Annotated in this window: 88 protein-coding genes, 1 pseudogene and 1 riboswitch (1 of these 90 running past the window's edge); of the genes and pseudogenes, 47 read left to right on the top strand and 42 right to left on the bottom strand. The window is 28.8% G+C overall.

Annotation, left to right across the window (positions count from 1 at the left end):
• The 13 genes and pseudogenes from LW893_RS03785 to LW893_RS03725 all read right to left on the bottom strand — a co-directional run.
• Positions 1–427, bottom strand: the 5' end (the start) of a protein-coding gene (locus LW893_RS03785) for a DUF4026 domain-containing protein (RefSeq protein WP_233055896.1). 914 nt of this gene lie to the left of the window's left edge; 427 of the gene's 1,341 nt are visible here — the first part of the coding sequence; it begins with the start codon at positions 425–427; its stop codon lies off the left edge, out of view.
• Between the two features lie 417 nt (positions 428–844).
• Positions 845–1,609, bottom strand: a complete 765-nt coding sequence (locus LW893_RS03780; protein WP_233055895.1) for a CPBP family intramembrane glutamic endopeptidase — start codon at positions 1,607–1,609, stop codon at positions 845–847.
• A gap of 26 nt (positions 1,610–1,635) precedes the next feature.
• Positions 1,636–1,865, bottom strand: a pseudogene (locus LW893_RS03775) (CD1845 family protein).
• A gap of 120 nt (positions 1,866–1,985) precedes the next feature.
• Positions 1,986–2,750 carry a SigB/SigF/SigG family RNA polymerase sigma factor gene (locus LW893_RS03770; protein ID WP_233055894.1) on the bottom strand — a complete coding sequence of 255 codons (765 nt, stop codon included), beginning with the start codon at positions 2,748–2,750 and terminating at the stop codon, positions 1,986–1,988.
• A gap of 4 nt (positions 2,751–2,754) precedes the next feature.
• On the bottom strand, positions 2,755–3,102 hold the full coding sequence (locus LW893_RS03765; protein WP_233055893.1) for a hypothetical protein: 348 nt from the start codon (positions 3,100–3,102) through the stop codon (positions 2,755–2,757).
• Positions 3,103–3,104: 2 nt separating this feature from the next.
• Positions 3,105–3,410, bottom strand: a complete 306-nt coding sequence (locus tag LW893_RS03760) for an STAS domain-containing protein (RefSeq protein ID WP_233055892.1) — start codon at positions 3,408–3,410, stop codon at positions 3,105–3,107.
• A gap of 9 nt (positions 3,411–3,419) precedes the next feature.
• Positions 3,420–5,849: a DNA gyrase subunit A gene (gene gyrA, locus LW893_RS03755; protein ID WP_233055891.1), complete on the bottom strand. Its 2,430-nt coding sequence runs from the start codon at positions 5,847–5,849 to the stop codon at positions 3,420–3,422.
• Positions 5,850–5,858: 9 nt separating this feature from the next.
• Positions 5,859–7,775, bottom strand: coding sequence for a DNA topoisomerase (ATP-hydrolyzing) subunit B (gyrB, locus tag LW893_RS03750; RefSeq protein WP_233055890.1), 1,917 nt, complete (start codon positions 7,773–7,775; stop codon positions 5,859–5,861).
• Positions 7,768–8,868 carry a DNA replication/repair protein RecF gene (gene recF / locus LW893_RS03745; RefSeq protein ID WP_233055889.1) on the bottom strand — a complete coding sequence of 367 codons (1,101 nt, stop codon included), beginning with the start codon at positions 8,866–8,868 and terminating at the stop codon, positions 7,768–7,770. The genes gyrB and recF overlap by 8 nt, the downstream gene beginning before the upstream one ends.
• Before the next feature lie 2 nt (positions 8,869–8,870).
• The gene (gene yaaA / locus LW893_RS03740; RefSeq protein WP_233055888.1) at positions 8,871–9,095 is read right to left on the bottom strand and encodes a S4 domain-containing protein YaaA; all 225 of its coding nucleotides are present in this window, start codon (positions 9,093–9,095) and stop codon (positions 8,871–8,873) included.
• A 9-nt stretch (positions 9,096–9,104) separates the two neighbouring features.
• Complete coding sequence (gene dnaN, locus LW893_RS03735; protein ID WP_233055887.1) at positions 9,105–10,211, bottom strand: DNA polymerase III subunit beta; 1,107 nt, start codon at positions 10,209–10,211, stop codon at positions 9,105–9,107.
• A gap of 277 nt (positions 10,212–10,488) precedes the next feature.
• The gene (gene dnaA, locus LW893_RS03730) at positions 10,489–11,904 is read right to left on the bottom strand and encodes a chromosomal replication initiator protein DnaA (protein ID WP_233055886.1); all 1,416 of its coding nucleotides are present in this window, start codon (positions 11,902–11,904) and stop codon (positions 10,489–10,491) included.
• A gap of 474 nt (positions 11,905–12,378) precedes the next feature.
• Positions 12,379–12,573 carry a hypothetical protein gene (locus LW893_RS03725; RefSeq protein WP_233055885.1) on the bottom strand — a complete coding sequence of 65 codons (195 nt, stop codon included), beginning with the start codon at positions 12,571–12,573 and terminating at the stop codon, positions 12,379–12,381.
• A gap of 639 nt (positions 12,574–13,212) precedes the next feature.
• Between LW893_RS03725 and rpmH the strand changes: the two genes are divergently transcribed.
• From rpmH to LW893_RS03685, 7 genes are all read left to right on the top strand, one after another.
• Positions 13,213–13,347, top strand: a complete 135-nt coding sequence (gene rpmH / locus LW893_RS03715) for a 50S ribosomal protein L34 (RefSeq protein ID WP_004832453.1) — start codon at positions 13,213–13,215, stop codon at positions 13,345–13,347.
• A 115-nt stretch (positions 13,348–13,462) separates the two neighbouring features.
• The gene (gene rnpA, locus LW893_RS03710; protein WP_233055884.1) at positions 13,463–13,804 is read left to right on the top strand and encodes a ribonuclease P protein component; all 342 of its coding nucleotides are present in this window, start codon (positions 13,463–13,465) and stop codon (positions 13,802–13,804) included.
• Positions 13,805–13,812: 8 nt separating this feature from the next.
• Positions 13,813–14,013 (top strand): membrane protein insertion efficiency factor YidD, encoded by a 201-nt coding sequence (gene yidD, locus LW893_RS03705; protein ID WP_420094856.1) that lies wholly within the window; start codon positions 13,813–13,815, stop codon positions 14,011–14,013.
• A gap of 9 nt (positions 14,014–14,022) precedes the next feature.
• On the top strand, positions 14,023–14,721 hold the full coding sequence (locus tag LW893_RS03700) for a YidC/Oxa1 family membrane protein insertase (RefSeq protein ID WP_233055882.1): 699 nt from the start codon (positions 14,023–14,025) through the stop codon (positions 14,719–14,721).
• 16 nt (positions 14,722–14,737) lie between these two features.
• Entirely contained in the window at positions 14,738–15,436 is a 699-nt protein-coding gene (gene jag / locus LW893_RS03695) for an RNA-binding cell elongation regulator Jag/EloR (RefSeq protein WP_233055881.1), read from the top strand.
• 62 nt (positions 15,437–15,498) lie between these two features.
• Positions 15,499–16,869 carry a tRNA uridine-5-carboxymethylaminomethyl(34) synthesis GTPase MnmE gene (mnmE, locus tag LW893_RS03690; RefSeq protein WP_233055880.1) on the top strand — a complete coding sequence of 457 codons (1,371 nt, stop codon included), beginning with the start codon at positions 15,499–15,501 and terminating at the stop codon, positions 16,867–16,869.
• 423 nt (positions 16,870–17,292) lie between these two features.
• Positions 17,293–18,537, top strand: coding sequence for an MFS transporter (locus LW893_RS03685; protein ID WP_233055879.1), 1,245 nt, complete (start codon positions 17,293–17,295; stop codon positions 18,535–18,537).
• A 63-nt stretch (positions 18,538–18,600) separates the two neighbouring features.
• On the opposite strand, the gene fni is transcribed toward LW893_RS03685, so the two are convergent.
• Genes fni through LW893_RS03670 form a run of 3 tightly spaced genes read right to left on the bottom strand, consistent with a single transcriptional unit; the run spans position 18,601 to position 21,223 of the window.
• Entirely contained in the window at positions 18,601–19,611 is a 1,011-nt protein-coding gene (gene fni / locus LW893_RS03680; RefSeq protein ID WP_233055878.1) for a type 2 isopentenyl-diphosphate Delta-isomerase, read from the bottom strand.
• An 11-nt stretch (positions 19,612–19,622) separates the two neighbouring features.
• Positions 19,623–20,669, bottom strand: coding sequence for an LCP family protein (locus LW893_RS03675; RefSeq protein ID WP_233055877.1), 1,047 nt, complete (start codon positions 20,667–20,669; stop codon positions 19,623–19,625).
• Positions 20,670–20,680: 11 nt separating this feature from the next.
• Positions 20,681–21,223 (bottom strand): isochorismatase family protein, encoded by a 543-nt coding sequence (locus tag LW893_RS03670; protein ID WP_233055876.1) that lies wholly within the window; start codon positions 21,221–21,223, stop codon positions 20,681–20,683.
• A 242-nt stretch (positions 21,224–21,465) separates the two neighbouring features.
• On the opposite strand from LW893_RS03670, the gene LW893_RS03665 reads away from it, so the two are divergent.
• Positions 21,466–22,404 carry a phosphotransferase gene (locus LW893_RS03665; RefSeq protein WP_233055875.1) on the top strand — a complete coding sequence of 313 codons (939 nt, stop codon included), beginning with the start codon at positions 21,466–21,468 and terminating at the stop codon, positions 22,402–22,404.
• 96 nt (positions 22,405–22,500) lie between these two features.
• Here the strand turns inward: LW893_RS03665 and LW893_RS03660 are convergent, their stop codons facing one another.
• The 7 genes from LW893_RS03660 to LW893_RS03630 all read right to left on the bottom strand — a co-directional run bounded on the left by LW893_RS03660 (position 22,501) and on the right by LW893_RS03630 (position 29,799).
• Positions 22,501–24,492, bottom strand: coding sequence for an ABC transporter permease (locus LW893_RS03660; RefSeq protein ID WP_233055874.1), 1,992 nt, complete (start codon positions 24,490–24,492; stop codon positions 22,501–22,503).
• Positions 24,482–25,246: an ABC transporter ATP-binding protein gene (locus LW893_RS03655; RefSeq protein ID WP_233055873.1), complete on the bottom strand. Its 765-nt coding sequence runs from the start codon at positions 25,244–25,246 to the stop codon at positions 24,482–24,484. Before LW893_RS03655 ends, LW893_RS03660 begins: the two co-directional genes overlap by 11 nt.
• Before the next feature lie 153 nt (positions 25,247–25,399).
• Positions 25,400–26,050, bottom strand: coding sequence for an MmcQ/YjbR family DNA-binding protein (locus LW893_RS03650; RefSeq protein ID WP_233055872.1), 651 nt, complete (start codon positions 26,048–26,050; stop codon positions 25,400–25,402).
• A 371-nt stretch (positions 26,051–26,421) separates the two neighbouring features.
• The gene (locus LW893_RS03645; RefSeq protein ID WP_233055871.1) at positions 26,422–27,027 is read right to left on the bottom strand and encodes a hypothetical protein; all 606 of its coding nucleotides are present in this window, start codon (positions 27,025–27,027) and stop codon (positions 26,422–26,424) included.
• Between the two features lie 9 nt (positions 27,028–27,036).
• On the bottom strand, positions 27,037–27,843 hold the full coding sequence (locus LW893_RS03640; RefSeq protein WP_233055870.1) for a Fic family protein: 807 nt from the start codon (positions 27,841–27,843) through the stop codon (positions 27,037–27,039).
• A gap of 370 nt (positions 27,844–28,213) precedes the next feature.
• Positions 28,214–29,116 (bottom strand): sensor histidine kinase, encoded by a 903-nt coding sequence (locus LW893_RS03635; protein ID WP_233055869.1) that lies wholly within the window; start codon positions 29,114–29,116, stop codon positions 28,214–28,216.
• A gap of 2 nt (positions 29,117–29,118) precedes the next feature.
• Complete coding sequence (locus LW893_RS03630) at positions 29,119–29,799, bottom strand: response regulator transcription factor (protein WP_233055868.1); 681 nt, start codon at positions 29,797–29,799, stop codon at positions 29,119–29,121.
• 142 nt (positions 29,800–29,941) lie between these two features.
• On the opposite strand from LW893_RS03630, the gene LW893_RS03625 reads away from it, so the two are divergent.
• Positions 29,942–30,412, top strand: coding sequence for a hypothetical protein (locus LW893_RS03625; protein ID WP_233055867.1), 471 nt, complete (start codon positions 29,942–29,944; stop codon positions 30,410–30,412).
• A gap of 3 nt (positions 30,413–30,415) precedes the next feature.
• On the opposite strand, the gene LW893_RS03620 is transcribed toward LW893_RS03625, so the two are convergent.
• The 7 genes from LW893_RS03620 to LW893_RS03590 all read right to left on the bottom strand — a co-directional run bounded on the left by LW893_RS03620 (position 30,416) and on the right by LW893_RS03590 (position 36,774).
• Entirely contained in the window at positions 30,416–30,862 is a 447-nt protein-coding gene (locus LW893_RS03620; RefSeq protein WP_233055866.1) for a GNAT family N-acetyltransferase, read from the bottom strand.
• 776 nt (positions 30,863–31,638) lie between these two features.
• Entirely contained in the window at positions 31,639–32,613 is a 975-nt protein-coding gene (pta, locus tag LW893_RS03615; RefSeq protein WP_233055865.1) for a phosphate acetyltransferase, read from the bottom strand.
• An 8-nt stretch (positions 32,614–32,621) separates the two neighbouring features.
• Entirely contained in the window at positions 32,622–33,500 is an 879-nt protein-coding gene (locus tag LW893_RS03610; RefSeq protein WP_233055864.1) for a diacylglycerol/lipid kinase family protein, read from the bottom strand.
• A complete protein-coding gene (locus LW893_RS03605; protein ID WP_233056244.1) occupies positions 33,500–33,943 on the bottom strand; it encodes a DUF4446 family protein in 444 nt (147 codons plus the stop codon). The genes LW893_RS03610 and LW893_RS03605 overlap by 1 nt, the downstream gene beginning before the upstream one ends.
• Positions 33,944–33,996: 53 nt before the next feature.
• Positions 33,997–35,145 carry an aminotransferase class V-fold PLP-dependent enzyme gene (locus LW893_RS03600; protein ID WP_233055863.1) on the bottom strand — a complete coding sequence of 383 codons (1,149 nt, stop codon included), beginning with the start codon at positions 35,143–35,145 and terminating at the stop codon, positions 33,997–33,999.
• Position 35,146: 1 nt separating this feature from the next.
• Entirely contained in the window at positions 35,147–35,980 is an 834-nt protein-coding gene (locus tag LW893_RS03595) for a ParB/RepB/Spo0J family partition protein (protein ID WP_233055862.1), read from the bottom strand.
• The gene (locus LW893_RS03590; RefSeq protein WP_233055861.1) at positions 35,980–36,774 is read right to left on the bottom strand and encodes a ParA family protein; all 795 of its coding nucleotides are present in this window, start codon (positions 36,772–36,774) and stop codon (positions 35,980–35,982) included. Before LW893_RS03590 ends, LW893_RS03595 begins: the two co-directional genes overlap by 1 nt.
• A 369-nt stretch (positions 36,775–37,143) precedes the next feature.
• Here LW893_RS03590 and LW893_RS03585 point away from each other — a divergent pair, with 369 nt between their 5' ends.
• Positions 37,144–38,430 (top strand): SH3 domain-containing C40 family peptidase, encoded by a 1,287-nt coding sequence (locus tag LW893_RS03585; protein ID WP_233055860.1) that lies wholly within the window; start codon positions 37,144–37,146, stop codon positions 38,428–38,430.
• A 121-nt stretch (positions 38,431–38,551) separates the two neighbouring features.
• On the opposite strand, the gene rsmG is transcribed toward LW893_RS03585, so the two are convergent.
• The 3 genes from rsmG to LW893_RS03570 form a co-directional block, all read right to left on the bottom strand.
• On the bottom strand, positions 38,552–39,265 hold the full coding sequence (rsmG, locus tag LW893_RS03580) for a 16S rRNA (guanine(527)-N(7))-methyltransferase RsmG (RefSeq protein WP_233055859.1): 714 nt from the start codon (positions 39,263–39,265) through the stop codon (positions 38,552–38,554).
• Positions 39,258–41,144, bottom strand: a complete 1,887-nt coding sequence (gene mnmG / locus LW893_RS03575) for a tRNA uridine-5-carboxymethylaminomethyl(34) synthesis enzyme MnmG (RefSeq protein ID WP_233055858.1) — start codon at positions 41,142–41,144, stop codon at positions 39,258–39,260. The genes rsmG and mnmG overlap by 8 nt, the downstream gene beginning before the upstream one ends.
• 652 nt (positions 41,145–41,796) lie before the next feature.
• The gene (locus LW893_RS03570) at positions 41,797–42,348 is read right to left on the bottom strand and encodes a sigma-70 family RNA polymerase sigma factor (protein WP_233055857.1); all 552 of its coding nucleotides are present in this window, start codon (positions 42,346–42,348) and stop codon (positions 41,797–41,799) included.
• Positions 42,349–42,566: 218 nt separating this feature from the next.
• Here LW893_RS03570 and rpiB point away from each other — a divergent pair, with 218 nt between their 5' ends.
• The 3 genes from rpiB to LW893_RS03555 are packed head-to-tail and all read left to right on the top strand — an operon-like array spanning position 42,567 to position 44,404.
• A complete protein-coding gene (gene rpiB, locus LW893_RS03565; protein ID WP_233055856.1) occupies positions 42,567–42,998 on the top strand; it encodes a ribose 5-phosphate isomerase B in 432 nt (143 codons plus the stop codon).
• An 8-nt stretch (positions 42,999–43,006) separates the two neighbouring features.
• Positions 43,007–43,966: an NAD(P)H-dependent glycerol-3-phosphate dehydrogenase gene (locus tag LW893_RS03560; protein WP_233055855.1), complete on the top strand. Its 960-nt coding sequence runs from the start codon at positions 43,007–43,009 to the stop codon at positions 43,964–43,966.
• A gap of 9 nt (positions 43,967–43,975) precedes the next feature.
• Positions 43,976–44,404 carry a hypothetical protein gene (locus LW893_RS03555; RefSeq protein ID WP_233055854.1) on the top strand — a complete coding sequence of 143 codons (429 nt, stop codon included), beginning with the start codon at positions 43,976–43,978 and terminating at the stop codon, positions 44,402–44,404.
• 37 nt (positions 44,405–44,441) lie between these two features.
• Here the strand turns inward: LW893_RS03555 and LW893_RS03550 are convergent, their stop codons facing one another.
• Both LW893_RS03550 and LW893_RS03545 read right to left on the bottom strand, forming a co-directional pair.
• Complete coding sequence (locus LW893_RS03550; protein WP_233055853.1) at positions 44,442–45,599, bottom strand: hypothetical protein; 1,158 nt, start codon at positions 45,597–45,599, stop codon at positions 44,442–44,444.
• Positions 45,600–45,902: 303 nt separating this feature from the next.
• Positions 45,903–46,589 carry a lysoplasmalogenase family protein gene (locus LW893_RS03545; protein ID WP_233055852.1) on the bottom strand — a complete coding sequence of 229 codons (687 nt, stop codon included), beginning with the start codon at positions 46,587–46,589 and terminating at the stop codon, positions 45,903–45,905.
• Between the two features lie 160 nt (positions 46,590–46,749).
• Here LW893_RS03545 and LW893_RS03540 point away from each other — a divergent pair, with 160 nt between their 5' ends.
• The 9 genes from LW893_RS03540 to LW893_RS03500 all read left to right on the top strand — a co-directional run bounded on the left by LW893_RS03540 (position 46,750) and on the right by LW893_RS03500 (position 55,825).
• Positions 46,750–46,935 carry a hypothetical protein gene (locus LW893_RS03540; protein WP_233055851.1) on the top strand — a complete coding sequence of 62 codons (186 nt, stop codon included), beginning with the start codon at positions 46,750–46,752 and terminating at the stop codon, positions 46,933–46,935.
• A 10-nt stretch (positions 46,936–46,945) separates the two neighbouring features.
• Positions 46,946–47,161 (top strand): hypothetical protein, encoded by a 216-nt coding sequence (locus LW893_RS03535; RefSeq protein WP_233055850.1) that lies wholly within the window; start codon positions 46,946–46,948, stop codon positions 47,159–47,161.
• Positions 47,162–47,214: 53 nt separating this feature from the next.
• A complete protein-coding gene (locus LW893_RS03530; protein WP_004832412.1) occupies positions 47,215–47,349 on the top strand; it encodes a YvrJ family protein in 135 nt (44 codons plus the stop codon).
• A gap of 7 nt (positions 47,350–47,356) precedes the next feature.
• Entirely contained in the window at positions 47,357–48,145 is a 789-nt protein-coding gene (locus LW893_RS03525) for a peptidoglycan amidohydrolase family protein (protein ID WP_233055849.1), read from the top strand.
• Positions 48,146–49,256: 1,111 nt separating this feature from the next.
• A complete protein-coding gene (locus LW893_RS03520; protein WP_233055848.1) occupies positions 49,257–50,774 on the top strand; it encodes a C69 family dipeptidase in 1,518 nt (505 codons plus the stop codon).
• 145 nt (positions 50,775–50,919) lie between these two features.
• Complete coding sequence (locus LW893_RS03515; RefSeq protein WP_233055847.1) at positions 50,920–52,467, top strand: ABC-F family ATP-binding cassette domain-containing protein; 1,548 nt, start codon at positions 50,920–50,922, stop codon at positions 52,465–52,467.
• A 673-nt stretch (positions 52,468–53,140) separates the two neighbouring features.
• Positions 53,141–54,058 carry a class C sortase gene (locus LW893_RS03510; RefSeq protein ID WP_233055846.1) on the top strand — a complete coding sequence of 306 codons (918 nt, stop codon included), beginning with the start codon at positions 53,141–53,143 and terminating at the stop codon, positions 54,056–54,058.
• Positions 54,059–54,066: 8 nt separating this feature from the next.
• Positions 54,067–54,969, top strand: a complete 903-nt coding sequence (locus LW893_RS03505) for a class C sortase (protein ID WP_420094854.1) — start codon at positions 54,067–54,069, stop codon at positions 54,967–54,969.
• A gap of 16 nt (positions 54,970–54,985) precedes the next feature.
• Positions 54,986–55,825: a class C sortase gene (locus tag LW893_RS03500; protein ID WP_233055845.1), complete on the top strand. Its 840-nt coding sequence runs from the start codon at positions 54,986–54,988 to the stop codon at positions 55,823–55,825.
• Between the two features lie 56 nt (positions 55,826–55,881).
• Here LW893_RS03500 and LW893_RS03495 read toward each other — a convergent pair whose 3' ends face one another.
• Complete coding sequence (locus tag LW893_RS03495; protein WP_233055844.1) at positions 55,882–58,581, bottom strand: SpaA isopeptide-forming pilin-related protein; 2,700 nt, start codon at positions 58,579–58,581, stop codon at positions 55,882–55,884.
• 374 nt (positions 58,582–58,955) lie between these two features.
• Positions 58,956–61,766: a SpaA isopeptide-forming pilin-related protein gene (locus LW893_RS03490; protein ID WP_233055843.1), complete on the bottom strand. Its 2,811-nt coding sequence runs from the start codon at positions 61,764–61,766 to the stop codon at positions 58,956–58,958.
• 482 nt (positions 61,767–62,248) lie between these two features.
• Here LW893_RS03490 and LW893_RS03485 point away from each other — a divergent pair, with 482 nt between their 5' ends.
• The 5 genes from LW893_RS03485 (at position 62,249) to LW893_RS03465 (ending at position 75,797) form a co-directional block, all read left to right on the top strand.
• Positions 62,249–64,303, top strand: coding sequence for a SpaA isopeptide-forming pilin-related protein (locus LW893_RS03485; RefSeq protein ID WP_233055842.1), 2,055 nt, complete (start codon positions 62,249–62,251; stop codon positions 64,301–64,303).
• 76 nt (positions 64,304–64,379) lie between these two features.
• Positions 64,380–65,573 carry an MSCRAMM family protein gene (locus LW893_RS03480; protein ID WP_233055841.1) on the top strand — a complete coding sequence of 398 codons (1,194 nt, stop codon included), beginning with the start codon at positions 64,380–64,382 and terminating at the stop codon, positions 65,571–65,573.
• A 283-nt stretch (positions 65,574–65,856) separates the two neighbouring features.
• Positions 65,857–69,588 carry an SHIRT domain-containing protein gene (locus LW893_RS03475; protein ID WP_233055840.1) on the top strand — a complete coding sequence of 1,244 codons (3,732 nt, stop codon included), beginning with the start codon at positions 65,857–65,859 and terminating at the stop codon, positions 69,586–69,588.
• A 677-nt stretch (positions 69,589–70,265) separates the two neighbouring features.
• Positions 70,266–72,332, top strand: a complete 2,067-nt coding sequence (locus LW893_RS03470; protein ID WP_233055839.1) for an SHIRT domain-containing protein — start codon at positions 70,266–70,268, stop codon at positions 72,330–72,332.
• Positions 72,333–72,401: 69 nt separating this feature from the next.
• Positions 72,402–75,797: a Cna B-type domain-containing protein gene (locus LW893_RS03465; protein ID WP_233055838.1), complete on the top strand. Its 3,396-nt coding sequence runs from the start codon at positions 72,402–72,404 to the stop codon at positions 75,795–75,797.
• A 57-nt stretch (positions 75,798–75,854) separates the two neighbouring features.
• Here LW893_RS03465 and thiT read toward each other — a convergent pair whose 3' ends face one another.
• Complete coding sequence (thiT, locus tag LW893_RS03460; protein ID WP_233055837.1) at positions 75,855–76,502, bottom strand: energy-coupled thiamine transporter ThiT; 648 nt, start codon at positions 76,500–76,502, stop codon at positions 75,855–75,857.
• Positions 76,503–76,540: 38 nt separating this feature from the next.
• A riboswitch (TPP riboswitch) is annotated at positions 76,541–76,629 on the bottom strand.
• 125 nt (positions 76,630–76,754) lie between these two features.
• Between thiT and LW893_RS03455 the strand changes: the two genes are divergently transcribed.
• The 4 genes from LW893_RS03455 to rpsI all read left to right on the top strand — a co-directional run bounded on the left by LW893_RS03455 (position 76,755) and on the right by rpsI (position 84,411).
• Positions 76,755–77,498 carry a glycerophosphodiester phosphodiesterase gene (locus LW893_RS03455; protein ID WP_233055836.1) on the top strand — a complete coding sequence of 248 codons (744 nt, stop codon included), beginning with the start codon at positions 76,755–76,757 and terminating at the stop codon, positions 77,496–77,498.
• A gap of 265 nt (positions 77,499–77,763) precedes the next feature.
• Positions 77,764–83,145: a Cna B-type domain-containing protein gene (locus tag LW893_RS03450; protein ID WP_233055835.1), complete on the top strand. Its 5,382-nt coding sequence runs from the start codon at positions 77,764–77,766 to the stop codon at positions 83,143–83,145.
• 418 nt (positions 83,146–83,563) lie between these two features.
• Positions 83,564–83,998, top strand: a complete 435-nt coding sequence (gene rplM / locus LW893_RS03445; RefSeq protein WP_233055834.1) for a 50S ribosomal protein L13 — start codon at positions 83,564–83,566, stop codon at positions 83,996–83,998.
• A 23-nt stretch (positions 83,999–84,021) separates the two neighbouring features.
• On the top strand, positions 84,022–84,411 hold the full coding sequence (gene rpsI, locus LW893_RS03440; RefSeq protein ID WP_233055833.1) for a 30S ribosomal protein S9: 390 nt from the start codon (positions 84,022–84,024) through the stop codon (positions 84,409–84,411).
• A 685-nt stretch (positions 84,412–85,096) separates the two neighbouring features.
• Here rpsI and LW893_RS03435 read toward each other — a convergent pair.
• Positions 85,097–85,513 carry a GTP pyrophosphokinase gene (locus LW893_RS03435; protein ID WP_233055832.1) on the bottom strand — a complete coding sequence of 139 codons (417 nt, stop codon included), beginning with the start codon at positions 85,511–85,513 and terminating at the stop codon, positions 85,097–85,099.
• A gap of 378 nt (positions 85,514–85,891) precedes the next feature.
• On the opposite strand from LW893_RS03435, the gene LW893_RS03430 reads away from it, so the two are divergent.
• From LW893_RS03430 to LW893_RS03415, 4 genes are all read left to right on the top strand, one after another.
• A complete protein-coding gene (locus tag LW893_RS03430) occupies positions 85,892–88,210 on the top strand; it encodes a Cna B-type domain-containing protein (protein ID WP_233055831.1) in 2,319 nt (772 codons plus the stop codon).
• Positions 88,211–88,394: 184 nt separating this feature from the next.
• Positions 88,395–90,602 carry a Cna B-type domain-containing protein gene (locus LW893_RS03425; protein WP_233055830.1) on the top strand — a complete coding sequence of 736 codons (2,208 nt, stop codon included), beginning with the start codon at positions 88,395–88,397 and terminating at the stop codon, positions 90,600–90,602.
• Positions 90,603–91,090: 488 nt separating this feature from the next.
• Positions 91,091–92,455, top strand: a complete 1,365-nt coding sequence (fumC, locus tag LW893_RS03420) for a class II fumarate hydratase (protein WP_233055829.1) — start codon at positions 91,091–91,093, stop codon at positions 92,453–92,455.
• 31 nt (positions 92,456–92,486) lie between these two features.
• On the top strand, positions 92,487–93,899 hold the full coding sequence (locus LW893_RS03415) for an aspartate ammonia-lyase (protein ID WP_233055828.1): 1,413 nt from the start codon (positions 92,487–92,489) through the stop codon (positions 93,897–93,899).
• Between the two features lie 90 nt (positions 93,900–93,989).
• Here the strand turns inward: LW893_RS03415 and LW893_RS03410 are convergent, their stop codons facing one another.
• The 3 genes from LW893_RS03410 to LW893_RS03400 form a co-directional block, all read right to left on the bottom strand.
• The gene (locus tag LW893_RS03410) at positions 93,990–94,175 is read right to left on the bottom strand and encodes a hypothetical protein (protein ID WP_233055827.1); all 186 of its coding nucleotides are present in this window, start codon (positions 94,173–94,175) and stop codon (positions 93,990–93,992) included.
• A 142-nt stretch (positions 94,176–94,317) separates the two neighbouring features.
• Positions 94,318–96,054, bottom strand: coding sequence for a M3 family oligoendopeptidase (locus LW893_RS03405; RefSeq protein ID WP_233055826.1), 1,737 nt, complete (start codon positions 96,052–96,054; stop codon positions 94,318–94,320).
• 23 nt (positions 96,055–96,077) lie between these two features.
• Positions 96,078–96,434 (bottom strand): Spx/MgsR family RNA polymerase-binding regulatory protein, encoded by a 357-nt coding sequence (locus LW893_RS03400; RefSeq protein WP_233055825.1) that lies wholly within the window; start codon positions 96,432–96,434, stop codon positions 96,078–96,080.
• Between the two features lie 376 nt (positions 96,435–96,810).
• Between LW893_RS03400 and LW893_RS03395 the strand changes: the two genes are divergently transcribed.
• The 12 genes from LW893_RS03395 to LW893_RS03340 all read left to right on the top strand — a co-directional run bounded on the left by LW893_RS03395 (position 96,811) and on the right by LW893_RS03340 (position 115,016).
• Entirely contained in the window at positions 96,811–97,137 is a 327-nt protein-coding gene (locus tag LW893_RS03395) for a PadR family transcriptional regulator (protein WP_233055824.1), read from the top strand.
• Positions 97,127–98,107: a DUF1700 domain-containing protein gene (locus LW893_RS03390; RefSeq protein WP_233055823.1), complete on the top strand. Its 981-nt coding sequence runs from the start codon at positions 97,127–97,129 to the stop codon at positions 98,105–98,107. Before LW893_RS03395 ends, LW893_RS03390 begins: the two co-directional genes overlap by 11 nt.
• 1 nt (position 98,108) lies before the next feature.
• Positions 98,109–99,179: a hypothetical protein gene (locus LW893_RS03385; RefSeq protein ID WP_233055822.1), complete on the top strand. Its 1,071-nt coding sequence runs from the start codon at positions 98,109–98,111 to the stop codon at positions 99,177–99,179.
• 498 nt (positions 99,180–99,677) lie between these two features.
• Positions 99,678–101,462 (top strand): oligopeptide ABC transporter substrate-binding protein, encoded by a 1,785-nt coding sequence (locus LW893_RS03380; RefSeq protein WP_233055821.1) that lies wholly within the window; start codon positions 99,678–99,680, stop codon positions 101,460–101,462.
• A 306-nt stretch (positions 101,463–101,768) separates the two neighbouring features.
• The gene (locus LW893_RS03375) at positions 101,769–103,544 is read left to right on the top strand and encodes an oligopeptide ABC transporter substrate-binding protein (protein ID WP_233055820.1); all 1,776 of its coding nucleotides are present in this window, start codon (positions 101,769–101,771) and stop codon (positions 103,542–103,544) included.
• Between the two features lie 384 nt (positions 103,545–103,928).
• Positions 103,929–105,710 carry an oligopeptide ABC transporter substrate-binding protein gene (locus LW893_RS03370; RefSeq protein WP_233055819.1) on the top strand — a complete coding sequence of 594 codons (1,782 nt, stop codon included), beginning with the start codon at positions 103,929–103,931 and terminating at the stop codon, positions 105,708–105,710.
• Positions 105,711–107,142: 1,432 nt separating this feature from the next.
• Positions 107,143–108,942, top strand: a complete 1,800-nt coding sequence (locus tag LW893_RS03365; RefSeq protein ID WP_233055818.1) for an oligopeptide ABC transporter substrate-binding protein — start codon at positions 107,143–107,145, stop codon at positions 108,940–108,942.
• Between the two features lie 1,067 nt (positions 108,943–110,009).
• The gene (locus LW893_RS03360) at positions 110,010–110,699 is read left to right on the top strand and encodes a 5'-methylthioadenosine/adenosylhomocysteine nucleosidase (RefSeq protein WP_233055817.1); all 690 of its coding nucleotides are present in this window, start codon (positions 110,010–110,012) and stop codon (positions 110,697–110,699) included.
• Positions 110,700–111,554: an ATP-binding cassette domain-containing protein gene (locus LW893_RS03355; RefSeq protein ID WP_233055816.1), complete on the top strand. Its 855-nt coding sequence runs from the start codon at positions 110,700–110,702 to the stop codon at positions 111,552–111,554.
• Between the two features lies 1 nt (position 111,555).
• The gene (locus LW893_RS03350) at positions 111,556–112,215 is read left to right on the top strand and encodes a hypothetical protein (protein ID WP_233055815.1); all 660 of its coding nucleotides are present in this window, start codon (positions 111,556–111,558) and stop codon (positions 112,213–112,215) included.
• A 9-nt stretch (positions 112,216–112,224) separates the two neighbouring features.
• A complete protein-coding gene (gene glpK / locus LW893_RS03345) occupies positions 112,225–113,727 on the top strand; it encodes a glycerol kinase GlpK (RefSeq protein ID WP_233055814.1) in 1,503 nt (500 codons plus the stop codon).
• A gap of 158 nt (positions 113,728–113,885) precedes the next feature.
• On the top strand, positions 113,886–115,016 hold the full coding sequence (locus LW893_RS03340) for an acyl-CoA dehydrogenase family protein (protein ID WP_233055813.1): 1,131 nt from the start codon (positions 113,886–113,888) through the stop codon (positions 115,014–115,016).
• Positions 115,017–115,343 lie beyond the last annotated feature (327 nt).

Raw genomic sequence — 115,343 nt, 5'->3', positions numbered from 1 at the left:
TAAGTTGTAAATGGTAACATATTTTAGCATCTCCTTCAAATTTCATATAAACAATTAAGGCATTCTTTACATTTAAAATCTGTTCTTTTTCTTCTTCTGTAAAATATTGTAATTGCCATTGATACATTTCTTCTGCATAAAAATCTCCAAGATAGAATCTTACATCAAAATCAGTTCCTTTATATGATAGAACAATTTGTCCAGGATAATCTTCACTTGGAAGACTTTTTTCCTTAATTTCAATACCATCTATTGCTTTAATATTTTCAAAAATATCTTCTGTTATTGTGTAATTCTCAGGTACTAAAGCTAACATATGTGAAAATTCTTCCCAATAGGCAAGAGGTGCTTCTTTAAGGCTATTTTCTTCTTTCTTTTCTTTTGACCCATTAAATAATCCGTTAAAAACCTTTTTAAAAAAACTCATTATTTTTCTCCTTTTATACTAATATAATTAATGTCAGTATAGCACAATAATTGAGTAGTTTCAATATTTTTTACATTTAAAATATACTATAATATAACTTATAATTTTTTTAAAATAAAACCAAAGTCAATTTTTCATATACTAGATACTCCTATGCTACAATAGTCAAGAATAAAAAATCTCTACATCTGAGGATAAGTTCTTAAACCTTTTATCAGTTACTATGATTTTTGCTAGAATACAGTAGCTGAAAAGGTCTACATAAGAGTTATAAAAATAAACAAATTCCACTTCTCATACCACCTCTCTTTTTTATTTTTTGCATAAGAAAAAGCGACTAAGATTTCTATTTCTTAATCGCCTTATATCTTCAATATTCAGTTTTATTTAGCTCGAGAAACTGGAATTTACCACTCTTTAAAAAACTGACACATTAGTTACTTTTTTATTTTGCTCTCTAATCGAAAGAACCATTGCCATTACTATAATAATTATTTTACAAGCATAAGTTATATTTTGATTACCACCTACTGCTAATTGTGAGAAAACATTTATTAACGAATGTGTCATCACACATATCCACAAACTATTTGACTTTATAAATAATGCGGATAAAATAAAGCAATTAGTTAACAATCCAAGCAAAAATCCAAACACTTGTACTTGTGGCAATGTTCCTTCAATGTAGAAATAAGAAAAATGCCATATTCCCCATAGAACAAAAGTAATTAAAGTTGAACTAATATAACTATGGCGTTCCATCATAATTGGTTGAAAAATATATCTCCACCCTACTTCTTCAATCCCACCAAAAAGGATTGCTTTAAGAAATAAGATAATAGGAATATACCACGTATTCAATGCTAATTTTCCATCAAATGCAACATAGCAAAAATCCAAAAGCAAGAACACAATAACGAGTAAATAACTGCTGATGTTTTGCTTTATATCGAAAAAATCCTTTAATATTTCCTTCGTACTGTACTTTTTGTATCTAAGTGCAATAATAGTTCCCCATAGAACAGATGAAACTCCACCTATTCCAATAGCAACCATTCCCATTGGCATCGTATAATCTACAACAATACCCAAGTTACGCAATATAAAAACTATAATACATATCATCCATATTTGCCCTAAGGTTCCTAATAAATAAATAAAAATCGCCTTTTTTCGACTCATAAATTTTCTCCTAAATTCTAATTTGTCTACACCGCTTTAATCTTCTCATTTATCAATTCAATAAATGCTATCACAGTTGCTCCTATCATCGGAAGCCCATAAGGACTAAATAGAAAACCGATGACCAAGCCCGATTACATATTACATGTTATCCTCGAATAAAAGAATCTAACTCCTCAAATAAACAGAACACCATAATGATATACAGTAATACTGTTCATATACCAAATAGGAATATCATGAAAGCCGTCAAAATTGATAACTACTTCAATTATTATAGCATAAATATCCTTAAAAATCTTTCGTTAAATCTTTTACTTCTATCAAAATATTCCTCACAATAAAAAAATCAACGGGTGTCCGTTGATTTTTTGTATTATACATTCATTTCTTCTCTAAACTTTGCAAGTGCCTTTTTTTCGAGACGGCTTACTGTCATCTGTGAAATGTTTAGCTCTTTTGCAAGAGCAACTTGTGTTTTTTGTTCAAAATATCTTCCAAGTATTATTTGCTTTTCAACTTCGGATAATTTGTCTAAAGTTTTTCTGATAAAGTCTTGATTATCGATAAAATCATATTCTTTATCATCTTCTCCAACGACATCAATTAAGTTTGTATCCTTGTCTTCACTATCTGAATTTTCAAAACTTTGGTCTAATGATTGAGGTGTATAAACCTTACTAGCTTCCATAATTTCCAACACTTCTTCTTCAGAAAGTTCTACATAATCTGCAATATCTTTAATTGTTGGAGTTCTTCCAAGCTCTTGTGTTAAATGATATTTTGCATTATTAACTTTTTTAGAGTTCTCCTGTATTCTTCTTGGAACACGAATTACCCAACCTTTATCTCTGAAATATCTCTTTATCTCTCCGACAATAGTCGGCATTGCGAAACTTGAAAATTCAAAACCTTTTGAAATATCATATCTATCTATGGCGTAAATTAAGCCAAGACTTGCAACTTGGAATAAATCATCATAATCAATTCCACGATTTACATATTTTTTAGCTAAAATTTCAGCCATATATAGATTTTTTTCAATTAATTTATCTCTAAGTTCTGGTGTGGGATTTTCAAAATACTCTTTAAAAAGAGCTTTTATTTGTTCTGAGTCCGGTTTGTTATATCCCTTTTTCATAGCCCTATCCTTTGTTTTTAACTAAAAGTACACTTTTTTCCTTAAATTCTATTTTATCAACTAAATTTTCTAAAATTAATAAAGCAAATTTATTTTCTTCTTTTTGCTGAATTTCAGAAATAGATACATCTGGTAATACTTCAATTTCAATTTTATCTTCAATAACAGCAATGCTGATTTCAAAAAAACTACTTTCATCAACAAATAAGTTCATAACTTCAGAAATTGAAACTTTTAAATCTTCGATACATTCAATATCCATGGCTATTGTATTAGCTATGGATGAGATTGAAAGTCTAACTGTTGAAATATATTTTTTTTCTGAAGGAATTTTTACAAATATCTTATCCATAATTACTCCTCAATATCAAATACTTTGTCTAAATCAGTTATTAGAAAAATCTTCTTAATATGTGGTTTTAATCCTTTAATAACAAGTTTTTCTCCATTTTCTTTTAAGTTCTTGTAAATACTTACAAAAGCTCCAAGTCCTGTTGAATCAATATATGATAGGTTATCACAATTTACTACTATATTTTTAATTCCTTTAACGGAATTTACTTTATCTTTAAAAGCCTGATTAGAATTTATATCTAAATCACCTTGTAAATCGACAAATAGTTTTTCTCCTTCTTGTCTTAAATCAACTTTTAATTCCATAATATCTCCTTATTCAACATCATTTACATATTTTGCAACTGCAACGATCTTGTCATCTTCTTTATTTACATCTTTAATTATAACTCCTTGTGTATCTCTACCTTTAACAGGAATATCCTTAACAAGAAGTCTTATAATTCCGCCACTTTGTGAAAGAACTATAACTTCGTCACTTGGATTTACAATTTTTGATGAAACAACATACCCTGTTTTATCAGTTACTTTATAAGTTTTAACACCTTTTCCGCCTCTATTTTGTACTTTGTAACTTGAAGTAAGAGTTCTCTTACCATAACCAAATTCAGAAAATACAAGTAGATGCTTTCCTTCTGAATCAAGGTTCATAGAAACAACTTCATCATCTTTATCAAGTTTAATTCCTCTTACACCTTGTCCAGTCCTTCCGATTTCTCTTAAATCAGAAAGTGCAAATTTAATTGCAAGTCCTTTTCTTGTAACGATTATAGCTGAATCTTCAACTGTTGAAACTCTAACTTGAATTAATTCGTCATCATCAACTAAGTTAATAGCCTTCATACCAACTTTTCTAATAGATTTGAAAAGCTCAACAGATGTTCTCTTAATTGTACCTTTCTTAGTAGTCATAATTAAGTATTCATCAGCTTCTGTTTCTTTAACTGGAATTACTGCATTTACTTTTTCCCCATGCATTAATTCTAGAAGATTTATAATATTTTGTCCTTTAGCTTGTCTCTTTCCTTCTGGGATTTCGTAAGCTTTTAATTTATATACTCTTCCCTTATTAGTAAAGAATAAAATTACACTATGAGTTGAAGTGATGAAAAGACTGTCAACATAGTCATCTTCTTTTGTAGTAAGAGCTACAACACCTTTTCCACCTCTATTTTGTACTTTGTAAGTATCTGAAGGAATTCTCTTAATGTAACCTTGTTTTGTAAGAGTTATTACAACATCTTCTTCTTTGATTAACTCTTCAATTTCGATTTCATCAAAATTAGGTTTGATTTCAGTTCTTCTGTCATCTCCAAATTTTTCTTTAATTTCTAAAAGTTCTTCTTTAATAATATTTAAGATTAATCTTTCATTTCCTAAAATTTCTTTAAGTCTAGCAATTTCTTTAATCAAAGAGTTATATTCTTCTTGTAATTTTTCTCTTTCAAGACCTTGAAGTCTTCTTAAACGCATTTCTAAGATGCTTTCAGCTTGAATTTTAGTAAAACCAAAACGTTCCATAAGTTTTTCTTGTGCATCAGAATAAGAAGCTCTAATTATCTTGATGATTTCGTCAATATGATCAATTGCTTTTAATAGACCTTCAACGATATGAGCTCTATCTTCAGCTTTTTTAAGTTCAAATTTACAACGTCTTGTAATTACATCTCTTTGATGTTCAACATAATGTCCGATTAATTCCTTTAAAGTTAAAACTTTTGGCTCACCATTTACAAGTGCGAGGTTAATTACACCGAAAGTAGTTTGCATTTGTGTATGTTTATAAAGATTATTTAAGATAATATTAGGGTTTGCATCTCTTTTCAATTCGATTACAATTCTAATTCCCTTCATATTACTTTCATCTCTAAGGTCAGAAATACCTTCAATTCTCTTATCTTTGATAAGTTCAACAATCTTCATAATCAAATTAGTTTTATTAACTTGATATGGAATTTCTGTAACTATAATTCTAGTTTTGTTATTGTATTCTTCAATATTTGCAACTGCTCTTACAGTAATTTTTCCACGTCCTGTATGATAAGCTTGTTTAATTCCTTCAAGTCCCATAATATTTGCACCAGTTGGGAAATCAGGTCCTTTAACAAATTTCATAAGTTCATCAACTGAAATATCAAAATTATCAATATATTCGCAAGTTGCATCAATTACTTCATTTAAATTATGTGGTGGCATATTTGTAGCCATACCAACAGCGATACCAGCAGCACCATTTACCAAAAGATTTGGAAATTTACTTGGAAGAACAACTGGTTCTTTTTCGTTTTCGTCGTAGTTTGGAACGAAATCTACTGTATCTTTATTTATATCTCTTAACATTTCAAGAGCAAGTTTTTGCATTCTAACTTCTGTATAACGAGGAGCAGCAGCGCCGTCTCCGTCAATTGTACCAAAGTTTCCTTGACCGTCAACAAGAGGGTAACGTAAGTTGAAATCTTGAGCAAGTCTTACAGTTGCATAGTATATTGCAGAATCACCATGAGGGTGATACTTACCCATTACTTCCCCAACAAGTCTTGAAGATTTTTTATAAGGTTTGTCTGGTAAAAGTCCTAGACCTTGCATTGCATAAATAATTCTTCTATGAACAGGCTTTAAACCGTCTTTAACATCTGGTAAAGCTCTTGCAACAATAACACTCATGGCATATTCAAGGTATGACTTTTTCATTTCCTTTTCGATATCTACATCGACAACATTTATTTTATTTTCTATATCAGCCATTTATTCCTCCTATGCGTCAATATTTTCAACATATTTCGCATTTTGTTCTATAAATTCACGTCTCGGTTCAACCTTATCTCCCATAAGAGTTGAGAAAGTTTCATCTATTGACACAAGTTCTTCATCATCAATATTTACTTGTAGGAAAAGTCTGTTTTCAGGATCCATTGTTGTTTCCCAAAGTTGTGCAGGATTCATTTCCCCAAGACCTTTATATCTTTGAATTCTATGTGAATCACGACCAAGTTCATCTAAACTAGCTTGTAATTCTTCATCAGTCCAACAATATTTTACAACCTTAACACCTTTAATAATTCCATAAAGTGGTGGTTGTGCAATATATACATGACCTTGTTCGATTAATTCTTTCATATAACGATAGAAAAATGTTAAAATCAAAGTTCTAATATGTGCACCGTCAACATCGGCATCGGTCATAATAACTATTTTTCCATATCTTAAATTATCTAAATTGAAATCTTTTCCAATTCCTGTTCCAAAAGCAGTAATCATTGATTTGATTTCTTCATAACCTAAAATCTTATCAATTCTTGCCTTTTCAACGTTCATAATTTTACCTTTTAGTGGTAAAACTGCTTGGAATTTACTATCTCTACCTTGTTTTGCAGAACCACCGGCAGAATCCCCTTCGACAAGGTAAATTTCATTTACAGCAATATCACTTTCTTGGCAATCTGATAATTTTCCAGGTAAAGTTGTATTATCAAGAATAGATTTTTTACGAGTTAAATCTCTTGCTTTCCTTGCAGCTTCTCTAGCTCTTGCACTACTTTGAGCCTTTTCAATTATAATTTTACCAACTTTTGGATTTTCTTCTAGGAAAGTCATCAAATTATCATATAAGAAAGTTTCAACAATACCACGGCTTTCACTATTTCCAAGTTTTGCCTTAGTTTGTCCTTCAAATTGAGGATTTGGAAGTTTAATTGAAACAATACCTGTAAGACCTTCTCTTGTATCATCCCCTTGAAGATTAGCTTCCTTATCTTTAATTAAATTATATTTTCTTCCATAGTCATTTAAAGTACGAGTAAGAGCAGTTCTAAAACCTACTAAATGACTTCCTCCTTCTGGAGTATGGATATTATTGGCAAAAGTTAATACATTTTCAGAATATCCGTCTGTATACTGCATAGAAATTTCAACTTGTGAATCTCCTTTTTGTCCTTGAAAATAAATAACTTCACTATGAAGACAATTTTTATTTCTATTCATATACTCAACGAAAGATTTTATTCCACCTTCATAGTGGAAAGTTTCTGTATAGTCTTCTCTCTCATCAGTAAAAACAATCTTAACACCCTTGTTTAAGAATGCCATTTCTCTAAATCTGTTTCTTAAAATTTCTTTTTCAAAGATAGTTGTATCAAAAATTTCATGATCAGGTTTAAAAGTAATTATTGTTCCATTTTCTTTTGAAGTTCCAACAATTTCAAGTTTTGAAGTAGCAATACCTCTTGAGAATTTTTGTTCATAAAGTTTTCCGTCTCTCTTTACATTTGCAACAAGCCACTCTGAAAGTGCATTTACTACAGAAACACCAACTCCATGAAGTCCCCCTGAAACTTGATAAGCATTGTTATTAAATTTACCACCAGCATGTAGGATAGTTAAAACTGTTTCAAGAGTTGATTTTCCAGTTTGTGGATGTATCTCAACTGGGATACCACTACCATTATCTTCAACACTTACAGAATTATCTTTATAAATTTTAACTGTAATTGTATCACAAACACCAGCCAAAGCCTCGTCTATACTGTTATCAACAACTTCATACACTAAATGGTGAAGTCCCTTTACTCCTGTTGAACCTATATACATACCAGGTCTAAGTCTAACTGGTTCAAGACCTGTTAAAACCTTAATGTCTTTAGCACCATAATCTCTAATTTTTTCTTTACTCATATCTTTCCTTTCTCACTTTTTCCATTTCTATGACATTTATATTCTTAAAATCATTTATAAAAGACTTATCTGTAGTCGTTATAAAGACTTGATTATCCGTTAAATATTCTAAAATTTCATATCTTCTATTTTCATCTAATTCACTAAAAAGGTCATCCAGTAGAATTATCGGTTTAACACCCTTATATTCTTCAAATATATTTTTTTGACACATTTTAACAGTAATTATAATATTTCTTTTTTGTCCTTGTGAAGAAAAACTCTTCGCATCATTTCCATTTAAAACAAATTTAAAATTCTCTTTGTGAATTCCAAAACTTGTTGTCTTGCTTTCACAATCCAATCTATATGTCTTTGTAAAATTCTCTAAAATTTCCTTTAAACACTCAGTTTCACTTTTACTATGATCACTTAAAATTGATTCATATTCAATATTAAGAGTTTCACCTGATAATTTTTGATGAATTGAATTTATTTCCATATTTATAAGGTCAATAAGTTTTTTTCTCTCCATACTGATTTCATAACATAAAAGTGCTAGTTTTTTTGTAAGTGCATTCATCTCTTGCTTATAATAGCTAGATAAATTCATTCCTTTTAAAAGCATATTTCTTCTAAAAATAACATTTCTGTATAAATTCAATTTTTGTTTATATCCCTTTGTCATCTTCATAATGAAGCTGTCAAAAAAATTTCTTCTAAAATTTGGACTTTCAGTTATGATTTTAAGCTCATCTGGAAAAAATCCAATAACATTTGAAAAATCATAAAGTTCATTTACACTTTTAATTTTGATATCGTCAATTTTAAAAACTTTTTTCTTATCTTCCGTATATAAGAAGGAAATTTTATTTTCAAATCCTTTTTCATTTACAAAAGTATCAACTTTTGTAAAACTCTCATCAAAATTTATAAAATCTTCTTGTTTTACCTGTCTAAAACTTGACGCAACAAGAGAAATATAAATTGCTTCGAGAACATTTGTCTTTCCAATACCATTTTTCCCGACAAAAACATTTATATTCTCCTTAAAATCAAAAGAAATATCTTTTAAATTTCTAAAGTTGGTCAAATGTATTTTTTCAACTATCAACTCTACCTCTTTTTAATAATTAAATTTACTTCTTCGTCATCAGCTAATACTTTAACAGTCATTCCATCATAAATTTTTCTACCACGTCTTGTTTCAACTTCTCCATCAACTAAAACTAAACCTTCTGATATAAAGAATTTAGCATCAGATCCAGTTTGAACAACTGCTGCATATTTTAATAGCGAATCTAATTTTATAAATTCAGTATCAATAATAATTTCTTCCATTTTTAACTCCTAATATTGAGAATCTTGTAATAAAACTGGTAAAACTAAATAAGTATAATCTATATTTTCATCTTCTGGTCTAATGATACAAGCACCAGCTCTACCGTTAAATGTAATTTCAACAAAATCTTGTTCTATTGTCTTTAATCCTTCTAAAATATATTTTGAATTAAAGGCTATTTTAAGATTATCTCCCTCTTTTTTGATGTCTATAACATCTTTTAAATCTCCAATTTCAGATGAACCTTCAACTAAAATACTATTATCATCTATTGTAAAAGTAACTAAATCTCCTTTTTCAGCCTTGTAGATAATATTTGCTCTTTCAATCGCATTTATCAAATCACGTCTTGAAACAATAACTTTTGTCTTGTATTCATAAGAAAATAGAGCCTTGTAATTCAAATACTCTCCGTCAATTACTCTAGTTGAAAAGATAGTATTTTCAAAAGTGAAAATAGCACTACCACTAACAAGAGAAATTCCTACAACTGATCCCTCAGGAACAATTTTTGAAATTTCATTTAAAGCTCTTGGTGGAATAATAACTTTTTTCTCAATATCTTCTGAAATTTTAAAACTTCTCTTTGCAATTCTATGTCCATCAAGCGCAACAAAATCAACATTATGATTTTCTATTTCTACATCAACACCATTTAAAACTATTCTATAATCATCAACTGCTGTTGCAAAAATAGTTTGTTTTGTTGCAACTTTAAGTAAATTATCTTGAACAGTAAAGTCCACTTTATTTTCAAAAGTTGGAAATTCTGGATATGAATAAATATCCATTGCAATAATATTAAATTTTGCATTTTCACTTTGAATAAACACTTTTTCTCTATCAACTTTAATAAGAACTTCATCATTTGGTAATTTTCTTACTATATTTGAAATCATTGAAGCATTAAGTAAAACTTCACCCTCTTTTTCTACCTTACATTCAGTTGAAGTTTCAATAGCTAATTCCAAATCAGTTGACTTCAAAGTTAATCTATTATCTTTAGCAATAAATAAAATACCTTCTAAAATTGAAGTATTATTTTTCAAACTTATAGCTCTTAAAGATATATTTATTAAACTCAAAAGATCATTTTGCATTATCTTTATTTCCATAATTTTCTCCTCTTTTCACATATAAAAAAATATATAATTTAGTAGTAATAGTAGTAGGGGCTGTGAATAACTCAAACAACCCAATTTAATATTTAAATTTCAACATTTAACAACTGTATAACTACTGTATAATTTAACTAAATATTCATATACTTATAAACATATTAACAACATAAAAAACATTTAAAAGTTATCAACAACTTATCAACATACTTATAAACAGTATAAGTTGAATAACTAAAAAATCCCTTAAAAATAATATTACTTTTTTGTAATATTAATCCTCTAACATTTTCTTTATATTCTCAATATCTTGCTTTACAGATTCTGTCGTCTTTATCTTTTCGTCAATCTTTTTAACACCATGCATAATAGTTGTATGATCTTTTTCAAAAGCCGAACCTATATTTCCTAATGCACAATCCAACATATTTCTGCAAAGATACATTGCAATCTGTCTTGGATAAGCTATTGAATTAGCTCTATTTTTTGAACTTAAATCAGAAACTTCAATCTTAAAATATTGACTTACAGTTTCTTTAATTAAATCTATATCCAACTCTCTCCTATTTAGTTCATTAAGCTTTTGAGATAAAATTCCCTTAACATAATCAACAGTCATTGGAGCATCTTGTTTCAATTTATAATGAGCTAAAACATTAATTAAAGCTCCTTCTAGCTCTCTTATGTTTGTCTTAATATTCATTGCAATAAATTCAAGAACCTCATTTGAAAGAGTTATCGGCTCATATTTTACCTTATCTTGTAAAATAGCCATTCTAGTTTCAAAATCAGGTGGTTGAATATCAACAGTTAGACCCATATTAAATCTACTCTTAAGTCTGTCCTCAAGATTTTTAATTTCCTTTGGTGGTCTATCTGATGAAATGATAATTTGCTTATTTCTACTGTATAATTCATTAAATGTATGGAAAAACTCCTCTTGTGTTGCAGTCTTTCCTGCGATAAACTGAATATCATCTATAAGCAAAACATCAACATTTCTATATTTTTTTCTAAACTCAGACTCTGAATTCTGATTTTTATCTCTAATAGAGTCGATAAGATCAATAGTAAACTTTTCACTACTCAAATACAAAACTTTACAATCGAAATTCTTATGTATTTCATAACCAATTGCCTTCATAAGATGTGTCTTTCCAAGTCCAGAATTACCATAAATGAAAAGCGGATTGTAAGTACCAGCTGGATTTTTTGAAACAGCTTCAGCAGCTGCCATAGCAAATTCATTATTTTTACCCTTTATAAAATTGTCAAAAGTAAATTTTTCAGAAAAAGCTAAAGAATCATTTGAAGAAGAAATTTTCTTTAACTTTCCTTTCTTAACTGACTTTTCACCAGATTTTGAAAAGAAAGAAGTTTGACCACCTGCATTTTTAATCGCTTCCAAATATGCATCATCAGTTGCTACAACAGGTAAAAGCTCAGTTTTCTCCTGAATTAGAGGAAAAAGCTGATTATTAATAGCATCTTCAATATATTCCTTAAAATTTCCATTTATAAAAGTTTTTATATAATTTGATTGGCAAAGCACCATTAACTTATGATTCTCATAACAAATTGGTTTTAAAACTTCAATCCAAGTTGCAAAACGGCTCTCTCCGAGCTTGTCTTTCAACTCATTGCAAACTTCAAGCCATAAGCTTTCAACAATAATATCATTTTCAAACATAAACTACTCCCTATACAAAGTTATTAACATATTTATCCACATTGAATAAAATTTTAAAAATATTGAAATTCTAACATTTATTAAGTAATTTATAAAAAAATTTCAAACAAATTAAAAAGTTATCCACATTATTTAAAAAGTTATACTGTTTATAAAAAAAATTGTATTTTTCAAAATTTTTTAAAAATATTAAAAAATTATCTCTACATAATAAACAAATTATCCACAATTTTATTCTAGTTATCCACATATTACATTTTTGTAATATGATAAATTATAGAAAATTTTCATAAAATTTTCAAAATTTTAAACATTTTTTCACAGTTAATTATACCAAAAAACCAAAAAAAACTCAAATTTATTGCACTTAAAACACAAAAGTAAAAAATATTAAATATAGTGGAAAAAATACTGTATGTTTAAAAATTTTTTGCACAAAAAAATCCACTTGTAAAATGCAAATGGATTAAAAAACTATTTATTTTTTCTTTTTTTTAAATATTCAACTATATATAAAATCATAGCCACACCAGTAACAATAATTGATAGTTTTTCATATGGTACAAAATTTTTAGTAAAGATAATTCTAAATGGAAGAAAAATCAAACAACCTATCGCAACATAAAAAAATATTTTTTCGGAAGTTGAAATTTTTTTAGAATTTTTCATATAGACCTCCTTTTTCTGATTCAATTCGGTCGAATTCGACCGAATTGAAATTCATATTGTTTAAGCTTTCCCATAAACCAAGAAATTCAATTGTATCTTTCCTTCTCATCCAATTTTTTATTACATCGCTTAGTTCATCGCTTTTATATCTTGCAATATTCGTAGACTTACATTGTCATTTTTAAAGTCTTCATGTAAGAAAAATCAAACAACCTATCGCAACATAAAAAAATTCTTTCAGAAGTTAAAATTTTTTTAGAATTTTTCATATAAAAATTATTTTGAATATTATTGCATTATAAATAAACTATAAATTACAGTCAAAAAGATAAAAATTAAATATAGTATTCTAAATATTTTTCTGGAATTATTCATAACAGTCTCCTTTAATAATATATCAACTAAAATTTACCAATTCTCTTTTCTACTACTTTAACTTAATGATATCATCTTTTATATTAAAAGTAAATAGTTAAATACAAAAACAAAATTATTTTGATTTGGCTAGTTTTGTTGTAAAAAATTTGCATTTTTTTTATATTTTTACTTGACAATTATACTTAAAATAGCTTATAATCTATGGTAGTGTTTTATTAAATAACCTAAAGGTGATTATAATAAGGAGGTGTCATCTATATTATGAAAAGAACTTATCAACCAAATAGAAGAAAAAGAAGTAAAATTCATGGTTTTAGAAAGAGAATGAGTACAAAAGCAGGTAGAGCTGTATTAAAGAGAAGAAGACTTAAAAATAGAAAAGTTTTATCAGCATAGGCCAACATTAGTGTGGCCTTTTCTAAAATTCAGCTTTTTATTTTTTTGTTGAAGTGATTATACTTACGAACCTAAAAATATTTTGTTGTAAGTATGATGAATAGAAAGATGATATATGAATAAGGAAATTAGATTAAGAAAAAATAGAGAGTTTCAAACTGTTTATAGACGTGGAAAGAATTTTTGGAATAAAGATTTTACCATTTTTATTCGACCTACTAATAGGAAAAAAGTTAAGTTCGGCGTTTCTATTACTAAAAAGTTTGGAAAAGCAAATAAACGTAATTTGATTAAAAGAAGAATAAAAGAGATAATAAGACTTAATGTTTGTGATTTAGGATTAGGTTATGAAATGGTAATTTTACCGAAAAAAAACACTTTAGAAATTGATTACATTGAACTTGAGAGGTCTTTGTTAAGACTTATTAATTTTGCTTTAAAGAAGGTTTTAAATTGAGAAGATTAATGATTTTATTAATTAAATTTTATAGAAGATATATTTCAGGTCTTTTTGGACATGGAAAATGTAAGTTTACACCGACTTGTTCGGAATATGCTATTTTAGCATATCAAAAATACAACTTTTTTAAGGCAAGTTATTTAGTTATTTGGAGAATTTTAAGATGTAATCCTTTTGGAAAAGGTGGATATGATCCACTAAAATAGGAGGAATAAATGGCATTTTTAAGAAATTTAATGGGATCTGTATTGAAATTTATTTACGAAGGAGTCGCTACTATATTACCAAACGAGCCTTCAAGTATTTCATATTTAGCTATTAGTATTATAATAATTTCAATAATTTTTAAAGTTGTAATGTTCCCAATATTTTTAAGTAGTATAAAAAATCAAAAAATTCAAGCAAAGTTTGCAAAAGAGCAACAAAAAATTAGAGAAAAATATAAACATGATCCTCAAGCTATGAATCTTAAGCTGATGGAATTTAATAAAGAACATGGAATTAAACAACTTGGTGGTTGTTTACCAATGATTTTTAACTTAATTTTAGTTTTAGCGATGTTCGCTGTAATGAGAGAGCCATTGTTATACATTTTTGGGGATGCAAATGCAAATGTTATGAAAAATTTCCTTTGGATTAAGGATTTGTCAGCACCAGACCCACTTATCTATGGACTTCCTTTGATAAATGCAGTTACTCAATATATCTATTTAGATTTGAGTAATAGAGATCAAAAAGATAATCCTGCTGCAAAATCTATGGAAACTATGAAATTTATATTTCCTTTCATAATATTTATTTCTGCAAAGAGCTTCTCAGCTGGTCTTGCACTTTATTGGGCAATGACAAATGTTGTAGAAATTTTATTAAGATTGGCTTTAACTGCTTACGAAAATAAAAAAATGAGTAAGTAGTAGAAAGGAGCAAAGAATGAGTATTATTAAATCAGCAAAAACTGTTGATGAAGCTGTAAAACTTGCTTTAGGAGAGCTTTCAGCTGATATTGCAGATGTTGATGTTAAAGTAATAGAAAAACCTAAGAGTGGTTTCTTGGGCTTTGGTTCAAGAGATGCTTTAGTTGAAGTTTCATTAAAAAATGAAAAAGAAATTGAAAAAGAAGAAGATAGTCAAACTAGCGTTGAAGTTTCTTGTTGTAAAGAAGCGCTTAGTGCTAAGAGTGATGATATAGAAAAGATTGAAGAATTCTTAAAAGGATTAATTTCAAATATGGGAGTTAATGGCGAAATCAGTTATGATGAAGATGAAGAAGCTATTAATTTGTATATTAATGAATCTGACGATTTCAAAGTTTTAATCGGAAAATCTGGAGAAACTTTAGAAAGTATCCAATATCTTTTAAGTATTTTTGCTAGAAGAAATACTTCTTTAGAAAAAAGAGTTTATTTAGATATAAATGGATATAAGAAGAGAAAAGAAGAAACAATCAGAGAAACAGCCATGACTTTTGCTAAAAAAGCTATTAGATATAAAAAAGTTATGAGACTTAGACCTATGAATGCTTATGAAAGAAGAATCGTTCATTCAACTTTACACAATATGAAAGGTGTATTTACAGTGAGTGAAGGTGAAGAGCCACATAGAAAGGTTGTTATCAAACCTAAATTTTAATATGCAATTAAAAGAACGTCTAGGCGTTCTTTTGCTTTATTGTGGAACAACAAGGAGAAAATATGGAAAATACTATTGTTGCTATTGCTACTGCCACTGGAGAATCAGGTATTGGAATTGTAAGACTTAGTGGTGAAAAGTCAATAGATATTGTAAAGAGTTTTTTTAAACCTTATGATAAGAAAGAAATAGATGAAAAATCCAATAGAATAATGAAATATGGTCATGTTTACGATAAAGATGAACTTATTGACGAAGTTATGGTTTGCTTTATGTACGCTCCTCATACTTATACTAGAGAGAATGTTGTTGAAATCTTTACTCATGGCGGAATTGTATGTCTTAAAAGAGTTTTAAATGTTTGTCTTGAAAACGGGGCTGATCTTGCTGAAAAAGGTGAATTTACAAAAAGAGCCTTTTTAAATGGACGTCTTGATTTATCCCAAGCTGAAGGAGTTATTGACTTAATAAAGGCGAAAACGGAATTTTCTCATAAGAGTGCGATTAATCAACTTGAAGGGCATTTGAGTAAAAAGATTAAAGAATTTAGAGAAAAACTTTTAGATATTTTGAGCTTTGTTGAGTATTCTATTAATTTTACAGAAGATATGCAAGAGGAATTACCTTTTGATAATGTAATTTTAAAGACTGAAAAATTAATGGCAGATATGGAAGAATTGCTTGGAGAGTCTAATAAAGGAAAAATTTTAAAAGACGGTATTAATGTTTCAATAATCGGTAAGCCAAATGTTGGGAAATCTTCCCTACTAAATAGAATATTAAGACAGGAAAGAGCGATTGTAACTGATATTGCAGGAACTACAAGAGATTTGATTAAGGAAGATATTGAACTTTCAGGAATTAAATTAAATATAAACGATACTGCAGGAATTAGAGAAACTGCCGATGTTATTGAAAAAATTGGAGTTCAAAAATCTATCGAAGCAAGTGAAACTTCCGACTTAAACTTGGTACTATTCGATATTTCAAGAGAGCTTGACGAGGAAGACGAAAAGATAATAAATCTTGCAAATACAACTAAATCTATTGGAATTTTAAATAAGGTAGATTTGGATAAAAAATTAGATGTTGAAAAATTAAAAGAAAAGATAAATTTTGAGTTAATTGAAATATCAGCGCTAAAAAATGAAGGAATATCAAAACTTGAACAGGCAATTATAGATATGTTTTTCGATGGAAAAATAGAGATTAAGGATAAAGCCTTAATCACAAATGTAAGACATGAAAACAGCTTAAAGAGTTCATTAGAATATTTAAAATTCTTCTATGGAGATTTAAAAAACATGGTTCCTATTGACTGTTGCGAAGTGGATTTGAGAAAATCCTACGAAGTGCTTGGAGAAATAATTGGAGAAAATATTTCAGAAAATATCTTGGACAATATCTTTTCAAATTTCTGTATTGGAAAATAAAGACGGTGCAAACCGTCTTTTTTTGTGGAATGGGAATGGTTCACTGTAATTTATGTATCTACGATACAATACTTTTGATTGTCAGCAATCAAAAGTATGAGATTTCTTACGTCATAAGCAATTAGCAAAGAAAATCCCCCAACACGTCATCTTGAGCGAAACGTAGTGTAGTCAATCTAGCCCTAACTTTGTTTACTTGTAAACAAAAGTAGGTCTGACGGGATAATTGTATCGTTAGATACAATTGCTCTGGAGATCTCAACTATTGCTTGTTTACAAGTAATAGTAAGTCCTGTAAAGGACTTAAATAAAAATCACCAATACCCCAACAAATTTAGCTATAAAAATTTTCAAAAACTATTGACAATACTATATTATACGCTGTATAATATAATTAAAATTAAGTATTATGAGGAAAAAGTTATGGATATACTAAAAGAATCGAGAAAACAGCTGATAAAATTAATTATGACGACTATAACGGGAAACTTTGGCAGTTCTATTTTGTCTTTTATCATTGGACTACTTATTTTAAAAAAGACAGAATCGGCTTTGAATTTCGGTATTTCTCAAATTATAGGACCTTTAGTTGCTGTTATTTTAGTTCCTTTTGTTGGTGCAATTGTTGATAAGTATAATAAAAAAATTGTAATTGTAATTGCACAGACTTTTAGTATTGTGAGTTTACTTTTATATGCTCTAAGTTTAAATTCCAATGCTGAAACTAATTTAATCAATACCTATATGTTATTAATTTGTTTAAAGGTTGCGGATCAATTTTTAAATAATGCTTTTTCATCTTCAGTAAAAAAAGTTGTATGTGAAGAGTATATTCAAAAGGTAAAATCCTTTCAACAGATTGCATCTTCAGGGGTTTATATTATATCTCCAATTTTAGCAGTTTTTTTACTTACAAAATTAGAATTAATCCATTTTGTGCTTTTAGAAGCTGTTATCGAGTTTATAACTATTTTAATTGTACTTTTTATTAATTTTAATCTTATTAAGACTGAAGTAACAGAGAATAATGAAGAAAAGAAAGTTTTACATCTTTTTGTTGAAGGAATTAAGTATATGAAAGATAAAAAGGTTTTAGTTTTTATTATCTTCTTTGCAATGTTTATAAATTTCTTAATGGCGTCAGTTTCAGTTGGACTGCCCTATGTTTTAATTAATGAGATTAAGATTTCTGATTATCTTTATGGTATTGTAAATGCGACATTCCCTGTAGCGATGATAGTTTCTTCAATAATATTGTCAATTATGAAAGATATTGAATATCCTTTAGAGTTTTCTTTTAAATGGCTTCGTGGAACTACTGGATTTTTATTATTTTTAGGAATTGCCCTATTATTTAAACTTAGTACTTCTTCATATTTTATAGTATTTATTATATTTGCTTTTGGATTTGACTTTGTCGCTAATTTTGCTAATACTCCAATGCTTGTATGGTTTACAAAGGCCATTCCTAATGAATATCAAGGAAGAGTTTTTAGTATTATTGAAACAGGATGTCAACTTCTAATGCCTCTTGGAATTTTGTTCTATTCTATTTTATTTGATAAATTCAAAAGTTCATATATTTTTATATTTTCTGGAATAGTTTTATTGGTATTTATATTTTTACCATATATTTTAAAAATAGATTTAAAGACAAAAGAATTTTAATAAGCTACTATTAGAATAATATAATAAAAAAATGAGAGTTTTTAACTCTCATTTTTTAATAATTTATAATATATCTTTTAATTTTCCAAAAGTTTTGTACTTAACTTTTTTAAGTTCTTTAATATTTTTTGCACCAAGAAGTAACATAGTCATTTTTGTTTGGTAGATTAAAGATTTTAAATAATCTTCAGCTACTTTATATCCACCATGTACTAAAAATCTTAAAACTTCTCCTGCAATAGCAGTCATATCACTTCCAAGTATAATCGCCTTTGCGACATCTTCCCCAGTTTTTAATCCACCAGATCCGATTAGAGTAAAGTCATTTGAAACTTTTCTACAATCTATAATACATTTTGCAGTTGGAATTCCCCAACCATAAATATTTGTAAAATCTAAATCTGTTCTTCTTAAATTTTCAATTTCTATAAAATTTGTTCCACCAAATCCACTGATATCAATGTATTTAACGCCAATGTTCAACAGCTTTTCACAAGTTTTTTTTGAAATACCACAACCTGTTTCTTTAATTATAACTGGAACATCTAAGTTTTTCACAATATTTTCAATATTTTTTAAAATACCTGAAAAATTTCTATCTCCTTCAAACTGAACAATTTCTTGAGCAGGATTTAGATGGAGAGAAATAGCGTCAGATTTTAACATTTCAACAGCTCTTTTTGCATCTTCAAGACTTGATAGTGCAGAAAGATTTGAAATAATAACATCTTTGTTATCTAAAATATCATTAATTACTGTAAAAGATTCTACAAGCTCTTCGTCTTGTAGCGCAACTTTTTGGCTTCCACTTTCAAAAGCGATATTGAAATGTTTGCAAAGTCTTGCTAAATCTTCATTAATATCATAGGAAGACTCTGCTCCTCCAGTTATTGCATTAATTAAAAGAGGAAAGGATAGTTTTTTTCCTAAAAAATCAACAGATGTATCTATTTCATCAAAATTCAAATCAGTCAATGCGTAATGTTCTATATATACATTTTCAAGCAAATTGCTAGATTTAAAGTTGCTCTTTAAAAAATTTTCCAAATGTTCTTTTTTTCTCTCGTTTTCCATATTCACCTGAATTATCTATTGTTATTATTGTTATTATTATTCTTGTTATTTTTGTTAGTATTACTATTGTTATTGTTAGTATTATTATTCTTGTTATTGTTCTTGTTATTATTATTTTCTGTATCTACTTGAGAATTTCCATTTTGTTTATTAATCAAATATTCACCAAACATTTCTTTAACAAGAGCATTTAACTTTGTACGATTTGGAATATAATAACTTGTATTATGAATATATTCAGCTTCTCCAGGAACTATTTCAGTATGCATCTTATCTTCACCTAAATTTTTAACCTTTAAAGATAATTTAGCAATTGTTGAGAAAGGAATGTTTGTATTTACAGTCTTTTTAACAACTTCTAAAATTTCTGGAAGTTTAGCGATGTTTTTAGCCTTTGTTAATTCTTTTATTAAAGCCTTAATAATTAATTGTTGAGATTTAACACGGCCAAGATCACCTTCTGTATATCCCGCTCTAAATCTTGCAAATTGTAGAGCTTGTTTACCATTTAATATTTGTTTACCAGGTTTTAAGTGAATATTATCTTCAGCAACGTCAACTTGAACTGGAACGTCAACTTCAATACCACCAAGAACATCTACAATGTCCTTAACTGAGAAGAAATTAACTCTTACATAATAGTCTATATCTAGATTTAAGAAATCTCTTGTAGTTTTCATAGCCATTTTAAGACCGCCATAATGGTGTGCATGGTTTATCTTATCTAGTTTTCCATTTACCATTACTCTTGAATCACGAGGGATTGATAACATATCAATTTTTCCTGTTTCAAAATTAACTTTTGCTAAAATCATAGTATCAGTTCTGTTTTGTTCAGTTGTCGCTCCACTGAAGTCATCACTGTCCAAACCTAAAACTAAGAATAAAAGTTCATTTTCAACACGTTGCTCTATATTATTACCTTCACCCAAATCATTTCCTACAAATTCTACTTTTGATGTTAACTCCATAACATCTAAAATTCTATTGGCAACCCAAAATATTCCACCGAAAAGAACTAAAGATATAATGAAGGTTATTATAAATTTCTTTTTCATATAAAACTCCCTTACTTTATTAATTTACTAATTACTTTGAAACTTGGATGTTCTGATGATTTGATTAAATCAAACAAAATAGTTTCAACATTAGTAACACTCGCTCCCATTTCTTTAATTAAATCCAAACCATTCTTATAGTTTTCTGGATTTCTTGAACCAACTGATTCGAAAGGAAGATAAACCTTAAACTCGTCCTTTAAATCTTTGATTGTTTGATATATACAAATATGAGTTTCAACACCAGTAATAATTACAGATGATCTTCCATCTTCTTTAAGTTTTAAAATTTCATCCTTAATAACTGGATAGGCTGAAAAACTGTTCTTTGAAAAATACTTCGCATTCGTTTCGTTTAAAGAAGCTTTAATCTCAGGAATTGTTTCACCAAGTCCTTTTGGATATTGCTCAGTATAAATTACTGGAATATTAAGCTCTTTACAAGCATTAATCAATATATTTGTATATTTGATAATTTTTTCGTTATTTTGAATAACTGGCATTAATTTTTCTTGAATATCTAATACCAGTAAAAATGTATTTTCAATTTTCATAGAAATCTCCAAATTTAAGATTTAATTACCATAATTTAGTTTGATAATTTTTATAGAATATATGGTAATAATTTAGTTTCACAACTAGAAATAGCACACTCTACCGTAAAACTATTTTATATTATACACTCTCTATACATTTTTTTCAACTTTTTTAATTTTTTAGTCTATTTTCGTAAAAAATTTGATTTTATAAAAATATTAATATATAATGTTAAAGATAGATTTTAAAAGGAGTAGTTATGAATAAAGTAGATTTAGAAGTTTTAAAAAGTATATACAAGGATATTGAAAATTCACATTTAGAAGCAATTTCAATAATCTGCGAAACGCTTAATGTTTCAGAAGATAAAATTGAAAAAATTGAGCTTTTAAAAAAAGGAATGACAAATAATTCATTTATTTTTACAGTAAATAATGTTAGATATATTATGAGAATTCCAGGAGAAGGAACATCTGAACTTATTGATAGAGTTCAAGAAGCAGAAGTTTATTCTCTTATAAAAGATAAAAATATTTGTGATGATTTAATATATATTAATGCTGAAAATGGATATAAAATTACAAAATTCATTGAAAATTCAAGAAATTGTGATGATAAAAATAATGACGACCTAAAAATTTGTATGGAAAAAATTAAAGAGTTACACTCTTTAGGATTGGAAGTAGGACATGAATTTGACGTATTTGAAAAAATTGATTTTTATGAATCATTATGGAAAAACAAAAACTCAATCTATCCAGATTATAAAGAAGTAAAAGCAAATATTTTTTCCCTAAGAGATTTCATAGAAAAAAATAGAAAGCCAAAATGCTTAACACATATTGATGCAAACTGTGATAACTTCTTAATCTCACCAGACGGATCTCTTCGTTTAATCGACTGGGAATATGCGTCAATGCAAGATCCAGATATTGATATTGCAATGTTCTGTATATATTCACTTTATGATAAAGAACAAATAGACAATTTAATTGATATTTATTTCAATGGACAAGTTGATGAAGTTATAAAAAATAAAATATATGCCTATATTGCTTCATGTGGACTACTTTGGAGCAATTGGTGTGAATACAAATTAGACTTCGGCGTTCATTTTGGCGAATATGCTACAAAACAATATGAATACGCAAGAGATTATTATAAAATAGTTAAAGAATGGCTAGATAAAAATAGATAAAAAAAATCACTGTAAAAACAGTGATTTTTTTTATTGTGAAACAATAAGGTTCCCGGGTACCCACCCGATGCAAAGCATCGTGGAAGGGTGGGGTTCTTATTTAATAATCTTATAGTAAACTCTTGAAGTTATTGAGTAAATTATAAAGTAAATTACTGAAAAGCCCAGTACAATTGTCGCAAAACTCATTGCAAAAATTCCTATACTTTGGAATCCAAGTCCTCCAAGTATATTGTATAAGATTGGAAAAGCGAATAATGAGTGAATTGTTGCTATAACAAGTGGTAGGAAAAATATCCACAGTATCTGTACTCTTAAACTCTTTTTGATTATCGAGTCAGGAAGTCCTACATTTTTCATTATCTGATAATTTTGTTTATCTTCAAAACCCTCAGAAATTTGTTTATAATATGTGATTAAAACTGTTCCTGTTATGAAAATTAATGCAACTATCATTCCAAAAAACAATAGACCACCATTTAATTCATAAGCGAAAGCATCAACTTCAGCTTTTGAACTATATGAACCACTAGATATTTTATTTGTTTCAGCAAATAAGTTATAATCTTTTTGTAATCTTGTATAAAAAGTTTCTTTATCAGTAGAATCTAAATCAAAATTAAATTCTAGAAAATATTCTATCAGATTGTCTTCAATATCTGGAGTATATTCTTCTAACATTTTAATAAAAATTTCGTTATCTTTTACAATAATTATCATCCCATCAGCAGCTATATTTCTAGGATATAAGTCTTTTACTTTGACTAATTTGTAATTTTTTCCAGCAAATTCCATAGAGTCATAATTTTTAAGATTTTTTGAGTTAGTGGAATATAACACCTCATCATCATTAAGAGTGTAATTTGTATTGTTGTTTTTATTAAAATCTTCCAATGTTTCAATGATTAAAAATGATGCTAATTCACTTCTTTTACCTAAAGGAGTAATTTTTCCATTTTCATTTATTACAGGATTCATCTTAGTCTTTTTGACTGTTAAATTTTTAATTTTTTCATCTTCTTTTAATACTTTATTTAAAAGTTTTAAAATCTCATTTTTTATTTCTTCACCATTTTTAAGTATATCTTTATTATTTCCTGATACTGAGGATGATAAATAAAAGTCTTTTGGATGAATAGAATTTGTAAAATCTTTTATACTAGAATTTATAGTTAATGTTGTAGCTAGAGTAACTATAATTGAAGTTGAAAGAAGTGCAATACTTGCAAGAGAAACAGCATTTGACTTCATTCTGTATAACATTCCTGATATTGAAAGGAAATGTTTTGATTTGTAGTATAAATTTCTATTTCTTTTTAATAATTTTAAAACTAAAATACTAAAAGCTATAAATATAAGATAAGTTCCAATTATTACAGCAAAAACTGCAGGAAAAAATCTACCAAAGCTTTTAATACTTCCTTTTGATGTAATCGAAAGATAGTACCCTACACATAGAATTATAAATCCTAAAGTTCCAAGGATAAACTTACTTTTAGGTTCTCCCTCCGCCTTTTTTTGTTTTGAAAGGAGTTCTATAGGAGTTGATTTTCCAATCTTAAATACCATTGTTAAATATATTAATACAAATATGATACCTAAGAAAATTAAAGTCAATATTGCAGAAGAACTTGAAAAATTATAGTCCATTATCTTTGCAGTCATATTTTTAGTTATTCTATTAAGTAGAATAAAAGCTAATTTTCCAAGAACAAATCCTCCTGTTATTGAAAAGAAACTAACTGTTAAAAAGTTTAGGATATATTCTATTGAAATAATTTTAGCGATATGTTTTTTCTCTAAACCTAGAATTCCGTATAGAGCAAATTCCTTATTTCTCCTCTTAGCTAAAAAGCTATTGGCATATATGATAAATATAAAAGTGAATATTCCAACTATAAAAATTCCAAACTGTATAAGCATTGCTATATATTCGTGATTTTTTTCGATATAATGATTTTGTCCAAGGGAAGCCATTACAAAAAATAGAGTTCCCATAATACTACTTGCTATTAAAAATGGAGTTAAAAGCAAAGCATTTGCCTTCATATTTTTAAAAGCAAATTTAGAAGCCATTTTACTTTTCATAGTTATTCACCCCGTTTAACATGATTTGAGCTTGATTTATTTTTTCTGCAAAAGTTAAGTTGTCATCACTACCTTTGTATATTTCATGATAAACTCTACCGTCTTTTATGAAAATTACCCTTTTTGCAAAAGCAGCACATTTTACAGAGTGAGTAACCATTAAAACTGTTTGTCCGCTGTTATTTATATCGCAGAAAGTTTTCATAACTATATCAGCAGATTTTGAGTCCAATGCTCCTGTAGGTTCATCTGCAAGAAGTAAATCAGGTTTAGTTATAATTGCTCTAGCGATTGCAACTCTTTGCTTTTGCCCACCTGAAACTTGGTAAGGATATTTATCTAAAACATCGCTAATCTTTAAAATAGGAGCAATCTCTCCCACTTTTTCATTCATTACTGCTGGTTTAACATCTGATAAAACAAGTGGAAGATAAATATTGTCTCTGTTTGAAAAAGAGTCCAATAAATTAAAATCTTGGAAAACAAATCCTAACTTTTCACGTCTAAAACTTGCAACCTCGGAATTGCTTAATGAATTTACATCCTTGCCTCCAATAAAAACTGATCCTTCAGTTGCCTTATCCAAAGTTGCTATTATATTTAAAAGAGTAGTTTTACCACTTCCTGATTCTCCCATAACTGCTATAAATTCTCCTTTTTCAACAGAAAAATTTACATCTTTAAGAGCTTCAGTCTTTACACGTCCCATTCCTCCATAAATCTTTTTTAAATTTCTAACATCTAATATATTCATAATTACCTCCAAAAAATATTATTTTCGTTTACAATAATATTTTAGCAAAAATTTTTAAGTCAAACATTTATCTAATATTACAAAAACAAAAATAACCTTACAATTTTGTAAGGTTATTGAAATGTTAGGTATGAAATTCCCATTAGTTTTATATTATTTTTCAACTAATTTAAAACTCTCATCAATTAAGCTCTTAACTAAATCTAAATCCACATCTGAATCTAATACAATTGAAATCCAGTATTTTTTATTCATGTGGTAAGCGGGGAAAAAATGCTTTTTATCAATCAAACTTTCTATAAGTTCAGGATTAAGTTTTACATTTAAAACATCTATCTTTCCGTTTCTTTCTAATCCCAAAGTTTTATAAGAAACGGATATAAAAATTCCATACCATTTTTTGCTATTTGGTGTTTTTATTGTCGCATGGTTATTATCTTCCCAAGGTTCTTCAGGAATTGTTCCGTATTTTTCCTTGACATAGTCTAGTAATAATTTTCTATAATCTAAAGAAGTAAAACAGCTGTTTACAATATCTTCAATAAGTTCATTAACTTTTTTTCTAATTTTTGAAACGAATTTACCTTTGCTGTCTGAAACATTAAATAAAATGTATTCCTCATTAAAAGGTAATTCAATAACTTGTACTTCAAAGGACTCTTTTCCTATTTTGATAATTGCATTAAAATTTTCCACATCAATATTTGACTGTAAAATATAATAATCTCCAATCTTCGAAAAACCATATTTAATTGCCAGTTTAGAATTAAAAATATTTTTATCGAATATTTCATTGTAAAACATAATTTTCTCCTAATTAGTAAATAAATTAAAAACAATAAGATATATATGTTGAATGTATCTGCGATACATTTACTTTTGCTAAAGCAAAAGTAAGAGATCTCTCCACTCCGTTTCACTTCGGTCGAGATGACGTATAAGGAGAAAGCTTCGTTTAATAGCCAGACGTTAAAAGCAAATAATTTTCAAATATTATTTAAAAGTTGGATTGAAAACTAAATATTTCACGTCATAGTACTTTGCACTGAAAATCCCCCAACACGTCATCTCGACTGGAGCGTTAGCGAAATGGAGAGATCTCATTACAATTATTTGTAAACAAATAATTGTAAGTCCTGTGAAGGACTTATATATACATAAAACATAATTTTCTCCTAATCTATATTAAAATAGCTATCACAAAAATCGTTCCACAATTTTTTGTAATCATTATGAGATACAAGTTTTAAGTCTTTTATTGTAAAGATATTTCTTTTCTTTGCTTGAGAAACAAAGTAGTTGGTATCATCATCAAACTCAGTTTCTATGGCATGAACAGTTTTAAAATTCTTTAAAAAAGCAATAAATAGCCTCGTATGACCATCAACACAGATATATCCCTCATGGGATTTTACAACTTGAATTACAATATCCCTAGAATTTTTAATAAAATTTTCGAGTGTATTTACTTTATCTTCATCAATATAAAATTGAGATGGTTGAATTTTATCAACTTCTAATGTTAAAACCGGCTTCTTTTCAAAAGAAATAATTTTTTTATTATTTTCATCAAAAAAATTATTTATATGTGGAGAGTAATATCTAAAATATTCAATGAGTTTTTTATAATTTTCTCTATTTTTTCCTCTCACCAAAGCACTGTCACTAGAAATTATTTCTATTTCATAAGGTTCTTCGTCAATTAAAAAGGCTCCCCTTTGATTTAAAACAATCTGTGAAAATAAGGGATTATTGTATTCTGTAACTCTTTTAATTTCCATTTAGTTTTCCTATATATGCATATCTCTATTTTTTAATATATTTTTTTCACCAAGTAATAAATTTCTTAAAAATTTTTCTAAATACTCTGTAGTTTCAAAAACACCATTTTTTAAATCATTGTAATTCGCTCTGACCAATGCGTTTCTAAAATACCAAGAATGTTCTGAAAATAATTCATTTCCAACTTCAAAGCCAAGAGTTTTTAGATATTTTATAAAGAAAACAGCAGTTGTTCTTGTATTCCCCTCTGCAAAAACATGTATTTGCCATAGCCTTGACACAAAAAGAGCTAAATGCTTTATTATCTCATTCATATTCAAATTTTTGTAATTAAAACTTTTTTCTTGAGATAAATCATATTCTAGAGTTTTAAAAAGTTCGCTAAAACTTCCATAAGTAACACTTTTTTCATTTAAAATCCACTCTTTTTTTGTGATATTATATTCTCTTATTTGTCCTGCATGAGCGTAAATACCTTTAAATAATCTATAGTGAATGGATAAATATTCATTTGGTGTAAAAGAAAAAGCAGGTTCTGTAATAATTCTTGTAATTCGTAAAGCTACTTCATCAGCTTCCTTATTTCTCTCTTCATCTCTGCTAGGTTTTTCTTCATAATAAGCAGTAATCATTTTTTCAGCTTGCTCTAGGGATATTTCTCCCTCAATATTTTGTTTTGCAGTTTCAATTAAATATTTTGAAGGTTTAATTCCGTCAACATCTTGAAGTCCGATACCGATACTCCAAGCATATGCTTTTTCTTTCTTTTCAGGTTCTGTATGTTTAATATATTCTTCAAAAATATCTTTTTCCATAATTTTCTCCTAATTAGTAAATAAATTAAAAACAATAAGATGTTTATATCGAATGTATCTACGATACATTCACTTATGCTTGTATACAAGCATAAGTATGAGATCTCTCCACTTCATTCGTTTCACTCATTTCGGTCGAGATGACGTATAAGGGAAATATCTTCGTTTGATAGCTTAACGTAAATTGTAAATAAACTTCAAAAATTTTTTAAAATTGCATAGAAAACAAAACAATTCACGTCATAGGACCTTGCATAGAAATACACCCGACACGTCATCTTGAGCGTAGTCGAAAGATCTCAACTATTGCTTGTTTATAAGCAATAGTAAGTCCTGTGAAGGACTTATATACATAAAATATAATTTTCTCCTAATCTATATTAAAATAGACTTTTACACTTGTTCCTTCATCTAATTTTGATTCCAATTTAACTTTTTGTCCTAGTTTATCCAAAATTTGTTTAACTAAAAATAGCCCTATTCCCGTTGATTTTTGATTTTGTCTTCCGTTAAAGCCTGAATATCCTTTATCAAAAATTTTAGGTAAATCCGAATCCTTAATTCCAATTCCGTTGTCTTTTATTTCTAGATAATTTTCTTTTTCATTAAAAGTTATTGAAACAGTTCCATTTTTAGTATATTTTATTGCATTTGATAATAGCTGTTCAATTACTACCATACACCATTTGCTGTCTGTAATTACTTTTACATTAAGCTTTTTGTATTCAAGTTTTATATTATTTGAAATAAAGAGAATTGCATATTTTTTGATTAAAGGGTTAATAATGTCGTCTAAATTCACAAGTGAAATGTCCATATCCGTATTGTGTTTTGACATTTTAAGATAGCTTAAAGCCATATTTGTATAGTCTTCAATATAAATCAATTCTTTTTTTATATTTTTTACATTTTCATTTTCAATATCGCCATCGCAGATTAATTTACCTGCGGTTATTGGTGTCTTTATCTGATGAATCCAAATTAAAAAATACTCTTGTAATTCTTTTTCTTTTTCTAAAAAGTCATTTCTTAATTTCAAATTAGTTTCTTCAAGTTCCTGTATCTGATTTTTTAGTTTTTCCTCTTTTTTATTTAGAAAAGCTATAAATAAAAGATATACCATATAGAAAAAAGCCACTATTTCAAAGGCTAAGAAGTAACTTTCAAAGCTTAAATTCATAAGTAAAAAAACAATCCAAAATACTGATAATATAAAAATTGTTGTTATCGTTACAGGTAAAATTTTTGAAATATAGTTTTTAAATTTATCCATTTTTACTCCGTTTTAGAATTTAGATAATATCCACTTCCCTTTTTGGTTTGGATAAAATCATTTAGTTTAATATCTGCAAATTTCTTTCTAAGTCTTGTTATATTGACTGCCAAAGTATTATCGTCAATATAATCATCTCCATGCCAACATTTTTCCATAATTGACTCCCTTGAAGCAACTCCGCCTTTAGCTTTAAAAAGAGTTTCCAAAATCGTTGTTTCCGTATTTGTAAGGGATATTTCGTTGTCATTATATTTCACTTTATTCTTATCCATATATAAAAATACATTTGCAAAACTTAAAAATTCAAAGTCCTTTGTAAAATCATAGCTTCTTCTTAATATTGCTTTAATTTTTGCCAAAGTTACATTCAAATCTATCGGCTTAGTTATATAGTCGTCAGCTCCGAATTGAATACCCATTACAATATCGATATTTTCACTCTTTGAAGAAATGAAAATAATTGGAACATTTGAATGTTTACGAATTTCCTCACACCAAAAATAACCATTATTATATGGCAACATAATATCCATTAAAACTAAATGTGGTTGGTATTCGACAAATTCTTCGACTATTTGATTGAAATTTGAAATCCCCTTTACTTCATAATTCCAAAGTAAAAGTTCCTTTTTCAGCATTTCAAATATATTTTCATCATCTTCGACAATTAAAATTTTCAAAAATATCACTCCCTTGAGTATTTTATCGTAAAATTAAATTTCTTTAAATAAGTATAGCATAATTATAATTTAAAATATAGTCAACTAAAAGCAAATATGGTAGAATTAATATAGCAAAAGATTGAATTATAAGGGGAAAAAAATGAAAAATAAATCTAGAATATATTTAGCAATTTTTAGTTTAATACTTTTTTTATGTTTAGGAATATTTAGCTTATATACTGCTTTCTCTGCTGAATATTACGGAATTTTTAAATATTTAATTGTAGCTATTTTAATTATAGCTTATATTATTCTAGCATATATGATTTTTACTAGAATTATTTTTAAAATAAAATTTCCTGATGAAATTATTTGTTATTTTGATGGAGATAAATTATATACTTCAAATCATTTGTTTCCAATTGATACAGATAATATTGTAGGTGTAAAAATTATATCTACTTCTAATTATAGAAGTAATCGTGCTTATAAGGTATCTATTAAATTAAAAGCTAGATTTTTTAGATATACTTTCGGTATTGGACATATTTCAAAGGATAAAGAGCAAAAAAAATATGACTATTTTTTAAAAGAATTAAAAAAACGTCATATTGATTATGAAATAAAGTAAATTTTACAACACAAATTTATAGATACATTTATGAGTTTCGTTGTCGTTTATTCTCATATCATTATCTTCGGGCAATTCAAAGATGCCTAAAAATTCACCATTTAAATATTCACATATTTTATTAGAAGCATGATTATCTGGATTAGCTGTTATGTATAAGTATTCCATATCATGCTTTTTTGCTAGTTCAAAAAGGAGTTTACAGGCTTTTACTGAATAGTGATGACCTCTGTGTTTTTCCTCAATTGTATATCCTATATTTCCACCATAGAAAAGTCCTTCATTATTTCCAATTCTCAAATCACATTTCCCCATTTTGTTTTCTTTTAAATCACATATATAAAAGCTATATGCAGGAACCCAATTGATAGCTAGATTTCCGGGATAAAATTTATCTAAAACTAATTTTATTTCATCATTTTGTAAAAAAGAAGTATCCAAGCATTCCATAAACTCACCTCCAAAATAATTTAAGATATTTTACCAAATTTTAAATAAAAACTCAACTTTTTAAAATAATTATTTACTTTATGTTGATTGGAATTTGATTTTGATGTATCTGCGATACATTTACTTTTGCTAAAGCAAAAGTATGAGATTTCCAGAGCAATTGTATCTGATGATACAATTACCCCGTCAGACCTAGTATTGTTTTTCAAGTTTATAGAGAGTAAAAAATGTTTCACGTCATAGCACTTTGAAAAGCAAAACTTCTCAGCACGTCATCTCGAGCGTAGTCGAGAGATCTCAACTATTGCTTGTTTACAAGCAATAGTATTTCTGAAAGAAATAAAAAATTTCTATATGTATCTACGATACATTCACTTATGCTTGTATACAAGCATAAGTGTGAGATTTCTCCACTCCGTTACACTCCGGTCGAAATGACGTATAGAGAACAATCTTCGATTTTTAGCCAGACGTTAAAAGTAAATAAACATCAAAAATACTTTATACATAATAAAAAATTTACATAATTATATAAATACATGTTATATCAAATAAACTAATTCACGTCATAGCACATTGAAAAGCAAAACTTCTCAGCACGTCATCTCGAGCGTAGTCGAGAGATCTCAACTATTGCTTGTAAACAAGCAATAGTATTTCTGAAAGAAATAAAGTTTTTATATATCTTCGATATATTAAAATTAAATCTTCAATACTAATTTCCCCACAAAAAAACAAAACCATTTCGGTTTTGTTTTTCTATTTTATATTTAATTCTATTGAAGACTTTGTGCAGCGGTAATTACTGCTAGTTTGTAAACATCTTCTTCGTTACATCCTCTTGAAAGATCTGATATTGGTTTGTTAAGTCCTTGTAGGATTGGTCCTATTGCTTCAAATCCTCCAAGTCTTTGTGCTATTTTATATCCGATATTTCCTGATTGTAAATCTGGGAAGATAAATACATTTGCATGTCCTGCAACATTTGAGCCTTTTGCCTTTTGTTCCCCAACTGATGGAACTATTGCTGCGTCAAATTGTAATTCTCCGTCTAATGCTAAATCTGGAGCTAATTCTTTAGCGATTTGTGTAGCATCAACAACTTTTTGAGATAATTCATGTTTTGCGGAGCCTTTTGTTGAGAAGCTTAGCATAGCAACTTTTGGATCTATTCCAAATATTTCAGCAGTTTTTGCTGTTTCAACAGCTATTTCTGCCAATTCCTTTGCTTCTAAAGTAATATTTATCGCTATGTCTGCAAAAACATATCTTTCGCCATTTTTACCTAGCATTACCATTGCCCCACTTGTTCTTGAAACATTTGGTTTAGTTTTTACGATTTGTAGTGCAGGTCTTACCGTATCTCCAGTTGAGTGTACAGCTCCACTTACCATTCCGTCAGCTTTTCCAACTTGTACCATCATTGTTCCATAGTAATTTACATCTTTTAAGAATGTTTCAGCTTCTTCTTTTGTATTTTTACCTTTTCTACGTTCTACAAATTTTTCAACTAATTCATCAAAATCTTCTGCTTTTAAAGGATCAATTATTTCTAAATCATCAATACTAACATTTAATTCCTTTGCAGTTTTTTTGATTTCTTCAACATTTCCCAAAACAATAGGAGTAACTAATCCATCTTTTTTTAATCTAACACAAGCTCCTAAAACTCTCTTGTCTTCACCTTCAGGAAATACAATTCTTTTATTTGTTCCTTTGATTTTTCCTGTTAATTCTTCAAAAATATTCATAATACCCCCTACATTATTAATTTAACTTGTTTATCACTAATTTTAAATTCAACTTCATCAACTCCAGACATATATTCTCCGTCAAAGTTAATTTCAATATTTTTTGAAATTATTTTAATTTTCTTTGCTTTGAAATACGATGTTATATCTTCTTTAACATGAGTTGCATTTATAATTGTTTTTATCTTTTTAATTATATCAAATTTTGATTTGTACTTAATTGCACAAATATCTAATAGTCCGTCTTTCATATCAGCAGATGGCAATATATTAATCTTACCGCCATATTTACTTCCGATTCCTACTGCGATTAAGAAATAGTCATCTTCATATTCAATATCATCAACTATAATTTTGTATCTCTTTCTTTTATGATGAATTAAAGCTAAAGCTATTCCAATTTTGTAGGCAAGACCACTTTTTATAATCTTTTTTACTTTTATAGCATATTCATTAACTTCAGCATCAAAGCCTACTGACGCAATATTGAAAAATGATTTATCCAAAAATGTTCCATAGTCAATTAATGTTGTATTTCCTTTTATAATCTTTTCCATACAGATTACAAAGTTAGTAGTTTCTCCGAGACTGTTAAAATAGTCATTTGCTGTACCAGCAGGAATTACACCAAGTTTTAAATTATTTCTTACAGCTACATCTCCTATTTCAGCGATTGTTCCATCTCCACCAACTGCGATTAATTCGTTAAAACCGTCTTTAACTGCATTTTCTGCGATTAAAATGGATTCTCCCTCTTTAGTAGAACATTTTATCTCATATTCAAAATTTAGGTTAACGCCTTTAAGATATTCTTCAATGCCTTCTTTATAGTCATATTTTTTAAATCCAGATGCATTAGGATTTAAAATGAACATTAATTTTCTCATTATTTTTCTAAAGCCATCCTTAGAGCTTCATATTCTTCTTTAGATAATTCTTGGTTTACGATACCAGCATTTACCTCTTTTGCATAAGTTATACAGCTTTCTCTACCATAAATAGTAGTTAGTAATAGGCCATTATTAAAACCGTCTAATATTGCTATTGTATAAGATAATTTATTTTTTAGGTCGTGAAAAGCATCATACTTTACAAAACCAATTTTTTGAAATGTAAAAGCAAACTTACTTTTTGTTGTTTTAATTTCTGATTCAAGTTCATTTACCTTTTTTTCCATCTCAAAAATATCTGTTGAATGAGCTTGTATAAGCTCTCCCATATTCAATTCTCCCCTACCTCTTAAAAGCATATCGTATTTTTTCTTTTGAAGACTTAGCTTTCTATTTATTTGACTGAATTGATAAGAGATAAATAATAAGACAAACAACACTAATATTAAAAATGTTCCTGAATGAGAATTTAAAAATTCAAATATTGCACTCACTATTTTTTATTCCTTTCTATTATATTTAATAAAGCTTCGACAGTTTTTTCTATTTCTTCTAATGTATTGTAATATCCAAAACTAAATCTAATAGCACCTAGTTCCTCAGTACCCATTGTCTTATGAGCAAGTGGCGCACAGTGAAAACCAGGTCTTGTATAAATATCAAACTCATCACTTAATATATAAGAAATTTCAGAGCTATCCATATCTTTTACATTTAAACTCACAACAGCACCTTGTCTGTCATCAAGAGTACCATAAAGAATTACATCTTCATTATCTTTTAAAAGTTCTATAAAATGATTCTTTAAACTCATTTCGTGATTTCTTATATTTTCAATGCCAACTTCATTAATAAAGTCTATTCCTTTACCTAAAGCTATAATACCAACACCATTAGGAGTACCACTTTCTAAACTGTCAGGATATATATCTGGTTGATCAATACTATGTGAATAACTACCAGTTCCTCCTTCTTTTAATGGCTTAACAATAATTCCTTCCTTTATATATAGAGCACCTGTTCCCATTGGGCCAAAAAGAGCTTTATGTCCTGGAAAAGCTAGTAAATCAATATTCATTTCTTGAACATCAATATCTAATACTCCAATTGATTGAGAAGCATCTACAAGATAAAGTATATTATTTTCCTTACAGAAATCCCCAATTGCCTTAATATCAACTATAGTTCCAAATACATTAGACATATGTGTTGTTACAATCATCTTAGTATTAGGAGTTAAGGCTTCAAAAATCTTTTGAGGATCTATATATCCCTTTTCATCAGCATATACAATACTTAATTCTATCTTACCATCTTTTCTTAATTGATTAAGTGGTCTTAAAACAGAATTATGTTCCATTGATGTAGTAATTACATGGTCTCCTTCTTCTAATACACCTTTAATTGCTAAATTTAAGCTATCAGTTGCATTAAAAGTAAATATTACATTAAGAACTTCAGTTCCATTTATTAATTTACATATCTTTTCTCTAGTTTCGTAAATCTCTAAATCCATTTTCATAGCAAGTTTATGTCCGCTACGTCCAGGATTACCAGCATAACCTAAATAACATTCCATTATTTTGTCTGTTACTACCTTAGGTTTAGGAAAAGTTGTTGCGCCATTATCTAGATATATCATATTAATTCTCCAAATTATAAATGTTCATTAAAGAATCTATTATTCTTTGTAAATCAGCTTCATTTAAGTAGCTAATCTCTATTTGTCCACCTTTTTTCTTTTCGTTAATCTTAACCTTAGCATCTAAAACTTCAGTTAATCTCTCACAAATATCCTTTATAAAGATATCTTCTGTCTTGTTTTTGCTTTGTTTTGCCTTTTTTTCAACATCTCTGATATTTACTTCTTTTACTAATAGCTTATCGAGATATTTATTTCTTTCTTCATCAGTTTCTAAAGAAAGTAATGTTCTTCCCTGACTTGGACTTAATTCTCCACGAATTAAATACTCTTTAATATGGTCAGATAGATTTAAAAGTCTAAGATTATTAGCAATATATGATCTACTCTTGCCTATTATATCAGAAAGTTCTTGTTGAGTAAGTTTATATTCTTCCATTAGAGTTTTAAGCGAAATAGCTTCTTCAATAGGATTTAAGTCCTCTCTTTGAATATTTTCAACTAATGCAAGTTCTCTCGCCTTTCTATCATTAACATTTTTAACAACAACTGGAACTTTTTCAAGTCCTGCAAGTTTTGATGCTCTAAATCTTCTTTCACCCGCAATAATTTCGTATCTATCATCAACCTTTCTAACAACAATTGGTTGAATTACTCCGTCTGCTTTAATGGAGTTAGCTAATTCCTTTAAACTATCATCATCAAAACTCTTTCTTGGTTGATCTTCCCTAGCCATTAGCTTATCTAAATCAACAGTTAATAAATTTTCATCAGTAATAAAGTCTTCATCTCTTAAAAGAGATCCTAGACCTCTGCCTAGACCTTTTTTCTTCATTATTTTCTCCTATTCTTTATTAATTCTTTAGCTAAAGATAAATAAGCAATAGCCCCTTTTGAATTCTTATCATAATATATTATACTTTCTCCAAAACTTGGTGCTTCTGCAAGTCTTATATTTCTAGGAATAACTGTATCAAATAGTTTATCCTTAAAATAATTTTCTGTTTCGTTCTTTACGTCCTCAGATAAATTATTTCTAGAATCATACATTGTTAGTAATACACCTTCTATTTCTAATTCTGGATTTAAACCCTTCCTTATTATATTAACTGTATTCATAAGTTGGCTAACACCCTCTAATGCATAGTATTCGCATTGTATTGGAATCAACACACTTTGTGATGATACCAGAGAATTTATACTAAGCACGCTTAATGATGGCGGACAGTCTATAATTATGAAATCATAATTCTCAGGAATTTTAGGTAATTCTTCCTTTAATAGATATTCTTTTTTATCTACATTTAAAAGTTCAATTTCTAAACCACACAAATCAGCATTAGCTGGAATTAAATCAACATTCTTTGATTTGGTATGAATAATTGTGTCATTTATTTCTTTCTCATGAGTTAAAACATCATAAATAGTTACTTCTGGATCTTCTACTCCTAAACCTGAAGTAGAATTACCTTGAGGATCCATATCTATAACCAATACCTTCTTTTTATTAAAACCCAAAGCAGAAGCAAGATTTACAACTGTTGTTGTTTTGCCTACGCCACCCTTCTGGTTAAACACAGAGATTACTCTCATTTCTTTCTTCTTTTTAAAAGCATCAAAAATCTTCATAATATTTCCTTTGTTTTTATATTTTTCTTCTATTTATATATAATATATATAATTATAACATAAAAACAGTTAAAATTTTTAAAAACATATAATTATTTATATTAATTATTTTTTAAATTAATTATATTTTTTGTTTTCGCATAAAATGTTTCACGTGAAACAATGCATGACTATAAATTTTATGTTTCACGTGAAACATAGCTTTAAAATATTTTTGTTTCACGTGAAACATTTATTAAAAAATTACATTTTGTAACCGGTTTGTAACTTTTTGTAATATTTTTGTAAACTTTTGTAATTTTTTTGTAACTTTTTGTTGACTTTTTTCAATAGGTAGTGTAAAATATGTCTATAAGTTAGGAGGTAGTTATGAAAATTAAAAAAGTTTTGACAACTTCTATGTTATGTGCATTAGTTTGTACTGCATTGCCAGTAGCAAGCACTTATGCCGATGAGACTGAAAAAGTAGAAGTAAAAATTCATAGTACAAATATTGAGGAAGTAAATAATTTTTTAGTTAGCAGTTCAACTCTAGTAGTAGAAACTCCTTCCGTTGTTGAATTAAAAAAATTATCAAATGATCAAGATATATATTCACTAGTAACAGAAGAAGATACATTAATGCCAGAATTAGAAGAAAATGCTTTCTATATTAAAGAATCTATAGATGCTAAACTTGCATTAGCTGATTCTGAGGGAGAAACTGTTAAACTTCAAAAAGGTTCAATCGTTAAAGTTGAAATGACAGGAGATAAGATGGCAACTGTCACAGTTGATGGTAAAGTTTTATCTGTTGATGTTGCATTATTAACTAAAGAAGTAGTTGAACCAGAAAAGACTGAAAAAGAAATTAAAGCAGAAGAAGAAAAGAAAGCCGCAGAAAAGAAAGCAGAAGAAGAAAGAGTAGCTGCTGAAAAGAAAGCTGCTGAAGAAAGAAAAGCTGCTGAAAAGAAAGCGGAAGAAGAAAGAGTAGCTGCTGAAAAGAAAGCTGCAGAACAAAAGAAAGCTGCTGCTGCAAAGAAAGTTACACTTTATGCAACAGAAAACTTAAATGTTAGATCTGACCAATCAGCAACATCATCTAAACTTGGTATCTTATCAAAAGGTGAAAAAGTTACTGGTATTGATAAAGGTGAATGGGTAGAATTTACATTTAATGGAAAGACTGGATATGTAATTAAATCATATCTTTCAGCAACTAAACCAGCTGCTGAACAACCAAAAGCTAACAATAATTCAGGAAATTCAACTCCTGCTAAGACCGAAAAACAATCATATAGTTCTGATATAGACAAAGTTGTTGAAGTAGCTTTAGCACAAGTTGGAAAACCATACATTTGGGCATCTGCTAATCCAAATATCGGATTTGACTGTTCAGGATTAACATATTATGCGTTCAAACAAGCTGGAATCAACTTAAATAGAACATCATATACTCAAATTAATAACGGTGTAAGTGTAGATTCAAAAGACTTAAGAAAAGGTGACTTAGTATTCTTTAACAATGGTGGAGGAAGAATCAGCCACGTTGGTATCTACATCGGAAACAACCAGTTCGTACACGCATCAAGCCCAGGAACAGGTGTTATCGTAAGTAAACTTTTCGGAAGTTATTTTGGAAACACTTATGTAGGAGCAAGAAGAATAATTAAATAGTTCATTAAAATTTAAGACGGTTATAATAACCGTCTTTTTTTATTTACCATAATTAACAATGTTTCATATAAAACATAGGGGATTGAAGCAAAAAAGAAGGCCTTTAGCCTTCTTTTACTTTTTATAATGGTTTTTTCTTTATTTGTCCCATATTTCTTGGGAAATTATCAGGAGTTTTTCCTGTCTTTTTAATTATTAAAATATTTCTTTCTGAAACTTCACCATTTTGTTCAATCTTGAAATTTACAACTTTTTCTAATTTACAATTTAATTTTTTTAGTGCATTTTTTGAATCTTCTACTTCTTCAAGATATGATGGGCCTTTCATTGCTAGAAATAATCCATTTACCTTTAAAAATGGAATTGTAAATTCTAGAAGTAAAGATAGGGAAGCTACTGCTCTTGAGCTAACTATATCAAAGCTTTCTCTAAAGCCTTCTTTTCTTCCGACTTCTTCTGCACGTCCATGAATTGCCTTTATATCTTTTAATTTCAAATCATCAATTACTATATTTAAAAACTTAATTCTTTTATTTAAACTATCTAGCATTGTAACTTTAAGATTTTCATTATATAGTTTAAGTGGAATAGCAGGGAAACCGGCACCAGTTCCAACATCTAATACAGTTTTATCATCATCAAAAAATCCCGTTTTTGTAAGTAATAGGCAATCTAAAAAATGTTTTGTATTCATAGCATCTTCATCAGTAATTGCTGTTAAATTTATTTTTTCATTCCATTCTAGGATTAATTTCCTGTAAATTTCAAACTTTTCTATAGCAATATCACTTAAATTGATACTTTCTTTTTGGGTTAAATTTTTTAAATTATCCATTTTTTCTCCTTTGAGTTTCAAGGTGGATTAGCAAAACATTTATATCTGCAGGGCTTACACCAGAAATTCTACTAGCTTGACCAACTGTTTCAGGTCTAAATTTTGAAAGTTTTTGTACTGCTTCAATTCTAAGACCGGATAGGGAATTATAGTCAATATTTTCAAGTTTCTTATTTTCAAGCTTTTTAAATGCTTCGATTTGTTGACTTTGTTTTTCTATATAACCTTCATATTTAATCATCGTTTGAACTTGTAATTTAATCTCTCTATCCAAAGGCTCACGAGTTTCATCTAAGTCTTTAAGCATTTCGTAGTCTAGCTCAGGTCTTTTGATTAAATCATAAAGACTAACTGCTGTTTTTAACTTCATACTACCTAGTTCTTCCAAAGCATTATTTGTATTTTCCTTTGGTGTTAGGATAGTGGACTTTAATCTTTCAATTTCATTTTCTATCAAAGTCTTTTTATTTAAACATTTTTCATAACGTTCTTTTGTTGCTAAACCTACATTATAGCTCTTTTCTGTAAGTCTTAAATCAGCATTATCTTGTCTTAGAGAAAGTCTATATTCAGTTCTTGAAGTCATCATTCTATAAGGTTCGTCAGTTCCTTTTGTAATTAAATCGTCAATTAAAACTCCAATATATGCATCACTTCTTGTAAGAACAAAAGGCTCTTTTCCTAAGATATTCATTGATGCATTTATACCTGCGATAATGCCTTGACTTCCAGCTTCTTCATATCCTGAGCTACCATTGATTTGACCTGCAAAGAATAGATTTTTAATATCCTTATGCTCTAAAGTTGCTCTTAAAATAGTTGGATCAATACAGTCATACTCAATACCATAAGCAGGACGCATGATTTTAACATTTTCAAGACCTAAAATACTCTTATACATTTCTTTTTGAACTTCAAGAGGTAGGGTAGAACTAACACCTTGAACATACATTTCCAAAGTATCTAAACCTTCCGGCTCAATAAAAACTTGATGCTCATCTTTTTCATTGAAACGAACAATTTTATCCTCGATAGAAGGGCAATATCTAGGACCTACACCATTTACAATTCCTGCATACATTGGACTTCTATGAAGATTTTTTTCAATTATTTGCTTTGTTTTCAAAGTTGTATAGGTTAAGAAACAGTCCTCCTTGTGATTTCCAATATCTTTACCTTCATTCATAAAAGAGAAAGGAATTATGTTATCATCACCCTTTTGAACTTCCATTTTTGAAAAATCAATGGAATCTCTATGAACTCTTGCAGGAGTTCCTGTCTTAAAACGTCTAAGAGGAATACCTAGATTTTTTAAGCTCTCACTTAAATAAGTTGAGCATTTCCAATTGTTAGGACCACTTTCATAACAATTTTCTCCCATTAAAATCATTGATTTAAGATAAGTTCCAGTACAGATTATTACTGCTTTTGCAGGGAATACTTCATTTGAAGTAGTCAAAACACCTGTTACAACATTGTTTTCAGTTAAAATTTCTTTAACTTCAGTTTGGATTAAATCTAAATTCTTTTCATTTTCTAAAACTTTTTTCATTTCAGTATGATACATCTTTTTATCAGCCTGAACACGTAAACTATGAACAGCAGGGCCTTTTGAAGTATTCAACATTCTTGATTGAATAAAAGTTTTATCAATATTTATCGCCATTTCACCACCAAGAGCATCAATCTCACGAACTAAATGGCCTTTACCAGTACCACCAATATTTGGATTACATGGCATATCTGCAACTGAATCCATACTGATAGTAAGAATTGCAGTTTTAAGTCCAAGTCTAGCGCTTGCAAGACCTGCTTCACAACCGGCATGACCTGCACCAATTACTACAACATCATATTTTTCATCTATAAAATTAGTCATTTTTTCTCCTTGTTAAAAATCTACACAAATATACATATTATATTTTACCACAAAATTATAAAAAATCCATAAAAAAAGAACTCTTTTGAGTTCTTTTTGAAATATATGGTAGAAAATTCATACTTTATGTATTGCAGATATATAAAAGAATATCTTTTTTATTTCTTTCAGAAATATTATTGTTTGTAAACAAACAATAATTGAGATCTTCAGAGCAATTGTATCTAACGATACAATTATCCCGTCAGACCTACTTTTGTTTACGAGTAAACAAAGTTAGGGCTAGATTGACTACGCTCAAGATGACGTGTTGGGAGCTTTTCTTTGCAAGGTATCGTGACGTGAAACATTTCAATTAATAAAATATATAAATAATAATTTTCTTATATTATTTATCATTTTCTACTAATTTAATAAATCTATCTTGAAGTTTGTTTACTGTTAACGTCTAGCTACTAAACGAGAGTACTTTACTTACACGTCATCTCGACCAGAGTTGAGCAGAGCGAGACGGAGCGGAGAGATCTCATACTTTTGCTATAGCAAAAGTAAATGTATCGCAGATACATAAATATATATTTATTTTTTATTTCTTTCAGAAATACTATTGCATTAGCAAAAGTAATGTATCTAATATGCATAAATCCAAACACTACTCTTTTATATCTATTCCATTTTCAACAAATTTATCCTTTAATTTTTTCTTCGCTATTTTATAATACTCCTTAACTGTATCTTCCTTTATTTTCATTCTTTCTGCAATTTCTTTATTCTTTAAATTCTCACAAAATTTATACTCTATAACCTCTTTTTGTTTTTGGGGGAGAGTGGACACAATTTCTCTTACCTTTTTAATCATTTCATTTGTTTCAATATCTTTTTGAATATCAGTATTTTCATCAGCAATTAATTCTAAAACTTCAATTGTTTCATCATCTTTTGTTTGATAAATTTTAGTATATGTTTTTTCGTTCTCCAATTTTCTTTTAAAAAATTTTTGCATATAAAAAAATTTTAGTTGATATTTTAAATAACATTCAAGTGAAACTTTTCCACCACCCTTATAGCTTTCTAAAAGTTCTAAAATTTTAACAACTCCGTCTTGATACGCATCTTCATAGCTTATGTAATTTGCGAAATACTTTTTTATACTCGATTTTATCAAAGGGCTAAAGTTTTTTATGATTTTCTCCTTATCGTACATCTTTCCTCCTGATATGACTAGACATGACGGTATTTTGCGTTGTTGGGTTAAGTTTTTTATTTAGTGATATCATTATACTACTTTTTTAACTTCAAGTCAATTAATAAGTTACATAAATTTATAAAATTTTTATATAGTATCTTTATAAGTTACCACTTGACTATACTTTAGAAATATATTATTATTAGTTATATTGAATAGCAAATAAGGAGACTATTATGAAAATTATAATTGGTAATGACCACTCAGCTGTTGAGATGAAAAATGAACTTGTAAAATTTTTAGAAGAAATGGGACATGAAGTTATAAATGTAGGAACAGATGAAACTACAAGTGTAGATTATCCAGTTTTTGGAAAAGCTGTTTGCAAAAAAGTTTTAGAAAATGAAAACTCTTTGGGAATAGCAATCTGTGGAACTGGAATCGGAATTTCAATAGCTTGTAATAAGGTTAAAGGAATTCGTGCTGGACTATGTAGCGAAAGTTTTTCTGCTAGAATGACAAGAAAACATAATAATGCAAATGTTCTTTGCTTAGGAGCAAGAGTTACTGGAATTGAACTTGCAAAAGATATTGTAAAAACTTTTATTGAAGAGGACTTTGAAGGCGGTCGTCATCAAAAAAGAATTGATATGTTGGAAGAAAATTAGGAGATTTTATGAAAATAGCTGTTATAGGTTGTGGAAGATGGGGCAGTTTCATAGCTTGGTACTTAGATAAGATAGGAAATGAAGTTTCTTTATATGGTAGAGAATCTTCAGAAAAAATGCAAAGTTTTTTAGAAAATAGAAAAAATACTTTTCTTGAACTTCCTAAGTCCATTACTTTAACAACTGATATAAATGATGTTTTTAATAAAGATTTAATAATTATTTCAGTTGGAACTCAAAGTTTAAGAGAATTACTAAATGAAAATAAAGAAAATTTTAAAAAGAAAAATATTCCAATCATACTTTGTATGAAGGGAATAGAAATAAAGACAGGCTTTACACCTACAAAAATAGTAAAAGACATACTAGGAGAAAGCTATTCTTGTGGTGCTTGGATTGGACCTGGACATGTTCAAGACTTTACAAATGGAATACCAAATTGTATGGTTATAGATTCTGATGATAGAGAATTAGTAAAAAGATTAGTTGATGCTTTTTCAAGTAATTTAATTAGATTTTACTATGGAACAGATCTTTTAGGAAATGAAATTGGAGCAGCTTCAAAAAATGTAATAGGAATTGCTGCTGGTATGCTTGACGGATTTAATTTAAGCTCATTAAAAGGAGCTTTGATGTCAAGAGGAACTAGAGAAATCGCAAGACTTATTGAGAAAATGGGGGGAGACAAAAGCTGTGCATACGGACTTTGTCATCTCGGAGATTATGAAGCAACAGTTTTTTCTGAATTTAGCAATAATAGAAAATTTGGAGAAAAATTCGTAAAAGGTGAAAAATTTGAAAAACTAGCAGAGGGTTATTATACAACAAAAGCATTAATGGACTTATCCGAAAAATACGATGTAGAATTACCAATCACAAATGCAGTTTACGAAATAACATATAATAAAAAAGATCCAAAAGAAATTTTGGACAATCTTTTCAAAAGAAGTATAAAAATGGAATTTTAAGGAGAGTCTATGTTACCTTTGATATTATTACCTTTATTTTTTTGCGTCTTTAATATATACAGAAGACTTACATGCTTAATAAAAGTAAAGTTTACAAAATACACATTCATATCTCTAATTTTTGCATTAGTATTTATGCTATTTGTAGCATATAGATATAAAAATGATATTGCAGGTTACCTTTTAGCACTTTCTTGGTGGCTTGCATTCTTTACAAGTATTATGAGTGCAGGAATAAGTGAAATGGGAATAGTTCATCCATGGCAATTGGTTGGAAAACTCTACAAATGGGATAGAATGAGAAGTTTCTCAATAGAAAATAAAGGAAATACCGTAATGGTAAATTTTAAAATCTTTAGAGATTTAAGACAAGAATACGACAAAAGCAATTTAGAACAAATCAAAAAAATTGCTAAAAAGAATAAATTGATAAAATAAAAAGGAGTGAAATTCACTCCTTTATTTTTTTCTTTAATTAGAATAAATGGAATAACATATATAGAAGGTGAGCTGCAACTCCGGCTGTTAATCCACCAATTGTGTGGCTGATTAATGCTTTTCCAGTTGCTTCTTTTGTTCCAAGTGCATCCATCATTGCGATATGAGTTGAGATATATCCACTCCAACACATACAAATTGCAGTAAATACTGCTATGTCATTTCCAGAAACTTTTCCAGCTGCTGCCATTTTTGCAACTGTTCCGATTGCTGCTCCTGTTGAGCCTAATGCTGTTATAGGTACTGCAATTGCTTCTGGTGAACTAAAACCAAATAATGGGCTAAGGATGAAAGATAATTTTCCACCTATCCAAGGAAGAACACCAACACCTTCGTTAGCTGCTCCTGTGTATCCATTTGCTCCAGGTCCATTTGTAAGAAGAATAACTAATGTACAAATGATTACAACACCTGGGATGATTGAAAGACCCATATCAACTCCAACTTTTCCTCCGTCAAGAATTGATTGAATAAATCTTGCTCCAGCACTTCCTTCTCTAACTTGTCTAGAATTTTCTGGAATTTCTACTTTGGATTTAACTTCAACATACTCAGTTGTTCCATACATTTTTTTAGTAGCAATCATCATAAGTCTAACAGATACTACACTACCTATTACAGCTCCTAAGTTACCAATTAAAGCACTTGTAACAGCGCCTTCTACATTAAGTCCCATCATAGAAGTTGTAGTAATAAGTCCCATACCAAAAGCAGTTCCTAAGTTTGTAAGAGCTGGCATTTGATATTTTTTGAAATAACGTCTAAAGTTATCATCATGTGCTAATGTTAAAATAGCTGGGTTATCAGATAGGTAGCAGTTAAGCATACCTAATGAAGATGCTCCTGGTAAGTCATAAATAGGATGCATAACTTTTGATAAAAGTTTGTTTACAAGTGCTATTACTCCGAATTCAGAGAATAAACCTGAAATTGCTCCAGCTAAAACGGCAATCGCCATCAAATAAAGACATACATTTATAAGTAGATCAAAACCTGTATTCATCATAGTTTTGATCATGTTTATTCCGCCCATTTTGCTACCAATTGATACAAAAAATGCTAAGAATAAACCGATACATAGGAAGTTTTCCAATCCAATATCTTTTTTGAATCTTCCAATATTCTTTTCTTCCAATTCAATATACCTCCGATCAATAATACTGAATTAATTCTATCATAAAAGGTATAAAAAAACAATGGAAAAAAACAGTTTTTTATAAGTTTATTAGTAAAAATAATTAAAAATATTTTTATCTATTATTTTTATTTCTTTCAGAAATATTATTGTTTGTAACCAAACAATAATTGAGATCTCTCCACTTCATTCGTTTCACTCATTTCGGTCGAGATGACGTGTTAGGAGCTTTTCTTTGCAAAGTATCGTGACATGAAACATTTTTATTAATAAAACAAACAAAAAAACGACTGAATTCAGTCGTTATGATAAAAATAATCCAAAACCTATTATTATAAGCAGTTTTGCTATTGAATAGGTAATTGTTAATAATATATTGAAAAATCTATTATTCTTTATAAATGCTACAAATAGGAAAAGTGAACTTGAAATTAAGAATAAATTGCTTCCGAAAATCAAATACCATACTCCAGCTTTGTATGTTGAAATTGCATTTAAGATTGCTAAGATACAAAGCAAAGCGTTTAAAAATGCAAAAGCATATAGGAAAATAATATCTCTTTTAAAGTATTCACTTGAATATTCATAGGATATGATTACTTCGAAAAACACTAATCCAAAATATACCACCATAATAAATAGGGCAAGCAAATAGTTTAAATTTGAAATTTTTATTAATGTTAAAAGTTTTATTACATAAAAGGCAATTCCTAATATAAATAGAGGTATTCCCATTAAAATATTCTTTTTATTTCTTTTTGTACATAAAACATCTCCAATCCAGAATGCAAGTATTGCTAAATACACGAAAATATTATGGTGTTTAAATCTTAAAAAATAGAACAATGCTAGTATTGGCATTAAAAATACATTGAAAAAACTTCTTTCTGGATCTTTTTTTTGTAAAATCATATATAAATTACCAACGGTAAATATTGCATAAATTAATAAAACTATGTACGAAAAAATATTGAGTAAATTGTTATTCATATTTCCTCCAAAATCTCTTAGTATCAATTATTTTAACATAAATTAGCGCTTCAAACAAGTTAAAGGATTAATAAAAATAGCCAAATCCCCCCCTTTTTTTAAGAAATTTTTATTATATAAGTGTAAGGCTTACAAAATATATAAAAAAAGGAGAAAAGATATGGCTAAAAAGTATTTAAAGGTTAGTTTTGACCTTGCTAACTCTAAAAAGAGAAGTGTAACTGTAAAAAATGTTCAAAGTGAATCAACTGATGAAAATTTAAAGAAATTAGGAGAATTCGTTGAAAAATTTATTGACGGTACAAGAAAAGAAACAATTAAAGTTGTAGAAACAACATTAGAATAGGAGGGAAAGTATGAAGAAATCATTAAGTATAACTCTATTATTAGAGGACGGAAAAAATATGGCATTTACAATTTCAAATATTAAAAATATTACAGCAGATGAAGCTTCTGATATAATTAAAACTTTTGATTATAAGTCAGTTTTAGCAAAAAACGACTTAAAAGTTACTGGAGTTAAAAAGGCTAATATTATTTCAACAAACTACGAAGAAGTAACAGTAATCTAGTGAAAAAAGACCTTTTGGTCTTTTTTTACTAAATATAAAATTAGGAGGAAATAATGGAAAATATAATTTCAAGTATCTCAAATGTAGGATTTCCTGTAGTTCTTTCCGTATTTTTATTACTTAGATTTGAAAAAAAGATTGACGAACTTACAAAGGCTATAAATGAATTGGTTGTTAAACTTAAATAGGAGATTTATGATAGATATTGAAAAAGCTATAAAGTGGTTTGAAAACAGAAAGGGAAAAGTTTCATATTCTATGGAAAATAGAAATGGTCCAAATAGTTATGATTGTTCATCTTCCATATACTATGCATTAATGTCATCAGGAGCAAAGAGCAACGGCTGGACGATTGACACTTTGCATGAACATTATTGGCTTACAAAGAACGGCTTTGAAAAGATAACTGATAATATTCCTTGGAATGCTAAAAGAGGAGATATTTTTATCTGGGGGAGAAAAGAGGGTGTACCCTCAAGTTATGGACATACAGGAATTTTTATTGATGAAAACAACATTATTCACTGTAATTATTCAGCTAATGGGATTTCTGTTGATAATCATGACAAATTATGGGTTTATGTAGGTAGGCCACATTATTTTGTGTATAGATTAAAAACATTACAAGATGAGGGAGAATATATGGAACTTTTAGATATAAAAAGCAAAGTTAATGGCTACTATTCAATAGATAGTTTGCCTTGGTTTTGCGAAGATAAAACTATGATTGGGACAACTCAAAATTATCAAGGACAAGAGGTAACTTTAACTCGAAAATGGGGAAGTTACTACTATGTAAAGGAATTAAAAGGTTGGGTCGATTATAGAGCTTTTATAAATGAAAAGGCAATAAAAGAAGTCGCCAAAGAAGTAATTCAAGGAAATTGGGGCAACGGAGAATTAAGAAGAGCAAAACTTGAAAATGCAGGATATAATTATTATGAAGTACAAAAAGAGGTTAATAGATTATTAAAAAGCAAATAGTTTTTATATTATAAAAAACAATTAATGGAAAGTTACCGTTAATTGTTTTTTTTTATTGTGAAATATATTGAGTTTAATTATTTTTAAGTCCTTTACAGGACTTATTATTATTTGCAAGCAAACAATAGTGTGAGATCTTCACAGTCGATTGTACTCAAATCAAAGATTTGAACAATCTTTGCGTCAGACCTACTTTTGTTTACAAGTAAACAAAGTTTGGACTAGATTGACTACGCTCGAGATGACGTGTTAGGGGTATTTAATTTCAAAGTTCTATGACGTGAGTTATTTCTTTATAATATACAATTTTTAAATTTTATTGAAGTTTATTTACTGTTAACGTCTGGCTATTGGACAAAGATATTCTATTTATACGTCATTTCGACCGTAACGGAACGAAGCGTAGCGAAGTAGAGTGTAGTGGAGAAATCTCATATTTTTGCTTTAGCAAAAGTAAAATGTATCGAAGATACATAATTTCTTTATTTCTTTCAGAAATATTATTGTTTGCAAGCAAACAATAATTGAGATCTCTCCATTCCGCTTACGCTACAGTCGAGATGACGTATAAGGAAAGTTCTCTCGTTTAGTAGCAAGACGTTAAAAGTAAATAAACTTCGAAAATAATTTTAAATTAGTAGAAAACAAAAAAAATATAAGAAAAATTTTATTATATATTTTATTAATTGAAATATCTTACGTCACGATACTTTGCAAAGAAAAGCTCCCAACACGTCATCTTGAGCGAAGTGTAACGAAGTCGAAAGATCTCATACTTTTGCTTGTAAACAAGCAAAAGTAAATGTATCGAAGATACATACAACAAAAACTTCATTTGCAAAAAGAACTTAAAGAATTTTCGTACTTTCGTACTTTCGTACTATTAATATATAATTACATAATTTTTATATAAGTCCTTTACAGGACTCACTATTATTTTCAAAGCACTATGATGTGAAGCATTTTGTTTTTCATTGTATCCATAATTTAAAATAGGAGAAATGGTTAAGTTTTTTGTGAAACAACAAAAAATACTTTTACTTTTTTGTTAATTTGAGTTATAATGTATTTGTAGTTAATAATAATTATTATTTAGAAAGAGAGGTTTGTTATGTGTACTACAATTCTTATAGGTAAAAAAGCAAGTTATGACGGTTCAACTTTGGTTGCTCGTATTGAAGATTCTTCAGCGGGAATGTTTAAATCAAAAAAATTTATAGTTGTTGAGCCTAAAGATCAACCAATTCATTATAAATCCGTTCGTACAGATTGTGAAATAGAATTGCCTAAAAATCCTATGCGTTATACTTGTCTGCCAAATGTAAATAAATGGCGTGGAGTTTGGGGAGCTTGTGGTGTTAATGAAAAAAATGTTTCAATGACTGCAACAGAAACTATTACTACTAATGAAAGAGTTTTGGGAGCAGATCCTTTAGTAGAGTTTGAACCGGACATTATAAAAAAAGGTGGAATAGGGGAAGAAGATTTTGTTGTAATTACTCTTCCTTATATAAATAGTGCTAAAGAAGGTGTTGAAAGACTTGGTGCATTAATAGAGAAATATGGGACTTATGAAAGTAACGGAATTGCTTTTCAAGATGTTGATTCTATTTGGTGGTTTGAAACAATTGGCGGTCATCACTGGATAGCAAGAAGAGTTCCTGACGAGGTTTATGTTGTAATGCCAAATCAATTCGGACTTGATCATTTTGATTTTGAAGATGCTTATGGAGCAAAAGAAGAATTTATGTGTTCATCAGATTTAAAAGAATTTGTAGAAGAAAATTTCCTTGATTTATCTCTTGGTAAATTGATTGACGAATTTGACGAAGATTATGATGAGGATTATGAAGAACTTTTTAATCCGAGAGTTGCTTTTGGAAGTCATTCAGATGCGGATCATACTTACAATACACCTCGTGCTTGGGTAATGCTAAGATATTTTAATCCAAACACTTTCGATTGGGATGGTGAAAATGCTGAATTTAAGCCACATAGTGATAATCTTCCTTGGTGTATGATTCCTGAAAAGAAGATTACAATAGAAGATGTTAAATATATTATGTCTAATCACTATCAAGGAACTCCTTATGATCCATATCTAAAGAGTGGAGATTTTTCACAAAAGGGTAAATTTAGACCTATAGGAATAAATCGTAATGATGTTTTGGCTTTAGTTCAAATAAGACCTTATATGCCTGAAGAAATTAGAAGTATTGAGTGGTTATCTTTCGGTTCAAATGTATTTAATGCAATAGTTCCATATTATGCAAATATTACAAAAACACCTGAATATTTGGAAAATACAACTCTTACTCCTTCAACAGATAATTTCTATTGGATAAATCGTATTATCGGAGCACTTTGCGATGCACATTATCCATCAACTGCTTCTCATGTTGAAAGATATCAAAATGCAGTTCAATCAAAATGTCGTACATTCTTGAATAAATATGATAAAGAATTTTTGAAAAACAAATCAAAGATAAAGAATGTTCACGAATTTTTAGAAAAAGCAAATGATGAGATAACAGATTTTGTAAAAGACCAAACAAATGATTTACTTGATAAGACACTTTTCACAGCAAGTTGTGAAATGAAAAATGGATTTTCAAGATCAGATGCTTAAAAGACTTTAAAATTATTAAATCGCCGTCAGAAATGACGGCTTTTTTATGTTGAGATATATGTCCTTTTAATTAGTTGTTAAAATTTTTACTTAAATTAAAAAATATGGTAAAATATGTAGAGGCAAAACATACGAAGGAGAAGAAATGAGTATTTTAACTGTAAAAAATTTGAGCCATAGTTTTGGTGGTCGTCAAATACTTAAAGATGTAAATTTTAGACTTTTAAAAGGTGAACATATAGGACTTGTTGGTCCAAATGGAGAAGGAAAGAGTACCTTTTTAAATTTAGTTACTGGTAAACTTGAAGCTGAAGAGGGAACTATTGAATGGGCAAAACGTGTTAGAATAGGGTATCTTGATCAACATGCTGTAATTGGTAAGGAAATGACTGTTCGTGACGTTTTAAAGTCAGCTTTTTCATATCTTTTTGATATTGAAGCTGAATTAAATGATGTATATATGAAAATGGGAGAATTAAGTGGACAAGAGCTTGATGATATAATGCTTGATGCAGCTGAACTTCAAGAACTTCTTGAAACTCACGATTTTTATATGATTGATTCAAAGATTGATGAAATTTCTCATAATATGGGAATAAAAGATTGGCTTGATAGACCTGCTTTTGACCTTTCAGGTGGACAACGTTCAAAGATTTTACTTGCAAAATTGCTTTTAGAAAAGCCAGATATTTTGCTTCTTGACGAGCCTACAAACTATTTAGACGAAGAACATATTAATTGGCTTAGAAGATATCTACAAAATTATGAAAATGCATTTATTTTAATCTCTCATGATATTTCGTTTTTAAATTCTGTAATTAACTTGATTTATCATGTTGAAAATTGTGAAGTTAATAGATATGTTGGAGATTATGATGAGTTTTTAAGACTTAAAGAGTTAAAACAAAGACAAATTGAAGCAGCCTATAAGAAACAACAACAAGAAATTCAAGAGCTTGAAGACTTCGTTCAAAGAAATAAGGCGAGAGTTGCTACAAGAAATATGGCTATGTCAAGACAGAAAAAACTTGATAAGATGGAAAAGATTGAGCTTGTAAGAGAAAAACCAAAGCCAGAATTCTATTTTGAAACCGCACCTTCTACAAGCAGATTGATTTTTGAAACTGAGAATTTAGTAATTGGTTATGATAAACCAATTAGTAAACCGTTAAATCTTCGTATGGAAAGAGGAGATAGAATTGCGATTGTTGGAGCAAATGGTTTAGGTAAGACAACTCTAATTAATACAATTCTTGGGAATATTAAAGCTATTTCAGGTTCTGTTTCTTTTGGACAGAATTTAGCAATAGGTTATTTTAAACAAGAAGAGCATTATGATAACAATAATACTCCAATTGATGAAATGTGGGAAAAATTCCCAAGTTGGGAACAATTTAAAATTCGTGCTGCCCTTGCAAAATGTTCGCTTACAACAGTGCATATTGAATCACAAATGAAGGTTTTAAGTGGTGGAGAACAAGCAAAGGTAAGACTTTGTAAGATTTTAAATGAAAAGACAAATATTTTAATGCTTGACGAACCTACAAACCATCTTGATCCAGAATCAAAAGAGGAATTAAAAAGAGCATTAAGAGAATATAAGGGTGGAATATTTTTAATATCACACGAAAAGGACTTTTATACAGATATAGCGACAGAAATTTGGAATATGGAAGACTTTTCACTATTATAAGAAATTTAAAGGCGAGTAATCGCCTTTTTTTATATATCATAGAAAACAAAATTATTCACGTCACGATACTTTTCAAAGAAATACTCCTAACACGTCATCTTGAGCGAAACGTAGTGTAGTCGAAAGATCTCAACTATTGCTGGTAAGCAATAGTATTTCTGAAAGAAATAAAGAAATTATGTATCTACGATACATTTACTTTTGCTAAAGCAAAAGTATGAGATCTCTCCGTTTCGTTTCGCTTTGCTCAACTTCAGTCGAGATGACGTTTAAGTAAGTAGCTTCGTTTGATAGCTAGACGTTAAAGGTAAATAAACATCAAAATAGATTTATTAAATAAGTAGAAAATAAAAAAATAATATAAGAAAAATTTTTTCAGAGCAAAGATAAAGTATAATTTTTGTCTTTGCTTTTTTTATTTTTGTTTTTATTGTAAAACAACAAGGTTCTAGGGCACATATCCGATGCAAAGCATCGTAGAAGAGTGATTTCTCCCTTTTAACTTTAAAATTATTTGACATATATTTTTACGTTAAAATATGAAAAACTATTGATTTTTTAGCTAAAAAATAATATAATTTAAGTTGGGAATTTTTGATTATTTAATAAATTACATAAAGTTTTTAGAGTTTAAAGTCAGTTATATTAAATAATAAGTATTTAAGGAGAGTATATGAGTAATAATGATATAGATCAAATTAGCATAAAAAGAAAAGCTAATACCAAGAAAAAAAAGAAAAGCAATTTGCCTTTTATTTTAATTTTTTTACTTGGTTTTGCTGTACTTATGTATCCTATAATTACAAGGTGGTATTATAGGGTTGAATCAAAAAATGTTATAGCTACTTTTGATAGTGAAAAGGAAAAGTTATCAAAAGAAGAAGTTAAGAGAAGAATGGAACTTGCAAAGGCATACAATAGTAGCTTACACAATGAGGTAACAGAAGATCCTTATTCTGATGAGAAAAAACAAGAGGGTAGAGCTGAATATGCAAGAATGATAGAAATTCATGAATATATTGGACACGTTCAAATTCCAGCGATTGACGTTGATATACCAATCTATGCTGGAACATCTGAAGATGTTCTTCAAAAAGGAGCAGGTCACTTGGAAGGTACATCACTTCCTATCGGTGGGCTTGATACTCACACTGTAATTACTGCTCATAGTGGACTTCCTACTGCGACATTATTTACACATCTTTCAAAATTACAAATTGGAGATAAATTTTATATTCATAACTTTGCTGAAACATTGGCTTATCAAGTAGATCAAATTAAAGTAATTGAACCATCTGAGTTTAATGATTTGCTTGTAGTAAAGGGCAAAGATTATGCAACTTTATTAACTTGTACACCATATATGATTAATACTCATAGACTTTTGGTTAGAGGACATAGAGTAGAGTATGTAAAAGACCTTATTGATAAAGAATTATTAGAAGGTAAAAAGAATATTTGGTATATGTATTTATTCTACATTGTTTTATTCTTGCTTGTAGTTTTAATTATTTCAACTTTATATTATATTAGAAAGAGAAGAAAAATTAGTAAAAAGTTGAAAAATGCAAATGTAGACAATATTAAATAGAGGTTTTTATGCAAAATAATGAAAATATAATTGATGATATTAAAGTAAAAAAGAAAAGTAAAAAAGGCAATAGCAGAAAAAGCAATATTTTACTTATGTTCATTTTCTTTATTGGATTTAGTATTCTGATGTATCCTTTTATTACTCAATGGTATTATAGAGTTGAGAGTGGAAAGAAAATTGAAAAATTCGAGGATGAAATCAAAAGATTATCTCCTGAAGAAATTGAAGAGAGAATTAATCTTGCAAAAGCCTATAACTCTACTCTTGATGCTTCAAAATTATCCGACCCTTATTCAAATGAAGAAAAGGAGAAAGGAATTGCAGAGTATGCGAGAATGTTACAAATTGGAGAGCTTATAGGACATATTGAGATACCAAAAATTGACGAGAATTTACCGATTTATGCGGGAACATCTGAAGATATTTTACAAAAAGGAGCAGGCCACTTGGAAGGGTCATCTCTACCTGTTGGTGGTATAAGCACACATGCTGTAATCACTGCGCATAGAGGATTACCAACAGCAGCACTTTTTACAAAACTTGATAAATTGGAAAAGGGAGATATTTTCTTCGTTCATAATATTCAAACTGTTTTAGCTTATGAAGTTGATCAGATTTTAGTTGTTGAACCGACAGATTTTGCTCCAATTTTGGTACAACCAGGAGAAGATTATGTTACTCTACTTACTTGTACACCATATATGATTAACTCACATAGACTTTTGGTAAGAGGACATAGAGTAGAATATACACCTCTTGAAAAATCAAGAACTGTAAGCAAGAGAAGATCATTCTTTAGAAAATATTTCTATTGGCTTTTACTATTCTTCTTACTTGTTTTGATTATTTTCCTTTACAATTTCAAAAAATATTTAGATGTTAGAAAAAAATTACAAAATTTAAATTAGAAAGGGAGTAGAATTGATGAAAAATAGAAAATTAAGACTAATTGGATACTTATTTATGCTTATTGGAATCTCACTTCCTTTATACACTTTTACAAATCTTGTATATAATGACTATAAATCAAAATCAATGTATGAAGATTTTAAAAAGAGTCAATCAAATATTAGTGAAGAAGAGCTTAATAAATTAGAAGAGGAAATTAAAAATTATAATAAAAATTTAAAAAATACAACAATTGTTGACCCTTTTAGCAATAATGAATATAAAACTGTTTATGAATTTAAAAAAGATGATCCTCATGGAGTATTTGCATATATTAGAATTCCAGCTATAAATGTATATAAGCCGATTAGATTGGATGCTTCTTATGAACATTTAGATAAGGGTGTAGCTCATATTGACGGAACTGCACTACCAACAGGTGGAGTAGGAAATAGAAGTGTAATAGCTGGACATAGAGGTTGGTATAAGGATGTAATGTTTTTAAATCTAGGAGATTTGAAAAAAGGTGATAAAGTATATATCGAAAGAGCAGGAAAAACTTTAACTTATGTAGTTTCTGATACTGAAATTATTAAACCTTACGAAGGTGAAAAGTTATTTCCAATAGCTAATCGTGACATGCTTACATTACTTACTTGTGACCCTGCAACGCCACCAAGTCCATATAGATTACTTGTAAATTGTGATAGACTTGAAGAAAAAACGGAAAAAACAAACACAAGTGAAACAAAAGAAGAAGTAAATAAAAATGTAAAACAAATATCTATGTTTATCTACGGTGGAACAGGATTATTGTGGATTGTATTTTTATTTACAGGATATAAATTCATAAGATTTATAAGCAAAAAGAATTAAAAAATATAAAAAGAAAGACCTTGAAATTTGAAATCAAGGTCTTTTTAATTTATTTTTTACATTGCTCTTTTCTTTTTAAGAATATAAACTGAACCTGCACAAAGCATTACGAAAAGTCCTGATAGTACAAATGGTACTACACCAGTTCCACCAGTATGTGGATAAACTGTCTTATCATTTTTGATATCATGCTTAATTGTGTCAATTGCACCGTCATTATCTTGATATAAAATAATGTTCTTTTGAGTTTCTACACTTCCTTTTACTTCTTTTACCAAAGTAATCGTTCTGTTTTCAGCATCAATTCTTATATGATACTCAACATTTGACTTTTGATATCCCATTGGAGCAGTTTTTTCGGTTAAAACATAGTCACCAGTAGGGAAGTCTTCTGGAATTTCAAACTTAAAGCCATCATTTGTACTCTTTGTTAAGTCAAAAGATAAAGTTTTATCTTTTGGTCCTTTTAATTGCAATTCCAAAATTCCTTGTTTAATCAATTCACCATTTGTACCAATCTTTCTAAACATAAAGTACATTTGTGGATACTTTATATTCTCAATATTATAGAAAGTATCATCAGAATTGTAAACAGTATTTTCATACTTTACTTTCCCTTCAGATGTTATTTCAAAAGTTCTTACAAAATTTTTTGGAGTACGATAGCCTTTAGGAGCTTTTATTTCCTTTATAGCATATTTTCCAACTTCAAGATTATCAAATTTGAATTTTCCGTCAGCTCCAGATTTAACAACAACATTTTTACCGTTTTTTTGTACTGGTAAATATCTTTCGGTAATATCTTGTTTATATAGTTCAAATTCTACATCTGGTAGTGCAATTTTTTGTTCATTTTCAGTTTTGTATTTGAAAAATTCTATTTCAATATTTTTAGTATTTGTTATTTTAACATCTCCACTTTCGGCTTTTACGAAGTTTTTATTGTTTGAATATTCAATCTTGCTTTCGAAACCCTCAAGTGCAACTTCTTTTACAGTATATTCAAAATGATAACCTAAATTATCAAATGGAATTAACTTTTCAAAAGTTCCAGTCCAATTACCAGCTTTATTTAAAGTTTTTTCTGCAATTTCCTTTTCTCCATCAGCTGCTGCTACATTTGGATTTGTAGACTTTCTAATAAGTTTAACTTTGATTTCCTTTTTCATACTATCTGGTAAATCTTTTCCATTCTTGTATTTCCAAAGCTTTTGAACATTTACGTCAATAGAATGTGCCTTTACAGACGGAACAGGAAAATCTCTCTTCGTATCTGGATTTGAATTATTTGGAGTTAAAGTAGTAGGTCCATTAGTAGGATAGAAGAAATCACCTTTATATTGAGGATCTTCTGTTCTTAAATTAACCTTATATCTTAAATTAACCCATTCATCTTTACCTAAAGTTAATCCTGTAATAGAGATTTTTCTAGTCGTATTGTCATACCTAACTTCTACACCATTTAATAAAGAAGGATTTGAAGCTGTAAGTTTGTAGAATTTATTTCCATCTAAATTAGCATTCAAATTCAAATCAACCATATCACCCATTGGGTCACTTACAGAACCATTTACAACAGTTTTACGAATATCTTTTTCGATTTGTGCAAGTATATCGCTTAATTGATTGATACTAGCAGAGTCATAATAATGTCTTGGAGAAGTTGAAATACTTCTCATAAGTTTTAATATATCATTTCTTGGAATAGTACCTTCTGGATAGTAAGTACCATATCCTCTGTTACGGTCATCATAAGATGTATCAGTTAATTCTATACCAACAGTATAAACTGAGTATTTTTTAAGAATTTCTTTTGCTTCATAGTAAGTAGCTACACCATGATTTTCAACATGTAGTTGTCCTCCTGTTTGAGCATTATTTACATCATAAGGTCTATGTCTATCCTGATAATTATAGTAATATCCATTACTAGCCCGATATCCATCTTTTAAAAAGAATGTATGTCCAGAACCTTTTTTAGCAGCTATTGAATAATCAAAATTTGCTTTTCCACTTTGATCAATAGAGCTAATTTTATTTGAAACAGTTGGAACTCCATCTGTTAAATGCACTATAATTTTTTGTTTAGCAGTACTTGTACTTAAAATATCTGCTGCTTCTTTAAGAGCTGCTTGAGTAAATGTAGCTCCTATAGAAGAATAATAAAAATTATAAGGATTTGTATAATTATATTCTTCAGGAACTTTAGAAGGAATTTTATTAATAATATCTTGTGGATTTGTAGTAAAAGTCTTATAACTACGGTCTAACATATTTCCTTTATAATAAAACTCATCAACAAATCTTCCGTCAAAAACATCTGAACCATATGTTACCAATGCTACTCTTACTTTTCCATTACCATCTCTTAGAACATTTTTTACAAATGTAGTTAATGTATTTTTTGCAATAGTAACACGATTATTTTCTCTCATTGAGTTAGAGTTATCAAGAACAACAACAATATCCTTAGTAAGTTCTTCTTCAGAGGTTTTACCTTCGACTCTTAAGTCGATGTAAAATTCTCCATCTTTATCTCCTCTACTCGCTTTCTTAGAGACGATTGCCTCTTTGTAATCTATTGGTTGATTTTTATAATTTCTAATTAACCCGTCAATTTCTGTGAAATCAGTAGGGAATACACCCTCTTGATTTTGAGTATAACCTATGTCTGCTTTAACAAATGTTGGTATGAAGAATTGACATAAAATAGTAAATAATAAAAAGCAACTAATAAAATTTTTCTTCAATTTCATAATGTTACCTTCCTTAAAAATAAATAAATATAAAATAAATAATTGCATATTGTTAAACATATAAAAAATAGCAATACAGAATATATAACCATTTTTCAGCGATTATACACAATAAAATGCTCAAAAAATAATAATATATATAACTGTTCATAATTAGTTTACAACAAAATTTAAATTAAAGCAATACTTTGACAGGAAAATCCTATAAAAACAATGAAAAAATTTTATCAAAAATTTTTTAGTCTAAAATTCTTGTTACTTTTAAAGGGATTTGTTATAAAAAGATACAAATAAACATAAGTTTTGCATCTTTATGTAAATATAATAAAAAGACCTTGAAATGAGCTGAACCCAAAATCAAGGTCTTATTAAAATTAATTATTTAATGATTTTTTCTTTTTAAGCATATAAACTGAACCTGCACAAAGCATTACGAAAAGTCCTGAAACAATAAATATTAAAGTTCCAGTTCCACCTGTGTAAGGGTAAGTAACTTTATCATTTTTGATATCTATTTTTTGAGTTTGGACATTTCCATAAATATCTTTATATAGAACAATGTTTCTAGGAGTTTCGACACGTCCCTTAACTTCTTTTACAAGAGTTATTGTTCTATCCTCAGCGTCAATTCTTATATGATATTCAATATTTGTCTTTGCATATCCTATTGGAGCAGTCTTTTCAGTTAAAACATAATCTCCAGTAGGGAAATCATCTGGGATATCGAACTTAAATCCATTTTCTGTACTTGTTGTTAAGTCATAAGATTGAGTTTTTTCTTTTGGTCCTTTTAATTCTAGTACCAAAGTACCTTGTTTGATAAGTTCTCCTAAAGAATCTTGTTTACTAAACATAAAATACATAGGATTTAATTTAAAGTTTTGTATTTGATAGAAAACTTCGTCTGAACCATAAATTGATTCACTATACTTAATCTTTCCTTGGTTTGTTACTTCAAACTCTCTTACAAAACCTTTTGGAAGACGATAGCCCTCAGGAGCTTTTATTTCCTTTATAGCATATTTTCCAACTTCAAGATTATCAAATTTGAATTTTCCGTTAGCTCCAGATTTAACAACAAGATTTTTACCATTTTTTTGCACTGGTAAATATCTTTCGGTAATATCTTGTTTATATAGTTCAAATTCTACATCTGGTAGGGCAATCTTTTGTTCATTTTCAGTTTTGTATTTGAAAAATTCTACTTCGATATTTTTAGTATTTGTTATTTTAACATCTGCACTTTCGGATTTAATGAAATTTTTGTTGTTTGAATATTCAATCTTACTTTCAAAACCTTCAATTGCAACTTCTTTTACAGTATATTCAAAATGATAACCTAAATTATCAAAAGGAATTAACTTTTCAAAAGTTCCAGTCCAATTACCAGCTTTATTTAAAGTTTTTTCTGCAATTTCCTTTTCTCTATCAGCTGCCGCTACATTTGGATTTGTTGACTTTCTAACAAGTTTAACTTTGATTTCCTTTTTCATACTATCTGGTAATTCTGTACCGTTTTTGTATTTCCAAAGCTTTTGAACATTTACATCAATAGTATTTGCCTTTACAGAAGGAACAGGAAAATCTCTCTTAGTATTAGGATTTTTCTCGTTTGGAGTTAAAGTAGTAGGTCCATTTGTAGGATAGAAGAAATTACCTTTATATTGAGGATCTTCTGTTCTTAAATTAACCTTATATCTTAAATTAACCCATTGGTTTGCACCTAGATTTAATCCTGTCACAGATATTTTTCGAGTGTTTTTATCGTAACTGACACTGACACCGTTTAGAAGTGAAGGATTTGATGCGGTAAGTTTATAGAATTTATTTCCATCTAAATTAGCATTCAAATTCAAATCAACCATATCGCCCATTGGGTCGCTTACTGAACCGTTAACAACTGTCGGATTAAACAATCTTGCTTCAATTTTTGACAACAAAGTACTTAGTTGATCAATATTTGTAGCATCATAATAATGATTTTTGCTAGTTGACATTCTTTCCATAATGTCAACAGCATAAGGTTTGTCAATATGATGTGGCGCGGGATATCTTACTGAGTAACCGTCATTATTAAATGTATAGCCTGATAGTTCTACACCAACAGTGAAAGTTTGGTACTTATTTACTATATTCTTAGCTTCGTAAAGTGTAGGTCTACCGTGATTAGTAATATCTAATCGTCTTCCAGTTGAAGCATCAGGAACATCATAGGCTCTATGGATACTATAAACTTGATTATATCTTGCGTCACCTTTTGGAACTAACTCATAAGCTTGACCATCGCCCATTTTACTTCCCATAATATTTGCATATTGATTTCTTCTGTATAGTTCATAGTAGTAATTATTTCTTTCAGATGCTATAGTGTTTGAATAGTCAAATGTAGCGATTCCATTTCTATCTACACTCTTCATTTTATATGAACGAGTGGGAGTACCATCTGTCAAATGTACAATATATTTTTCATTACCGTTTGGACTACTCTTTAAAATATCAGCAGCACGCTTTAAAGCGGCTTGTGTAAAAGTAGCTCCACAAGATTTTCCAAGTTCATAAGGAGCTTTTGTAGGTAATTTAGCAATTATATCTTCTTTGTTCGGAGTTAAAGTTCCAACAGTATTATCAGGGAAATATTGGTTTTCAAAATAGAATTCCTTACAAAGACTTCCATCAAAAACATCTGAGCCGTATGTTACTAAAGCGAATCTAACATTTTCTCCTGCTCTTTCTTTAACATTATCCAAAAAAGTTTTAATTGCGTTGTTAGCAGCAGTTACACGGTCATGTGCGCCATCTGAAGCTTTATCTGATAGGACAAATTTATTATCTGCTTCACTCCATTTTGTTCCGTTTAATTTCATAGAGTTAGAGTTATCTAAAACTATAACAATATCTTTCATTTTTGGCTCGGATTTGTCTTTTCCTTCAATTTTTAAATCAATATAAAACTCTCCGTCTTTTTCGCCCTTACTTGCAGTTTTTGAAACAAATGCCTCATCATACTCAATAGGTTGATTTCTGTAGTTTCTTATTATTCCATTAATTTCTGTGTAATCAGTAGGAAATCTACCACTCGTGTTATCAGTATATCCTATATCAGCCCTAACAATTGTTGGTATGATAAATTGACACAAAAAAACGCATAATAATAAAAAACTAACTAAGCTTTTTTTCGTTTTCATAACAAATACCTTCCTTAAAAATAAATAAATGTATAAAATAAATAAATAAATGTTGCAAATACTTGTGTTTTTCCTAAAAAATACTAAAATCAACCAATTTTTAAGAAATCGCACATAAGTTTGCACTTACAAAATTTTTCTTACAAAATTTCTCAATATAATTTTACATCATATTAGAAATAAAATCAATATATATTTACATATATTTTTATAAATATTTAATCTAATAAAATTAAAATATTAAAAATAATATTTTTTAAAAAAAATTTAAAAAATATAAATTTAGGTATTGAAATTTATTTTAATTAATGTTATACTAAGCATGAGTTTAAAGAATATTTAAATCAAATATTCATAAAATTTCAATTTATACAGGCATTACTCAAAAATTTTTAGAACTAAAAGTAGAATGATAATTTAGAGCTATAATTTTTGAATGTCTAGAAATTTATTATTATATTTTTATAGGAGGAATTATAGTTATGAAAACAATAACTAAGAAAATTGTTTCAAGTGTTCTAGCATTTGTTATGATTCTTGGAATCTTTGCATCAGTATTACCTACTGCAAAAGTTAATGCTGCTGAACCAAATGGAACTAAAAAAGTAACTTTACACAAATTACTTTTAGAAAAAGAAAAATTAGAAAAATGGGATAGTGCTAAAGTAGAAGAAAAAGGCTACAATGGTACTCAAGACCTAAATCAATTAAACACAATTTTAGCAACAATCGGAAACGGACATCCTGATTCAGTTTCTGAAATCGCTGGTGTTTACTTTGTATGGCAAGCAAAACAACCTGATGGAAGCTTTAAATATGTTAAAGCTGATGGTACTGTAACAGAAAATATTGACGAAGCTTTGGGTGGACTTACTGAAGCTAACGGTAAAGCTTTCGACGTTACTAACCTTCCAGCTGGTGAATACAAAATTCTTGAAGTTAAAGAAAAATCAACTTACGTTGGAACTGATGGACAAACATTAACTGCTCAAAAAGCTGTTCCAGTTGTTATTACTTTACCATTAGTAAATGAAAGTGGAACAATAGAAAACGCTCATGTTTATCCAAAGAACACTCAAGAAAAACCACAAGTTGATAAGAACATTGAAGGACAAGCTGACTATGCTAATTCAAACAGCCCTAAAGCTTTAATTAATAAAACTGTAGGACAAGAAGTTCCTTACGAAGTTAAGACTAAGATTCCTAAAGATGCTACTTATAAGACAATCAGATGGGAAGATACAATGACTAAAGGTCTTACTTACAAAGCTGGTTTAACTCTTACTGCTAATGTTGTAGCTCCTGCTGAAGCTATTACTTTAGTTCAAGGAACTGACTATGAATTAACTGAAAATGCAAGTGGATTCGTATTAAACTTCAAAGCATCTGGTCTTGAAAAAATCGAAGCAGCTGCTAAAAAAGGTGAAGTTGAATTCGTATTAAAATATAAAGCAGTAATCAATGGTGAAGCAGTTGTTGAAACTCCTGACAAGAACCAAGTTAAATTTGATTATGCTAACAAACCAGTTAACTATGTTGACCCAAGAGATAAAGAAATAACTCCAAAGAACAATGAAATTGAAGTTGCTAAGACTTGGGCTGAAGGAACAGCACCAACAGGTGTTACTGTTACTTACTACTTATATGAAAAAGCAGCTAATGCAGCTGATGACAAAGTAGTTGATTCAGTTGTTAAAACTGGTCCAGATTATAGCCATAAATTTACTAAATTAGATGCAGCTAAAAAATACTATGTAAAAGAAGTTGTTGCTGGATATTCTCCAGAATACACTGTAAACGCTCAAGGTAAAGTAGAAATTAAGAATACTAAGAGACCTGACGTTCCTACACCAATCATTCCAACAACTCCAGATGTAGTAACTTACGGAAAGAAATTCGTTAAGACTAATGAAGCTGGTACTGAAAGATTAGCAGGAGCTGAATTCGTAGTATTAAATGCTGAAGATAAATACTTAGCATTAAAAGATACTGCAACAGTTGCAGCTGACAAAGCAGCTTATGACCAAGCTCAACAAGAATATGATCAAGCTATTGCAGCTTACAATGCATTAACTAAAGAACAACAACAAGGAGCTCAAGGAACTACTGCTAAAGAATTAATCGAAACTAAGAAAGTTGCTCGTGATGAAGCTTTCAGAAAAGTTAGAACTGATTATGAATGGACTACTCAAGAAGCAAAAGCTATTAAATTCACATCAAACAAAGATGGACAATTTGAAGTAACTGGTCTTGCAGCTGGAACTTACAAATTAAAAGAAGTTAAAGCTCCAGAAGGATATGCTTTATTAAACGGAACTATTAGTTTTGAAGTAAATGCAACTTCTTACTCAGCAGCTGCTGGCGACATCGCTTATGATCCAGCTGGTACAGCAACTGATGCTACTAAAGTTGTGAACAAGAAAGTTTCTATTCCTCAAACTGGTGGAGTAGGTACTATAATCTTCACAGTTGTAGGGGTAACTCTAATGGGAGCTGCTGTTTACGCAATGAAGAAAAGAAATGCTGAAGAAAAATAATATAAATATTTAAAATTAAAGAATTATATCAGGAGATTTTTCTCCTGATATAATTTTAATTAAAGGAGAGGAAGCATTGAGAAAATTTACGAAAAATTTTATATCAATTGTAATGTCTTTTATATTGCTTCTGAATATCGGACTAATTAGCAAAACAGTGTTTGCATCTGAGCCTTTAGATATTTATATTTATTCTCAAAAGGATGATTATGAAAAGCATCCTATAGTTAAGACTAAATTAAAAGTTTGGAAGCTTAAAGACAGTTATGCTAGTAAAAATAAAATTGAAATTGTTGAAGAACTTAAAGATTTGAAAGATGAAGATATTTCCAATGAAAATGGAAATTATTTTGAAACTCCAAAAAGTGATAATGACGGAAGAATTACTCTAAGTCTTGAACCGGGAACATATTATGTTCGTGGAGATTCAGATGCTACTGAGGAATATGAAGTTGCACCTTTTGCTTTCAAAGTTCCAGATGATGGAAAATTCATTTACTCTAAGACAATAAAGAAGACGCCCACTCTTGACGGTAAAGTAAGGTTATACAAAGTGTCTGAGGACGGAAAAACTCTTGAAAATGTAGGTTTCAAATTGTTTATGAGAACTGCAGATGGAGATGTAGAAGCTCCTTTGAGCGGAAATTCTTATGATAAAGACGGCACTCCTAGAACTCTTTATACAGATAGTACAGGACAAATCTTTATTGATAAACTTCCTGCAGGAGATTATTTCTTTAGAGAAGTTGAACCTCTTTCAGGATATACTGTAGATAAAACTGATACAGCTTTTACAGTTGTTGACGAAACAGAAATTCCGCTTAGAGTTGTAAATAAGAAGACTGAAACGGGAGATAAGTTGTTTGTTAAGGTTTCAAGTGGAAAAGATCCACAATTCCTTGAAGGTGCTACTTTTAAGGTAATGGTTAAGGAAGGAGACAAGTTTGTTCCTGTTAAGAGGGACGGACAAGATTATGTACTTGTTTCTGGAAAAAATGGTGGATTTAAAGTTGAAAATCTTCCTTATGGAACTTATTATTTGGTAGAAACAAAGGCTCCAAATGGTTATAGCTTATTATCAGGAAGTGTTGAGTTCAAAATTGACGGAACATCAAAAGATAACGAAGCGACAATAATTAAAAATGAACCTTTCAAACCAGGTATTCCAAAAACTGGAGATATTTTATTTTTATTAATGACAGTTGGAGGCTTAGTAATCTTCGCAACTGGATATTTCATTAGCAAAAAAGGTAAAAGCAAACAAAATTAAAAGATTTAAAGACAATTAGAAGAACGAGTTAGACTCGTTCTTTTTTTGTGGATATATGATATATTTACAAATATTTTTAGGTTAACAACTAGGATTATAAAGATAAAAATATTAAAAAAATATATATAAATATTACTATTATTTTAAAGTATTCAAATGACCTCTAATTTGCAATGTTAATTAGCAGTTATATAGTTAAATAATTGATATTTATAGTAAAAAATATTATAATTTCTTTATGAAGTATTTTTATATTTCGTAATATTTATTTTAGGAGGAAGTTATGAACAAAAAAAGGATATCGGCTTTGCTGTTATTAAGTGCTATGTTAACAACGTCTGTTACTACCACATTCGTTAGCACTACAAATATTTTACATGCTGAAGAAGATGAAGGATTTTCAAAGTACTTAATTAAGGACTCTGAATTACCTGAAAAAGAGGATGATAATGAGGTTATTTCATTACCAGATTACAATTTGAGAAAACAAATTTGTGCTCTTTATGGATACAAGGGTAAGTATAAGGATTTTGAAAATGCTAAATTAACAAAAAGAGATTTAAGAAGAATTTGGTATTTATCACCTGAAGTTTGTCAGGCTCATGATAATACTGAAAAGGGCGTTAAGGTTAGAAAACTAGAAGGACTTGAATATGCTGAAAATTTACAATATTTAAGTTTGGTAAATCAACTTGTAGAAGATTTAACACCAATTGCTAATCTAACAAAAATTAAAACTATCAAGTTAAAGGGAACTCATGTTACTGATTTTGGTCCTTTAGCTAATTTAGTTAATCTTGAAGATGCTGACCTTTCTGGATTACATCCAAAGAGTACAGCTCCATTAAAGAACCTTGTAAATATGAAGAAAATTGAGTTAATCTGTGAAGATTTAGATTTTGTAACTAATATGGTAAAACTTGAAATACTAGTTGCAGATCACAGTACAGTTTCTGACTTAACTCCTTTAGTAAATTTAAAGAATTTAAAGGAACTTCGTATTGACGGTAAGGTTAGAAATTACATAACTCAAGATGGTCCAAGAGTTAAGGATATGTCAGTTTTGACAAAACTTAATAAATTAGAATTTTTAAGTATTTCAAATCATGAAATCGAGGATATTTCTGCTGTTGCTAATATGAGAAATTTAGTTACTTTCCATGCGACAGATAATAAGATTAAGAATTTTGAAAGTCTTCTTTCACTTCCAAATTTAGCAGAAGTATGGGTTCAAAATAACGATAATAATATTGAATTACCAACTACTAATAAGTATATAACTGCTAAAAAATTATATGATAAGATTAATAAGGATGAGCTTACAAAAGAAGATGTTGCTACTATTGATGAAATTTTAAATGATTCAGTATCTAATAAATTCTTTAGTGAAGATACTTTAAAGAAACTTGCAGAATACAAAGAAGCTTTAGCTTCAAATGATAAGGTAGAAAATAAATTATTTGAAGAAGCTAGAGCTAAGGATAAGAGTGCTAAGATTGTTAGTGTTGATGAAATTCCTACAATTACAGTTAAAAAAGGTTCAAATGTTAAAGAAAGTTTACCTGCACTTGTTAAGGTTCAAGTTGAAGAACTTAAAAACAAGGAAATTAAGGGACAATTCTTAAAATATACTGATGGACAAGAATTAAGAATAGCTGTAGTTGATAAAGATGGAAAGCTTGTAGAAGACGGAACAACATTTACAATTACAATTAATCATGGAGTAAGTGAACATTCAAAGGTTACTACAAAAGATGGCTATGTAACTCTTAAAGCAAGAGGCTTTGCTGGACAATATATTCCTTATTCATTTGTATATGGAGATCAAGAAGTTTTTGAATTTGAAAAATTAACTATTACTAAATTTAAAGACTTTAAAGTTGGTGGAAAAACTTATGATTTTGAAACTACTTCACATAATGATATTGAAAAAGCTCTTGTAATTAGACTAGGAGAAAAAGCTCCTGAGCCAACTCCAGTTGAAAAATATGATGTAACTTATAAATTTGTTTCTAAAGATGCTTCAAAAAATTTACCAGAAGAAGTTATTAGTAAACTTCCTGCTGCTGAAAAGTTAGAAAAAGGACAAAATGTAACTCTTAAAGCATTCAATAATATTGAAGTTAAAGATGGAACTTGGTCTTTTGAAGGTTGGAATAGCAAGGAAACTACAATTACGGCTAATACTGAATATGTAGGAACTTGGAAATTTACTCAAAAAGAAGAAGAAGCAAATACTTCTGATATTGGTGTATTTTTAGAAGGAAATAGATACAAGATTAGATATAAAGTTGTTGATACTGAAGGAAATGAAATTAAAACTCCTAACTTCTTAACTATTATTAAGAAAAATTCATCAGCATATCCAGAAAATATGGTTCTTACTGATAAAGGATTATATGAATTTGAAAATCATGGAATGCTTGGAAATTACGAATTAGAACTTAATACTAAGGAATACAGATTGAAAGATACTTATGGATTTGGAATTAAATATAATAAAGATGCTAACAGAGGAGAATTTAGTTATATTCTAAGTGGTCCAGATAAGAAACCTCTTGAAAGCACTAATGAAAAAGACTTTACAGTAGTTGTTGAAAAAGTTAAGGAAGACAATTACGAAGCAGATTCAAGACTTGGTTTAAAAACTGAAAGAGGAAAACAAGTTGTTTATTTCAAAGTTGTTAACCAAAAAGGTGAAGAAGTAAAAGAAAACGGTCTTTTAAGAGCTTATGGTAAAGATACTGGATTAGCAAATGTACTAAAATTACAAGAAAATGGTACTTATAGTATTCAAATGACTGGTGAAGATCAAAAATTCGATATTGAATCTACAAATGCTAACTTTGTTTTAGAAGATAGTGTATCATACTATGATGCATATAATCCAAAGACATTTAAAGGTTCTTTGAAATATATAAATAAAAATAATGAAAGATTTAATCTTACTGAAGATAATGCAGAAAATATACCTGTTAAATTCTTTATAGTTAGAGTTAATGACAAGTCAATCCACTTAGCTGCAAATACAGATGCAGAAAGAACTTCAAATAATGTTGTTCGTTCAGCTCGTAAAGCGCGTTCAGTTGAGAATATTGTTGTAACTAAGGCAGTTGAAGAAGTTGGTACAACTTTTGAAAGAAATCTTCCTGTTGAATGGGATTTAAGTAATTATAAAGATGAAGTTGGTGAATATACATTAACTGGTAAAATTATTCTTGATGGAAATACTGAAAATCCTGACAATCTTGTTGCAACTGTAATAGTTAAAGTTGTTGATGAGAACGAAGTTGAAAATGTAAACAAAGATGTACTTCAAAAAGCAGTTGAAACAGCAAAAGCTCCACAAACAACAAAGGATAAGACAGAAGAATCAGTTAAGACTTTAAATGAAATTTTAGCAAAAGCTGAAGAAGTTTTGGCTAATAAAGAAGCTACACAAGACGAAGTAAATAGTGTAGAAAAAGAATTAACTGAAGCAATAAAGGCATTAAAAGACAAAGAAGTTGAGCCAGAAAATCCAGTTGATCCAGAAGAACCTGTAAATCCAGAAAAGCCACAAGAAGATAAATGGGTTCAAAATGATGATGGAACATGGACATACCAATTAGCAGATGGAAAAGTAGCTGTAAAAGACAGTTGGAAATTAATAAATGATGAATGGTATAGATTTGATAAAGATGGAAAAATGGTATCGAATCAATGGTTTGAAGAAAATGGAAGATGGTATTATATTGAGCCAAATGGAACAATGTCTAAAAACGAATGGATAATTATTAATGGAGAATGGTACTATGCAAATGCTGACGGTAGAATTTCACAAAATGAATGGGTGTTAGTTGATGGGAATTGGTACTTTGCAAATGCAAGTGGACGTATAGCAGATAGCGAATGGTTCATTGTTGGAGGCAAATGGTATTATGCTGAAAAAGGAGGACTAATCGCACAAGGTAAAACACTTAAAATCAATAATGTAGATTATACTTTTGATTCAAATGGTGCATTAGTTAAATAGTAAAAAATATAAAGACTGAGTAAAACTCAGTCTTTTTTGTTGAAATAAACATTGTCGAGATATAGTATTTCTTAAAGAAATAAAAAATAAAATTTCTGTATGTATCTACGATACATTTACTTTTGCTAAAGCAAAAGTATGAGATTTCTCCGCTCTGTTTCACTTCGGTCGAAATGACGTATAAGGGGAATAACTTTGATTTGTAGCTAGACGTTAAAAGTAAATTAACTTCTAATATAATTTTAAAAAAGTAGAAAACAAAAAATAATATAAGAAAAATTTTATTTATATATTTTATTAATTGAAATGTTTCACGTCAAAGTTATTTGCAAAGAAATGCTCCTAACACGTCATCTCGACCGAAACGAAGCAAAGCTGAGTGTAGCGGAGAGATCTCAATTATTGTTTGGTTACAAACAATAATATTTCTGAAAGAAATAAAAAAATAAATTTTGAAAATATATAAAAATTACTGTATTTTTCTTGATTTTATGGTATAATAAGGTTAGTAGTGGAAGTATGAATTATATATAAAAAAAGGATTTATATGACATTTTTTATATTTGTATTAATTTTAATTTTCACTATTTAGTTAGAAAGTTTAAATTTGGGTAATTACTAATGGTATTATGTTTTATATTAATAAAATTACGTAGATTTATTTAAGAGGAGGAAAGATGAGCAAAAAGTCGATTTCAAAAATTTTAATTTGTGCAATGTTAATTTCTATATTACCAAAGACAAGTTTTGCAGAAGAAGAAAAAGTAAATACTGAAGCAGTAAGTACTAAAGAAAAGGAAAATAAGAACGAAAAAGAAGCTCCAAAAGTTGAAGAAAATAAAGAAAATTCAACTGAAAAAAAAGCTGAAGCTGAAAGTACAGAGAAACAAAATACTGTTGAAGCTCCAAAATCAGAAGATAAGAAAGAAAAGAGCGCAGAAGAAGTAAAACCTAGATCTGCAAGAAATAAAAGAGAAGTTAAAGCTAATTTTGAGGGAACAGTTACATTTGTAGGACAATGGACTGGTGAATCAAGAAGAAAAGAAGATTCAACTAAAAACTTTACAAATGCTGATGAAAAATTAGGTGCTCCTTTAACTAATCCAGGTTTATTTAGATCAATTGGAAAAACTTTCTTAGGTTGGTCAGACAAGGCTCCTGTTGGAAATGGAAAATTAGCTGATGGTGCTAGATTATTCTCACCTGAAGATAAAATTTCAACAGTATTCCCTGATGGAATTCCTGCTGATGCTAAAATTTATGGTGTTTATTTCAGTTTAAATGACCCAGAAACTCCATTACCAGATAGTACTTTTGGTTTAGGACTTTCTATTGTTGGTGGTCTTAATAAATTTAAATTAGATGGAACTGAAATAACAATTGATAAGGATAAAACTTCTGAAGAAGTTTTACCAGATACAAAACTAGCTGAAGAAAAAGATAAAAATAAAGATAGAAAAATCATAGATAACTACACTAAAAAAGATGATGTTAATGAAATTCACGAAGTTATTGCAACATCAGAATTTCAAACTGATCCTGTAATATCAATGTTAGTTTATAGAGATCCTCATGTTGGTTATGTAGGACCGATTTTCTCAAATACTTACAAAGATAATGAATTTAAAACTGATGATGGAAAAACTGGATATTCTTATGTGGATATAAATGTTAATCTTGATAATGATTTAGTTGTTCCTGAAAAAATTTATTTGGAGTTTGAAGGCTATGCATGGAGACCTTTATATGTAATGGGAGCAAATAAACAAGTTTTAAATATCTTTGATCCTAATTCAAATGCTGATTTAGGAAATACAAAAGATAGTTTTAAATCTTTGGTAAGTAGTACTAATCCAAAAGTTACATTTGGAGTAAATACAAATAACAATAAGAATTTTACTGTTAGAATGATTATTAGAACTGGTAATGAAAAAATCGCAGAAAGCAATATAACTCCAGACGCTGGACAATCAATTGCTGAAAAGATTTTACAAAACATGAAGTTAAAAGTTCTTTCAAAGAAAGATTTAAAAACTTTATTACCTGGAAAATCAGATGCAGAATTAAATAATAATGTTTTAAGAATAACTGATGAAAAAGCTAAGGAATTAGCAGATACTGAAGGTGAAACTACTTTAAAAATAAAAGGTTATATTCAAGGAAACACAATGGTAAATGCAGGAAGAATTTCTTTCCTTACTTTATCTGATGAAGAAGAAATTAAGAGAGTTGATGCAAATACAATTGCTCTTGGATATACAATAGAAAAATACAATGTAACTTTTACATTTATTTCTGGAACAGAAGGTAAAGATTTACCAGCTGAAGTTGCTGAAAAACAACCAGCAGACAAATTCGGTATTGAAAATGGAGTAAAAGAAACTCTTGAAAACTTTGCAGATGTTAAAGTTGATGGTGGAACTTGGAAATTCAAAGGGTGGTCTGTAGATAAAAATGGTGTTTCTGAAGCTGTTACAAATGAAGCAACAGTTGATGGAGATGACTTAATTTTAGTGGGAGAATGGATTTTTGTTGAAGATGAAAAACCAGTAGAACCACAAAATCCAGAACCACAAAAACCAGAAAATCCACAAAAACCAGAACCAGCAAAACCACAAAAACCACAAGTTAGAAAGAATGGAGAACTTCCAAAGACAAATGTTTCAAGTGCAATGTCTTATGTATTTCTTGCAATAGCTGGACTTGGTGGAGCATACATTTCAAAGAAAAAAGATAATGAATAATAAAAATAAGAGAAATAGGAATCCTATTTCTCTTTCGTGTATCTTATATGTTACATAGGAGGAATGAACATGAAAAGATTATTAAAAAAATATATTTTTGTATTTTTATTATCTTTCTTTATTGGCCTTTTTGCTGTGAATAGTTCATATGCTGAGACTACAGTTACTACTGAAGATCAACTTCAAACTGCAATAAATAATAATGAAGATATAGTTATTAATACAAATATTTCAATTACAAAGTCAATTACTATTCCAAATACTTACAATAAAACAATTAAATTAACAGGAAATTCAACTTTAAATATGAATTTTGTTGGTGATATGTTTGTTGTTCAAGGTGCTAATTTTACATTAGACGGTGGTGTTATAAATGGTAATGAAAATGGTCGTGCTTTTAATATATTTGGTAATTCTAATGTTACTGTTAAGGGTACAACTATTAAAAATGCTAGTACAGAGAAATTTACTAAAAAGATAGAAAATGGTTCTAATACTCAAAAGTATAGTGGTGGAGCTGTTACTATTTCACATTCTGTACTTAATTTAGAAAATGTGATTTTTCAAGAAAATCATAGTAAGGCTGTAACTCCAAATCCAGAAAAAGCTGGTGATCCAGCTATTGAATCAAATGGTGGAGCAATTTTTTCTGATAATTCTACAATAAATGTTAAAGGTGGAAAATTCCTTGACAGTTATTCTGGAACAAGTGAAACTCTATTTGGCTCAAATGGAGAAGGTGGAGCTATAAAGTTAGTTGAAAACTCAGTTCTTAATATTGATGTTTTTGAAAAAGACGGACAAGAAATTAGAACACTTTTTGAAGGAAACCATGTTTATCATACAGATGGAAATAAAGGTGGATTTCAAGGTGGTTCTATTGAAGCTACAAATTCTATAGTTAATATAAATAAAACAGATTTCATTGTAAAAGGTGGTTTCGATACAGGTGGAGCTATCAAATTTGAACAATCTGGTACAAAAGCTAAACATAACAAGATTACAAATTCATCATTTAAATTAGTTGGTGGTCAATTACCAACAAAACCAGTTGCTTCAGCTTATTTTGGAACATCTGGTGGTGCAATTTGTTCAGAAGATTCTTATTTAACAATTACAAGTACAGATTTTACAATGGAAAATAATCCATCTGTAGCTTTTGCTGGTGGTTTTATTGATATAGTTGGATCTGGAGAATTTAATCTTTATGATTCAAAATTAACAGGTAATGGATATGGTTGGAACGATCTATCTAAAAAATCTGCTAAATATGGTGGGGGTATTGCTTTTGAAAATAATTCTTCAGCAAAGTCTCATATCAAAAATTCTACATTATCAAATTTCACAGTAGATCATACAGGTGCTATTATCTCTGTTGGACATAGAAAACCAAATGAAGATTCATACGGAAATACAACAGTTGATTTATTAATTGAAAATTCAACATTAACAGGTGCTAGAGCATATACATTTAATGCGAATTCAGCAGGAGCTGGTCTATACATTGCTCCAAATTCAAATGTAGTTATAAAGGGTGGTTCAATAACTGATACAAGTGCTAATTATGGTGGAGCTATTTATAATAAGGGTAATTTAACTCTTGATAATAAAGCTGCTATTAAACATAATGGAACAACTCAAATGGCTGCCGGAATTTTCAATGATGGTTACTTAAATGTTCATAGTGCTGAATTTGAAAACAATAAGAAAACAGATGATGCATATTTCAGTGGTGGTAATCATCAATTCTCTAATGGAGAACATTCAGGTGGAACAATCTATGCTAAAAAAGATGTGATTATCGGAACAGATGCAACATTCTCAACAGCTGATAAAAATGACATAAGAGTTATAGATAAAAAATCTTCAGTTATTTTAAGTGGAGCTAGAAATTCTGTAATAAATGTTTCAATCAGTGAAGTAGATAGTGAAGCAAATAATGATTTTTATGGAAGAGATTTTGTTGAAAAGGCTCATAGACATGTTGGTTATTTAGTTGGAAAAGGTCTTGAAAAAGCAGATTTAAAAGCTACTTATAAACTAACTGGAGCTGAAAGCTATAAACCAACAGCTGAAGATGCAAAAAATTTCCATTATGTTTCTAAAACTGTAGAAGCTGATAAAATTGCTAATGTTTCTGACCATGTTGGAACTGGTCTTTGGGACTATGTTTTAAATCCAGATAACAACACAGTTGTTCTTGGACAAAGAGCAAAAATGGTATATCATACAAATGAACCAACTGCTGTTATAGATGGTGGTTTGACTGATAATGACCCTAATGGTCAAAAATTAGAACAAATATATACTTTCTACGATTCAGGAAATGGAAATCCAAAAGTTTCAATAGACAATGTTGCTGCTACTGAACTTACAAAAATAGATAAAGAACCTACTTTAGATGGACATGATTTTGTTTCTTGGTATAATGACGAAGCTAAATCTAAACCATTAGATAAACTTGCTGATTCTAAGAAATATGATTTTGCTAATTCAACATTTACTAAGACTTGGAGTGCTAATGCTACTTCAGAAATTACAGATATTTTAAATATTGCAAGTAAAAATACTTTAAATACTTATGCAGTTTATGAAAAAACTCCTGAAAAAACTTCAATTGAAGTTAAAAAGGAATGGGTTGGAGAAGTAAAGGAAACTACTGTAAAAGTTCAACTTTATAAAAATGGTGCAAAACTTGGGGATGAAGTAGAATTAAATGAAGGAAATAATTTCTCTCATAAATTTGAAAATTTATTGGTAAAAGATACTGAAACTCAAGCACAACCAAATACTTATGAAGTAAAAGAAGTTGGAGAGGCTAACGAAAAAGTAAGCCATGGCGAAAATAGCTATAAGGTTGAATACAAAACTGAAAATAAAGTTGTAACAATAACAAATACTTTTACTCCAAAAGCTACTCCATTAGTTCCAGCTACTAAGAGTTTAGAAGTTAAGAAAGAATGGGTAGGAGAAGTAAAAGAAACTTCAATAAAAGTACAACTTTACAAAAATGGAGAAAAAATAGGTGATGAAGTAGAATTGAATGAAGGAAATAACTTTTCTCATAAATTTGAAAACCTAAAAGTTGTAGACACAATTACTCAAGCACAATCAAATGTGTATGAAGTAAAAGAAGTGGGAGAAGATAACGGTAAGGTAAGTCATAGTGAAAATAATTATTCAGTTGAATATAAAACTGAAAGTGGTGTTGTGACAATAACTAACACATATATACCAAATCCACAACCGGACCCAGTACCGCAACCGGACCCAGTGCCACAACCGGATCCACAAAATCCACAAAATCCACAAAATCCTCAACCTTCACCACAACCACAAAAGCCACAAGTTCAAAAAGAAGGTAATCTTCCAAAGACAAATATCCAAAGTGGTATGTCTTATGTTGTACTTGCATTAGCAGGGCTTGGTGGAGCTTATATATCAAAGAAAAAAGATGATAAATAGAAAAAATATAAAAAAATAGAGAGTTAAAAACTCTCTATTTTTTTTAAAATTAAAATTTTAATTTGTTTTAAAATTACTTGCTTTTAGATTTTCTAAAGTGTTTCTTACAACTGGGATTGAAAGCAATAGTACAGTTATAACTGCTTCTGTTCCGATATATGAAAAATTATACCAGAATGAATAAAATAGCGGATTCCATCCTTCTGGTGCATAAGCTCCAAAGAATACATATCCTGAGAAAACAGCAAATAAAAATCTTCCTATAATTGATACTAAATAAGCAAAGATTAATTTATCTTTTTTATCTGCAAATAGACCACTTAATCCAAGTGCTCCAAATGCTAAAATATAGTCGATTATCGCTTGTACTGGTGTATAGACTTCAGGTTTAATTAATAAATTTAAAAGTCCAAAAGTAATACCTGCTATAAGTCCAACTCTAAGTCCAAACATATAACCTATGAAAACTATAAAAATCATTGAAAACAAAGTTACGCTTCCGCCTTGTGGAAGACTAAAAAACTTTATTTGATTTGCACTTATACCAAGAGCCAAAAGAATGGCAGAATAAGTAAGTGCCTTTGTAGAAAATATTTTTTCATCTTTTCTAAAATAAAAGACAATAAATAAAAAAGAAAAGGAAATCAACAATATAATAGTTGTTTTTCCTGCAGTACTTGAGAAAAATTCACCAAAATTTTCCATAAAAAAAACCCCCTAAGATATTCACTAGAAAGCCCATAAAAAAGAGTATTCAACTTCCCTACGTCAGTATTATCTGAATCAGGTACAAAGGGTATTTCTCAGCTAAATAGCACCCCTAGCGAAAAAAATATTTTGTATTTGTATACTTTATTTTTTTACCCTAATAGAAAATCGTTAAACATTTATTTTGTTGAGTAAATTTGCTAAAAATGTTATACTTTATTTATATTTGAAAGAATTAGAGGAGATATTATGAAAAAAATATTAAATTTAGCGCATAGAGGTTTTTCTGGAAAATATCCTGAAAATACAAAAATTGCTTTTTTAAAAGCGATAGAATATAGTGATTGTGACGGTTTTGAAACAGATGTTCACATGACTAAAGATAAAAAATTAGTAATTATTCATGATGATACAGTGGATAGAACTTGCTCAAATGGAAGTGGATTTATAAAGGATTTGACATCAACAGAGCTTTTACAAATGGAATTTGGTTCACATAAGGGAAGTGAGTTTTTAGGTGAAAAAATTATATTTTTAGAAGAATTATTGCAAATAGTAAAGGATAATAAGTTATTTCTAAATTTAGAACTTAAAAATAACTATGTTTTTTATCCTGGACTGGAAGAGGCTGTTATAAATATGGTAAAAGATTTTGGACTAAAAGATGATGTAATTTTATCTTCTTTTAATCACGAATCAATGGAAATTTGCAAAAAGATAGATTTAAGTTTTAAAACAGGATTACTCTTTGAAAGCCCTATGATGAATACAGTTGAGTATATGAGAGGAATTAAGCATGAAGCGGTTCATCCAGGATACTATATGCTTTTACAAAAGCCTTATTGGGCTGTGGAATTTAAAAAAATGGGTCTTGAGATAAACACTTGGACAGTTAATGACGAAAAATATATGAAGTATTTAATTGAAATGGGAGTAGATGCTCTAATAGGAAATTATCCAGATTTAACCTCAAAAGTACTAAAAGATTTATAAAGTGTACGTTTGTAAATGAGGAATATAGCGTTGATTGTGTTTTATATTTTCTTGATTTTTTGATATAAAATTATTCATTAAAGTGAGGTCCTTTCTAGTTAATTTGTTTGTTATTTTAATTATACAGGATATTCTCTTTTTTTGTACTCTTGGTCTCACATCAATTGTATTATAACACAAAGATTTTTGTTGATAAAAAAATATTTTTATTGTATAATTACAGATGAAAAAAATTTTTTATTATAAAACTATAAAGGAGAAAATTATGAAAAAATTGACTACTAGAATTATGAGTGGAATATTGGCTTTTTTACTCATTGTATCTGGGTGCTATTCTGCAATTGGCATGTCTTATGCACAGGAAAACGCTTCTGATTCAGTTGTGAACAGTTATGATTCAAGAAGCAATAATTCCACTTCGAAAATTGAGTTAAAAATTGGACAACTAAAGGATGATGGTTTAGTTAAGATGTCAGATGGGTGGTATACTCAGCAGGTTGTCGATAGTGCAGTTGACTTGGATATTTCAGGGAATAGTTTCAGTGTTGAAAATCCATATCTAGTTATAAAAATTCCTAAGACAAAGAAAATAAAGGATGTAAAAACTATAGATTCTCAAGCTGCTAAAAAGACAGAACGTTATGAAGATGAAAATTATCAGTATGTTAAATATTATTATAATAGACTTACTGGAGGAAACCATTCTACATATCCATTTTATTTTACTTTTGATGGACATTTTGCTACTAATGGAGACATTATAGAAGTAGAGGCAATGTTGTATGGTGGAGATGACAGTGTTTTAGCTACTGTAAAGCAAAAATATACTGCAAAAACACTGGGTTATGAGATTTCATCAGATTATAATCGCTCTGGAATTTACACTAAAAAAAGAACAGAAAGGTTAGAAAATGGAAATATTGTTGGACATGACAATGTTATTCTAGGAATGATTGAAAAAGAAGGAGATTTAAAAACTTCTCCTTATCTTAATAAAAATAACTTACAAATTGTTGCAATGTTATATCCTAAAAAAATAGAAGGTCAAACTGGAAATTTGGGTTTAGAATATCCTAAAAATATAAAGACAGTTATTACTTATCCAAAAGATGAAGCTAAATTTCGTTATATAGGGGAAGATAAAGAAACTAGCAATCAAATTGTTAAGGTAAAAGACAATGTAGTAGAAGTTATAAACAAAAATCCTGATTTTAAATCAGATTTAAATTCATTTCATTTTGAGCCTCCCGTACCTTTAGGATTAAGTGTCTGGTTTGATTCAAATTTGAAAGATATTTCTGTTAATAAGAAGCTTCCTGTAAGCATAGAATTTTACAAAAATGTAAATGAAGATGGTACTGGTGGAGAGTTTATTGGAAAGTTGACGGATTCGTTTGAAGTAGAGCCGTATGCTTTTAAACAAGATGGTAATTTTTCTGCAATATCTGAAGCTTTTGAAGATTATTATATTGCAAAGGAATTTCACTATATTTATAATCCAAGATATTACCATATGAATGGTAATGTGTTTAAGGGTACCTTTAATGTGCAAGAACAAGGAGGTGTTCCTTTTGTAGCATATATAGGTCAAAGCAATAATGGAGCTGGTGGACATAGTCCTTATAAAGGCGGAATAACTGAAACCATTAATGAAATTTATAGTAGGCTTAAAAATGAAGGTTCTTATATAAATAATGTACAGCTTTGGTTCTCTTCTGGAAAACCTGAAAGTCCTGAAGCTGATAATGTTGGAAATGCTATAAAGAATGCGATTAATGATGGCAACACTAGATTGTATGGAATAAATGAAGATGGTACAGAAGATTTGCTTGAAGAACATATAAAGATTATAACAGATAGAAAAAATAAAAGTAGCTCTCCTTTGCAAAATGATGATATTGCATGGTATAGTGAATATATTGATATTGGAAATAGAGCTAAAAAATATAAAGAGGTTGTAGTTAGATTTGAAAAACCGATTTTGATGGATAATACTGTTTTTAGATTAAGAAATAGAGTTTGGTTTACAGATGACATGCTTAACAAGTTTAAAAATCTTAAAGATGAAGTTTTATCTTTCGAAACGGAAGTAGCCGTTAGTAAATTAGATAAAAAAGAAAATAAATTCATAAAGTCAAATTATATCAAGTATCCAACAAATTATTTTACAGTTGAATCACTACATCCTTCTGTTAATGAATATATTAGTGATCCTCAAACAGTTCATTATACAGAAGATGGTACTTTTGATTATTTAGTCGGAGGAACTGAAATTAATCAGAGATATTTAGATCATGCTCGTCCAGATGGTAATTTAAAAGAAATTAAAAATGTTAAAACTATTACTTTATTGCCTTCTGGATATGAGTATTCTGGTAAATATGAAAAGGCATTAGATCTTGATAATGAATGGAAGAGTAAGCCGGTTAATGAACCTAAAATAACAACAGTTGATAATTTTAATGGAACAGGTAAAAAAGCTATAGTTGTTGAATATGGTAATTTGCCAGTTGCAGGTCGCTATCCTATTAATCTTAAATTAAGGGCAACGAAGAATGCACCTCGTGGTGAAAGTGATTTTGTAAACTACATGACTTATGATGATAATGATTTTATTCGTCCGGAAAATAGTAAAACTGGAAAAGAGTATGATTATGTTGATGATTTAGACTTGGACGGAGATGGAGATAGAACAGAGATTTTTATGCAAAAGCATACAAAGGTAACATTTGTACCTCCTTTAGAACTTTTATTAAATAACACTGTTCAAAGTAATTCAAGTTATAATCTATCTACTACGGGTGATTTAGGACAAGAAATCTCTTATAAGGTAAATATATTTAATAATTCAATTAAAGATATTACAAAGTTAGATATTATAGATGTACTTCCAGATCTTGAAGATCATAGTATTTCTCCAAATGATAAAGGGGAATATATTAAAAGAAATTCTGAGTTTCCTGTAACGCTTACAAAATCTTTAGAAGAAGTTAATAGTGCTGATGTTAATTCTAAAGTAGAATTTCGCTATCAAGTTACTAAACAAGGATCAGACTTAAATTCTGTTTTAGATGGAGAATGGTTATCTAAAGATCAGATTACTGATTTTTCAAATGTTAAATCTGTAAAAATTACTCTTAAAACAGGACAGATGTTGAAGTCAAAAGAAGAAATAGATATAATCATTCCTTCAAAAATTCCATATGATACCAAATTGAAAGATGACGCTTTAGCTTATAATTCTTCTGCCTTTAGTACCGATGGTAGAAACTATAATGAAGGAAATATTACAAGTGTCGGATTTGCAAAATATCTTGTAAAAGGAATTGCTTTTTATGATACTAATAAAAATGGACAATTCGACGAAGGGGATATTCTTGCCAAGGGTGTTAATATTAATTTATTAACAAAAGATGGAAACAAAGCTACAGATCTTAATGGAAAAGAATTGAAAACTACCACAGATGAAAAAGGTGAATATACTATTTCAGTATATTCACGAGGAGATTATAAAGTTTCTTTTGTTAAAGATAATGCCCAAGAATATAATAAAGCAAGTTCAGGAGATGAATCTGTTTCAAATTCTATTGATGTTGCTACAATAAATGGTAATGAAGCTACTACAGCAGAGTTTACATTATTACCGGTTCATAAAGAACAAATAAAAAATGTTGCTTTAATTAAGAAATTTGGACAAATAAATATCGTTAAATTGTCAGATGAACTTGATGAAAACGGAAAAGCAAAGCCGCTATCAGGTGGAGAATTTGTTCTTTTAACAAAAGATGATAAGGAAGTTGTTAATTCTGATGGGACAAAAGTTGAAAAGGTAGTAACTGATAAAGATGGAAAGGCAAGTTTTATAAAAATTCCTCATGGAGAATATAAAGTTAAGGAAATTAAAGCACCCGAAAATCATATAATTGTAAAAGAAACTTATGATGTAAGTTTGACAGATTTAAATAATTCTGATGTTACTATTGAAATACAAAACAAGAAAAATCCAAAAATAAGTGTTAGTGGTGAAAAAATTTGGAATGATGAAAATAACCAAGATGGTATTCGTCCAAACGAAGTAACAATTCACTTATTTGTAAATGGTGTAGATAGTGGGAAAACTGCAAAAGCTAGTAAAAATTCTGAATGGAAATTTACATTTGAAAACCTTGATACTTATGATTCTAACGGAAAAGTTATTGATTATACTGTAAAAGAAGATGTTCCAGAAGGTTATACAAGTAATGTTGAAGGAACAAAGATAACGAATACTCACAGTCCTGAACTAATCAATATTCCTGTAGAGAAAAAATGGGTTGATGATAATAATTCAAAAAATTATCGTCCAAACGAAGTAACAATTCATTTGTTTGCAAATGAAGATAAAGTTGGAGAATATAAATTATTATCTAATGAGGATTGGAAACATACATTTGAAAATCTTCCAAAATTTAAGGAAGGAAAAGAAATAAAGTATTCAATTAAAGAAGATAAAGTAGAAAATTATTCAACTTCATATTCAGGAGATTATAATACTAAATTCACTGTTACAAATACTATAGAAGGAAAAGTTTCTATTCCAGTAACTAAGAAATGGATTGGTAAAGAGTCAGACAAAGTAACAATCCATTTACTTGGAGATGATAAAGAAGTTTCTAAAGTTACATTGACAAAAGATACAAATTGGCAACATGTCTTTGAAAACTTAGATAGGTTTAAAGAAGGTAAAGAGATAGTATATACTATTAAAGAAGATAGTATAGAAGGTTATAAATCTGAGATAACAGGGGATATAACTAATTATCTTGTAACAAATACTAATATGTCAACAAAAGATATTTCTTTAGTTAAGACATGGAAAGTAAAAGAAGGTAAGGAAATAGAAGTTTCTTTACTTAGAGATGATAAAGAAATACAAAATATAAAAATAAGTAAACAAGATGATTGGAAATATACTTTTAAAGACTTAGAAGTTTATGATAAGGCAGATGGACATAAGTATAATTATAAAGTTTCAGAAAAAAGTTTAGCAGGATATTTAACAGAAATTAAAGGTAATGAAGATGAAGGATTTGAATTAATAAATACTTATTCTCCAATACCGGTTATTGTTGATCCACCTGTTAAAAAGGTTGTAAAAGGTAATCCAAAAGTTTCTGAAGTATTTACATTCCAGATGAAAGCATTAGATAAAGATAATCCTATGCCTGAAGGAAGTAAAGACGGAATAAAAACAATAATGATAATTGGATCTGGTGAAGTTGAATTTGGGAAAATTGAAATCAAATTACCAGGAACATATAGTTATGAAATAACGGAAATAAATGATGGAATAAAAGGATACGAATATGATAGTTCTATATATAAAATAGTATTTGAAGTAAAAGACATCAACGGAAAGCTTGTTGCAGAATCAAAAAATGTAAAAGAAAATAACGTTGAAAAAGAAATAATATTTACAAATACTTATATTGAACCAAGTATTCCAAATGATCAAGAAAAACCAAACAAACCAAATATTTCTGATGTTGAAGGAAAAGTAATGCCAAAGACAGGCTATGGAACAAGCATTGGTAAGTATGGATTGATGATTGGGTTATCAATAGTATTTTTAAGAGTAATCTCTATAAAGAAGAGAAAAAACATTTAAAAGAACTTAATTAAAAAGAACGGACAAATACCCTTAAGGTAATATGCTTTTTGGGTGTTTTTTTGCTTTTTTAAACAAAAGATACATTTTAGGATAAATAATTAAAGCGTATTTTTGATATTAATTAATGTACATTTTCTAACTGAAATTTCTGTGATTTTTTTACTGGTCTCACATCAATTGTATCATAACAAAATAGTTTTAAAGAATTTATAAAAAAGTCTTGCAATATCTATATATTTGTGGTATAATTTTTGAGTGTCACTCTTAGACGCTTTGATATTTAAAAAGCCTTGCCTTTTTACAATATCGATCGCATAGCAGTCGAGGTTGCGATTAATAAGTCCTCGCCTACAAAATCGCTGGGTAGCGATGTCTAAATAACCCAATATTGTAAAAAGAATTAAGGAGGAATGAAATGAAAAGTTACGTAGCAAAACCTTGCGATGTTAATCGTAAATGGTATGTAGTTGATGCAAAAGACGTTGTTTTAGGTAGACTTGCAGCAGAAGTTGCTTCAATCTTAAGAGGAAAGAGAAATGTTAGATTCCAACCATCATTCGATATGGGAGATTATGTTATTGTTGTTAATGCTGATAAAGTTAAATTAACTGGAAACAAATTACAACAAAAAGAACATAGATACTATACTGGATATTCAAATGGTTTAAAAGCTATTTCTTATGAAAAAATGTTACAAACTAAACCTGAAAAAGTTATTGAATTAGCTGTTAAAGGTATGCTTCCAAAAAATGTTTTAGGAAGACAAATGTTCAAGAAATTAAAGGTTTATGCTGGTCCAGAACACAATCATGAAGCTCAACAACCAGAAGTTTTAACATTAAGTAAATAGGAATAGAAAGGAGATTAACATATATGGCAACTCAATATATAGGAACAGGAAGAAGAAAAACTTCTGTAGCTAGAGTTTTCTTAACACCTGGAAATGGAAAATTTGTTATTAACAAACAAGATATAGATGAATATTTTGATTATGATACATTAAAGGTTACAGCTAAGTCACCTTTAGAAATAACAGAAAGTCTTGGTAAATTCGATGTTTACGTAAACGTAAAAGGTGGTGGATTTACAGGACAAGCTGGAGCAATCAGACATGGTATTGCAAGAGCTTTATTAGAAGTTTCTGCTGAATTAAGACCTGTATTAAAAAGAGCTGGTTTCTTAACAAGAGACCCTCGTAAGAAAGAAAGAAAGAAATATGGTCTTAAAAAAGCAAGAAGAAGCCCACAATTCTCAAAGAGATAGTAAATATGAATTTGAAACGTTGGAAATTTTTTCCAACGTTTTTTTTATGTAAATTTAATTTAATGAAAATAATTATTTTATAAACAAAACGTTTCACGTTACAGCAACGAAATTATCCAAAATACTTTTTCTTTTATATTGTATGTATCTAAGATACATTTACTTTTGCTAAGGCAAAAGTATGAGATCTTTCGACTTCGTTACACTCCGCTCAAGATGACGTATAAAGTAAGTACCTTTGTTTAAGAGCTAGACGTTAAAAGTAAATAAACATCAAAATAGATTTATTAAATAAGTAGAAAATAAAAAATAGTATAAGAAAATTTTTTATTTATTAAAAAAATCATTTTATTGATATATTTTAATAATTGAAATGTTTCACGTCATGGCACTTTGCAAAGAAAAGCCCCAAATACGTCATTTCGACTGAAGCGTTAGTGAAATGGAGAAATCTCAACTATTGCTTGTTTACAAGCAATAGTATTTCTGAAAGAAATAAAGAATAAAATATCTATATGTATCTACGATACATTCACTTATGCTTGTAAACAAGCATAAGTATGAGATCTTTCGACTTCGTTACACTCCGCTCAAGATGACGTGTAAAGGAAGTAACTTCGTTTGATAGCTAGACGTTAAATGAAATAAGCTAAAGTAAATAAAAAAACAACTATTAATAGTTGTTTTAATTTCCTAATATTTCAATAGCTTTTAAGTATTTTGTTCTTCTTTCTAAATCTTTTTCAGTAATATTTTTTAATCTTTTTAAGTTTGAATTATGTCTTAAATCTGACAACTTAACTGCTTTTGCAATCTTATTTGTCTTTACTTTATTAATATAAGTAAAATATTCTTCACCATCACTATGAGTTAAAAGTTTTATAGCTTCTAATTGCTCATCGTCTAAAAAACTAAAATCATCAATACAATATAAATCACTATCTTCAATAACATCATGAAGTAGAGCAACCGTCTTTGCTCTAATTCCTTTTACTCCTAAAGCTACATTAATTGGATGGAAAATATAACATCTTCCAGCTTTATCTTTTTGTTTAATATGAGCTCTTAGCATAATAAAAAATGCCTTAATTAATTTTAACATAATTCCCTCCTTTAAATAAAACTCTATAATTTTTTTATACCCTTTTTAAAAGTGAAGTTTTTAATTGTTTAGACTATTTTTTATAAATACTTCTGTGATGTATCTACGATACATTCACTTATGCTTGTTTACAAGCAATAGTATTTCTGAAAGAAATCAAAACATCTTTCAAAAAGTTCATTTCTTTGTGAATATAATAAACACTTAGCAATTATGGACAAAAGTACTAACTTTTTTTAGTAAAAAATACTGTCTAAATGTGCTTTTTTTAGAAAAATGTGATATAATATATTACATAATTATGACTTATTATAAGGTTTTGAGTAAGTAAAACAAGAGAATTTATAAAAGATTTTTTAAAAGTTAATAGGAGGAATTATGAAAAAACTTGTTAAAGTTGGACTATTAGCATTAGCTATTATTGCAACTACATTTATTACAGTTTTTGCTAATAATAATTCATTTGCCGAAGAAAATGCTAATAAAGCAGATGAAAAAATTAATATTTCTATAAAAACTGATTGGGTAGGATACTACTGGGGAAGTTTCTATGTAGAATTATATGCAGATGGTGAGTTTGTTAAAAAGGACGCCGCTGAATCATATACTGACTGGGAATTTGAATTTAAAGATTTACCTAAATATAATGCTGATGGTAGAGAGATTAAATATACAATAAATGTAGATGATGAAAGTTTAAAAGAAAATAACTTTGTTACTACAATTTCTGGTGATGCAGAAAATGGTTTTGTTGTTAAGAATACACTTTTAACTAATGTACCTTTTATAAAATATTGGAATGAGGTTAAAGGCGCTTATGTTATTGCAAGGCCAGGAACTCCGTCTCCAGCTAGTTTTAGACCTGGCAAACGTGTTGCTACTACTTCAAGAGCTTCAGGTTTACAACCTAGATCTAATAACAATGCTTCAAGAAATACAGCAAGAACATTTCCTGATTCAAGAGTTCCTTTGCCTGAATCAATTACTGTTCATTTAGTTGTAAATGGGAAAATTGTTCAAACTAAAGTTGTAACTGCTGCTGATAATTGGGAAACAGTTTTTGAAAAAGTACCGATGTATGATAATGAAGGTAATCAAATAGACTATGAATTAAGAGAAGAGCCTGTTAAAGGTTTCAAAATTGGCGAAAAAGGTTCTGATTTCATTTTAAATAAAACAATTTTCGATATTCCTGTTGAAAAAAAATGGGTTGGAAATAAAAAAGATAGTGCAGAAGTTTCATTATACAGAGATTATGTAAAAACTGAATTTGATTATGCTGCAAATAAAGAAGTAGAAGTTCCTGTTAAAGGAGAGCTTGTTGAAACTGTAACATTAAATGAAGCTAATAATTGGAAATACACTTTTAAAGATGTAGAAGAATATTATGCTGATATTCTAGGTTATAGTAAATATAAATACTATATTAAAGAAACTGAAATTGACGGATATAAAACTGTAATCAGTGGAGATGACGTAAAAGGCTTTACAATTAAAAATATCGATAAGAGTAAAATGTCAATTCCTGTTGAAAAGACTTGGAAGGGTAAAGTTGCTGATGAAGTTGAAGTAGTTTTAAAAGCTGATGGAGTAGAAAAAGAAACAGTTAAATTATCAGAAGCTAATGATTGGAAACATACTTTTGAAAATCTTGATAGATTAAATGATAATGATGAACTTATTAATTACACAGTTGAAGAAAAAGCATTAGATAATTACAAGACAGTACTAAAACAAAAAGATCCTGATGATATTTCAAAAGGTGTAGAAATAACAAATTATGAGTTAATTGATTTAAAAATTACAAAATATTGGAATGAAACGCCAGCTCCTCGTATGGTACCTACAGGTGTAAATGGAGATTTTGGTGTTGAAAATGCTGTTGTAGTTAATAATATTTTAGCTGCATTAGGTGCTGATAAAGCTGAAAAATCCGTTGTTCCATTACCTGAATCAATAACAATTCATCTTCTAGCTGATGGTGAAGTTATTAACACAAAGGTATTAACAAAAGCGGATAATTGGACTTATACAGTTGAAAAATTACCTTTATATTCTGAAACTGATGGTCATAGAATTAAATATGAACTTAAAGAAGATGCAGTAGAAGGTTATAAAACTTCTCTCGTTGAATTTGATTTTATTACAAACAAATCCATTATAGATATTCCTGTTGAAAAGAAATGGGTTGGAAAAGCTAAGGACGAAGTTGAAGTTCAACTTTATAGAGAGTATGATAAGACTGAATATGAGTTATTAGATGGTTCAAAGAAAGTAACTAAAATGACTGAGCTTGTTGATACTATAAAATTAAACAAAGCTAATAGTTGGAAATATACTTTTAAAGATTTGGAAGAATTTTATGTTGATTCAATTACTTCAACTAAATATAAATACTATGTAAAAGAAATTGAAGTTGATGGATATCAATCAGAAATAAAACAAAATGATGAAGAAGATGTTACAAAAGGTATTGTAATTACAAATAGTGAAAAACCAGTACCAACACCAGATCCAGAGCCAAATCCAAATCCTCAACCAAATCCAAATCCGGCACCACAACCGGATCCAAAGCCAGAACAACCAAAGGCAAGCATTCCTCAAACTGGAATTGATGCTAATATCATTATGTCATTAGGACTTATGACTGCTTCAGGAATGGGACTTGGAATTTACGTTAAGAAAAAAAGAAAATAATAAAACATAAGTGTCGATAATAAATCGACACTTTTTTTATATTAATCCGTATAATTTTTAAAAAAACACTGACAAAAATAATTGTTTATGATATACTAAGTATATAGTGATATACCATAGCAGAATTAAATTGATATTTATTGAAAATATATATAAAATCTTTTATTATTTTGGAGGATTAAATATGAAAAGATTATTAAATGTTACCTTGCTTATACTTGCTATTTTTGTTGGAAGTATTGTTGGAATAAATAATAATAAAGTATTTGCAGATAAAAGTGAAGATGATAAAACAAGTGTTTCTATAGAAGTTAACTGGATTGGTGAGGAGTTATTAGCTTCTGTTGAAGTTGATTTATTTGCAAATGATAAACTTATTAATACCGCTACAATAACAAGTGATGCAGATTGGAAATATGTTTTTGAAAATTTACCTAAATATAATGATGAGGGCAATTTAATAAAATATACTGTTTCACAAAAACCAACAGGTATGGAATACTATCTTAAAACAAGAGTTACTGGAAATATGAATGAAGGATTTGTTATTACTAATTTTCAAATCAAATCAGTGCATATCATAAAGTTGTGGAATATTTCTAATCCAGGTGAACCATCTCCAATGAGGTTAAATTCTGATAAATTAGAAAACAATTTGAATGGAAAATTAGAAGTAGTAAATGGTGTGATGGAAGATGTACCAGTGGATGCTTATGGTAATCCAATAGATTCTCCTGTTTCAAAGATTCCTATACCAAAATCAATAACAGTTAATCTTCTTGCTGATGGTAAAATTGTAGCAACAAAGGTAATTACTGAAGAAGATAATTGGGAATGTAATTTTGAAAATATGCCAAAATATGATGAAAAAGATGGGCATGAAATTAAGTATGAAGTTAAAGAAGAACCTGTAAAGGGTTATAAAGCAACATATCATTACCTTTATTTCGGTAACTTTATTATCAATAAATCAGTTGTAGATGTCTCTGTTGAGAAGAAATGGGTTGGAACTCCAAAGGATGAGGCAGAAGTAACTCTATATAGAGATTATGAAGTTTCAGAATATGATGTTTTAACAGAAACATTCAAAAAATCAGTTAAAACAGAAGCTGTTGAAACTATTAAGTTGAATAAAGATAATAATTGGAAACATACTTTTAAAGAATTACAAGAAATGTATACAGAATTAGGGAATGTAACAAAGTATAAATATTATGTTAAAGAAAAAGAAATTGATGGCTATAAATCTGTAATTACAGGTGATGAAGATAAAGGCTTTACAATTACAAATATTGATATAAGCAAATTGTCTATACCAGTTGAGAAACATTGGTTTGGAACTCCTTTTGGCAAAGTTGAAGTTATTTTAAAGGCTGATGGAATAGAAAAGGAAAGGGTTGAATTAAATAGAGAAAATAACTGGAAACATACATTTGAAAGTCTTGATAGAGTAAATGCTGATGATTCCGTTATAAAATATACTGTTGAAGAAACACCGATTGAAGGATATAATACAGTTATTAAACTAAAAGATGAAGCAGATGTTTCAAAAGGATTTGTAATTAATAATTACAAACTATTTGACTTAAAAGTTAATAAATATTGGAATAAGGAACCACTAAATCTTGCAGTTCCACAATCAATAAGAGATATTTTGAGAAATGCCAGACTTGTCAGTTTATTAGAAGAAAAATCTTTAGTAAAACTTCCAGAGTCAATTACAATACATCTTTATGCAGATGGTAAGTTGTTATACACAAAAGTTTTAACAAAAGAGGATAATTGGGCTTATGTATTTAATAATATACCAATGTTTGATGAAAAAGATGGGCATTTAATCAAATATGAAATTAAAGAAGATCCAATCCCTGGTTATAAAACAATTATTGGCTCTGACTATGTAGTTAATATGTCCTTAATTGATATTCCAGTTGAAAAGAAATGGCTTGGAAATCCTAAAGACGAGGTTGAAATTTCGTTATATAGAGATTATGATGTAAAAGAATACAATTTAGAAACAGGAGAAGAAATAGTTACACCAAAGACTGACCTTGTTACAACTATAAAATTAAATAAAGCTAATAACTGGAAATATACTTTTAAAGATTTAGAAGAATTTTATGCCGATAAAATTAGTTCAAGTAAATATAAATACTATATAAAAGAAACTAGTATTGAAGGTTATGAAACTGAAATAAAACAAAATGATGAAAATGATATAAGAAAAGGTATTGTAATTACAAATAGGGAAAATCCAATTCCTAATCCAAAACCAAAACCAGGATCAAAAATCCCAAAAACAGGAATTGATGCTAATATCATTATGTCATTAGGACTTATGACTGCTTCTGGAATGGGACTTGGAATTTACGTTAAGAAAAAAAGAAAATAATAAAAAAAGTGTCGATAATTAATCGACACTTTTTTTGTAGTAAAATACAATAAAATTATTTAACAAAAATATGAAAAAGTTATAAACTATAAGAATAAATCGTTATTAAAATAATTATTAACAAAAAAATGAACAAATTGAGACATTTTGTGATATAATTAATATAGTTTTATGACTTGTGATAAAACTATATTAATTTCATCATAATCTACAATAAAGAAAGTATTAAAAAAGGAGATTATGATATAATTAATAATTTCATCGTGTTTACAATAAAAAATAATCAAAAAGGTAACACGATATAATTGAATGAAGAAGATATTACTATATATTAATTTCACTATAATTACAATAAAAAATAATCAAAAAGGAATTATGGAAAAACTAATTGTTTGTATTAGGTAAAATGTGGTATCCTATTATTGGACACAAATTTGATATATTATTTCAATTTATTTATATAGAATTATTTTTATAGGAGGTTCTTGATGAGTTATAAGGTTTATAAAGACTCTATCGGAGAAATTAAGGTAGAAAGCGATAAACTTTGGGGAGCAACTACTCAAAGAAGTTTTGAAAACTTCAAAATTGGGGACTATAAGATGCCAACTGAAGTTATCAGAGCTATGGCAACAGTAAAATATGCTTGTGCTATGGCAAATTACGAGCTTGGTGATATAAACAAGGAAAAATTTACAGCTATTGAAAATGCTGTTCAAGAAATTTTTAGTGGAAATCTTGATGAACATTTCCCACTTGTTGTTTATCAAACTGGTAGTGGTACACAAACAAATATGAACTTGAACGAAGTTATTGCAAATTATGCAAATCAAAAAGTGGGTAAAACTTTAATTCATCCAAATGATGATGTTAATAAATCTCAAAGTTCAAATGATACTTTTCCAACAGCTTTGCATATAGCTTGTTTAGATGTTATTGACAGAAAACTTATTCCGTCAATGAAAACTTTAATTTCAGCTTTCAAGGCTTTTGAAGAAGCTAATAGTGATGTTGTAAAAATTGGTAGAACACATTTACAAGATGCTGTACCGATTAAGATTTCACAAGAGTTTAGTGGTTATAGAAATTCTATCGAAAAATGTTTGGAATATATAGAATATACAAGAAAAGGTCTTTTAGAAATTTCACTTGGAGCAACTGCGGTTGGAACAGGAATTAATACAAAAGAAAACTTTAAAAACATTGTTGCAAAATATGTTTCAAAGATTACTGGAAAAGAATTCAAACCTGCTGAAAACTTCTTCCATTCATTAACAATGAAAGATGCAGTTGTTGTTTCTCACGGAGCAATAAAAGCTCTTGCAATGGATTTATTAAAGATTGGAAATGATATAAGATTTTTAGCTTGTGGACCACGTTGTGGCTTTTCAGAAATTGAAATTCCTGCAAATGAACCTGGAAGTTCAATTATGCCAGGAAAAGTTAATCCTACACAAATAGAAGCATTGACTATGGTTTGTGCAAGAGTTTTAGGAAATGATACTACAATTAGTTTTTCAGCATCTCAAGGAAATTTTGAACTTAATGTTTATATGCCTGTTATTATTTACAGTTTTGTAGAATCTGTAAACTTGCTTTCAGATGCGATAGAATCTTTCGTTAAAAACTGTGTAAGAGGAATTAAGGTAAATAGAGAAGTTGTAGAAAAATACTTGAATGAATCTTTAATGCTTGTAACTTCACTTAATCCATATATTGGATATGATAAGGCAAGTCAATGTGCAAAATATGCATTCAAAGAAAATACAACTTTAAAAGAAGCGGTACTACATTTTGGTTATTTAACTGAAGAAGAATTTGATCGAATTGTAGATCCTAAAAAAATGGTTTAAATATAGTTTATATAAAGGAGAATTATTAGAAATGGAAGCAAAACAAGGATACAGAGTTGAACATGATTGTATAGGAGAATGTTTAATTCCTGAAAATGCTTATTATGGTATTCATACTCAAAGAGCAACTGAAAATTTCAATATTACTAGAAAAACAACAAATCCTGAAATGATTAAATCAGTTGCAGAAATTAAAAAAGCTTGTGCTATTACAAACTTTGAAGCAGGAGTTTTAAGTGAAAAGAAAAAAGATGCAATAGTTTTTGCCTGTGATGAAATTATCTGGGGAAGATACTTAGATCAATTTATTGTTGACCCAATTCAAGGTGGAGCTGGAACAAGCCATAACATGAATGCAAATGAAGTAATTGCAAATATTGCTATTGAACATTTAGGTGGAAAACTTGGAGATTATTCAATAGTACATCCAAATGATGATGTAAATATGGGACAATCTACAAATGACGTTTATCCAACAAGTGGTAAAATTGCTCTTATTAGACTTTTAGGTGATACTATTGAAAGCTTAAAAGAATTAGAAAGTGCTTTATTACAAAAATCAGAAGAATTTGATGATGTAATTAAAATGGGTAGAACTCAAATGCAAGATGCTATTCCTATTAGACTTGGACAAGAATTCAAAGCTTATGCAACAGTGATTGCTAGAAATATTAAATTATTCAAAACTGCATGTACAGTTTTAAAAACTGTAAACATGGGTGCAACTGCAATTGGTACTGGACTTAATGCAGATGTAAGCTATATGGACAAGATTGTAAAAAATCTTGCACAAGTTACTGATATGGAATTAGTACAAGCTGAAGACTTAATTGACGGAACACAAAACATTGACGTTTTCGTTCACGTTTCAGGTCTTGTAAAGAGCTGTGCAATCAGTATGTCTAAAATAGCTAATGACTTAAGACTTATGTCTTCAGGTCCAACTTGTGGTTTTGCAGAAATCAACTTACCTGCAAGACAAGCAGGAAGCTCAATCATGCCAGGAAAAGTTAACCCTGTAATTCCAGAAGTTGTTTCACAAGTTGCTTTTAACTGTGCAGGAAATGACTTTGCAGTTACAATGGCAGCAGAAGCAGGACAATTAGAACTTAATGCTTTTGAACCAGTAATTTTCTACAACTTATTTGAATCAGTTGAAACTATTGGAAAAGCAGCAAATACATTTGTTCATAACTGTATTTTAGGAATTACTGCAAATGCAGAAAGAACTAAAAATATGGTTCACAACAGCTATGGAATAGTAACAGCTTTCGCTCCACATATTGGATACGAAAAATCAGTTGAAGTTATTCACAAAGCTATTGAACAAAACTTACCTGTAAAGGCAGTTTTAATAGCTGAAAAAATTATGACTGAAGAAGAAATTGATAATATCTTAGATGTATTCTCAATGACTACACCGGGAATTGCAAAAAGAAAATAATATATTAAAAGGGCATTCGCTTGAATGTCCTTTGTTTTTTTACTTTTGAGTGATAGTTTTAATATTAAATTTTTATTTATTTTTAAGTTTTTACTTTTCCTTAGATACTTCATAGTATAAGATTAATATCGTAATTAACATTGAAAGATATATTAAAAATGTATATTCAAAATCTAAATAATGTCCACAAAATGGGATATACATCAAAATATTTGTTATATACGGTATCAATAATAACCATACTAAAAGAAGCCCTTTTATTGTTTTTTTGTTCATAAGCCCTCCTACTAATATCACCCTACAATCATAATAACATAATAAATTAATAAAGTCAACACTTTAAACAAAAAAAGTGAAAATATATTTATTATATTTTTAGACATAAAAAATGGCGATTTGCTATCGCCATTTTTAATAATTATTTACTTGTCAATTCTATGAATTCGTCAATTTCTTCTTTTATGCTTTCAAGAGATTTTAACCAGAAATCTTTTTTAGTTAAATCAATATTCATAACTTTTGCAACATCTTCACAAGTGTTAATTGTTGTTGCATGTAAAAGTTCTTGATATTTTTCTACGAAGCCTTCAGGATTTTCTTTGTATATTGCATAAAGGCCTCTTGAGAAAAGTCCACCAAATGAATATGGATAGTTATAGAATGAGAAACTTGCTGAATAGTAATGAGGTTTACAAGCCCACATAAATGGGTGATAAGTTTCAGGATCAAGTCCGTCTCCATAAGTTTTTTCTTGAGCATTTCTCATAATTTCTTCAAGTTCTTCACTCATCATAAAGTGGTCAAGTTTTCTATCAAAAACTTCTTTTTCAAATAAAAATCTTGAATATATATCAACAGTGATTTGAGCACAGTCTGAAATTTGTGATTCCATTAATGTAATCTTTTCTTCTTCGGATGCTTCATTTAACGCTGCAGACATTATTAAGTTTTCATTGAAAATTGATGCTGTTTCAGCAACTGGCATTGGATAATCCCAGTTTAAAGGTAAATGATTTTCAACATGAAGTCCATGATAAGCATGACCTAATTCATGTGCAAGAGTTAATACTGAAGAAAGACTTCCGTCAAAGTTCATCATTACTCTTGATTGTTTTATATAAGGAAGGTTGCTACAGAATGCTCCGCCAACTTTTCCTTTTCTAGGGAAGTAGTCAACGTAGTTATTATCAAAATCACCTTTAACCATTTGTACCATATCATCTGAGAAAGTTGCAAAATGTTTTAATAAAAATTCTTGTGCTTCTTCAACTGTAAATGTTCTATTACTTTCTCCAATACTTGCGAAAAGATCATAGAATTTTAATCCACCTTCATAACCTAAAAGTTTTGCTTTATGTTTAAAGTATTTTCTAAAATGAGGTAGGTAATCATCAATACTTGACCAAAGAGCATCTAATGTTTCTCTTTTTAATCTTGAGTTTTCTAAAGATTCAGCAAGAGCTGATTCAAAACCTCTCATTTTTGAAGTTGTATTAACCTCTTGTTTAATATTATTTAATGAGAAAGCTATTGAATCCTTTATGCTATCGTAAAGTTTCAATTCACTATAAAATGCTTCTTTTCTTGTTTGTGCATCTTCAGAATAAGCTAAGTTTCTGATTTCACTTAGAGTTTTTTCTTCGCCTCTAAATTCTATTGATGCTTTAGAAGTTAAGAAGTTGAACATAAATTCCCAAGCGTTTGAGCTTGAAAGTTTCATTTTTGCGATAACTTCTTCAATATCTTCTGGTAATACATGTTTTAAAGCTTCTTTTTTGTTTTTAAAGAAGAATTCATATTGTTTTAAATATTCATCTTGAGTAATATCACAAGTGATAGAACCTAAGAATTTATCTATTATTGTAAATGTTTTAGCATAATCTGAAAGTTTAGCGCTCAAATTATTGCTATAATAAGTTGTCTTTTCATCAGTTGTGTTTATTGCTTGATTAAGTTCGATATAAGTAAAAAGTCTAAAAATTGTTGTGTTAATTTCTTCTAGTTTTTTAATAACTGATTTTACACAATCAATGTTATCCTCTAATTTAATTTTGTCGAATTCAGCAAACAAACTGTCTATTCTTTTAAAATCGTTTTGAAATTCAGCGCTTTCATAAGAAGGATAAATTTCAACTAATGAATACTGTTGCTCCATATTTTCTCTCTCTCCTTAATAAATTATTTTTTAAGTAAAACATTCCAATCCTTTTCTTTGAATCCAATTAGAAAAACTTTGTTTTCTTCATCAATTAATACAGGTCTTTTAATAAGAGAACCGTCTTTAACTAATAACTTAATAGCTTCTTCTGTAGATAGATTTTCAAAATTTTCTTTTAGATTTAAATCTCTATATGTTTTACCACTAGTGTTGAAAAGTCTTTTAAGTCCCATGCTTCCTTGAACTGCCTTTATTTGAGATTTTGTTGGAGTTTTCTCCTTAAGGCTTATCTCTTCAAATTCAATATCATGTTCTTTTAGGAATCTTTTTGCTCTTTTACAAGTTGTACAATTTGGATATTCGAATAAAATTTTCATTATAACACCTCCCATAATGATTTATAATTCTAACAAATCTTAAATGCATTTATAAAATACCCATTTATAACGATAATATCAAAAAAATCACAAAAGAAATCGATTTTTCAGCATTTTATGTTATATAGGGTAAAATTAAAAATTAGCATATTAACTTAACTGTTTTATCAATTTAATTCTATCACTGTTTTGAAATAAAATCAACATAAGTTAAGTAATTAATTGAAAAAATTTAATATAGTTAAAAAAATTTAATAAAATACAATAAAAGGTATTGTGTAATGTATAGTAGTATGATAGAATATATTTAAAGTTATATAAAAAAATTTATAAATTAAAACTCTGTAAACAATAATAAACTAAAAAGGAGGTAAAATTGGATACACAAATAAAAAAAGGTCTATTAGATCTCTGTGTTTTAAGTTTTTTAATCGACAAAGATATGTATGGATATGAAATTGTTCAAAGTATTTCTAAATCAATAGAAGTAAGTGAAGGAACTATTTATCCTATTCTAAGACGCCTTAGTAAAGAAGGTTATTTTGAAACATATATTGTTGAGTCTAATGAAGGTCCTGCAAGAAAGTATTATAGAATTACAGCTTTAGGAATTGAATTTTATAAAAAACAATTAAATTCTTGGGAAAAATTAAAAAATGGAATGGATAGTATTTTAAAGAGAGGTGAAAATAATGATAAATAAAGTTGATTATTTAGATGTTTTAAAGGATTATCTCTTAAAATTTTACTCAGAAGAGGAAAGTTTAGATATTCTTAGAGATTATGAAGAATATTTTTTAAATGGAAAACTTGATGGAAAAACAGAAGAAGAAATAATTTTAGAGCTTGGTTCTCCTAAGAAAATTGTTCAAGAGATAAGGGAAGAAGAAAATAATTTGTCAAATCAAAAAAACTCTTTTTATAATTTAAGTAAAAAATTTGACGGCTGGTTTGAAAAAGGACTTTCAGATAAACATAAAAGTGGTGAAATTGAAATAATAGAAAATAAATGTGATAAATTATTTGAAAAATATGGAATTTTCACTTTTATGTTTCTAGCAATTTTTTCAATTGTAGAGATGTTTTTAGGTTTACACTCTCTAATAGGTATAACAGAAATGCTAGGAATATATGTAGTTTCAATGTCTTTTTTAGTTAGAACAAATAAAGGTATACAAACGAAAGAAGGAAAATTACTAACATTTGTAAATATAATTTTTGTTTTATTGTTAGGGCTATTTGCATTTAGAGGAACTGGTAATTTTCTAACAGTAGGATTTGATTTAGCATTTATAATGTCCATTGTAAATTTAATATTAATATTCATCTTTTCAAAGGGAATATTTTTTCTTGTAATAATTTCGCTAATATGTGCTGTAATTTTTATAGTTTTAGGTGGAATTTGGTTTTTATTCGTAGGATTGACTATTTTTGGAGTTGGACTTGTAACTTTCTTAACTCCAGTTGTGTTAACAGCTTTATCAACATTATCTCTTAATTCATTATGGATAGTTTTTCCAATAATGCTTGCGATAGGACTTTTTATTGCAATGTGCATATTAATAAAATATTATTCAATATTTATATATAGAGTAGTTTTAAAATATAATGATTGGATAAAAATAAAATTTATGTACTCAAGAGTTTATTTGCAAAAAACAAAGGAGGACTAATATGAAAGGAAAATATTTTAAATTAAAAGTATTAGCGATTGTTTCATTTTGTTTAATTACTGTTGGATTTACTGGTTCTTACAAAATGTTTTGTGAAGTTCAAAAAAGAGTTGATGAAGAAATTGAGAAAAAATTGACTTATACTACAAAAGAGATTTTGAAAACTGACAAGGATATAAAATATGTAGATTTAATCAAATATAATGGAGATAATGTAGAAATTAAGAAAAGTCAGGATGATTATAATCATATAACTGTAATTTATAAGGATAAATATTTTGATAATGAAGTAGTTTTTGATAAAAAAAATGAAAATAAAATTGATGTAGTAACAAAAACTATTAAAAAGGAAGAATTTTCAAGATTTAATTTTATTGGTAAAATAATAGAAAATTCAGTAATGTACAATAAATTTTCATCTACGTTCTCAAATATGGATAATATTGAAGATAAGACTAAAATTATAATTGAAGTTAAAAATCCTATTGAAATTATGGGAATATCAAAAGACAATAAAAATAATGATTTACTAAAAAAAGAGTTGACTTATGGTGTTTATGATAGAGATTTATTTTTTGATAGAACTATAAGAAATATTTTAAATCAATTTAATGAGTTTACAATTAAAGATGTAAATGATGAAATAATCGAAATTCCAAAAATAAAATTAAAAAAATTAAATTATTCTACTACAAATATTGAAAAATTACTTATATCAGGAGATAAGAGTTCATATGAAGAGGAATATGATGATTTGCCAGAAGTCAATGTAGATACAAAAAATGTAAAAGACTTTGTTGAAGTTGATCTGAATTCCTTAACTACTGATCTAAATATTACTGGAGCAAAGAAGGTAATTCTTGAAGGAATGCCAATGTCAGGAGAGATAGTTGTAAAATATAAAGTAAATGATGAGGAAAAGAGTTTTACAATTAATAAATCAAGTGAAAATAAAAATAGTACAAGAAAGACCATATATATTGATAGTGAGAAAATTTTTAGAACAGCAATGGATAGTTCGCTTATTAAAAGTCAATTAGATAAAATTGTAGATTTAAAAGAAATTAAATAAAATAAGAACCCCACCCTTCCACGATGCTTCGCATCGGGTGGGTTCCCGGGAACCTTGTTGTTTCACAATAAAAAAGCAGACAATTAATTGTCTGCTATTTTTATATATAAAAGATAGGAGATATATGAATTTTTTTAAATAGAAAAAATTTATTAAAGAATTATTTTAAAGCCACTTTTTCGAACTATAATTATATAATATAAAATTTTTGAAAGAAGCGAGAGAATAGCCACTTCATCATAAACTCACACTAATTAATTTAATAAATAAAATATAAATTATATAAAAATTACAAAAAAGTTTAAGAAGGTATTGCAAAAAGATTTTTTATATAGTATAATATGATAAAGTTAAAGAGAAGTAATGAGATAGAGGTGTCCTGGTCACTTCTTAATTTTGGACTTTTTTATAACACAATACAGTGAGTAACTGGTAACGTACCTAATTACTCGAAGTACGATACTTAATTCGTACATATACATAAAGGAGGATTTAGATATGAAAAAATTATCAAAAATCGTGGCGTTGTGTTTAGCAACATCGTTTTTATTTACTGCTTGCGGTAAGACAGAAAAGAAAGAATCTAACGGAACTAAACAAGAAGAAAAGAAAAAAGATTCTGGAGTTCAAGATAATTTAGTTATTGAAAATGAAGGAACTCCTGTAGAAAATGCTACATTAAAAATTGCTTATGTAAGCGACTCTCCATTTACAGGCATTTTCCATCAAGCTTTTGCAACTGGAAATCCAGATATGGAAATTTTGGCTTATAGTACAAATGGAACATTCAAAATGGATGAAAACTATAAGTTAACTAATGGTGGTGGAGCTGATATTGAATTTAATGTAGATGAAAAGAAAGCAACTATAACTATTAATGAAAAATATACATGGAATGATGGAACTCCTGTTACATCAGCTGACTTCTTAGAATACTATAAGATAGTAGCTCATAAAGACTACACTGGTGTTCGTTTTGATGATGAAATGAGAAATGTTGTTGGTATAGATGAATATCATGATGGAAAAGCTAAAGATATTTCAGGTTTTAAAACTTTAAGTGATAAGAAATTTGAAATTCACTTTAAAGCATTTAGCCCGGCTATCCTTTGGGGAGGTGGAATTCCTTTTGAACCAGTTCCAAGTCATAAGCTAAAAGATATTCCTGTTAAAGAACAAGAAGCTCACGATATTACTAGAAAGAATCCTTTATCTCCAGGACCTTACTATATTAAAGAAATAGTTCCTGGACAACAAGTAATTTTTGAAGCTAACCCATATTACTACAAAGGTCAACCTAAGGTTAAGACTGTTGTTTGGAAGATAGTTCCATCAGCACAAATCGTTGCAGCACTACAAGCTGGAGAATACGACTTAACTGTTGGTTTAAATGCAGACCTTTATAGCAAAGTAAAATCTCTTTCTAATATTAAAGTAGGAGTTCAAGATGATTTATCTTACAGTTATATAGGATTCAAACTAGGTAAATGGGATAAAGCAAAAGGTGAAGCTATTCCTGATCCTAATGCAAAGATGGCAGATGTTAAATTACGTCAAGCTATGGCTTATGCAATAGATAATGACCTAGTAGGAACAAAATTCTATGAAGGTTTAAGAAGAAATGCAACACAATTAATGATTCCTGCATTTAAAGAATTCTATGATGATTCAATTAAAGGATATACAATAGATCTTGAAAAAGCAAAACAACTTCTTGATGAAGCTGGATACAAAGATGTTAACGGCGATGGAATAAGAGAAGATAAGAATGGACAACCATTCAAAATTAACTTCGCTTCAATGTCAGGTAGTGCAATAGCAGAACCAATTACAAATTACTATATCCAACAATGGAAATTAATCGGATTAGATGTTCAACTTACTAATGGAAGACTTATAGAATTTAACTCATTCTATGAAAAAGTTCAAGCTGACGATCCAGAAATAGATATCTACCAAGCAGCTTGGGGAACAGGATCAAACCCTAATCCAACTAGTCTTTACGGAAGAAAAGCATCATTTAACTTCCCAAGATTTGCAACTCCAGAATTGGATGCTATACTAAACAAAATCAATTCTGTAGAAGCAGTAGATAAAGAATTTAGATCAAAAGCATACAAAGAATTTGCAAACTATATGTTCGAAAATGTTCCAGTTGTACCAACTCTATTTAGAAAAGGTATAGTTGCAGTTAACAACAGAGTTAAGAAATGGGATATAACTCCAGGCGCTAACTTTACTATATTCGATATTGAATTAACAGCTGATGAACCAATTAAATAATAAGTAAATTATTTATTAGAAACCACGAAAGTGGTTTCTTTTTTGTTATCTTAATAGGAAAATGTTATAGTATTTTCCTAAGTGTTTTGAAAAATCAATAAAAAATTTACAGAAAACTATTGCAAAAAGATTTTTTATATAGTATAATATTGTAAAGTTGAAGAGAAGTAACAAAAAAGAAGTGTTTGTTATCACTTCTTAAATTTGTACTTTTTGTATAACACAATAAAGTGAGCGATTGTTAACGTGCTTTGTCGCTCGTGTGCGGTACTTAATTCGTACAAATACATAAAGGGGGATTTAGATATGAAAAAATTATCAAAAATCGTTGCGTTGTGTTTAGCAACATCGTTTTTATTTACTGCTTGTGGTAATAGTAATAACAAGAGTAAAACAAACCAAGAAGAAAAGAAAGAAGTTGGAGTTCAAGATAACTTGGTTATTGAAAATGAAGGAACTCCTGTAGAAAATGCTACATTAAAAATTGCTTATGTAAGTGACTCTCCATTTACAGGTATTTTCCACTATGCTTATGCAACAAATAGTTCAGACTTAGAAATTTTGACTTATTGTGCAGGTGGAACTTTTAAAGTTGATGAAAACTTCAAGTTGATTAACGGTGGTGGTGCTGATCTCGAATTCAAACCAGAAGAAAAGAAAGTAATTATAACTATTAATGAAAAATATACATGGAATGATGGAACTCCTGTTACATCAGCTGACTTCTTAGAATACTATAAGATAGTAGCTCATAAAGACTATACAGGTATCCGTTTTGATGATGATATTAGAAATGTTGTTGGTATAGATGAATATCATAATGGAAAAACTAAAGACATTTCAGGTTTTAAAACTTTAAGTGATAAGAAATTTGAAATTAATTTTAAAACTTTTAACCCAGGAATCCTTTGGGGTGGTGGAATTCCTTATGAACCAGTTCCAAGTCATAAGTTAAAAGATATTCCTGTTAAAGAACAAGAAGCTCATGACATAACTAGAAAGAACCCATTATCTCCGGGACCTTACTATATTAAAGAAATAATTCCTGGACAACAAGTAGTTTTTGAAGCTAACCCATATTACTACAAAGGACAACCAAAAGTTAAAACTGTTGTTTGGAAAGTAGTTCCATCAGCACAAATCGTTGCAGCGCTACAAGCTGGAGAATATGACATAACTGTTGCTTTAAATGCAGACCTTTATAATAAAGTTAAAGATTTAAAGAATATTAAAGTAGGGGTTCAAGATGACTTATCTTATACTTATATAGGATTTAAACTTGGTAAATGGGATAAAGAAAAAGGTGAAGTAGTAACTGACCCTAATGCAAAGATGGCAGATGTTAAATTACGTAAAGCTATGGCTTATGCAATTGATAATAACTTAGTAGGAACTAAATTCTATGAAGGTTTAAGAAGAAATGCAACTCAATTAATGATTCCTGCATTTAAAGAATATTATGATGAATCATTAAAAGGATATACATTAGATATAGAAAAAGCAAAACAACTTCTTGACGAAGCTGGATACAAAGATGTTAATGGAGACGGAATAAGAGAAGATAAAAATGGACAACCATTCAAGATTAACTTCGCTTCAATGTCAGGTGGAGCTACTGCTGAACCAATAGCTCAATACTATATGCAACAATGGAAATCAATCGGATTAGATGTTCAACTTACTAATGGAAGACTTATAGAAATTAACTCTTTCTATGAAAAAGTTCAAGCAGACGATCCTGAAATTGATGTTTACCAAGCAGCTTGGGGAACAGGATCAAACCCTAACCCAACAGCTTTCTACGGAAGAAATGCAGCGTTCAACTTCCCAAGATATGCAACTCCAGAATTAGATGCTATCTTAGCTAAGATAAACTCTGTAGAAGCAGTAGATAAAGACTATAGATCAAAAGCATACAAAGAATTTGCAAACTACATGTTTGAAAATGTTCCTGTTGTACCAACTCTATTCAGAAAGAGTATAGTTGCAGTTAACAACAGAGTTAAGAAATGGGATATAACTCCTGGATCTGTATTTACTGTTAAGGATGTTGAATTAACAGCACCAGAACCAATTAAATAGTAAGTAAATTATTTATAAGAAACCACGAAAGTGGTTTCTTTTTTATTGTGAAACAACAAGGTTCCCGGGAACCCACCCGATGCGAAGCATCGTGGAAGGGTGGGGTTCTTATTTACTTAACGGGAAAATGTTATTTTCCTAAGTTTTATGTTATTTTAAAAACAAAGTTTATTTTTTTTCAAAAAAGTATTGCAAAAATAATTTTTATATAGTATAATAGTTCAAAGTTAAATAGAGGTAACGGAAAGGGAAGCAAACTGGGGGCTTCTTTATTTTGTAAGTTTTTATTTAATACAATAAAGAGGATTATTGTTAAAGTCTATAATCTATCTATGCGCGATCCGTAATTCGTGTAAATTTATTAGAAAAGGGAGAGATAAAGATATGAAAAAATTATCAAAATTAGTTGCATTGTGTCTAGCAACATCTTTTTTATTCTCCGCTTGTGGTAAGAGTGAAAAGAAAGAATCTAACGGCACTAAACAAGAAGAAAAGAAAGAAGCTGGGGTTCAAGATAACTTAGTTGTTGAAAACGAAGGAACTCCAGTAGAAAATGCTACATTAAAAGTTGCTTATATTAGTGACTCACCATTTACGGGTATTTTCCATTTAGCATTCGCAACAGCAGATCCAGATATGCAAATTTTAGAGTATTCAGCTGGCGGAACATTCAAAGTTGATGAAAACTTTAAAATTGTAAACGGCGGCGGTGCTGACGTTGAATTTAAACCAGAAGAAAAGAAAATAATTGTAACTATTAATGAAAAATATACATGGAATGATGGAACTCCTGTTACATCAGCAGACTTCTTAGAATACTATAAAATTATAGCTGATAAAGACTACACAGGTGTTCGTTTTACTGGCGAAATAAGAAATGTAGTTGGTATTGAAGAATATCATGATGGAAAAGCTAAAGAAATATCAGGTTTCAAAACTTTAAGTGATAAGAAATTTGAAGTTAATTTTAAAGAATTCACTCCTAGTATCCTTTGGGGTGGTGGAATTCCTTCTGAGCCAGTTCCAAGTCATAAGTTAAAAGATATTCCTGTTAAGGAACAAGAAGCTCATGACATAACTAGAAAGAACCCATTATCTCCAGGACCTTACTATATTAAAGAAATAGTTCCTGGACAACAAGTAATTTTTGAAGCTAACCCATATTACTATAAAGGACAACCAAAAGTTAAAACTGTTATTTGGAAAATTGTACCATCAGCACAAATCGTTGCTGCATTACAAGCTGGAGAATATGATGTAACTGTTGGATTAAATTCAGATCTTTATAGTAAAGTTAAAGATTTAAAAAATATTAAACTTGGTATTAAAGATGAATTATCTTATACTTATATAGGATTTAAACTAGGTAAATGGGATAAAGAAAAAGGTGAAGTAGTAACTGACCCTAATGCAAAGATGGCAGATGTTAAATTACGTCAAGCTATGGCTTACGCAATTGATAATGATGCAGTTGGAGCAAAATTCTTCCAAGGTTTAAGAAGAAATGCAACACAATTAATGATTCCTGCATTTAAAGAATTCTATGATAATTCATTAAAAGGATATACATTAGATGTTGAAAAAGCAAAACAACTTCTTGATGAAGCTGGATACAAAGATGTTAACGGAGACGGATTAAGAGAAGATAAGAATGGACAACCATTCAAAATTAAATTCGCTTCAATGTCAGGTGGAGCTGTTCAAGAACCAATTGCTAACTACTATATCCAACAATGGAGATCAATCGGATTAGATGTTGAACTTGCTACTGGAAGATTAATTGAATTTAACTCATTCTATGAAAAAATTCAAAATGATGACCCAGAAATAGATGTTTACCAAGGAGCTTGGGGAACAGGATCAAACCCTAACCCAAATAATCTTTACGGAAAAAAAGCTGCATTTAACTTCTCAAGATTTTCATCTCCAGAATTAGATACTATCTTAGCTAAAATCAACTCTTTTGAAGCAGTAGATAAAGATTTTAGATCAAAAGCATACAAAGAATTTGCAAACTATATGTTTGAAAATGCACCAGTTGTACCTACTTTATTTAGAAAAACTATAGTTGCTGTAAACAACAGAATTAAGAAATGGGATATAACTCCAGGCTCTAACTTTGGATTATATGATGTTGAATTAACTTCTGAAGAACCAGTTAAATAGTAAGTAAATTATTTATAAGAAACCACGAAAGTGGTTTCTTCAGACTGATGACAAAGGTGTCGATGAGCAATCATTGGCACTTTTTTAGTGGAGAAAAAAGGGGGAAGTGTTATAATAATTTGACTGTAGATAGATAATTTAAGAAGAACCCCACCCTTGACGTGAATTATTTTGTTTTGTATTTTTTATTTCTTTTTTAAAATTATTTTCGAAGTTTATTTGCTTTTAACGTCTAGCTACCAAACGAAGCTACTTCCTTATACGTCATCTCGACCAACGTGGAGAGATCTCATAGTTTTGCTTATGAATAAGCAAAACTAAAATGTATCGAAGATACATATAGAAAATGTATTTTTTATTTCTTTCAGAAATATTATTGTTTGTAAACAAACAATAATTGAGATTTCTCCATTTCGCTAACGCTACAGTCGAAATGACGTGTTAGTGGCATCTCTTTGCAAATAACTTTGACGTGAGGTATTTTGTATTATATATTTTTTATCTCTTTTTTAAAATTATTTTTGAAGTTTATTTACTTTTAACGTCTAGCTCTTAAACAAAGTTATTCTCCTTATACGTCATTTCGACCGTAACGGAACGAAGCGTAGCGAAGTAGAGTGTAGCGGAGAAATCTCATAGTTTTGCTTATGAATAAGCAAAACTAGAATGTATCGAAGATACATATAGAAATTGTATTTTTTTTATTTCTTTCAGAAATACTATTGCTTGTAAACAAGCAATAGTTGAGATCTTTACAGTCGATTGTACTCAAATCAAAGATTTGAACAATCTTTGCGTCAGACCTACTTCTGCTTACAAGTAAGCAGAGTTAGGGCTAGATTGACTACACTACGCTCCGATCAAGATGACGTGTTGGGAGCTTTTCTTTGCAAGTTTCTATGACGTGAACTATTTTGTTTTATACATTTTTTTAATTGTTTTCGAAGTTTATTTGCTTTAGCAAAAGTAAATGTATCGCAGATACATAGAGAGTGATTTTTTTGTGAAAAAACTTTAAAAATGTGATTTGAATTACAAAATTAAGAAAATATTAAAAAAATGTAACTTTTTTGAAAAGTGAAAATTTTAAATTTTTTTTAATTTTAAAAGTATTAAAAATAATTAAAATATTGAAAATAAGGGATTTTATATACAAAAATTTTTTTGCTTGAAATAAAAACTTAAATGAATATGTTCAGTGTTAAAACATTATTATAGATAATAACTTTGTCTAAATTTTAATTTAACAAAAAAAAACTTTTGTTTTAGGAAATGTTATGCTATAATTCTAGTTGTAAAGATAAGATATGTTTCTTAAGTGTTGAGTTATACTCATATAAAATCACAGTAGAACTAAATTTTTTGTGTGATGTAAATTAGAAAACGATTATCTTGAAAAATATTTATTTTTTTCTCAAGGAGGAGACTTAAGATGAAAAAAGCATCAAAATTAACAGCTTTAGCATTAGCTAGTTTGATGATACTTTCAGGCTGTGGAGCTAAAACTGGAAAAGATAGCAAAGACAGTGGAAAGAAAGAAGAATCAGGATTTAAACCAAATCCAGTAGTTGAAAATGAAGGAACACCAATCGAAAATGGTACTATAAAAATTGGTATCATTTCTGAATCACCATTCAAAGGCGTATTCCACGAAGCATTCGCTGGAGACAACTTCGATATGACTATCATGAACTGGGTTGGTATGGGAGGCTTCTTTGATGGAGACCCTGACGGCAAACTTGGTAATACTGGATTAGGAAAAATCGAATTTAACAAAGAAGAAAAGAAAGCAATTATTACAATTCATGAAAAAGCAACTTGGAGTGACGGAGTTCCAGTTACTGCAAAAGACTTTTTAAGATATTATTTAATCATCGGACATCCAGATTATGAAGGAGTTCGTTTCGGTACTGACTACATGAACGTAGTAGGTATGCAAGAGTATCATGATGGAAAAGCTAAAGATGTATCAGGGGTTAAAGTACTTTCTGATAAATCTTTAGAAATAAACTTTAAAGAATTTGACCACTCTATATATTGGGGTAAGGGAATTCCTTTCAATCCAGTACCAGACCATATTTACAAAGACATTCCTGTTAAAGAACAAGCAACAGCTGATGCTACAAGAAAACATCCATTATCATTTGGACCTTATGTAATCAAAGAAATAGTACCTGGACAACAAGTTATAGCTGAAGCTAACCCATACTATGCATTTGGTAAACCAAAGACTCCAAAAATGGAAATCAAAGCAGTTCCATCTGCACAAGTAGTAGCAGCTGCTAAATCAGGTGAATATGATATTATTGATTCATTTGGATCTGACTTATATGAAAAATTTGCAGCATTAAAGAATGGTAAAATAGCAAGTAACTACTATGGTGGATATGGATATATTTCATTCAAATTAGGAAAATGGAACAAAGAAAAGAACGAAGTTGTTACAGATCCTAATGCAAAAATGGCTGATAAGAACTTAAGAAAAGCTATGGCAATGGCTGTTGATAGAGATACTCTTAATAATAAATTACTTTCTAACTTAAGTATTCCTCTATATCAAATTATTCCACCATTCTTTGCTACAATTTATGATAAAGACTTTGAAGGAATCAAATTTGATTTAGAATCAGCTAAAAAAGTTCTTGACGAAGCTGGATACAAAGATACTAATGGCGATGGAATAAGAGAAGATAAAAATGGTCAACCATTAAAGATTAACTTTGCTGCAATGCAAGGTGGATCAACTCAAGAACCAACAGTTCAATTCTTACTTCAACAATGGAAAGCAATTGGTCTTGATGTTCAACTTATTAATGGAAGATTAATTGAATTCAACTCATTCTATGAAAAAATAGAAAATGATGATCCAGAAATTGATGTTTACATGGGTGGATGGAGTACAGGTTCTAACCCAGACCCAACTGGTTTCTACGGAAGACATGAAGTATTTAACTTCCAAAGATTTGCTTCTCCAGAATTAGATAAATTATTAGCTAATATAGTATCTCTTGATAACACTGATCCAAATGTGAGATTACAACATTATAAAGATTTAAGTAAATACTTAGTTGTTGATGAAGCTATAGTAATTCCAACTTTCTCACATACTACAAAATCATTTGTTAACAATAGAGTTAAAAAATATGATATTTCTTTACCTAAAGAAGGACAAGCTCCATTTAGAAATTCTGATTTAGAATTAACTAAAGAAGCACCAGAAGTTGATAAATAAAAATAACTAAAAAAAAGTGTGGAAAATTTCCACGCTTTTTTTATTGTGAAACAACAAGGTTCCCGGGCGCCCAATGTATCTACGATACATTTACTTTTGCTAAAGCAAAAGTATGAGATCTTCACAGTCGATTGTACTCAAATCAAAGATTTGAACAATCTTTGCGTCAGACCTACTTTTGTTTACGAGTAAACAAAGTTAGGGCTAGATTGACTTCGGTTCGCTATGCTACGTTTCGCTCAAGATGACGTATAAGGGAATAATCGTTGTTTAATAGCTAGACGTTAAGAGTAAATAAACTCCAAAATATCTTTTTAAATGTAGTAGAAAAAATATAGTAAAAAATCATATAAACTTATTTAAAAATATAGGCTATAAAACAAAATAGTTCACGTCATAACAATTAAAAAAGAAGAACCCCAAACACGTCATCTCGACCGGAGAGTAACGGAGCGGAGAGATCTCAATTATTGTTTGTTTACAAACAATAATATTTCTGAAAGAAATAAAAAAATATAATTTCAATATGTATCTACAATACATTAAGAGCGAAGATAAAGTATAATTTTTGTCTTTGCGTTTTTTTTTTTTTTTGAAAAACTTTGAAAAATAGGGAAAATTCCCTTTTTTATAATTGGGGTGTATGATATAATATTTATAGATTAAAACTTTGTTTTAATCTATAAATATTGAACCATGATTGCCATAAAAAATAATTAAAAGAAATTATGGTATAGTATTTAGGCAAAATAAAAGTGCCTTTATACAATATGATAAAGACACAATTATTTTACTTTCATTTTAGTACTTTTACATTGAGTAAGATAATTCTACACCTATCTTAAAAATTATCAAAAAAGATTTGGTGTATAAGGTTTTATGGTTTCATACTTTAGTATTTGGGGATTTATTTTAAAGTATGATTTATTAGTTTACATTTTTATGTAATACTAATTTAAATTTTTATTTATCTTAATTAAGATATGTACATTTTGCCATATTAACCTTAAATTAAATTTAAAAATAAAAAATTTGGAAAAATAAAAAAATAATAACGAGGTGGTTGTATGATAGGTATTATTAGTGCTCTTGATGAAGAGTTAATGGAAATTATAGATAAAATTGAAACAAAAAAAGTTACAAAGGGTTATTTTACTTTTTACCTTGCAAATATTTCTAATAAGGAAGTTGTTTTAGGTATTTGTGGTGTAGGAAAGGTAAATTCTGCAATTTACACTCAAAGCATGATTGACAACTTCTCTCCGAGCGTTATTATTAATATTGGTGTTGCTGGTTCTACTGATGATAAAGTAAAAATTGGTGATTTAGTTATAGGAACAGAATATTTCTATCATGATTTTGATTGTACAGAAGCTGGTTATGTAATGGGACAAATACCAGCACTTCGTGATGTTAAATTTATTGCTGATAAAAAATTAGTTGATATCTCTTATGAAAAGGCTTTAAAAGTTCTTCCTGAAAATAGAATTTTTAAAGGAATTATAGCTACTGGCGATATTTTTGTAGCTAAAAAGGAAATTAAAGATAGGATTAAAGAAAATTTTGACTCTCTTTGTTGTGAAATGGAAAGTTGCTCTATCGTGCATACTTGTCATTTAAACAATGTTGGATATTTAGCTTTACGTTCAATATCTGATAATGCAAATGAAGAAGCAGACTGTGATTTTGAAACTTTTGTATTAGAGTCAGCAAAGGTTGTTAAGAGTATTATTTTGGATATTATAGAGGAAATATAAATGATTGAAATTAAAAATTTAAAGAAAAACTATGGGAAATTTGTAGCAATTGATGATTTTAATTTAGAGATTGAAGAAGGAAAAACTTATGGAATTTTAGGAAGAGTTAATTCTGGTGGGACGACTATTTTTAATATTCTATGTAATTATACTTTTAAAGATGATGGAACTGTTTTGATTGATGGAAAAGCTCCTGAAAATGCAAGAGATTTGATATATATGTGTCCAAAAATGGAATTTTATGATGGATATACTTTAAGACAGGTTTTAAAGACAATTTCTGAATTTAATTCTGAATTTGATTTACACTATGCCTTAGAGCTTTGTGAATCCTTTAAAATGGATTTAGATAGCAAATTTAAAGCAGAGGAAAATGTTCAAAATTGCACTATTTTTAGAACTATTGTTACAATTTGTATGAATAAAAAATATCTTCTATTTAATAAACCTGAAGTTGGACTTTCAAGTCTAGATATTAGAAAATTAAGTGATATTTTAATGGGAAATTATAGAAGAAGAGGCTATACTCCGATTATTCATAGTAAAAATGCAAATTACTTTTTTGATTATCTTGACTATATAATAATTATAAAAGATAAAAAAGTTGTACTTTTTGAAAGTAGAGAAAAACTTAAAAAAATGGTTTATTCTATTTCTGGTTCTGTTGACCTTATTAGTACAGCTGTTAAGGATAGAAATGTATTAGCTATTAAAACGCTTAAAAACTTTTCTAAACTGAAAATAGCTTATATTCTAGCTAATGATGAGGATGAAGTTAGAGCTCATGCGAGTAGAACTGTTTCCTTGAAAGAATTATATGAAGCTATTACTGCTTCTGAAGAAGGAGGTCGTTAAGTTGAAAAAGGGATTAAATTATTCTTTAAGAGTATTGTTTGATACTTTTCTTACTGGAATTTTATTTTCTGTTTTAAGTGAATTCGTATTTTTAGCAATAGCAAAACTATTGAATTTTGATATTTATCTTGATACAGAAGTATTTATGTCCATTTTAGTTGCGATTTTCTTAACATTTATTTTCTCAGGAAAAAATATTATAAATCAATTGTTTATAAATGGTTGTAGTAGAAAGAAAATAGCAAATATAAAAACTTTATGTTGTACGATTTATAGTTTAGCTTTCTTTTTATTGATATTTTTATTTGAAATTTTCTATGCAAAGTTATTTTCAAATATTATGGAATTAGATACTATTATTCGTTTAGTTGTAATCTATTTATCAATATGTGTTAGTGCTGAATTAGCAACTTTTATATCATTACTTTATAAAAATATTTCTATGAAAAAAGGGAAGGGAGTACATAAAACTTTCTATAGATATATGTACTCATTTGTGATTATACTTTTAACTTATATATATAGAATTGTATATCCTAATGTTCAAGAGTATTATACAACTATAATCTTGGCAATTATTGCTGTATTGTTTTGTGGGTTACAATTTTACTTGGCACGTAATAATAGAAAGTGGATATTAAATATTGATATAAGAGCTTAGGAGGTTTTTATGGACGGATATATATTGGCTTTAGATCAAGGAACTACGAGCTCAAGAGCTATTTTGTTTGATCACAATGGAACAATAAAAGGAGTTTCTCAAAAAGAATTCAAACAAATTTTTCCTAAGGCTGGTTGGGTTGAACATGATGCTATGGATATTTGGGCTACACAATCAGGAGTTTGTAGAGAAGTTTTAGAAAGAAACTTCGTAAGACCTAATGAAGTAAAGGCGATTGGAATAACAAATCAAAGAGAAACTACGATTATATGGGAAAAGGAAACTGGAAAACCAATATATAATGCAATAGTTTGGCAATGTAGAAGAACTGCTGAGATTTGTGAAGAAATAAGAAAAACTGGATATGAGGATTTAATTTTTGAAAAGACGGGTTTAAAACTTGATGCTTATTTTTCCGCCACAAAAATAAAATGGATACTAGATAATGTTGAAGGAGCAAGAGAAAGAGCGAAAAGAGGAGAGTTGTTATTTGGCACTGTTGACACTTGGATAGTTTGGAACTTAACAAGGGGAAAAGTGCATATAACTGATTATTCAAATGCTTCAAGAACAATGTTATTTAATATTAATAGTCTACAATGGGACGAAGATATTTTAAAGATTTTGGATATACCAAAGTCAATGTTACCAGAAGTTAAAGATTCAAGTGAAATATATGGATATACTGATGAATATACATTTGGTGGAGCACAAATCCCTATTTCTGCAGTTATAGGTGATCAACAATCAGCTCTTTTTGGACAAACTTGTTTTGAAAAAGCTGAAGCTAAAATCACTTATGGAACAGGAGCCTTCCTTTTAATGAATATAGGAAAAGATGTTCTAAAATCTAAAAATGGTTTACTGACAACTATAGCTTGGGGAATTAATGGCAAAGTTACATATGCTCTTGAAGGAAGTATATTTATTGCAGGAGCGGGAATTCAATGGCTAAGAGATGAGCTTAGACTACTATATGATGCGAGTTTATCTGAACAATATGCAAAATTAGTTGATGATACTGATGGCGTATACATAGTTCCGGCATTTACAGGACTTGGAGCTCCATACTGGGATATGAATGCAAAAGGAGCAATTTTTGGACTTACAAGAGGAACGAAAAGAGAACATATAATTCGTGCGATGCTTGAATCAATTGCATATCAATGTGTAGATGTTTTTAACTGTATAGAAGAAGACACAAATATAAAAATACAAAATTTAAAAGTTGATGGTGGAGCAAGTGCCAATGGATTTTTACTACAATTTCAATCAGATATGTTAAATACAGAAGTTACAAGACCGGAAATTCTTGAAACAACAGCAATGGGCTGCGCATTCCTAGCAGGGCTTGCTGTGGGCTTTTGGAAAAGTACAGATGAAATTAAAAATATTTGGAAAAAAGATAAAACATTTCAACCTTTATTGAGCGATGAAGATAGAAAGAAAAAGTTAAAGGGTTGGAGAAAAGCAGTAAAAAGAACTTTTGATTGGGATAAAGATGAAGAATAAGATATATTTTAAAGACTCAGTTTAATTGAATTGAGTCTTTTTTGTTTGCAAAATTATCCATAAATTTTACTTATAACAGAAAATTAGCATAGAAAATTTTAATGTTAATGTCGCAAACTAGGGGTATAATTCTAATAATCAAATTTTAGGAGGTAGAGATGAGAGATTACTATAAATGGGCAAAAGAATTTTCAGATAAGTATATAAAGCCAGTGGCAGAAGAAATTGATGAAAACGGAAAATTTCCAAAAGAAATATTTGACAAAATTAAAGAAGAAGGATTTTTTAAAGTTTTAGTTCCTACTGAATACGGCGGAGAAGGTGCAGGTCCAGAGGCACAAGCTTTTATTACTCAAGCATTTGCTGAAGGTGCTGCAACAGTTGGGTTAGGATATACAATGCATAATGTTGCATTAAAATTTGTTTTAACATTTACAGATGAAGACTTCAAAAAATTCATTATTAAAGAAGTTGTCGAAAACAATAAAATGTTATCACTAGCTAGAAGTGAATTTGAAAGTGGTGTTCATGTATTCAAATCACAAACACAATTAGAAGAATTTGAAGACTATTCTGTAATTAGTGGCGTTAAAAGTATGATTACTTCAGCTAACTATGCTGATTACTATTTAATTTCAGTTCCTAAAAATTCTAAAGGTGAAATGAAAAACTGGTTAATTCCAAGAGAATCAGAAGGGTTATCATTTAAAGAAAGTGATTGGAGAGGAATTGGAATGAAGGGCAATAACTCCTGTCCAATGATTATGGAAAATATAAAATTAGACAATAAATATGGAATTAAAATTTGCAGAAAAACTTGTCCTCAACCTTATGAAGTGAATATAGATGTAATATACTTTATGACTGGACTTGCAGGAGTTTATTCAGGTGTATGTCAATCATTATACGAATCAGCATTGAATCATGCAAAAAATAGAAAATACGGTGAAAGTTCATTGGCAGACATTGAACCTATTCAAGTTCATATTTCAAAACTATATGCAAATGTGCTAGCTGCAAAAGGAGCTTTAGAATCAGCTATTAATTCATTCGGAAAATTAGAAGAAGATGGATTTAGAAAAATAATGACTGCTAGAATAATAGCTTCTGAAAATTCAATTGAAAATGCAAACATTGCAATGAGAATTGGTGGTGGACAAGCATACAATAGAAAAGGAAATATCGAGAGATTAATGAGAGACGCTTATGCAAGTCAAGTTATGTTCCCAAGTATAGATGTTTTAAAATCATGGGTAGGAAAGAATATAACAGGAAATTCAATTTTATAAAAGTTACTATATAATAAGGAATCTATTTTGGATTCCTTTTTTATTTATAGATAAGTATTGACTTAATAAAACTGGCTTGATATAATATATAAACACATGTAAACGAACTAATATTTAATCCTTTAAAAATATTTTTAAAAAATTTAAAAAAAGTGTTGACAAAGGAGTATCCAAGTGATATAATATTAAGGTCGCAGTAAGTGTGACAATGAACCAAGAAAAGTAAACAGTGATAAAAACTTTGAGAGTACAAAGAAAAACAATAATTTGGTGTAACAAAAAGTCAGCGAGAGCAGACGAACTTTTAATAGAGAGTTTGATCCTGGC

Source organism: Parvimonas micra, from assembly GCF_021300775.1.
Classification (GTDB): domain Bacteria; phylum Bacillota; class Clostridia; order Tissierellales; family Peptoniphilaceae; genus Parvimonas.
This window is presented reverse-complemented; position numbering and strand designations above follow the sequence as displayed.

What these genes read in the sequence shown, in the direction of transcription:
- LW893_RS03455 (WP_233055836.1), top strand. Translation starts at nt 76,755, where the DNA reads ATGAAAAAAATATTAAATTTAGCGCATAGAGGTTTTTCTGGAAAATAT.
- LW893_RS03475 (WP_233055840.1), top strand. Translation starts at nt 65,857, where the DNA reads ATGAACAAAAAAAGGATATCGGCTTTGCTGTTATTAAGTGCTATGTTA.
- LW893_RS03355 (WP_233055816.1), top strand. Translation starts at nt 110,700, where the DNA reads ATGATTGAAATTAAAAATTTAAAGAAAAACTATGGGAAATTTGTAGCA.
- glpK (WP_233055814.1), top strand. Translation starts at nt 112,225, where the DNA reads ATGGACGGATATATATTGGCTTTAGATCAAGGAACTACGAGCTCAAGA.
- rpmH (WP_004832453.1), top strand. Translation starts at nt 13,213, where the DNA reads ATGAAAAGAACTTATCAACCAAATAGAAGAAAAAGAAGTAAAATTCAT.
- jag (WP_233055881.1), top strand. Translation starts at nt 14,738, where the DNA reads ATGAGTATTATTAAATCAGCAAAAACTGTTGATGAAGCTGTAAAACTT.
- LW893_RS03660 (WP_233055874.1), bottom strand. Translation starts at nt 24,492, where the DNA reads ATGAAAAGTAAAATGGCTTCTAAATTTGCTTTTAAAAATATGAAGGCA.
- dnaN (WP_233055887.1), bottom strand. Translation starts at nt 10,211, where the DNA reads ATGGAAATAAAGATAATGCAAAATGATCTTTTGAGTTTAATAAATATA.
- LW893_RS03405 (WP_233055826.1), bottom strand. Translation starts at nt 96,054, where the DNA reads ATGGAGCAACAGTATTCATTAGTTGAAATTTATCCTTCTTATGAAAGC.
- fni (WP_233055878.1), bottom strand. Translation starts at nt 19,611, where the DNA reads ATGGAAAACGAGAGAAAAAAAGAACATTTGGAAAATTTTTTAAAGAGC.
- LW893_RS03585 (WP_233055860.1), top strand. Translation starts at nt 37,144, where the DNA reads ATGAAAATTAAAAAAGTTTTGACAACTTCTATGTTATGTGCATTAGTT.
- LW893_RS03670 (WP_233055876.1), bottom strand. Translation starts at nt 21,223, where the DNA reads ATGAAAATTGAAAATACATTTTTACTGGTATTAGATATTCAAGAAAAA.
- LW893_RS03470 (WP_233055839.1), top strand. Translation starts at nt 70,266, where the DNA reads ATGAGCAAAAAGTCGATTTCAAAAATTTTAATTTGTGCAATGTTAATT.
- LW893_RS03340 (WP_233055813.1), top strand. Translation starts at nt 113,886, where the DNA reads ATGAGAGATTACTATAAATGGGCAAAAGAATTTTCAGATAAGTATATA.
- LW893_RS03760 (WP_233055892.1), bottom strand. Translation starts at nt 3,410, where the DNA reads ATGGAATTAAAAGTTGATTTAAGACAAGAAGGAGAAAAACTATTTGTC.
- LW893_RS03610 (WP_233055864.1), bottom strand. Translation starts at nt 33,500, where the DNA reads ATGAGAAAATTAATGTTCATTTTAAATCCTAATGCATCTGGATTTAAA.
- LW893_RS03535 (WP_233055850.1), top strand. Translation starts at nt 46,946, where the DNA reads ATGAAGAAATCATTAAGTATAACTCTATTATTAGAGGACGGAAAAAAT.
- yidD (WP_420094856.1), top strand. Translation starts at nt 13,813, where the DNA reads ATGATTTTATTAATTAAATTTTATAGAAGATATATTTCAGGTCTTTTT.
- LW893_RS03540 (WP_233055851.1), top strand. Translation starts at nt 46,750, where the DNA reads ATGGCTAAAAAGTATTTAAAGGTTAGTTTTGACCTTGCTAACTCTAAA.
- LW893_RS03510 (WP_233055846.1), top strand. Translation starts at nt 53,141, where the DNA reads ATGAGTAATAATGATATAGATCAAATTAGCATAAAAAGAAAAGCTAAT.
- LW893_RS03425 (WP_233055830.1), top strand. Translation starts at nt 88,395, where the DNA reads ATGAAAAGATTATTAAATGTTACCTTGCTTATACTTGCTATTTTTGTT.
- LW893_RS03655 (WP_233055873.1), bottom strand. Translation starts at nt 25,246, where the DNA reads ATGAATATATTAGATGTTAGAAATTTAAAAAAGATTTATGGAGGAATG.
- LW893_RS03500 (WP_233055845.1), top strand. Translation starts at nt 54,986, where the DNA reads ATGAAAAATAGAAAATTAAGACTAATTGGATACTTATTTATGCTTATT.
- LW893_RS03415 (WP_233055828.1), top strand. Translation starts at nt 92,487, where the DNA reads ATGGAAGCAAAACAAGGATACAGAGTTGAACATGATTGTATAGGAGAA.
- LW893_RS03400 (WP_233055825.1), bottom strand. Translation starts at nt 96,434, where the DNA reads ATGAAAATTTTATTCGAATATCCAAATTGTACAACTTGTAAAAGAGCA.
- LW893_RS03505 (WP_420094854.1), top strand. Translation starts at nt 54,067, where the DNA reads ATGCAAAATAATGAAAATATAATTGATGATATTAAAGTAAAAAAGAAA.
- LW893_RS03675 (WP_233055877.1), bottom strand. Translation starts at nt 20,669, where the DNA reads ATGAAAAAGAAATTTATAATAACCTTCATTATATCTTTAGTTCTTTTC.
- rpiB (WP_233055856.1), top strand. Translation starts at nt 42,567, where the DNA reads ATGAAAATTATAATTGGTAATGACCACTCAGCTGTTGAGATGAAAAAT.
- LW893_RS03685 (WP_233055879.1), top strand. Translation starts at nt 17,293, where the DNA reads ATGGATATACTAAAAGAATCGAGAAAACAGCTGATAAAATTAATTATG.
- LW893_RS03560 (WP_233055855.1), top strand. Translation starts at nt 43,007, where the DNA reads ATGAAAATAGCTGTTATAGGTTGTGGAAGATGGGGCAGTTTCATAGCT.
- LW893_RS03780 (WP_233055895.1), bottom strand. Translation starts at nt 1,609, where the DNA reads ATGAGTCGAAAAAAGGCGATTTTTATTTATTTATTAGGAACCTTAGGG.
- LW893_RS03390 (WP_233055823.1), top strand. Translation starts at nt 97,127, where the DNA reads ATGATAAATAAAGTTGATTATTTAGATGTTTTAAAGGATTATCTCTTA.
- LW893_RS03640 (WP_233055870.1), bottom strand. Translation starts at nt 27,843, where the DNA reads ATGGAAAAAGATATTTTTGAAGAATATATTAAACATACAGAACCTGAA.
- LW893_RS03765 (WP_233055893.1), bottom strand. Translation starts at nt 3,102, where the DNA reads ATGGATAAGATATTTGTAAAAATTCCTTCAGAAAAAAAATATATTTCA.
- LW893_RS03375 (WP_233055820.1), top strand. Translation starts at nt 101,769, where the DNA reads ATGAAAAAATTATCAAAAATCGTTGCGTTGTGTTTAGCAACATCGTTT.
- LW893_RS03380 (WP_233055821.1), top strand. Translation starts at nt 99,678, where the DNA reads ATGAAAAAATTATCAAAAATCGTGGCGTTGTGTTTAGCAACATCGTTT.
- LW893_RS03515 (WP_233055847.1), top strand. Translation starts at nt 50,920, where the DNA reads ATGAGTATTTTAACTGTAAAAAATTTGAGCCATAGTTTTGGTGGTCGT.
- LW893_RS03450 (WP_233055835.1), top strand. Translation starts at nt 77,764, where the DNA reads ATGAAAAAATTGACTACTAGAATTATGAGTGGAATATTGGCTTTTTTA.
- yaaA (WP_233055888.1), bottom strand. Translation starts at nt 9,095, where the DNA reads ATGGAAGAAATTATTATTGATACTGAATTTATAAAATTAGATTCGCTA.
- LW893_RS03370 (WP_233055819.1), top strand. Translation starts at nt 103,929, where the DNA reads ATGAAAAAATTATCAAAATTAGTTGCATTGTGTCTAGCAACATCTTTT.
- mnmE (WP_233055880.1), top strand. Translation starts at nt 15,499, where the DNA reads ATGGAAAATACTATTGTTGCTATTGCTACTGCCACTGGAGAATCAGGT.
- LW893_RS03495 (WP_233055844.1), bottom strand. Translation starts at nt 58,581, where the DNA reads ATGAAATTGAAGAAAAATTTTATTAGTTGCTTTTTATTATTTACTATT.
- LW893_RS03555 (WP_233055854.1), top strand. Translation starts at nt 43,976, where the DNA reads ATGTTACCTTTGATATTATTACCTTTATTTTTTTGCGTCTTTAATATA.
- dnaA (WP_233055886.1), bottom strand. Translation starts at nt 11,904, where the DNA reads ATGTTTGAAAATGATATTATTGTTGAAAGCTTATGGCTTGAAGTTTGC.
- LW893_RS03645 (WP_233055871.1), bottom strand. Translation starts at nt 27,027, where the DNA reads ATGGAAATTAAAAGAGTTACAGAATACAATAATCCCTTATTTTCACAG.
- fumC (WP_233055829.1), top strand. Translation starts at nt 91,091, where the DNA reads ATGAGTTATAAGGTTTATAAAGACTCTATCGGAGAAATTAAGGTAGAA.
- LW893_RS03625 (WP_233055867.1), top strand. Translation starts at nt 29,942, where the DNA reads ATGAAAAATAAATCTAGAATATATTTAGCAATTTTTAGTTTAATACTT.
- LW893_RS03620 (WP_233055866.1), bottom strand. Translation starts at nt 30,862, where the DNA reads ATGGAATGCTTGGATACTTCTTTTTTACAAAATGATGAAATAAAATTA.
- LW893_RS03770 (WP_233055894.1), bottom strand. Translation starts at nt 2,750, where the DNA reads ATGAAAAAGGGATATAACAAACCGGACTCAGAACAAATAAAAGCTCTT.
- LW893_RS03700 (WP_233055882.1), top strand. Translation starts at nt 14,023, where the DNA reads ATGGCATTTTTAAGAAATTTAATGGGATCTGTATTGAAATTTATTTAC.
- gyrB (WP_233055890.1), bottom strand. Translation starts at nt 7,775, where the DNA reads ATGAGTAAAGAAAAAATTAGAGATTATGGTGCTAAAGACATTAAGGTT.
- mnmG (WP_233055858.1), bottom strand. Translation starts at nt 41,144, where the DNA reads ATGACTAATTTTATAGATGAAAAATATGATGTTGTAGTAATTGGTGCA.
- LW893_RS03530 (WP_004832412.1), top strand. Translation starts at nt 47,215, where the DNA reads ATGGAAAATATAATTTCAAGTATCTCAAATGTAGGATTTCCTGTAGTT.
- LW893_RS03465 (WP_233055838.1), top strand. Translation starts at nt 72,402, where the DNA reads ATGAAAAGATTATTAAAAAAATATATTTTTGTATTTTTATTATCTTTC.
- LW893_RS03650 (WP_233055872.1), bottom strand. Translation starts at nt 26,050, where the DNA reads ATGTTTTACAATGAAATATTCGATAAAAATATTTTTAATTCTAAACTG.
- LW893_RS03665 (WP_233055875.1), top strand. Translation starts at nt 21,466, where the DNA reads ATGAATAAAGTAGATTTAGAAGTTTTAAAAAGTATATACAAGGATATT.
- pta (WP_233055865.1), bottom strand. Translation starts at nt 32,613, where the DNA reads ATGAATATTTTTGAAGAATTAACAGGAAAAATCAAAGGAACAAATAAA.
- LW893_RS03725 (WP_233055885.1), bottom strand. Translation starts at nt 12,573, where the DNA reads ATGAAAAATTCTAAAAAAATTTCAACTTCCGAAAAAATATTTTTTTAT.
- rpsI (WP_233055833.1), top strand. Translation starts at nt 84,022, where the DNA reads ATGGCAACTCAATATATAGGAACAGGAAGAAGAAAAACTTCTGTAGCT.
- rnpA (WP_233055884.1), top strand. Translation starts at nt 13,463, where the DNA reads ATGAATAAGGAAATTAGATTAAGAAAAAATAGAGAGTTTCAAACTGTT.
- rsmG (WP_233055859.1), bottom strand. Translation starts at nt 39,265, where the DNA reads ATGGATAATTTAAAAAATTTAACCCAAAAAGAAAGTATCAATTTAAGT.
- LW893_RS03365 (WP_233055818.1), top strand. Translation starts at nt 107,143, where the DNA reads ATGAAAAAAGCATCAAAATTAACAGCTTTAGCATTAGCTAGTTTGATG.
- LW893_RS03525 (WP_233055849.1), top strand. Translation starts at nt 47,357, where the DNA reads ATGATAGATATTGAAAAAGCTATAAAGTGGTTTGAAAACAGAAAGGGA.
- LW893_RS03545 (WP_233055852.1), bottom strand. Translation starts at nt 46,589, where the DNA reads ATGAATAACAATTTACTCAATATTTTTTCGTACATAGTTTTATTAATT.
- gyrA (WP_233055891.1), bottom strand. Translation starts at nt 5,849, where the DNA reads ATGGCTGATATAGAAAATAAAATAAATGTTGTCGATGTAGATATCGAA.
- rplM (WP_233055834.1), top strand. Translation starts at nt 83,564, where the DNA reads ATGAAAAGTTACGTAGCAAAACCTTGCGATGTTAATCGTAAATGGTAT.
- LW893_RS03600 (WP_233055863.1), bottom strand. Translation starts at nt 35,145, where the DNA reads ATGATATATCTAGATAATGGCGCAACAACTTTTCCTAAACCTAAGGTA.
- LW893_RS03435 (WP_233055832.1), bottom strand. Translation starts at nt 85,513, where the DNA reads ATGTTAAAATTAATTAAGGCATTTTTTATTATGCTAAGAGCTCATATT.
- LW893_RS03485 (WP_233055842.1), top strand. Translation starts at nt 62,249, where the DNA reads ATGAAAACAATAACTAAGAAAATTGTTTCAAGTGTTCTAGCATTTGTT.
- LW893_RS03595 (WP_233055862.1), bottom strand. Translation starts at nt 35,980, where the DNA reads ATGAAGAAAAAAGGTCTAGGCAGAGGTCTAGGATCTCTTTTAAGAGAT.
- LW893_RS03520 (WP_233055848.1), top strand. Translation starts at nt 49,257, where the DNA reads ATGTGTACTACAATTCTTATAGGTAAAAAAGCAAGTTATGACGGTTCA.
- LW893_RS03590 (WP_233055861.1), bottom strand. Translation starts at nt 36,774, where the DNA reads ATGAAGATTTTTGATGCTTTTAAAAAGAAGAAAGAAATGAGAGTAATC.
- LW893_RS03570 (WP_233055857.1), bottom strand. Translation starts at nt 42,348, where the DNA reads ATGTACGATAAGGAGAAAATCATAAAAAACTTTAGCCCTTTGATAAAA.
- LW893_RS03360 (WP_233055817.1), top strand. Translation starts at nt 110,010, where the DNA reads ATGATAGGTATTATTAGTGCTCTTGATGAAGAGTTAATGGAAATTATA.
- LW893_RS03410 (WP_233055827.1), bottom strand. Translation starts at nt 94,175, where the DNA reads ATGAACAAAAAAACAATAAAAGGGCTTCTTTTAGTATGGTTATTATTG.
- LW893_RS03430 (WP_233055831.1), top strand. Translation starts at nt 85,892, where the DNA reads ATGAAAAAACTTGTTAAAGTTGGACTATTAGCATTAGCTATTATTGCA.
- LW893_RS03385 (WP_233055822.1), top strand. Translation starts at nt 98,109, where the DNA reads ATGAAAGGAAAATATTTTAAATTAAAAGTATTAGCGATTGTTTCATTT.
- LW893_RS03635 (WP_233055869.1), bottom strand. Translation starts at nt 29,116, where the DNA reads ATGGATAAATTTAAAAACTATATTTCAAAAATTTTACCTGTAACGATA.
- LW893_RS03490 (WP_233055843.1), bottom strand. Translation starts at nt 61,766, where the DNA reads ATGAAAACGAAAAAAAGCTTAGTTAGTTTTTTATTATTATGCGTTTTT.
- thiT (WP_233055837.1), bottom strand. Translation starts at nt 76,502, where the DNA reads ATGGAAAATTTTGGTGAATTTTTCTCAAGTACTGCAGGAAAAACAACT.